Annotated in this window: 103 protein-coding genes, 1 pseudogene and 1 riboswitch (2 of these 105 only partly in view); of the genes and pseudogenes, 75 read left to right on the plus strand and 29 right to left on the minus strand. The window is 42.6% G+C overall.

Translation table 11 applies throughout. The annotated features are described in order from the left end of the window. Positions 1-96: the 5' end (the start) of a (deoxy)nucleoside triphosphate pyrophosphohydrolase gene (locus D1B31_RS02115; protein ID WP_118919084.1), read on the minus strand. It extends 312 nt beyond the left edge of the window; 96 of the gene's 408 nt are visible here — the first part of the coding sequence; the start codon lies at positions 94-96; the stop codon falls past the left edge of the window. A 231-nt stretch (positions 97-327) separates the two neighbouring features. Between D1B31_RS02115 and D1B31_RS02120 the strand changes: the two genes are divergently transcribed. The 7 genes from D1B31_RS02120 (at position 328) to D1B31_RS02150 (ending at position 5,095) form a co-directional block, all read left to right on the plus strand. Continuing rightward, positions 328-1,545: a YHYH domain-containing protein gene (locus D1B31_RS02120; protein WP_118919085.1), complete on the plus strand. Its 1,218-nt coding sequence runs from the start codon at positions 328-330 to the stop codon at positions 1,543-1,545. A gap of 14 nt (positions 1,546-1,559) precedes the next feature. Then, positions 1,560-1,781 carry a hypothetical protein gene (locus D1B31_RS02125; protein WP_118919086.1) on the plus strand — a complete coding sequence of 74 codons (222 nt, stop codon included), beginning with the start codon at positions 1,560-1,562 and terminating at the stop codon, positions 1,779-1,781. A 378-nt stretch (positions 1,782-2,159) separates the two neighbouring features. Beyond that, a complete protein-coding gene (locus D1B31_RS24800; protein ID WP_240035122.1) occupies positions 2,160-2,555 on the plus strand; it encodes a hypothetical protein in 396 nt (131 codons plus the stop codon). 63 nt (positions 2,556-2,618) lie between these two features. Further along, complete coding sequence (locus tag D1B31_RS24805; protein WP_240035123.1) at positions 2,619-2,813, plus strand: hypothetical protein; 195 nt, start codon at positions 2,619-2,621, stop codon at positions 2,811-2,813. Positions 2,814-2,856: 43 nt separating this feature from the next. Beyond that, on the plus strand, positions 2,857-3,096 hold the full coding sequence (locus D1B31_RS02135; RefSeq protein WP_118919087.1) for a hypothetical protein: 240 nt from the start codon (positions 2,857-2,859) through the stop codon (positions 3,094-3,096). A gap of 272 nt (positions 3,097-3,368) precedes the next feature. Then, positions 3,369-4,595: a Bcr/CflA family multidrug efflux MFS transporter gene (locus tag D1B31_RS02145; RefSeq protein ID WP_118919089.1), complete on the plus strand. Its 1,227-nt coding sequence runs from the start codon at positions 3,369-3,371 to the stop codon at positions 4,593-4,595. Between the two features lie 299 nt (positions 4,596-4,894). Continuing rightward, a complete protein-coding gene (locus D1B31_RS02150; protein ID WP_026694123.1) occupies positions 4,895-5,095 on the plus strand; it encodes a cold-shock protein in 201 nt (66 codons plus the stop codon). A 311-nt stretch (positions 5,096-5,406) separates the two neighbouring features. Here D1B31_RS02150 and D1B31_RS02155 read toward each other — a convergent pair whose 3' ends face one another. Both D1B31_RS02155 and D1B31_RS02160 read right to left on the minus strand, forming a co-directional pair. Continuing rightward, positions 5,407-5,562, minus strand: coding sequence for a DUF1540 domain-containing protein (locus D1B31_RS02155; protein ID WP_118919090.1), 156 nt, complete (start codon positions 5,560-5,562; stop codon positions 5,407-5,409). Positions 5,563-5,737: 175 nt separating this feature from the next. Further along, positions 5,738-5,956, minus strand: coding sequence for a hypothetical protein (locus tag D1B31_RS02160; RefSeq protein ID WP_118919091.1), 219 nt, complete (start codon positions 5,954-5,956; stop codon positions 5,738-5,740). Between the two features lie 499 nt (positions 5,957-6,455). Here D1B31_RS02160 and D1B31_RS02165 point away from each other — a divergent pair, with 499 nt between their 5' ends. Then, a complete protein-coding gene (locus D1B31_RS02165) occupies positions 6,456-7,664 on the plus strand; it encodes an MFS transporter (protein ID WP_118919092.1) in 1,209 nt (402 codons plus the stop codon). 19 nt (positions 7,665-7,683) lie between these two features. Further along, on the plus strand, positions 7,684-8,343 hold the full coding sequence (locus tag D1B31_RS02170) for a PadR family transcriptional regulator (protein WP_118919093.1): 660 nt from the start codon (positions 7,684-7,686) through the stop codon (positions 8,341-8,343). Positions 8,344-8,975: 632 nt separating this feature from the next. On the opposite strand, the gene D1B31_RS02175 is transcribed toward D1B31_RS02170, so the two are convergent. Further along, entirely contained in the window at positions 8,976-10,241 is a 1,266-nt protein-coding gene (locus tag D1B31_RS02175) for an MFS transporter (RefSeq protein WP_240035124.1), read from the minus strand. 278 nt (positions 10,242-10,519) lie between these two features. Between D1B31_RS02175 and D1B31_RS02180 the strand changes: the two genes are divergently transcribed. From D1B31_RS02180 to D1B31_RS02190, 3 genes are all read left to right on the plus strand, one after another. Beyond that, positions 10,520-12,703: a beta-propeller domain-containing protein gene (locus D1B31_RS02180; RefSeq protein ID WP_118919095.1), complete on the plus strand. Its 2,184-nt coding sequence runs from the start codon at positions 10,520-10,522 to the stop codon at positions 12,701-12,703. 88 nt (positions 12,704-12,791) lie between these two features. After that, positions 12,792-13,136 carry an ASCH domain-containing protein gene (locus tag D1B31_RS02185; RefSeq protein WP_118919096.1) on the plus strand — a complete coding sequence of 115 codons (345 nt, stop codon included), beginning with the start codon at positions 12,792-12,794 and terminating at the stop codon, positions 13,134-13,136. Between the two features lie 3 nt (positions 13,137-13,139). Next, positions 13,140-13,580, plus strand: a complete 441-nt coding sequence (locus tag D1B31_RS02190; RefSeq protein ID WP_118919097.1) for a hypothetical protein — start codon at positions 13,140-13,142, stop codon at positions 13,578-13,580. A 500-nt stretch (positions 13,581-14,080) separates the two neighbouring features. On the opposite strand, the gene D1B31_RS02200 is transcribed toward D1B31_RS02190, so the two are convergent. Continuing rightward, complete coding sequence (locus D1B31_RS02200; RefSeq protein WP_118919099.1) at positions 14,081-14,284, minus strand: hypothetical protein; 204 nt, start codon at positions 14,282-14,284, stop codon at positions 14,081-14,083. Between the two features lie 395 nt (positions 14,285-14,679). Between D1B31_RS02200 and ggt the strand changes: the two genes are divergently transcribed. The 12 genes from ggt (at position 14,680) to D1B31_RS02265 (ending at position 27,899) form a co-directional block, all read left to right on the plus strand. Continuing rightward, on the plus strand, positions 14,680-16,386 hold the full coding sequence (gene ggt / locus D1B31_RS02210) for a gamma-glutamyltransferase (RefSeq protein WP_420846056.1): 1,707 nt from the start codon (positions 14,680-14,682) through the stop codon (positions 16,384-16,386). A gap of 123 nt (positions 16,387-16,509) precedes the next feature. Further along, positions 16,510-16,722, plus strand: a complete 213-nt coding sequence (locus D1B31_RS02215) for a hypothetical protein (RefSeq protein ID WP_118919102.1) — start codon at positions 16,510-16,512, stop codon at positions 16,720-16,722. Between the two features lie 293 nt (positions 16,723-17,015). Next, positions 17,016-18,644, plus strand: a complete 1,629-nt coding sequence (locus D1B31_RS02220) for a bifunctional metallophosphatase/5'-nucleotidase (protein WP_118919103.1) — start codon at positions 17,016-17,018, stop codon at positions 18,642-18,644. Positions 18,645-18,934: 290 nt separating this feature from the next. Beyond that, on the plus strand, positions 18,935-19,525 hold the full coding sequence (locus D1B31_RS02225; RefSeq protein WP_275670691.1) for a cell wall hydrolase: 591 nt from the start codon (positions 18,935-18,937) through the stop codon (positions 19,523-19,525). Positions 19,526-19,876: 351 nt separating this feature from the next. Beyond that, positions 19,877-20,308, plus strand: a complete 432-nt coding sequence (locus D1B31_RS02230; protein WP_118919105.1) for a MarR family winged helix-turn-helix transcriptional regulator — start codon at positions 19,877-19,879, stop codon at positions 20,306-20,308. Positions 20,309-20,312: 4 nt separating this feature from the next. After that, positions 20,313-21,854 (plus strand): ABC transporter substrate-binding protein, encoded by a 1,542-nt coding sequence (locus tag D1B31_RS02235; RefSeq protein WP_118919106.1) that lies wholly within the window; start codon positions 20,313-20,315, stop codon positions 21,852-21,854. A gap of 94 nt (positions 21,855-21,948) precedes the next feature. Then, positions 21,949-22,866 (plus strand): ABC transporter permease, encoded by a 918-nt coding sequence (locus D1B31_RS02240; RefSeq protein ID WP_158587409.1) that lies wholly within the window; start codon positions 21,949-21,951, stop codon positions 22,864-22,866. A gap of 50 nt (positions 22,867-22,916) precedes the next feature. Beyond that, positions 22,917-23,777, plus strand: a complete 861-nt coding sequence (locus tag D1B31_RS02245; protein WP_118919221.1) for an ABC transporter permease — start codon at positions 22,917-22,919, stop codon at positions 23,775-23,777. Between the two features lie 15 nt (positions 23,778-23,792). Then, positions 23,793-24,782, plus strand: coding sequence for an ABC transporter ATP-binding protein (locus D1B31_RS02250; RefSeq protein WP_118919108.1), 990 nt, complete (start codon positions 23,793-23,795; stop codon positions 24,780-24,782). Continuing rightward, the gene (locus D1B31_RS02255; RefSeq protein ID WP_118919109.1) at positions 24,779-25,786 is read left to right on the plus strand and encodes an ABC transporter ATP-binding protein; all 1,008 of its coding nucleotides are present in this window, start codon (positions 24,779-24,781) and stop codon (positions 25,784-25,786) included. Before D1B31_RS02250 ends, D1B31_RS02255 begins: the two co-directional genes overlap by 4 nt. Continuing rightward, positions 25,767-26,948 (plus strand): M24 family metallopeptidase, encoded by a 1,182-nt coding sequence (locus tag D1B31_RS02260; protein ID WP_118919110.1) that lies wholly within the window; start codon positions 25,767-25,769, stop codon positions 26,946-26,948. Before D1B31_RS02255 ends, D1B31_RS02260 begins: the two co-directional genes overlap by 20 nt. Before the next feature lie 102 nt (positions 26,949-27,050). Next, entirely contained in the window at positions 27,051-27,899 is an 849-nt protein-coding gene (locus tag D1B31_RS02265; protein WP_118919111.1) for a M55 family metallopeptidase, read from the plus strand. Positions 27,900-28,145: 246 nt separating this feature from the next. On the opposite strand, the gene D1B31_RS02270 is transcribed toward D1B31_RS02265, so the two are convergent. After that, positions 28,146-28,736 carry a hypothetical protein gene (locus D1B31_RS02270; RefSeq protein ID WP_158587410.1) on the minus strand — a complete coding sequence of 197 codons (591 nt, stop codon included), beginning with the start codon at positions 28,734-28,736 and terminating at the stop codon, positions 28,146-28,148. 712 nt (positions 28,737-29,448) lie between these two features. Between D1B31_RS02270 and D1B31_RS02275 the strand changes: the two genes are divergently transcribed. The 5 genes from D1B31_RS02275 to D1B31_RS02295 all read left to right on the plus strand — a co-directional run bounded on the left by D1B31_RS02275 (position 29,449) and on the right by D1B31_RS02295 (position 36,796). Next, positions 29,449-29,982, plus strand: a complete 534-nt coding sequence (locus D1B31_RS02275) for an RNA polymerase sigma factor (protein WP_118919113.1) — start codon at positions 29,449-29,451, stop codon at positions 29,980-29,982. Beyond that, positions 29,979-30,449, plus strand: coding sequence for an anti-sigma factor (locus D1B31_RS02280; RefSeq protein ID WP_118919114.1), 471 nt, complete (start codon positions 29,979-29,981; stop codon positions 30,447-30,449). Before D1B31_RS02275 ends, D1B31_RS02280 begins: the two co-directional genes overlap by 4 nt. Further along, complete coding sequence (locus D1B31_RS02285) at positions 30,450-31,520, plus strand: hypothetical protein (RefSeq protein WP_118919115.1); 1,071 nt, start codon at positions 30,450-30,452, stop codon at positions 31,518-31,520. It abuts the gene before it with no gap. Positions 31,521-31,617: 97 nt separating this feature from the next. Next, positions 31,618-32,541, plus strand: a complete 924-nt coding sequence (locus D1B31_RS02290) for a hypothetical protein (protein WP_118919116.1) — start codon at positions 31,618-31,620, stop codon at positions 32,539-32,541. Between the two features lie 790 nt (positions 32,542-33,331). Then, positions 33,332-36,796, plus strand: coding sequence for an nSTAND3 domain-containing NTPase (locus D1B31_RS02295; protein WP_118919117.1), 3,465 nt, complete (start codon positions 33,332-33,334; stop codon positions 36,794-36,796). A gap of 544 nt (positions 36,797-37,340) precedes the next feature. Here the strand turns inward: D1B31_RS02295 and D1B31_RS02300 are convergent. Continuing rightward, complete coding sequence (locus tag D1B31_RS02300; RefSeq protein WP_118919118.1) at positions 37,341-37,886, minus strand: DUF6155 family protein; 546 nt, start codon at positions 37,884-37,886, stop codon at positions 37,341-37,343. Between the two features lie 149 nt (positions 37,887-38,035). Between D1B31_RS02300 and D1B31_RS02305 the strand changes: the two genes are divergently transcribed. The 6 genes from D1B31_RS02305 to D1B31_RS02325 all read left to right on the plus strand — a co-directional run bounded on the left by D1B31_RS02305 (position 38,036) and on the right by D1B31_RS02325 (position 42,033). Further along, complete coding sequence (locus tag D1B31_RS02305; protein WP_118919119.1) at positions 38,036-38,239, plus strand: hypothetical protein; 204 nt, start codon at positions 38,036-38,038, stop codon at positions 38,237-38,239. A gap of 340 nt (positions 38,240-38,579) precedes the next feature. Then, the gene (locus D1B31_RS02310) at positions 38,580-38,771 is read left to right on the plus strand and encodes a hypothetical protein (protein ID WP_240035126.1); all 192 of its coding nucleotides are present in this window, start codon (positions 38,580-38,582) and stop codon (positions 38,769-38,771) included. Positions 38,772-38,935: 164 nt separating this feature from the next. Beyond that, positions 38,936-39,106: a hypothetical protein gene (locus tag D1B31_RS24810; RefSeq protein WP_240035127.1), complete on the plus strand. Its 171-nt coding sequence runs from the start codon at positions 38,936-38,938 to the stop codon at positions 39,104-39,106. Positions 39,107-39,242: 136 nt separating this feature from the next. Next, positions 39,243-39,371 (plus strand): hypothetical protein, encoded by a 129-nt coding sequence (locus D1B31_RS24990; protein ID WP_275670686.1) that lies wholly within the window; start codon positions 39,243-39,245, stop codon positions 39,369-39,371. A 151-nt stretch (positions 39,372-39,522) separates the two neighbouring features. After that, positions 39,523-40,701, plus strand: coding sequence for a hypothetical protein (locus D1B31_RS02320; protein ID WP_118919121.1), 1,179 nt, complete (start codon positions 39,523-39,525; stop codon positions 40,699-40,701). Positions 40,702-40,731: 30 nt separating this feature from the next. Then, a complete protein-coding gene (locus D1B31_RS02325) occupies positions 40,732-42,033 on the plus strand; it encodes a WD40/YVTN/BNR-like repeat-containing protein (RefSeq protein ID WP_118919122.1) in 1,302 nt (433 codons plus the stop codon). On the opposite strand, the gene D1B31_RS24005 is transcribed toward D1B31_RS02325, so the two are convergent. After that, entirely contained in the window at positions 42,030-42,179 is a 150-nt protein-coding gene (locus tag D1B31_RS24005) for a hypothetical protein (RefSeq protein ID WP_158587411.1), read from the minus strand. The genes D1B31_RS02325 and D1B31_RS24005 overlap by 4 nt on opposite strands. 855 nt (positions 42,180-43,034) lie before the next feature. On the opposite strand from D1B31_RS24005, the gene D1B31_RS02330 reads away from it, so the two are divergent. Both D1B31_RS02330 and D1B31_RS02335 read left to right on the plus strand, forming a co-directional pair. Further along, positions 43,035-43,526 carry a PaaI family thioesterase gene (locus tag D1B31_RS02330; protein WP_118919123.1) on the plus strand — a complete coding sequence of 164 codons (492 nt, stop codon included), beginning with the start codon at positions 43,035-43,037 and terminating at the stop codon, positions 43,524-43,526. Positions 43,527-43,683: 157 nt separating this feature from the next. Then, positions 43,684-45,750, plus strand: coding sequence for a DUF4179 domain-containing protein (locus D1B31_RS02335; RefSeq protein WP_118919124.1), 2,067 nt, complete (start codon positions 43,684-43,686; stop codon positions 45,748-45,750). Between the two features lie 93 nt (positions 45,751-45,843). Here the strand turns inward: D1B31_RS02335 and D1B31_RS02340 are convergent, their stop codons facing one another. Then, a complete protein-coding gene (locus tag D1B31_RS02340) occupies positions 45,844-46,596 on the minus strand; it encodes a MerR family transcriptional regulator (RefSeq protein ID WP_118919125.1) in 753 nt (250 codons plus the stop codon). Positions 46,597-46,688: 92 nt separating this feature from the next. Between D1B31_RS02340 and D1B31_RS02345 the strand changes: the two genes are divergently transcribed. The 10 genes from D1B31_RS02345 (at position 46,689) to D1B31_RS02385 (ending at position 56,032) form a co-directional block, all read left to right on the plus strand. Further along, positions 46,689-47,384 carry a CPBP family intramembrane glutamic endopeptidase gene (locus D1B31_RS02345; protein WP_240035128.1) on the plus strand — a complete coding sequence of 232 codons (696 nt, stop codon included), beginning with the start codon at positions 46,689-46,691 and terminating at the stop codon, positions 47,382-47,384. 212 nt (positions 47,385-47,596) lie between these two features. After that, on the plus strand, positions 47,597-48,187 hold the full coding sequence (locus tag D1B31_RS02350; RefSeq protein ID WP_118919126.1) for a LysM peptidoglycan-binding domain-containing protein: 591 nt from the start codon (positions 47,597-47,599) through the stop codon (positions 48,185-48,187). Between the two features lie 183 nt (positions 48,188-48,370). Then, entirely contained in the window at positions 48,371-48,733 is a 363-nt protein-coding gene (locus D1B31_RS02355) for a YciI family protein (protein ID WP_118919127.1), read from the plus strand. Positions 48,734-48,779: 46 nt separating this feature from the next. Further along, positions 48,780-48,947, plus strand: coding sequence for a hypothetical protein (locus tag D1B31_RS24010; protein ID WP_158587412.1), 168 nt, complete (start codon positions 48,780-48,782; stop codon positions 48,945-48,947). Positions 48,948-49,193: 246 nt separating this feature from the next. Beyond that, a complete protein-coding gene (locus D1B31_RS02360) occupies positions 49,194-49,652 on the plus strand; it encodes an SRPBCC family protein (RefSeq protein ID WP_118919128.1) in 459 nt (152 codons plus the stop codon). A 36-nt stretch (positions 49,653-49,688) separates the two neighbouring features. After that, entirely contained in the window at positions 49,689-50,519 is an 831-nt protein-coding gene (locus D1B31_RS02365; RefSeq protein ID WP_118919129.1) for a protein-glutamine gamma-glutamyltransferase, read from the plus strand. A 216-nt stretch (positions 50,520-50,735) separates the two neighbouring features. After that, positions 50,736-50,900 (plus strand): YjcZ family sporulation protein, encoded by a 165-nt coding sequence (locus D1B31_RS25165; protein WP_118919223.1) that lies wholly within the window; start codon positions 50,736-50,738, stop codon positions 50,898-50,900. Positions 50,901-51,139: 239 nt separating this feature from the next. After that, positions 51,140-51,403, plus strand: coding sequence for a hypothetical protein (locus D1B31_RS02375; RefSeq protein ID WP_142922553.1), 264 nt, complete (start codon positions 51,140-51,142; stop codon positions 51,401-51,403). A 98-nt stretch (positions 51,404-51,501) separates the two neighbouring features. After that, positions 51,502-55,272, plus strand: a complete 3,771-nt coding sequence (locus D1B31_RS02380) for a DEAD/DEAH box helicase (protein ID WP_118919131.1) — start codon at positions 51,502-51,504, stop codon at positions 55,270-55,272. Beyond that, complete coding sequence (locus D1B31_RS02385) at positions 55,265-56,032, plus strand: hypothetical protein (RefSeq protein WP_118919132.1); 768 nt, start codon at positions 55,265-55,267, stop codon at positions 56,030-56,032. Before D1B31_RS02380 ends, D1B31_RS02385 begins: the two co-directional genes overlap by 8 nt. A 492-nt stretch (positions 56,033-56,524) precedes the next feature. On the opposite strand, the gene D1B31_RS24565 is transcribed toward D1B31_RS02385, so the two are convergent. After that, positions 56,525-56,692, minus strand: coding sequence for a hypothetical protein (locus tag D1B31_RS24565; protein WP_192894715.1), 168 nt, complete (start codon positions 56,690-56,692; stop codon positions 56,525-56,527). Positions 56,693-56,987: 295 nt separating this feature from the next. Then, on the minus strand, positions 56,988-62,312 hold the full coding sequence (locus tag D1B31_RS02395) for a S8 family serine peptidase (protein WP_118919134.1): 5,325 nt from the start codon (positions 62,310-62,312) through the stop codon (positions 56,988-56,990). 842 nt (positions 62,313-63,154) lie between these two features. Between D1B31_RS02395 and trpB the strand changes: the two genes are divergently transcribed. Both trpB and D1B31_RS02405 read left to right on the plus strand, forming a co-directional pair. Continuing rightward, a complete protein-coding gene (gene trpB, locus D1B31_RS02400) occupies positions 63,155-64,324 on the plus strand; it encodes a tryptophan synthase subunit beta (protein WP_118919135.1) in 1,170 nt (389 codons plus the stop codon). Positions 64,325-64,445: 121 nt separating this feature from the next. Next, complete coding sequence (locus D1B31_RS02405) at positions 64,446-65,510, plus strand: nuclease-related domain-containing protein (protein WP_240035129.1); 1,065 nt, start codon at positions 64,446-64,448, stop codon at positions 65,508-65,510. A 732-nt stretch (positions 65,511-66,242) separates the two neighbouring features. On the opposite strand, the gene D1B31_RS24570 is transcribed toward D1B31_RS02405, so the two are convergent. The 3 genes from D1B31_RS24570 to D1B31_RS02415 all read right to left on the minus strand — a co-directional run bounded on the left by D1B31_RS24570 (position 66,243) and on the right by D1B31_RS02415 (position 68,396). Next, positions 66,243-66,419, minus strand: a complete 177-nt coding sequence (locus D1B31_RS24570; RefSeq protein WP_192894716.1) for a hypothetical protein — start codon at positions 66,417-66,419, stop codon at positions 66,243-66,245. A gap of 45 nt (positions 66,420-66,464) precedes the next feature. Then, on the minus strand, positions 66,465-66,677 hold the full coding sequence (locus tag D1B31_RS02410) for a hypothetical protein (RefSeq protein WP_118919136.1): 213 nt from the start codon (positions 66,675-66,677) through the stop codon (positions 66,465-66,467). Positions 66,678-67,001: 324 nt separating this feature from the next. Continuing rightward, the gene (locus tag D1B31_RS02415) at positions 67,002-68,396 is read right to left on the minus strand and encodes a DUF4910 domain-containing protein (RefSeq protein WP_118919137.1); all 1,395 of its coding nucleotides are present in this window, start codon (positions 68,394-68,396) and stop codon (positions 67,002-67,004) included. Between the two features lie 190 nt (positions 68,397-68,586). Between D1B31_RS02415 and D1B31_RS02420 the strand changes: the two genes are divergently transcribed. From D1B31_RS02420 to D1B31_RS02435, 4 genes are all read left to right on the plus strand, one after another. After that, positions 68,587-69,336 (plus strand): SGNH/GDSL hydrolase family protein, encoded by a 750-nt coding sequence (locus D1B31_RS02420; protein WP_118919138.1) that lies wholly within the window; start codon positions 68,587-68,589, stop codon positions 69,334-69,336. Between the two features lie 158 nt (positions 69,337-69,494). Beyond that, positions 69,495-69,845, plus strand: a complete 351-nt coding sequence (locus D1B31_RS02425) for a PadR family transcriptional regulator (protein WP_118919139.1) — start codon at positions 69,495-69,497, stop codon at positions 69,843-69,845. Between the two features lie 15 nt (positions 69,846-69,860). Then, the gene (locus D1B31_RS02430) at positions 69,861-70,577 is read left to right on the plus strand and encodes a pentapeptide repeat-containing protein (protein ID WP_118919140.1); all 717 of its coding nucleotides are present in this window, start codon (positions 69,861-69,863) and stop codon (positions 70,575-70,577) included. Positions 70,578-70,722: 145 nt separating this feature from the next. Then, positions 70,723-72,051, plus strand: a complete 1,329-nt coding sequence (locus D1B31_RS02435) for an MATE family efflux transporter (RefSeq protein WP_118919225.1) — start codon at positions 70,723-70,725, stop codon at positions 72,049-72,051. A 68-nt stretch (positions 72,052-72,119) separates the two neighbouring features. Here the strand turns inward: D1B31_RS02435 and D1B31_RS02440 are convergent, their stop codons facing one another. The 4 genes from D1B31_RS02440 to kynU form a co-directional block, all read right to left on the minus strand. Beyond that, positions 72,120-72,905, minus strand: a complete 786-nt coding sequence (locus D1B31_RS02440) for an arylamine N-acetyltransferase family protein (protein ID WP_118919141.1) — start codon at positions 72,903-72,905, stop codon at positions 72,120-72,122. Between the two features lie 75 nt (positions 72,906-72,980). Continuing rightward, complete coding sequence (gene kynA, locus D1B31_RS02445) at positions 72,981-73,826, minus strand: tryptophan 2,3-dioxygenase (RefSeq protein WP_118919142.1); 846 nt, start codon at positions 73,824-73,826, stop codon at positions 72,981-72,983. Positions 73,827-73,907: 81 nt separating this feature from the next. Then, the gene (gene kynB / locus D1B31_RS02450; RefSeq protein ID WP_118919143.1) at positions 73,908-74,537 is read right to left on the minus strand and encodes an arylformamidase; all 630 of its coding nucleotides are present in this window, start codon (positions 74,535-74,537) and stop codon (positions 73,908-73,910) included. Next, positions 74,534-75,805 (minus strand): kynureninase, encoded by a 1,272-nt coding sequence (gene kynU / locus D1B31_RS02455; protein WP_118919226.1) that lies wholly within the window; start codon positions 75,803-75,805, stop codon positions 74,534-74,536. The genes kynB and kynU overlap by 4 nt, the downstream gene beginning before the upstream one ends. A 186-nt stretch (positions 75,806-75,991) precedes the next feature. Here kynU and D1B31_RS02460 point away from each other — a divergent pair, with 186 nt between their 5' ends. Then, complete coding sequence (locus D1B31_RS02460; RefSeq protein ID WP_118919144.1) at positions 75,992-76,624, plus strand: flavodoxin family protein; 633 nt, start codon at positions 75,992-75,994, stop codon at positions 76,622-76,624. Positions 76,625-77,046: 422 nt separating this feature from the next. Next, complete coding sequence (locus D1B31_RS02465; protein ID WP_118919145.1) at positions 77,047-78,297, plus strand: serine hydrolase domain-containing protein; 1,251 nt, start codon at positions 77,047-77,049, stop codon at positions 78,295-78,297. A gap of 322 nt (positions 78,298-78,619) precedes the next feature. On the opposite strand, the gene D1B31_RS02470 is transcribed toward D1B31_RS02465, so the two are convergent. The 4 genes and pseudogenes from D1B31_RS02470 to D1B31_RS02485 all read right to left on the minus strand — a co-directional run. Next, complete coding sequence (locus D1B31_RS02470) at positions 78,620-79,051, minus strand: hypothetical protein (RefSeq protein ID WP_240035130.1); 432 nt, start codon at positions 79,049-79,051, stop codon at positions 78,620-78,622. Between the two features lie 92 nt (positions 79,052-79,143). Continuing rightward, complete coding sequence (locus tag D1B31_RS02475) at positions 79,144-80,403, minus strand: homoserine dehydrogenase (protein WP_118919146.1); 1,260 nt, start codon at positions 80,401-80,403, stop codon at positions 79,144-79,146. A 67-nt stretch (positions 80,404-80,470) separates the two neighbouring features. Further along, a complete protein-coding gene (gene metX / locus D1B31_RS02480) occupies positions 80,471-81,547 on the minus strand; it encodes a homoserine O-acetyltransferase MetX (protein ID WP_240035131.1) in 1,077 nt (358 codons plus the stop codon). A 5-nt stretch (positions 81,548-81,552) separates the two neighbouring features. Continuing rightward, positions 81,553-82,866, minus strand: a pseudogene (locus tag D1B31_RS02485) (O-acetylhomoserine aminocarboxypropyltransferase/cysteine synthase family protein); the annotation flags it as partial. A gap of 97 nt (positions 82,867-82,963) precedes the next feature. After that, positions 82,964-83,073: riboswitch (SAM riboswitch) on the minus strand. A gap of 253 nt (positions 83,074-83,326) precedes the next feature. Here D1B31_RS02485 and D1B31_RS02490 point away from each other — a divergent pair. Both D1B31_RS02490 and D1B31_RS02495 read left to right on the plus strand, forming a co-directional pair. Beyond that, on the plus strand, positions 83,327-83,635 hold the full coding sequence (locus D1B31_RS02490; protein WP_118919148.1) for a PadR family transcriptional regulator: 309 nt from the start codon (positions 83,327-83,329) through the stop codon (positions 83,633-83,635). Positions 83,636-83,646: 11 nt separating this feature from the next. Continuing rightward, positions 83,647-84,840 carry a chromate transporter gene (locus D1B31_RS02495; RefSeq protein WP_118919149.1) on the plus strand — a complete coding sequence of 398 codons (1,194 nt, stop codon included), beginning with the start codon at positions 83,647-83,649 and terminating at the stop codon, positions 84,838-84,840. Between the two features lie 154 nt (positions 84,841-84,994). On the opposite strand, the gene D1B31_RS02500 is transcribed toward D1B31_RS02495, so the two are convergent. Beyond that, complete coding sequence (locus D1B31_RS02500) at positions 84,995-86,317, minus strand: M14 family zinc carboxypeptidase (protein WP_118919150.1); 1,323 nt, start codon at positions 86,315-86,317, stop codon at positions 84,995-84,997. A 270-nt stretch (positions 86,318-86,587) separates the two neighbouring features. On the opposite strand from D1B31_RS02500, the gene D1B31_RS02505 reads away from it, so the two are divergent. The 7 genes from D1B31_RS02505 (at position 86,588) to D1B31_RS02535 (ending at position 93,804) form a co-directional block, all read left to right on the plus strand. Beyond that, positions 86,588-87,748, plus strand: coding sequence for a D-alanyl-D-alanine carboxypeptidase family protein (locus D1B31_RS02505; RefSeq protein WP_240035132.1), 1,161 nt, complete (start codon positions 86,588-86,590; stop codon positions 87,746-87,748). A gap of 514 nt (positions 87,749-88,262) precedes the next feature. Then, positions 88,263-88,484, plus strand: coding sequence for a hypothetical protein (locus D1B31_RS02510; RefSeq protein ID WP_118919151.1), 222 nt, complete (start codon positions 88,263-88,265; stop codon positions 88,482-88,484). A gap of 1 nt (position 88,485) precedes the next feature. Next, on the plus strand, positions 88,486-89,106 hold the full coding sequence (locus D1B31_RS02515; RefSeq protein ID WP_158587413.1) for a TorD/DmsD family molecular chaperone: 621 nt from the start codon (positions 88,486-88,488) through the stop codon (positions 89,104-89,106). A 6-nt stretch (positions 89,107-89,112) separates the two neighbouring features. After that, a complete protein-coding gene (locus D1B31_RS02520; RefSeq protein ID WP_118919153.1) occupies positions 89,113-91,314 on the plus strand; it encodes a molybdopterin-dependent oxidoreductase in 2,202 nt (733 codons plus the stop codon). Positions 91,315-91,329: 15 nt separating this feature from the next. After that, positions 91,330-91,893, plus strand: a complete 564-nt coding sequence (locus D1B31_RS02525) for a 4Fe-4S dicluster domain-containing protein (RefSeq protein WP_118919154.1) — start codon at positions 91,330-91,332, stop codon at positions 91,891-91,893. Positions 91,894-91,895: 2 nt separating this feature from the next. Next, positions 91,896-92,702, plus strand: a complete 807-nt coding sequence (locus D1B31_RS02530; RefSeq protein WP_118919155.1) for a dimethyl sulfoxide reductase anchor subunit family protein — start codon at positions 91,896-91,898, stop codon at positions 92,700-92,702. Positions 92,703-92,727: 25 nt separating this feature from the next. Next, entirely contained in the window at positions 92,728-93,804 is a 1,077-nt protein-coding gene (locus D1B31_RS02535; RefSeq protein WP_118919156.1) for a 4Fe-4S binding protein, read from the plus strand. A gap of 693 nt (positions 93,805-94,497) precedes the next feature. Here D1B31_RS02535 and D1B31_RS02540 read toward each other — a convergent pair. Then, positions 94,498-95,367, minus strand: coding sequence for a hypothetical protein (locus tag D1B31_RS02540; RefSeq protein WP_118919157.1), 870 nt, complete (start codon positions 95,365-95,367; stop codon positions 94,498-94,500). Positions 95,368-95,655: 288 nt separating this feature from the next. Between D1B31_RS02540 and D1B31_RS02545 the strand changes: the two genes are divergently transcribed. The 8 genes from D1B31_RS02545 to D1B31_RS02580 all read left to right on the plus strand — a co-directional run bounded on the left by D1B31_RS02545 (position 95,656) and on the right by D1B31_RS02580 (position 103,966). Then, positions 95,656-96,198 carry a hypothetical protein gene (locus tag D1B31_RS02545; protein ID WP_118919158.1) on the plus strand — a complete coding sequence of 181 codons (543 nt, stop codon included), beginning with the start codon at positions 95,656-95,658 and terminating at the stop codon, positions 96,196-96,198. Positions 96,199-96,776: 578 nt separating this feature from the next. Continuing rightward, on the plus strand, positions 96,777-97,856 hold the full coding sequence (locus tag D1B31_RS02550) for a Fe(3+) ABC transporter substrate-binding protein (protein WP_118919159.1): 1,080 nt from the start codon (positions 96,777-96,779) through the stop codon (positions 97,854-97,856). A 149-nt stretch (positions 97,857-98,005) separates the two neighbouring features. Next, complete coding sequence (locus D1B31_RS02555) at positions 98,006-99,646, plus strand: ABC transporter permease (RefSeq protein ID WP_420846052.1); 1,641 nt, start codon at positions 98,006-98,008, stop codon at positions 99,644-99,646. Continuing rightward, positions 99,646-100,350 carry an ABC transporter ATP-binding protein gene (locus tag D1B31_RS02560; RefSeq protein ID WP_118919160.1) on the plus strand — a complete coding sequence of 235 codons (705 nt, stop codon included), beginning with the start codon at positions 99,646-99,648 and terminating at the stop codon, positions 100,348-100,350. Before D1B31_RS02555 ends, D1B31_RS02560 begins: the two co-directional genes overlap by 1 nt. Positions 100,351-100,817: 467 nt before the next feature. Then, entirely contained in the window at positions 100,818-101,429 is a 612-nt protein-coding gene (locus D1B31_RS02565) for a TetR/AcrR family transcriptional regulator (RefSeq protein ID WP_118919161.1), read from the plus strand. A gap of 20 nt (positions 101,430-101,449) precedes the next feature. After that, the gene (locus D1B31_RS02570) at positions 101,450-102,334 is read left to right on the plus strand and encodes an ABC transporter ATP-binding protein (protein WP_118919162.1); all 885 of its coding nucleotides are present in this window, start codon (positions 101,450-101,452) and stop codon (positions 102,332-102,334) included. Positions 102,335-102,339: 5 nt separating this feature from the next. Further along, the gene (locus D1B31_RS02575; RefSeq protein WP_118919163.1) at positions 102,340-103,131 is read left to right on the plus strand and encodes an ABC transporter permease subunit; all 792 of its coding nucleotides are present in this window, start codon (positions 102,340-102,342) and stop codon (positions 103,129-103,131) included. Positions 103,132-103,171: 40 nt separating this feature from the next. Beyond that, positions 103,172-103,966: an ABC transporter permease subunit gene (locus tag D1B31_RS02580; RefSeq protein WP_118919164.1), complete on the plus strand. Its 795-nt coding sequence runs from the start codon at positions 103,172-103,174 to the stop codon at positions 103,964-103,966. A gap of 91 nt (positions 103,967-104,057) precedes the next feature. Here the strand turns inward: D1B31_RS02580 and D1B31_RS25000 are convergent, their stop codons facing one another. The 5 genes from D1B31_RS25000 to bglX all read right to left on the minus strand — a co-directional run bounded on the left by D1B31_RS25000 (position 104,058) and on the right by bglX (position 112,560). Further along, positions 104,058-104,186: a hypothetical protein gene (locus D1B31_RS25000; protein WP_275670688.1), complete on the minus strand. Its 129-nt coding sequence runs from the start codon at positions 104,184-104,186 to the stop codon at positions 104,058-104,060. A 3-nt stretch (positions 104,187-104,189) separates the two neighbouring features. Continuing rightward, on the minus strand, positions 104,190-105,158 hold the full coding sequence (locus tag D1B31_RS02585) for a LacI family DNA-binding transcriptional regulator (RefSeq protein ID WP_118919165.1): 969 nt from the start codon (positions 105,156-105,158) through the stop codon (positions 104,190-104,192). Between the two features lie 20 nt (positions 105,159-105,178). After that, positions 105,179-106,840, minus strand: coding sequence for a glycoside hydrolase family 13 protein (locus D1B31_RS02590; protein WP_118919166.1), 1,662 nt, complete (start codon positions 106,838-106,840; stop codon positions 105,179-105,181). Positions 106,841-106,892: 52 nt separating this feature from the next. Then, the gene (locus tag D1B31_RS02595) at positions 106,893-110,237 is read right to left on the minus strand and encodes a GH36-type glycosyl hydrolase domain-containing protein (RefSeq protein WP_118919167.1); all 3,345 of its coding nucleotides are present in this window, start codon (positions 110,235-110,237) and stop codon (positions 106,893-106,895) included. 157 nt (positions 110,238-110,394) lie between these two features. Continuing rightward, positions 110,395-112,560 (minus strand): beta-glucosidase BglX, encoded by a 2,166-nt coding sequence (gene bglX / locus D1B31_RS02600; RefSeq protein WP_118919168.1) that lies wholly within the window; start codon positions 112,558-112,560, stop codon positions 110,395-110,397. Between the two features lie 404 nt (positions 112,561-112,964). Here bglX and D1B31_RS02605 point away from each other — a divergent pair, with 404 nt between their 5' ends. From D1B31_RS02605 to D1B31_RS02615, 3 genes are all read left to right on the plus strand, one after another. Next, positions 112,965-114,230, plus strand: coding sequence for a sugar ABC transporter substrate-binding protein (locus D1B31_RS02605; protein WP_420846053.1), 1,266 nt, complete (start codon positions 112,965-112,967; stop codon positions 114,228-114,230). Positions 114,231-114,317: 87 nt separating this feature from the next. Further along, on the plus strand, positions 114,318-115,202 hold the full coding sequence (locus tag D1B31_RS02610; protein ID WP_118919169.1) for a carbohydrate ABC transporter permease: 885 nt from the start codon (positions 114,318-114,320) through the stop codon (positions 115,200-115,202). 14 nt (positions 115,203-115,216) lie between these two features. Further along, on the plus strand, positions 115,217-115,343 hold the 5' portion of the coding sequence (locus D1B31_RS02615) for a carbohydrate ABC transporter permease (RefSeq protein ID WP_118919170.1). Its footprint extends 731 nt past the window's final position; only the first 127 of its 858 coding nucleotides appear in the window; the start codon lies at positions 115,217-115,219; its stop codon lies off the right edge, out of view.

Genomic DNA, 115,343 nt, shown 5'->3' on the forward strand with positions numbered 1-115,343 from the left:
ATTCGGAATAGCCATCTCTGGTGACCTAAGTGCACAAAGAATCTCATTTTGTTCATTTTCAATAATTGCTGCTACTACTTTTACTGTTTTTTTCATGAGGACCTCCAGTGATTTATATTTCTACTAAATATAATAGCATTATTAATATTAATTACATAAATAATAATAGTCTCTGACACTTTAACCATGAGGAATAAGTAACCGGTTAAAGGAAGATTATTAGTCATATTTGTAATCACCTCGTTGTAACAATTTGTAATTCGAGGTAAAATTATTTAAATGCTAATTACTGTATTAATAGGAATAAAGAGGGGAGATGGGTGAAGGTTGTATAAAAAGGTTGCTTTATTGGTATTATTGTTTACATTTGTTTTTGGTACGGTTTCCTTTGCACATTCAGGTAGAACTGACTCAAGGGGAGGTCACAATTGCAGTGACAAATCAAAAGCCAAGGGATTATGTACGGGTTACCATTTCCACAATGGCGGTAGTACATCTGGCAGCTCCTCCTCAGGAAGTAAATCAGCACCGAAAGTAACAAGGAAGGATAAGGATTGCTCCGATTTCAGTAGCTATGATGAGGTAGTGGCCTACTGGAATTCCAAGGGATATTCTGCTACATATGACCCGGAAAATTTGGACGGATGGGGCAACACTATAGACGATGGAATACCATGTGAACCGCCAAGTGGTTACGACAAGACCAAAATCAATAACAGCCCCGAACAAATTCAATTTAAAAAGGACCAACAAGATAGTAAGGCTGGAGAAAAAGAGGGATATAGTCAAGGTCTAAAGGACGGTTATAAAGGAGAAGAGAACAAAGGAACGACTTCCCGTGGCAGCGATGCTTTTAATAGTGCTTTTGCAACCGGCTATGATAGGGGTTATGCAGAAGGCGAAAAAAGACTAGATTCAGAAAAAAGTAAAGCCTATGATGAAGGTTATCAATTAGGAAAAAAGCAAAATAATATACTGATTCCATCAGTTTTTCTGGCACATTCTGAACTAAAGAATGCTTTTGAAAATGGTTTCAAAACAGCTGTTGCTGAACAAATTGAGGGAAAGAAAAAACAATATCGAGAAAAAGGCTATAAAGATGGGAAAGTCGACATATATGATGCTCCTTCAGAAAAAGAGTTTATTGAGGTATACGATGAAGGATATGAAAAGGCACAAAAAGAACTAAAGGATTACTATATCAAGCAAGGATATGAGGCTGCATTTACGATGTTAGAGTATAAGGAGCCTAATTTAGAAGATAAAAAGTTTAAAGACTGGTATAAAGAGGGGTTTAAATCCAATGTGGAAGTAGAGAAAATTAAAGAGGTTGCCTTGAAACACGGAAGAAAGGGAGATAGCTTAATAATTCCTGAAGACTATAAAGTTGGAAAGATAATCTATGAATTTTACTATAAACAAGGACTTACAGAGTACAAAGTTGAAAAGCAAAAAAATCAACGAACTACCGTCAGTGGATTAGGACTTGGTGCCCTTGCATGGCTAGGAAGAAGATTCTATGTGGCTAAGAAAATGATTGGATAAGGGGGAAACATTTAATGGGAGTTTACCGTACTGTTAGCCGTAAAGTTGAAGATGTGTTCGTGAAAATACTAGCAGGTAAACAAGATTCACAACTTGTAAAAGAAAAAGTAGCAAGATATAGGGCAGAATATGACGAAAAACTAAAGGTGAAAAAAGCTGGAAAGGATAGAGAGAACGCTGAACAAAAGCTTCTTTTTCAACAAAGAAAGGAAGAGCAGGAACGAGGAATAAATTAAGGAGTACATCGACAGCTTGGAAAAGGGTTTGCATGTCTTTTTCATCATAAAGATAAGATAGATACTAATCTCCATAGATTCTCTCTTAGCTTAAGGTAATAGTGAACAGGTATTCTACTTTCAGACGCAGAGGGGGAATGCCTGGCGCTTATATAGGAAGGGCGAAAAAAATTTTGAGGAAGCATCAACTCTGTGCTTCCTTTTCCTATGTAATCAATTAAAGGTGATTTGGAGATTTTGTATATCTTAAAGGATTATAAGATAGTAGTCCAAAACCGTTTCTTTTGGAGGAAGTGTTTTTCTAAATAGTTAATATTCTAACTCTCCTTATTCAACTTATATGGTATTATTTAGTAAAAACTAGAGAAGAGGAGTCTTATGTTAGAAAAACATTATCTTGATTTAATGCAATTTTTTGAGGGATATGTAAGGAATTATCGGAGGCTGAACTTAACAGGAATCCATAATCGTTCCATGATGACCAATCGGGAAATCGAGTATTTTGCTAATTTAGGTGAAATGCTTGGCTTTGATTCATTTGTTGAGGACTCAAAGTTTGACATGAGGAAAAATCGTTCCCGCCCTATGGATCTTGCGTGGTGGAAGTGGGACTTACGTGTAAACAAAGAGTACTATGACCACCTTGCGTTACATTTGGAAAGAGAAAATTCATTCAATAAAGATCTGGATACAATTGATAAGCTTTTTTCCGACACAGAAAAAGACTATATTCCTCATAATGTGATTGGGATTCAAACAATCGGTTCAAAGTAAAAAATTGAAGAGCTGAATAATCTTATAATAGAAAGAAATACAAATCAACAATCGAATGTGTTAATGATATACCGTTATTGTGATGTTGAGAAAGAGTTGGATCAGGTTAGTGCCTATCTTTTTACTCCTAATAAATCGATTGTTGAAAGACATGCCGTTTGTACGCAAGATGATTATGGCTATTGGTTCATGTGCTTTGTAGAGGAATATGAACAAAATGAAGCAAATAAAGCCAAAAAAGAGGTCCAGTTACAATAATGAAAGTTGGTTAGAAACTCATTTAAAAAGGAGGGGATCGTAAATGACACAGTGCGAAGCTATTATTGAGGCATTGCAAGCTTTGGGTGGAGAGGCAACAATTAAAGAAGTGGACGAATGGCTGGATAGAAATTATCCAAATCGATGGAAAGGTTCAGGTACCAGCCTTGCTGATATGGTTCCCTTAGAAAGGGGAGGGAATATATCATCATCGGTTCCGCAGCATTTTCGTGTGTTGGAACGAGTAGGGCCAGGTCGGTACAAATTAACGTATGAACTTTAGGGAAAGAATAGGGCTTTCGGTATAAGTGCTTGTCACTCCCAGTTTTTTGTCGATAAAAATCTCGACATATTCCGGGCTGTGCCAGGCACTTTTTCTATAGTCTTGTTTGCTCCCTGTAAATCCTGGAAATCGAGAGTAGGCTATTTTATTTTTGTTATTCAGTTTACCAAAAGGGATAGTTCGGGCTATAATAAAAAAATGTGAAATTTCGGTTATCGAAAGTTTTTTATTTAGGTTTTCAGCATGAAAAAACATAGAAAGGGGAGACCGACTTGGAGGAATCCACCAAAAAGAAACGGCTGCAGCTAGCTTTACTTTTAGGATCACTTGGCATACTGGGGCCATTTACAATCGATACGTATTTGCCGGCCTTCCCTACCATTGTAAAGGAATTTGAGACGACGGCTCCACTAGTCCAAATCAGTTTGACTGCCGCTTTATTAGGTCTTGGTTTGGGACAATTGGTCATTGGGCCATTAAGTGATGTGAAAGGACGGAAGAAGCCATTGTTATTCTTCCTTGGTCTTTACATTCTGGCATCCCTGGCATGCTCAATTTCACCCAATATCTCTCTTCTTATTGCGGCACGATTTGTGCAAGGGTTTGCGGCATCCGGTGGGATCGTCATATCCAGAGCCATCGTAAGGGATCTTTATAGCGGAAAAGAACTGACAAAGTTTTTTACTTTAATGGTGTTGGTGGGAAACCTTGGGCCAATTATTGCCCCAATTGCCGGAGGAGCCATCCTTGCTTTTCAGGATTGGAAATGGGTATTTATCGTCTTGGCATGTATTGGGGTTATTTTGAGCATTACTGTTTCATTTAAGTTAAAAGAGACTCTCCCGGAAGAAAGGCGTGTCCCAAGTAATTTGCCTCAAGTAATAGGCAATTTCGGAACATTATTCAAAAACAAAGAGTTTATGGGCTATGCATTTACCCAAGGGTTCATCACGGCTGGCATTTTTGCCTATGTTTCTGGCATTCCATTTGTTTATCAAAATATTTACGGTGTAACCCCTCAGCAGTTTAGCCTCTTATTCGGAGTCAATGGGGTGGCCTTGATTATCGGAAGCCAGTCTGTAGGCCGCCTGACAGATGTTATTTCGGAACGGACTTTCTTGAAAATTGGCCTGACATTAGCGAATATATCAAGTTTCGGTTTACTCGCTGCTCTCCTGTTGAAAGTCCCGTTGATCGGAGTCGCCATCCCGGTTTTCTTTTTCCTATCTTCCATAAGTATGATTGGAACATCGTCTTTTACATTGGCCATACAGTCTCAAGGACGTATGGCAGGTAGCGCTTCTGCTTTATTGGGGGTGCTGCCCTTTGTCATGGGAGCGCTGGCAGCACCGCTTGTTGGAATTGGAGGAGCTTATACAGGAGTTCCAATGGCGGCAGTTATTTTTGGCGCAAGCTTTTTGGCTTTTATGTGTTATTTCTTCTTGGTTAGAAAAACGAGACCCCGGGAGCCGGTTTTGGCGGTTGAGAGCAAAGCTTGAAAAAGATGAATTGAAACATTGACAGTAAAAAAAGGCTAGATAGAGCATTTCCTTATGCTCATCTATCCTTTTGTTTTGACTATTAATTTCTCTTGAACTACAACGTTTTCCGTTCAACTCAAACTCATTCATTATTAAGGAGGAAGTCGCCCTACTAAGGTCCCTTGCATTTTTCCCTGATTCTTGTTATTCTTAGGTAGAATTATTTTTGTTCGGTGTAAAGTTGGACTCTTCGTTCTAATGATCACTTTGGGCAAGGATAGTAATACAATGTGCTTTAGCACTAGGAGGCAACACAAATGGAACAAGGTACAGTTAAATGGTTTAACGCAGAAAAAGGTTTCGGATTCATCGAGCGCGAAGGTGGAGAAGATGTATTCGTTCATTTCTCTGCAATCCAATCTGAAGGCTTCAAATCATTAGACGAAGGTCAAAAAGTTACTTTCGACGTTGAGCAAGGTGCACGCGGACCTCAAGCAGCTAACGTTCAAAAAGCTTAATTTTGAGATAGCATACCGAAACAGACTCCAAAAGGGTCTGTTTTTTATTTTCAAAAAAACAGCAATAAAAAACCCTACTCAACGAACGAGTAGGGTGATGGTACCGGTAAAGAAAAAAAGTTTAAAGCTAAAAGGTTATTTACATTATAACATAACATACTCATAATCAAATGATTTGCAGAAATCAATTTTAAATTTGTTTAATCTGAAGGAAGAATACATTCTACAGATTAGATATCAACTACGGTCCCACGTACTTCTGAATATAAAAGATTATACGAACTATGCCAGCAACTATGATTGTTTGTTCGTTATTCCTTCTGTTCAAATGTTTTGCAGGCGGTTTCCATAACGTTTGCAGCATGTCTGTCATGGTGGGCAATGACCATAATGGAGTCAGCAACACAATTGTCGCCCTCTGCCCAGTATTTGCAGTTTTCTACATTACACTTTACTTCAATCTTCATGGTGATACCACCTCCCAGAATGTTAGTACCACTCTGTACCCCAATCTAGAATAAGGTAACCCAATTTGATTTAAGTGCAGCTATTTCTGTCTTTTGCAAAAAAAAATTCGACAAAACTTGTGTTGTGCTAGGCATTGTGTTTTACATTTCTATAAAGATGCAGGGAGAGCCAACTTTAAAATTTATGTGGTTCGTCAATATGGCTGGATGCGTAGAGAGTATTGGTAATCCTCGTGTCGCGGGCAATTGTGGTTGTGATAATGAAGAAAATGGCTCCTACAATAAGTGCCCAATTGTATTTTCCTACAAAAAATAATACAAATGCCCCGACTAATGATCCCACCATCATAACAATCAATAGAATTTGAATTTTCCCCTTGAGCTTATCATTCATGTGCATACCTCTCTTTCATTATTGATTCAACCCGGATTTTCAAATGTGTATTTTTTAAACAGACGCTAAATACTAAAATCCGTTACAGGTTATTAAGATTTTTTCCTTGCCAAGAATAGTCCGTAAAGCCGAGTTCGGGAAGAGACCCGCGGCTATTTGATCAAAAAAGTCCGTGGTGAATATTGCTGAAGAATTGAGCCACTCATGTGGAGTTTTGAGCCAGCCAGGGCGGAAAAATGAGCTAGGCATTGCGGAACAGAGATCCACTATGATTAGAAAAACCTCTTGTATGTTGCATGCAAACCAGTGTTTACAGCCATAAGAATGTAACACTTCTGCAATGTCTTTTACCCACGATTGCCGTAGGGGTAAAAGAAATGGTTGGAAGATTATCAATTTTTCATACGTCTTTATATATAAATAATTATATATAATGATTTACATATGTAATTGGTTTTGATATGCTTCCTCTTAATAACAAAATAGAGGAGTGCAATTTATGCTGATATTAACAAACCGCTCATTTCGCAATCTTTTATCCGGTAGACTTTTAAGCGTATTCGCAGATGCAATGATCTTTTATTCCCTATTGAAATGGATTGAAATACAATCCGGAAGTTCGGACTCTTTCACTCTATTTTTCATTGCCTACTACTTGCCTGTAGCTATTTTCGGCATTCCAGTGGGCAGCTGGATTGAAGGCCGTACACTACAGAAAGTAATGATTTTGTCTGATGCATTGCGAGTCGCAATGTTATGCTTTTTCCCTTTTATTATGTACTTCGCCCCGTACCAATGGGCATATTTGTTGCTATTCGTATTGAGCGTATTACAACTGTTCTTTATTCCCGCCAATCAATCATTGCTTCCTCATGTCGTAAGTTCAGAGGAACGCGCAAAGGCAAACAGCCTGTTTCAAATTGGATTCACGGTAACTAAAATTTTTGGTCAAATCATCACTACCCTTCTTATCAAATTGTTGTTCCCTATTTCGGGTTTGCTTTTCATTTCAGCGGGTTTACTTTTTCTATCGCTTTTTTTCATTCGAAAAGTACAGCCTTTTTTTAAAAATAAACAAAACGCTCCACGCGGAAAGCTGCAAATGATGAAAGAAGGCTTATTCTATATATGGAACCAACCAAAATTCAAAGCGCTGTTTCTCTTTTTGACGCTGGCAATGTTCATTGCGACATCAGTAGATCTTGTGTTACTCTCGTTTTTAACGGATGTATTATCTGTAGGAGTGGAAAATTTGAGTTTTATAGGCACAGCTTCTCTGATGGGCATTTTGCTTGGGGCTTATCTTGCTCCAAAGCTGTATCCAAAACTAGATAGGAAATGGATGCTCATCCCACCGTTATTTGCAGTAGGCATTAGTGTCGGTAGCTTGCTATTCATCACAAACTGGCAATGGATTCTTCCCTTCTTCTTCTTACAAGGTATAGCATTAGGTGGATTTAACGTCACGATTGTTACCTATCTGCAAGATGAGGTGGATAATGACTATTACACACGGACGTTCAGTCTGTTTAATATGCTCACCACTTCCGTCGCTTTGCCTGGTATTTTAATCACTGGACTTTTACTAAGGGAATTTGAAACCATTCACACGATACAACTGATGACCGGTATATTGCTATTACTTGGCGTCATCGGCTGCTGGGCCATTCCCCGATTAGGAATGGGAGCCAAACTCAGATCAACATAGTAGAAAGGATGAAATACGAATGACATTGAAGCATGCTATTTTGGGCTTGTTAAGTAAATGGGATGCAACTGGATATGATATAAAGAAGGAATTTGACGACTTCATGAGCATTTTTTGGCATTCGCATCTCTCTCAGATTTATCCAGAGTTAAATAAGCTTGAAGCCGAGGAGCTCATCACTAGCAAGCTTGTTCCCCAAGAGGGTAAACCGCATAAAAAAGTTTATTCAATCACCAATGGGGGCATTGACGAAATTACTAACTGGGTAGGGTCTCCACCTGATCCCCCTAAAATTAAAGACCCTTTTCTCATGCAAGTGTTTTTCATGGATAATATCTCTGCGGACGAGGTGATCTTTCAACTGAAATATTATCAGGGAGTTCGACAAAAACGACTGAAAGAGATGAAACAGACCGTACAGGAAGCATGGGAATCAATTAAAGAGCGGCAAACCATGACACCTAGGCTCCTTATGTCTTCAGCTGTGTTGCGGAGAGGATTAGAACAGGAAGTGCAGTACATTAAATGGTGCGAAGAAACCATTGAGCTGGTCGAAGCCTGCAAATCACTATGGGATGCGGACACTTCCACGGAATCTGTGTTGCCGTTTGATGAGGCTAAGGAATTGGTAGAAGACTACTTTAACGTTGCGGTTGTTCTCGAGGAAAAGGAAGATTGACTACAGTTGGAATAGAGTAACACCTCTCTCAGACGGTCTAAGAAGGAAAAAACGACAACAACTTCAAACATCATAGGAACAGGTAACCCCCTTGTATAGAACAGGCTAATTAGACCCCATATGAGTATTGACCAACGAAAACTTGGTGGTGGTCTGCATGAAGCTCAAACCTCTGTTGTTTGATCAGGGATTGGGGAAATCAAAAAGTATCCATCAGCAGTCGAAAGTCGTATAGCTAGGTATTTCTTTAACATGTATTTACCTGACGAGGCGATGATGAAGGTATAAGATAGACTATTATACTCCTGCATATCGATAGAGGATGAGGCGATAGACGAACTCGATCATTTGGGCCAGTGAAGTTTTGACAAATAATTGAGAATAAAAGATCCCGATAAAGTGAACAGCCATTGGAACGGAAACATTCCAATTTACTTTGTGCGTTACTAGCCAGCGGCTCCCTTCTCCGCACTAACTGGCTCTATCGTCCGCAAACGGTGGCTTAAACCCACACAGCTCAGCTGGCTCATTCCGTGGAACTGAAAAGAGTAATCCTAACCTTATGCAAAAGCTTCTTTCGTCAATTATGGGCTGTCCCAAAGTCAATGTTGACCATGGTACAGCCCCTATTTTTATGGTTTATTCCTTCCGTATGTTAGTTTGAATTTTGCTCTTGGTAATTTTTCTGTTTTAGCTCCTGACGTTACTGTCTTCTTGCTTCCAATTAGATACAATAGCAAAATAATAATCATAAAGCCTGCAGAGAAACTAAACGTCATGCCGTAGCCAACGTTTTTTGCCAGGAATCCAAGTGCTACTGACCCAATCGCTAATCCAGAATCAATAAAAATGAGGAGCATGGAATTGGCTGTTGCCTTTGTTTCGGCTGGAACGAGCGTCAATGCCCACGCTTGGATAATTGGTTGGATGATGGCATAAGCGATTCCGAACAATACCCCTGAAACCAAGACCATCCACATCCGAGTAGAAAATCCTAAAAGAATCAAACCTGCTGCCCCTGAAATAGCGCCTGGAATAATAAGAATTCTGTGGCCGAATCGATCGAAAATTTTACCGGAGAAAGCCCGAACGATTATCATTGCAATCCCTTGTGCAATGAAAAATTGCGAAATCCTTCCGCCCACATTGATTTCTTTTCCAAACGCCCCCATAAAGTTGACTGTTCCTGCAATGGCCATATAATTGAGCGCGACCAAAATACTCGGAAGAAGGACTCGTTTATCGAACATGTACTTATAGAAAGGTTTATGAGTTGTGGCCTTTGGGTTTTCCGTTTCTTTAGTAGCCGTATTTTTTGTGAACAAGCTGCACACAAAGGAAAAAGACATGAGCCCCAGACTCAATATCATCATCGAACGGAATGAATAATGGGCTAGATAAGAAATGGCGATGAGTGGCCCTAATGTCGTCCCAACGCTCATAGACATTGCGAAATAAACGATACCCTCACCTAACCGTGATTTTGGAACAATATTACTTGATATCGTAACGACTAAAATCGTCAGCATGCTAAATCCAATCCCCTGCAGCGCTCGAATGAAGATTAAAAATCCGATTGATTGGCTGACAAAAGTAAGACCGATCGTGCCCATAAAATAAAGGAGGGAAATAACGAGGAGCCATTTCATATTAACTTTTTGGATAAGGACACTTGCAAAAAAGCGCGTAATGAGTGATGCCAACATTAAAGTCGTCGTCATGGTTCCTGCGATTGCAGGATTCCCGTTAATGGTTGCTATAAAAAGTGGGAAGCCTGCTGTAAGCATATAAAAAGAAGCGAACATGACTAAAGTCAATGAGATGATAATGACGTATTGGTTCGTCCATAGTTTCACTTTTAATTTACGCATAGTGGATGAGACCGCCTTCCTAGGCATTTTCTAAAAATAGGGATGATTGATACGTAAAATTGCTTTATAAATCATGGCAATTATTCTTCCCTTGTTTTTATAAAATATTTTGGTTTAAGTGCTGTCACTCCTCGTTTTTTGTCGAAAAGCATTTTGATACTTTTCGGGCTGTGTTAGTGATTCGCATTGAACCGTCTCTGAGAAACACTATTTTTTTGGTCATTAGTGAATTTTTTTCAAATGTCACTTCCTATCATGACACATGGCTGGTTGTAGATCCGTCTAATCTTTCAGGAGGGATCAGGATGAGAAAATGGATCATTATTTTTGGCGGAGTTTCATTACTGTTTATAGCTGGGCTTTCTTACTACTTCTTGACTCAGTTCAAGGTGGTCAACGCCTGGGAAGGAAATGAAGAAGCCATTGTCATGGCCAATAAAGTGTGGAGTATTCAGTTTACCGAAAAAATCTCGGCAGAAAGTCTTCGTTCTGATTCAATCTTTGTTTTGGATGATCAAGGAAAGAAATTTAAAACTGCGTTGTCCCTTAGCGACGATCAAAAAACCGTTTATATTGATCCGCCAAGAGATGGGTATCAACTTGACGCAAAATTTTACACCCTCCATTTTAAAAGAGACCTTAAATCTTCCACAGGGAGAAACCTGGGAAGGGATAAATCCTGGAAGTTCGTGGTGAAAGAAGACCTTCCTGTAATAGGATCGAAGGAAAAATTGAATGGTTATTTTAAAAATCTATTAAAAGAAGAAAAAACGTCGCGAGGCGGCTGGTTTTCAAGTGATACCAGTGAGTCGAGCATGAGCGGCGAAAAGTCATCTGCGGATTCAGCTGCCAATGCTGATTATTCCCAAACAAATAATCAGGTTCAGGGAGTGGATGAAGCAGATATCGTAAAAACAGACGGGCGTTATATTTTCCAAGCGGAAGAGAATGAAATCCGGATCATTCATGCTGCGCCGCAGGAGGACATGAAGCTATTGTCGAGGATTTCTTATCCTGAAGAGTTTATGCCGTACCAGCTTTTTTTACACGAAGGGAAATTGGCTGTCATCGGCTATCAGTATCACAATCCTTCGAGACCATATGAACAATTGGTGAAGGATTCAAAGATTTTACCAATGATGATGTCAACGAAGGCTGTTATATATGATGTGAAAAATCCGGCCAAACCTGTGCAGATCCGGGAGGTTGCGCTGGAGGGAAGCTATGTGTCAGCGCGGAAAGTGGAAAGCATGGTCTATTTGGTCACCATGCATCACCCGGAATATTGGCTGCTCCGTGAAGACGAAGAACTCGATATAAGGCCAAAGTATTATGATACAGCATCCGGTACTGCCGAGAAAATTGTCAGTTATAATGAAATTAATTATTTCCCTGAATCAAAGGAGCCCAATTATGCAATGATTGCGGCGTTCGACCTCAATCAGCCAGGGAAAAAAGCCGCTGTCACCACTTATCTGGGCAGCGGGGAGCAAATGTACATGTCGAAGGAAAACCTCTATCTCGCGATTACGAATTGGGCCGAGCATCCACGTGGGGATTGGACAGAGATGCCAGCACTGGATACAACGATCCATAAGTTTTCAATCAAAGGGCTGGAGGTAGAATCCCAAGGATCTGCGTTCGTGCAGGGCACCGTGCTTAATCAGTTTTCCATGGATGAGCATGAAGGACATTTCCGGGTCGTGACGACAAAGGGATATGCCTGGGATGAAAGCAGGCCATCCTCAAATGCCCTCTATATATTGGATAAAAATCTGAAGCCTACAGGAAAGCTTGAATCATTGGCACGGGGAGAGCGAATTTATTCAGCGAGATTCATGGGCGACCGGATCTATATGGTCACCTTTAAAGAAACAGATCCATTATTCGTCATTGAAGCCAGCGATCCGGCAAAACCAAAAGTGCTCGGTGAATTGAAGATTCCTGGCTTCAGCAACTATTTGCATCCATATGATGAGAACCATCTGATTGGATTCGGGCAGGATACGAAAATCATTGCGGAAAAAGGAGCGGGCGCACAGCTGCGCATTCTGACCGATGGCGTCAAAATATCGCTGTTCGATGTCAGTGACATGCATCATCCTAAAGAGAAATTCACAGAAATTATCGGCGGGAGAGGAACGTATTCACCGTTAAATGACGACCATAAAGCATTGTTATTCAACCAAGAAAAGAATTTGTTTGCCTTCCCGATTTCCGTTTATCAAAACAGCAAGGAAAACGAATATAATCAAATCTTTAACTACCAGGGGGCATATGTATACAGCATCGATTCCGAAAAAGGGTTTGCTCTTAAGTCGAAAATCACCCATATGGACAACGAACAGCCATCCATATATGAAGAATACGATCCAGCAATCAAGCGTCTCCTGTATATCGGCGATACTTTGTACGCACTCTCCCCGGGCAAGATCACAAGCCATGATTTGAAATCATACAGGCATATCGGAACACTCGGTCTAAGATAATTGTTACTTGTGCCTGTCACTCCCCATTGGCGTTCTTTTTTTCTATCTATGATATTATAGATGAGCAAAAGGAAGGGAGTGTTTTTCAATGAAAGAACAGAACAATGCTTTGCCGCCAAAAACTTGTGAGATTGAGCGTCTTGTCACAATGGAAGACGACGTTAATAAAGTGTTGGCAGGCAAGAAAACTGCTACGCGCCGTAACGGCCGTTATGCCGATGTAGGCGAAATCATGGAGTTAAAAGGAAAGAAATTCATCGTGGACAATGTCTATTCCCAATCACTTGGAGAATTGACTGATGCAGATGCCGAGCGTGAGGGCTTTGAAAATGTGGAAGCGTACAAGCAGTCGATCCTATCGTATCACCCGGGAATGCCTTGGCTTCCGCAAATGCGCGTCTGGGTGCATGAATTTAGTCCTGTTGAAGAATAAGAAATGGATTTATTGTACCGAATCATCATTTACCTTCACGTCGCAAGCGCGATTGCGTCCATTGGGCCGTTCTTCATTTTAATGCCCATTGTGAAAAAACTGCCTGATGCTGTGGAGAAAGAGCTGGATGCCCATTTGGCTTTGCTGAAGTCAGTCGTGCGGCTGTCAAAACACGCAGGCCATGTGCTGGTTGGAACAGGCGTGCTGCTCGTCATCCTCGGACCATGGACATGGAAAACGCCGTGGATTGTCGGAACCCTGGCACTTCTGTTCGCCTCCCTCTTTTTCCTGGCACGGGCATTCTCTCCAACACTTCGTGAATTTGCCGAAGAAGGCGCAAATAAAATAGCACTCACCGCAAAATTAAAGCGCACCATCTGGACCTACATCATTTTATTGATGGCGATGCTCTGGTTAATGGTCGTGAAACCGAATTTGTGGTGAAGATGTTTCCAGCATTGAAACCTATTTCCGTATTCATTGGTAAAGTTAATCAAGTCTATTTAACTAATTTTTTTTAAAAAAGGGTAGGAAAAGGCCATAGGGACGGTCCCTATGGCTTTTCTGTGTATTCTTTATTTGTTTTTAGATTTCAGTATTATGAGGGGTGCCTGGCACTGTTATTAGTTCTGCCATATGCTTGACGGCATTTTGTGTTTTTGCAAGCTCTTTTTGCATGTTGGAGTGAACAATAAATTGGCTGGATACAAAATTGGAAAAGGAAGAGAGTTTGTATAGATGAATGAGGCCTATATTTGGTGAATGGATTATTGTTTTTAAAACCAAGGTTATATCTCCGTGCTAAATGAGTGGGAGGAGCCATTGATTTACTGATATATAGATTGGAGGGAATGGGTAGAGATTACAAATGTATGTAGTCTGATTCTTTCAAGCGTTATAGCACTTGAAAGAATCGACCTCGTCCTTATTAAGAGAATCTCAAATCAAAAAATCAACCTAAAAAGCGCGACAATCAAAGCTATGCGAATAATCATTCGCACTATACGACCTCTTATTCGAGTTTCTAACACAAGAGAATCGCTTCCAACAGATAGAAGTGTTCCTCTATAAATGCCTTGGGTTGTAATAATTTCTACTTCTTCACCTACAAGACAACTAGCTTCGCCAGCAAAACTTTCGTTTGTCATTATTTTATCACCTCTCTTTTTATTAGGAAATGCAATAAAAAAAGAAAGGTTTGGACAAATGTTATGGAATGTTTGATTTATTTATCCACTCAAGAGTAAGTTATATTTGATAGGTGGGGGATTGTGCAAAATGCATTCACTCCAGAAGATTTTCAGAGATTTCCCTATAGAGACGACAGGCCAACGCGAAAGTTAAACAAGCCTATTTACCCTGTTATCAAAAAAGGGTTAGGACTATATATTCAAAATTTAAAAGATTCCGTTAAATTATTTGCTAATCTTCCAGGCTTTTCTCTACCATAGAATTGAAATGATCTTGAGGAGGGGTTGGCTTGAGGAAATGTTGGCGAGTTGGTTTATTGGCTTTACTGAGTGTTCTATTATTGGTTGGGACGATGCCGCTCACTGGCCAGGCAAAAAAGCCAAAGTTCAGTTATGACGATTATAGTCAGGTTGACCTTGGCAAAGATGGCATGGTGGCAACGGCCCATCCGCTTGCCTCTGAAATTGGAGCGGAAGTGCTCGAAAAAGGGGGCAATGCCATTGATGCGGCGGTGGCGGTCCAGTTTGCGCTGAATGTCGTTGAACCAATGATGTCAGGGATTGGCGGCGGCGGGTTCATGATGGTGTATGATGGCAAAACGAAGGAAACGACCATCATGAACAGCCGGGAACGTGCCCCTGCTGGCGCGACGCCTGATATGTTCCTCGATGAAAACGGCAACCCAATTCCTTTTGCGACCCGTGCGACTGGCGGGACAGCTGTTGGCGTTCCCGGTACATTAAAGGGACTTGAGACCGCTCTTGACAGGTGGGGAACCCAAAAGATGCAGCAACTGATCGGGCCGGCCATCAAGCTTGCCCACAAAGGGTTCCCGATTGATTCCGTTTTAGCCGAAGCGATTGCGGAAAATCGGGAAATGCTGTCGCGGACGGAAGCCAAAGAAGTTTTCCTTCCGGGTGGTAGGCCCCTTAAGGAAGGTGATATCCTCGTCCAGGAAGATCTGGCCAAAACCTTTAAGCTAATCCGCTCAAAAGGGGCAGATGCGTTCTATAAGGGGGAAATAGCATACGCTATTTCGGATATTGTCAAAGATTTCGGCGGTTCCATGGAGGTCAGTGACTTAAAGAAGTATGATGTCACAATCGACAAGCCTATCTGGGGAGATTACCAGGGATACCAAATTGCCAGTATGCCGCCTCCAAGCTCCGGCGGGGTATTTCTTTTGCAAATGCTAAAAATCCTCGATGGATTTAATTTGTCTCAATACGATGTAAATTCTGTTGAGAAGGTTCATTTGTTGGCGGAAACGATGCATCTTGCCTATGCGGACCGTGCCTCCTATGCAGGCGACCCTGAATTTGTCAATGTGCCGATTAACGGGTTGCTGCATCCTGACTATATTAAGGAACGCCAGCGGCATATTAGCCTGAACAGCGTGAACAAGAATGTTACAGCCGGGGATCCATGGAAATACGAAGAGGCTAGTGCCAATTATGCGCCAACAAGCCAGCCAAATGATCGGAAATATGGAGAGACGACCCACTTTACAGTAGCGGATAGGTGGGGGAATGTTGTTTCTTACACAACGACAATCGAGCAGCTTTTCGGGACAGGCATCATGGTTCCTGGCTACGGAATAATGCTGAACAATGAACTGACCGATTTTGATGCCGTTCCTGGCGGGGCGAACGAAGTCCAGCCGAACAAACGGCCATTGAGCAGCATGACCCCCACGATCGTGTTTGAAAATGGTAAACCAGTCTTGACCGTTGGATCACCGGGAGGGCCGACCATCATCACGTCCGTCCTGCAGACGATCCTCCATGCAATCGAATATGATATGGAGCTCAAAGCAGCAGTAGAAGAGCCGCGAATTTACACAAATAACATCAATTCATACCGTTTTGAAGAAGGAATTAACCAAGATATCATTGCGAGTTTGAATGAAATGGGGCATAGATTCGGCTCTGAACCTACCACAATTGGTAATGTCCAAAGCATTCTAATTGACCATGAAAAAGGACTATTCAAAGGAGTCGCGGATTCGAGTAGAAATGGCGCCGCAATCGGGATTAATTTAAAAGGGAAACGGAAGTAAGTATGAACTTTGCAGGTGCTGCAAAAATCCTATCGTAAATTTTCCCTTATTGGACAAAATAGGTACGGGACTGTGCTCCTTAAAAATAGCACTTTCCTATAAAACGTAAGGGAGTGAAATAGGATGGCTGATACCAATGAGCCTAAACGTGACACGAATGATAGCGGGTCAATAGCATTTAATGTAGGTGCGGTTCCTGGGGATACGATGGCTACTGCTCTTGATCCATTAGGTAGCGTTGCAAGTGCACCTACTGGCCAATCGCTGGAAAACAGGTCTGGAGTAGGTATCGTTGATAACAACAATGATGGTTCAGAAACAAAACAGGAGAAATAAGTTAAGAAGGTTATGGCATGCGGTGGACTTCCAAAATGGGAGTCCATTTATTTTTTTTAAAAATTTTAATTCTAGTATTATTTAACCGATACATCACGAATAGGCAACAATCCATTTGTTGTCATTGTTTTGGCCTAAAAGAACTAAAGTCTATTAACTTATGAATAAGACTAAATAATCATTTTTCCGCAATAACACCCTATTTTACAAACCCTTAACCATTTCCTATCGAACTCTTAACCAATCCTCCTTATAATCAATTTGTAATTCATTATTTTTAAGGAGGAAAATTCATGTCGTTTTTCAGAAAAAAAGTGTTAGCCGCTTCCATGTCAATTAGTCTATTGATGACAGGCATGGTTGGAAGTTCAGTTTCAGCGAATGTACAAAAGGTTCCGCCAGGTCTTGCGAAAAAAGAAAATGTAAAGGTTCAATTGTTGAGCGTAAACGATCTTCACGGCAAAATCAATGTAAGCGAACGGTTCGATAATGACCCGAATACATATGGAAACGCTGCTTACCTTGCAACATATCTTCGTGATCGTGAACAAACGAATGAAAACACGCTAATCGTCCATTCCGGGGACATGGTGGGAGGCAGCCCGCCTGTATCAGCCCTGTTTCAAGATGAGCCTACCGTTGAAGTTATGGAATCCATCGGTTTTGATGTAGGAACGCTTGGAAATCACGAGTTTGATGAAGGTGTGGACGAGCTCCTTCGTTTAACTTACGGTGGATACCATCCGAATGGAACGGCTAATTATGACGGCATCGATTTTCCAATGGTGGCGGCCAACGTTGTGTATAAGGACAGCGGGGAACTTGTACTCCCGCCATACTATATAAAAAATGTTAAGGGCCAGAAGATCGGCTTCATCGGCGTTACGACAACAGAAACACCGAATATGGTCGTTGCAAAAGGTATCACGAATGTTGAATTTACAGACGAAGCAGCAGCAATCAACAAATATGTTCCAGAACTAGCCAAGCGTGGCGTGGAAGCCATTGTCGTCCTGGCACACGTTCCTGGAAGCCAGGCCGGTGAATCGGCAACTGGGGAAATTGCAAAATTGGCCACAGAAATCAATGATAAGGTCGATATTATTATTGCCGCCCACAACCATCAAAAGGTAAATGCCGTAGTGGACAATAAGCTGATTGTTCAAGCGGGGGAATATGGAAAAGCTTTTGCTGATATCGATTTTGAAATTGATCCAGTGACGGGGGATATTGTTAAAAAAGAAGCAGAAATCGTTGATGTCATTCAACAAGGAGTCACACCTGATCCTGAGGTGTCCGCGATTTTGGAAAAATACACAATTGCTATCGCGCCTAAATTGAATGAAGTCATCGGACAAGCAGCAAACTCTATGCAAGGCGGTTATATCACAAAGGAATACTTTGGCGACAATGCCCTGGGAAATCTGATTGCGGATGGAATGAATGCGGCAATGGGAAGCGATTTTGCCATGATGAATGGCGGAGGAATCCGTGCCAGCCTGGATGCAGGCGAGATTACCTGGGAAGAATTGTACAATATCCAGCCATTTGGCAACACATTGGTCACAATTGAAGTCCAAGGATCTGAGATGGATGAAATTGTGAATGCGCAAATTTCTTCTTACGGGCCTGATGCCTCGATTGGCGGTTTCCATTACAAATGGGACAGCACAACCGGCAAAGTGACTGAAATTACCTTGGCTGATGGGACTCCTATTGACCAGAACGCAACGTACACACTGACAGTCAACAATTACATGTACGACCATTACTCTGACAAGTACAAGCTCCGTGCCTACGGCGAAAATCCCGTTCATGGACCGGACGACCTTCAAGCCACAGTTGATTTTGTAAAGAGCTTCACATCTTCAATCAACTACGAAGCAGAAGGGCGCATTATCAATATTTCAGCGGCGCAATAATTAGGAAGTTTAACGAAGAGTTTGCCTTTTTTAAGGCAAGCTCTTTTTGTAATAAAGCGGATGGAATGAATGCGAAAAATGAAGAGAAAATGGTGGGAACGAAACCATATGACTTTCCTTTTTTTGCAAAAACAATGGATTAGCCTGATAAAATGTTCCTCTTTTCATCATAACTGTTTAAATTCCTTAGTACAGGGAAACTAACCCAATGGAAGGAGGAGCAGAAAATCAAAAAGTATGAAAAAAATGAGGAGGAGACATTGTTGAAGTTTGTTAAAAAAATATTTTGTTTGGGCATTTTTGCTTTAAGTTTCGGTTTTGCTATTCAACCAGCAAATGCAGCACAGTTATCATATGGTTCCACGGGGAAGCAGGTCATACATACTCAAACAATATTAAAACAATTGGGTTATTTTAATACGGAGGTTACAGGCTATTATGGCCCCATCACTGAAAATGCAGTGAAAAGGTTCCAACAGGATTTTAACATCGAATCCCTGGGAATTGTAGGGCCAAAAACATCAAAAAAACTTACGGAAATTGAAATGATGGCGCATGTTGTTTACGGTGAGGCACGTGGTGAAAGTTACGAAGGACAGGTTGCTGTGGCAGCTGTCATACTCAACAGATTGCAATCAGAAGAGTTCCCAGATACAATCTCGGGGGTTATTTTCCAAAGGAATGCCTTTACCGCAGTCCAGGACGGACAGTTCTATTTAATTCCTGATTCCTCGGCATACCAGGCAGTCAGGGATTCATTGCTAGGTTGGGATCCGAGCCAAGGTGCTGTTTTTTACTATAACCCTCGTCTTGCTACGGATCAATGGATTTTCTCCCGCCAGGCAATAAAGCAAATTGGGAACCATACATTCGCCATGTAACGATTTATTTCAAAAAGTTTCTATTTAAAAAAGCACAATTAGACTTAAGATAACTCGGCGTAAAGCCGAGTTTTTTTATTTGGTAGAAAGTGATTTGCCAAAACTGTTTTTATCATTGCCATGTTTGGGCACAAGGCAATGCACTATCCGCTTGTTTTTTCATAGAATACTTCGGGCAAACTCAGAACCGTCCCCAATTAGCACCCATTTATCAATATCCGAACTATTAAAATACTAGAATAAATAGTAATATTCAGAAAAAATAGTTGACAAGAGCAACCAATAATATTTAATATAAGAACAAGTTGTTTTAAGCAACTAAATTTTTTGTCTGATAAAGGATTGAAGCGGATGGATGAAAAAATTCAGAGGATTAAAAGATTCAATCGTTTTTATCTAAATGTTGTCGGGCTGTACTCGCAGTATACCGATGGCAGCCCTTATTCAATGTCGGAGGCCATGATCCTATTCGATATTAATCAAACGGAAAAATGTACAGCTTCTCAGTTAACGGAATCCTTCAAATTCGATAAAGGGTATGTGAGTAGAATCATTAATAAACTTAGTGACCAAGGTCTTATTAGGAGAGTATCCTCGAGCAATGACAAGCGAATGAAATATCTGCATATCACTGAGCAGGGGGAAAAGGTACTAAGAAATCTATCAAATAATGCCAGTGATAATGTAAGGAAAATGATTGAGAAAATTAGTATGGATGAGCTTGATACGCTGATTGATGCAATGGAAGAAATAGAAAGAATTTTATCAAACAAAGGGGAATGAAGTAATGCTTAAGAAAAATGGAATAGTTGCACTTCTTTTAGTTGTCGTAATGGTTTTATCAGCTTGTACCGCAGGAACCAATGCTGATAATAAGTCATCTGATTCAGGTTCAGGCGGTGGCAGTAAAGGGCCGCTTATCATCGGCTTTGAAGCGGACGCTTCGACTTTATTAGCAAACCACGATGTAAACTACACAACAGACACTTTAATTCGTAACATCTATGACCCGATCATCGACCGAGACGGAAAAACAGGTGAATTTGTTCCTGTTTTAGCGGAAGAGTGGAAGAATGTAGACGAAAAAACATGGACCCTGAAGCTGAAAGAGGGGGTTAAATTTCATAACGGTGCAGATTTTAATGCGGATGCAGTAAAATTCAGCATTGATTATATTCTTGATGAGGCGAACGGCTCGTATTACCGCTCAAGGTGGGCGAGTATCGAAGAGGTTGTCGTCCTATCGGATTATGAGGTGGAAATCCGTACAGCCGTGCCCTTCCCAAGTTTAATTCAGCGCATTGCGGAGGACTTGCTCATAATGGAGCCGGGTTATGTGAAGGAAGTAGGTATTGAGAAAGCAGCACGTGAACCGGTTGGAACTGGCGCCTATACATTTGTTGAATGGTCAAGGGATAACCACTTGAAATTAAAGGCAAATAAAGACTATTGGCAAGGAAAGCCAGCGGTCGAAGAAGTGGAATTCAGGATTATCCCTGAATTTAGTGCCAGAATGTCTGCGTTCATGAGTGGTGAGATTCATCTCTTTAAGAATATCCCAGTAGACTCGGTTGCTCAGTTTGATAAAAACCAAATAGGGGAAGTTCCTTCTTCCCGCATTAACTATTTAGCACTCTCTAATTTGGTCGACGGCCCATTAAAGGATGTAAAGGTTAGACAAGCCATTAATTACGCAATAGATGCAGATGAACTCCTTGAAGCAGTATTAAATGGCTACGGCACAAGAATAACAGGCCCGCTATCAAAATTAAATGCCGACTATGCTGAAACGAAAGACTATGGGTATGATCCTGACCGTGCGGTTCAGTTAATCAAGGAGGCTGGGGTTGATCCGAAGGAATTATCATTAACCCTTGATACACCAAGCGGCCGTTATCCTATGGATTCACATGTCGCGCAGGCAATTGCCTCCCAATTACAGAAGGTCGGGATAAAAGTAAATGTTCAAGTAAATGAGTGGGGTAAGCATTTGGAAAAGATTCAAAAAAGGGAGACTGGCGATATGTACATGCTTGGCTGGGGGCCAGCTTTTGATGCACAGTCAACCATTGAGAATCTCTTCACACAAAATGCGCCGTACAGCAGTTTCTATCAGGAAGATATTGAAAAGAAAATCATGGAAACAAACCAATTGTTTGATCAAAAAGAGCGTCAAACAGGGTATGCAGAGATTCAACAGTTATTAGTGGACCAGGCAGCATGGGTTCCGCTATGGCAACAAGCCGACCTTTACGCTATTAGCACTTCTTTGAAATTCTCACCGCGAATTGATGAGAAAATGAATGTATTTGAGATGTCCTGGAAGTAGAGTAAGAGATTCATCGCTTCCAGCAGCTTGCACCAAAGAAGGGAGGCATAAGACCTCTCTTCTTTTATTCGAAAGCATAAGGGAGGAGTTGCTTATGTTAGATTTTGTTGCCAAAAGATTACTGCAAGTTATTCTTGTGGTCATTCTAGCCCTTACAGTTGTTTTCTTTTTGATTCGTCTTTCAGGAGATCCAACAACTCTTTTCCTGCCTCCCGATGCGCCGAGGGAGCAAATTGAAGAATATCGGGAATTATTAGGATTTAATCGCCCGTTGGTTGTTCAATATGGGGAGTTCATGTTTAACGCGGTTCAAGGTGACTTTGGAAAATCGTTAAGAAGTGGCGAGGACGCACTGGGGCTAGTTTTGCAAAGAATGCCTGCAACGTTTCAGTTAGCCTTTGCAGCATTATTTCTCTCCATTCTCATCGCTATTCCTTTAGGAGTTTTATCGGCCTATAAGCGAAACACGTTATTTGATAAGGCAAGTGTTGCCCTGACTGTGATTGGCCAGGCAATTCCCAACTTCTGGTTTGGCTTAATCCTGATTTTTATTTTTGCGGCTCAGCTCAAAATACTCCCGTCAAGTGGGGGTGGTTCTTTTGCCCATATGGTTCTCCCGGTCATTACATTAGCTCTATATAGTATATCGAGGTTTGTCCGGTTTACGAGATCAGCCATGCTGGATGTCTTAAACAAAGACTATATCCGCACTTCTAAAGCCGCGGGCGCGCCAACCATGAGCTTGATTATGAAATATGCCTTAAAGAACTCGCTAATTCCAATCATTACGTTAGTTGCACTTGACCTCGGTGTTTTATTAGGAGGAGCCGTGATTACGGAGGCGGTCTTTTCTTGGCCGGGTGTTGGAAGGTTATTACATCAGTCACTTATGAACCGGGATTTCCCAATCGTTTTGGCAGGAGTTTTTATCATTGCCATTATTTATTCCGTCATTAATTTTATTGCAGACGTTTTATATGCGTATGTAAACCCTCAAATTCGAGTGAAGTAGGTGAGGATGTGGAAACGGGTACCATTTCTGCTGCTAAGAAGCCACTGAACATGAACGTGAAGAAAAAATCAAAGCTGAAAGTTATGTTCCGAAAGCTGACCCGGAGTTGGACAGGGACGCTCGGTTTCTGTCTCATTATCCTATTGATTGTCCTAAGCTTATTTGGGGAGTGGATTGCTCCATTTGATCCGATGGATGCTCAATTAAGGGATAAGTTATTACCCCCGATGACGGAAGGCCATCTATTAGGCACGGATCAATTAGGCAGGGATATATTCTCACGGATCATCGTGGGTGCGAGGGTTTCTGTGATCATCGGTTTGGCAACGGCCTTATTGGCGGGGCTGATCGGTACCGTTATCGGGGTAATCGCCGGCTACTATAGGGGTTGGGTCGATGCTGTCCTAATGAGGATTGTCGATGTTCAGCTGAGCTTCCCTTTTATATTGTTGGTTCTCGTCATCAATGCGGTGTTAGGCGCTGGGCTTCGAAACATCGTTATTTCTTTAGCCCTGGCAGGTTGGGTCATTTTTGCAAGGGTGATTCGAAGCGAGGTCCTGGCTTTAAGGGAGAAGGAATTTATTACAGCTGCGATCGCCACTGGGGTTCCTAAATTCGAAATATTGGTTAGGCATATCTTACCCAATATCTTTACACCAATTATTATTCTGGCTTCTCTGCAAATCGGCACCTATATTATCGCGGAAGCCTCCGTTAGTTTTTTAGGTTTTGGCGTTCAGCCGCCGGCACCAGCGTGGGGGAATATGCTGAATGAAGGAAAGGATTATATTTTCAGCTCATGGTGGTTAATCACTTTCCCTGGTATTGCTATTATTCTAACAACACTTGGAGTCAACCTATTCGGTGATTGGTTGAGAGATACACTCGACCCTGAACTTAAAGGGGAATGATCGGAGGGAAAAAAGATGGCTGAGGTACTTCTTGAAATCAAAGACCTTGGAATCCAATTTAAAACAGGGGAAGGGACCGTCCAACCGATTCGAGGGGTTAATTTCACCTTGAAAAAGGGGGAAACGCTTGGTGTTGTTGGTGAGTCTGGAAGTGGGAAAAGTGTGACCTCACTGGCTGTTATGGGGCTGCTTCCAGAACAGAACAGTAAAATTGTTTCCGGAAGCATTCATTTTAACAATCAGGATCTCACTCATTTAAGTGAGCGGGAGTATAGAAAGCTCCGCGGGAATGAAATGTCGATGATATTCCAGGAACCAATGACCTCTCTCAACCCTGTGTTTACAATCGGTGAACTGTTAAGCGAGCCGCTTAAACAGCATAAAAAAATGTCAAAGAAGGAAAGAAAAGAAGCAATCATTCAGGTTTTAAAACAAGTAGGGATTCCAAGAGCCGAACAGATTATAAATGAATACCCTCATCAATTATCCGGCGGGATGAGACAACGTGTCATGATTTCCTTAGCTCTTTTATGCGAGCCGAAATTATTGATTTGTGATGAGCCCACAACGGCGTTGGACGTTACGATCCAAGCGCAAATACTGGAGCTTATGAAGCAGATTAAAAACGAAAAAAATATGAGTCTCTTATTTATTACGCATGATTTGGGTGTCGTGGCGGAGATGTGTGATCGTGTGGTTGTTATGTATGCCGGGGAGATTGTTGAAGTAGCGGAAATTAACGAATTGTTTGATACTCCACTCCATCCCTATACGAAGGGCTTGATTGATTCTCTTCCTTCGAATAATGACAGAAAAAGCACGCTTTATTCTATAAAAGGACAAGTACCAAGGCCAGAAGAGATTGGTGAAGGGTGTGCTTTTGCAAATCGTTGTCCTTATGCGTTTCAAAAGTGCATTGAGAAAACGCCGCCCACTTTTTCAAAAGGGGGCCATTTGAGTAAATGCTGGCTTCAGGAGTCTGAACGGCAGGTGGTTATCCAATGACAGAAACACCCCTTTTAGAAGTGAAAAATTTAAAGAAATACTATGAAATATCCCGTGGCCTTTTTAAGCCCAAGCTCATCGTGAAGGCCGTGGATGATGTTAGTTTTTCCATTAAAAAAGGAGAAACCTTTGCCTTGGTAGGTGAGTCTGGATGCGGGAAGTCGACTACAGGAAAAACCATTTTAAGATTAACAGACGCAACATCCGGTGAAGTCCGCTATAAAGGGGAGGACCTTATGTCTTTACCCTATGAAAAAATGCGGTCACTTCGAAGAGAAATACAAATGGTTTTTCAAGATCCGTATGCATCTTTAAATCCAAAGATGACGGTGAAGGAAATCTTACTGGAGCCATTGCGTGTCCATAAGAAATATTCGGCTGAGGAACGGTTACAGAAAATCATTAAGATTTTAGAAATAGTCGGTCTCTCCGAGGCACATCTTGATCGATACCCCAATGAATTTTCAGGCGGGCAAAGGCAGCGAATTGGGATTGCCAGAGCGGTTATCTTAAACCCGGACTTTATTGTCGCTGATGAACCCGTTTCGGCGCTTGATGTTTCCGTTCAATCTCAGGTCATTAATTTGATGCTCGAGCTTCAAAAGGAATTCGGGTTGACGTATTTATTTATCTCCCACGATTTAAGTGTCGTTGAGCACATGACAGATCGGGTTGCCGTTATGTATCTTGGCAAAATTGTTGAATTAGCTGATACGGAGGAACTGTTTGAAAATCCGAAGCATCCTTATACACAGGCGTTAATTTCAGCTGTTCCCGTCTCGCACCCAAAAGAAGTGAAAGAGCGAATTGTCTTGACAGGAGATGTACCGAATCCTGCAAATCCACCTTCCGGGTGTACGTTCCATACAAGATGCCCTTTTGCAATGGAGAAGTGTAAGTCGGTCGCACCGGCACTTACTGAAGTGGCTGAAGGCCATGTGACAAGCTGCCATTTATATATCAATAACGAGGAGGAAACAACGAATGCTCTTATCCATTCCTAAACATGAATTTAAAGAAAGACAGCAGAAATTTATCAATATTTACAAGGAAAAAGGCTGTGAGGCTGCGGTTCTATTTTCGGTCACCGACATCTTCTACTTAACAGGATTTCATTTTTATCCAACTGAGAGACCGATCGGCATCATTATTGATCCGAAAGACAAAGTTCATTTATTTGTACCTGCGTTAGAGCATGAGCACGCAGAAGAGTACAGTGTCGTTGATTTCGTCCATTCGTATCCGGAATATCCAGGCATCAAACATCCTATGGAGTATTTTAAGGAAACGCTTAAAGAATTCGATTTTGAAAATAAAAATATTGGGTATGACGCCCTGGGGTATAGCTCCTCTCAGGGCTATCGGGGACCTTCCATTGATCAATTAATTGATGTAAAACAATTTATTTCGCTGCATGCCGTAGTAGAAGAAATGAGATTTATTAAAAGTCCAAATGAAATTGAATTGATTAAAGAGTCTTGCCGCTGGGGTAACTTGGTTCATCGATTACTGCAAAAATATACAAAAAGCGGTCTGAGCGAAATCGAGATTACGAGTAGAGCATCTATGGAAGCAACGAAGGCGATGATTGATACATTAGGGCCGGATTATAAACCTCATGGCAGTACAGCATACGCGATGTTTCGCGGACAAATCGGTCCTGAATCTGCTTTCCCGCATGCCGTTACTCAGAATATTGTTTTGAAAAAAGGGGACACGCTCGTAACGGGAGCCGCGTCCAGTGTGTTTGGTTATACAAGTGAGCTGGAACGAGTCATGTTTGTCGAAGAATATTCGAAAGAGCAGGAGAAATATTTCAACTATATGTACGAAGCACAGGAAGTAGCGTTTAAGGCCATTCGTCCCGGAAGAAAGTATTCCGATGTCGAGAAGGATGTTCAAGCCTACTTTAAGGAAAATAACCTGACCGAATTAACAAAACACCATACGGGCCACAACATTGGATTATTGGGCCATGAGGCGCCATTCTTTGACTTAGGTGATCATACGATCATCGAACCTGGAATGGTCGTGACTGTGGAACCTGGGATATACGTAAAAGGACTCGGTGGTTTCAGGCATTCTGATACACTTCTCGTAACAGAAGATGGAATCGAAATGCTAACCTATTACCCTCGAGATCTCGAATCGTTAATTTGTTATTAATAGTCTTGTTTTTGAGAAGCACTTGATTCGAATCAGGTGCTTCTTTCACAAATACTCATTGCTTTTTTCGAATTTTTACATAAAATGATTGAGGTGACCGGGATGAAATTATTTATTTCAGCTGATATTGAAGGAATTGCGGGTGTTAGCACGATTCAACAGCTTGTCAATAACGGGGAATATCAGCGCTTTAGAAAGCTGATGACAGAGGAAGTCAACGCTGCCGTCCGGGGTGCTTTTCATGGTGGAGCATCAGAAGTTGTAGTGGCGGATGGCCATGGGAATATGTCAAACATCCTCATTGAAGAATTGGACCCACGTGCCCGGCTCGTTTCTGGCAATAATCGAGTCATGTGCCAATTGGAAGGCCTGGATGAGACTTTTGATGGAATCATTTTCATCGGGCATCACGGAAGGGAAAGTGATTCTAATGCAGTTATCTCCCATACGCTTGCTGGTGTATGTGTGAAAGAAATGAAAATCAACGGTAAAATTATTGGGGAAACAGAAATGAATGCCATGGTGGCCGGTGCTTTTGGTGTTCCAGCCATCTTTATCAGCGGTGATGACTTGTATGTGTCGGAAGTAAAAGAAACTTTGCCAGAAGTCGAAAGCGTTGTGACAAAAATAGCCCGCGACCGCCTTGCTGCCGAACTCATCCATCCTAAGGTAGTGAATGAGCAGATTGAGGCAGGGGTAAGTATAGCCGTGCAAAATATCTCATCTTTTAAACCACTTGATACAAAGGATTTGAAAACAACTTTTGAGATAGAATTCAAAGGCCCGCAGCAGGCAAGTATGACATCCACGCTTCCAACGGTGGAGCTTACGTCTCCAACAAGCATTACATTCACATGCGATGATATGGTAACGGCCTATAAGCATATGTGGGGATGTGTCATCATTGCGATGGCTGCAACAAATGGAGTGCTTGGCCATGCGAATAAATAATATAACAAATAAATTCCTCCCATTAAATTGTATTTCAAGAGGAATTATTGCCAGCCTTCTAGAAATAAAGAATCTAGGAAAGGATTTGTAAAGCTAAAGGTGCGAGTTAGTTGAATAAGAAAACATGACAGTTATTTGTATAAGACATATACTACGAAGTAAAGAGGAGCAATTTGAATTGCTCCCCCAATGAGATATTAAAATGACTAAGGATTTGGGTCCGGATTTAGTCATTTTATTTTCACATTACTGTTGGTAGGACTGATTATTAATATTCTGTCCTGAAGACTGTTGCTGATATTGTTGCTGCAATTGTTTCTGGGACTGATCTATTTGTTGAGAAATTTGGTTTAGCATATTAATGGATTGAAGTGACTGTTCAACACTGGCTAATGTTTGAGTTGCTTGATGGATTGATTGTTGTAATTGTTGAAATGTCTTTTGTTGTTGTTGCTGAGCTTGTGAACTAAATTGTTGCATCTGTTTTAGCAAATCGTTAGATTGTTGTTGGTCCTGTACATTTGAAGAGCTACCAACATTTTGTCGGCTTGAATCAAGTTGACCTAATGAATGTTGTATTGATTGCAATTGATTTCTTAAAGGTGCTAATTCATCTGCGATTTCTTCATGGACCTTTGCTGCTGCAACTCTCTCAATTTTTGCTGTCGATGATTCTGTATTACCCTTTTCTTTAATAACCTTGGTTTCTTTTTCCATTGCGAATTCCTCCTTGAGTTGATTTGTTATAAAAGATTTTGGTTTGCTAGCATCAGCAGGAGCCATAGCCGGTTTATTTCCATTTCTTACTCCGTAAATTACAGCTATAACAACAGCCATAAGCAAAATGAGGAGGAAGAATAACATTCCATTAATGGTAATGCACCTCCATTTGTATCTACAGGTCATCGCCTGATAGACAAATATATTTTTATCAAGGAGAATGCATTTTATTTCAGTTATTATTTGCCAATTGTAAAATTTGAGAAAATATTTTAATTCCTAGTTCGTGTATGATATGTAACAAAGTTCAAGGTGCTTGTTCAAGATCATATATAAAACAAATGACGTTAAGTGGTTTTGGGTTTCCCTATTATTTTTGATAGCAAAATTGCCGGTTAAAATGTACCATAATTTGAATACTTACATAAATTTCCATTAGTTTATAAATTAAGTACAAATTCTATAACGAAAAAATTAAAGTTTATTCAAATAAACACGTATAGATCAATAAAAACAGACCATCAAATTCAACTACATTTGGATGGTCTATTTGCCTTACATCATTTAATTTGGTGACAGGTAACAGAACCCATTTTGATCGGGTTCCTTTTTTATTTCGGAGGAATTGATTTGCTAGAACTGAAATTGAGGATTACCATGTTTGAGTGCTTCAATTAAATTTAGGCTGATCTTTTTTCTGAATACATCGGAAACTCAAAACCGTCCCCAATCAGCCAAAAAAAATTTTTAACAGGAACTGTAGTGGTTTTTGTTTTGCCTTCGTCTATTAGTGTGGAGTGGGAAAGGGGGGAGAGAGATTAGTGATTCTGTGTTAGTTGAAAAGGTGCTTGCTGGGAGTGACCAGGCGTTCAGGGTTCTTATTGAGAAGTACCGGCATGATGTGTTCCGGACTGTTTATGCCGTGCTGAGGGACCAGAAGGAGGCGGAGGATGCTGCCCAGGAAGTGTTTATGAAAATCTATCGTTCTCTCCCCCGTTATGAGCACCAGGGTTTCAAAACATGGATAACCCGGATTGCTGTCAATCATGCTATTGATATAAAACGAAAGCTGGCGAGGCGAAAAGAGGAAGCCCTAGAATTTCAGGCGCAGGAGGTATTCGCGACCGGCAGGGATAGTGTTGAAGAGCAAATGTTTCTCAAAGAAAAACAGCGGCTTGTCAGGGAGCGGCTTGAAGAAGTCCCGGAAAATTACCGGGATGTGATTGTTGGATTTTACATAGCGGAAAAGTCTTATCAGGAAATGGCCGAAGAGCTACAGGTGGCGGTCAAGACGATTGAGACAAAGTTGTATCGGGCCCGAAATTGGATGAGGAAGCATTGGGAGGAGGACGATTTTTCATGAAGCATTATTCATTGGCTGACTGGCTTGCTTATATTGAAGGGAAAGCGGATGCGCACCAACAGGCGGAAATGGAAGACCATCTCTACTCCTGCGCAGAATGCCTTGAACTCTATTCAACCGGAATCGAAATCAATGCTGCGCATTTCCCTGGCATTCAGAACCAGGAATTTACCGATCATGTCATGAACCAAATCACTTTTGCCAAAGGGCAGGGGGAAGAAGACGGCAATGCATTAAGCCAGCCGCATCGTAAGGAAAAGCCTTATTACCGAAACCAGGTATTCCACTACATCGTGGCGGCAGCGGCGACCCTGCTGCTTATGTTCTCAGGAGTCTTTCAATCCATCACCGCGATAGCCGGCACTATTGATTCAAAAACAAAAAATACGTCCTACACCGAAGGTTTTATTACCAAAACGTTCGCATGGATGGACTCACTGGAAAAGAACAAGGAGGATGATCAATAAATGAAGAATCCAATCGCGGCGTTGACTCTGTCTGTTTTCCCCGGACTTGGCCATATTTACAACGGCAAAATTCTCAAGGGGCTGTTTTATTTAATCACTGTTGTGGGAGCTGAACTGTTTGCTGTGGTTTTGTTCATGAATAACGAGCCTGACCTTGGCGTGATCAGCTTTTTTATCGGCCTGATCCTTTATATCATTAGCTTTATCGATATGGGAAGGCAACTTTCAAAGAGCTTTGCTAAAAAAACTGAGGGCGCAGGCGATGATGCGAAGCCTGGAAATCAGGAGTCTGAAAGGTTTTATGCGATCATCCTCTCGCTCATACCCGGTCTCGGCCACTTTCAGCTTGGCCTGATGAACCGCGGGGTGACACTGCTCGCTTCATTCATTGGGTGTGGGGTGATGGTCATGTTTGTGACAGTCATGACCGGCAGAGGTGAGTTTCTCGTTTTCCTGGCTGTGCTGCCAATCATTTGGCTCTACGGATTTTTTGATGCGACCGTCCAGCTCAATAAGAAACAGCGCGGCGAGATTCTTGTCGACAGGACGATTTTTGAGGAATTCGAAATGCGAAGGGAGGATGGCAAAAAAAGTCGGGCTATCGCAACGTTCCTTTCCATTTTCCCGGGGGCGGGGCATCTCTATCTTGGTTTGCAGCGCCGTGGCATCCAGCTCATGGCAGCGTTCCTGTTTGCGATCTACATTCTGGATGTTTTGCGACTCGGAATTTTCTTGTTCCTAATTCCAATCATTTGGTTTTATAGCTTTTTTGACGGCTTGCAAAAGGCTTCACGAAGCGGAAGTGAATCTTTGGAGGATGTACCGGTCATTACCTATTTCGTAAACCACCAAAGATGGGTCGGCATCGGCCTTGTTGTACTTGGGTTCTATTATCTATTCACAAATATCTTCCTGCCGGTTTTCCAGCCAATCATCGCGAGGTTCGTAACGGTCGATATGTACATGCTAAGCAACTATCTCCAAACAGCGATTGTGTGCATCCTGCTGATCGGAGGCGGACTGAAGCTGTTGGCCGGAAACAAAGAGAAGAAGGGGGAATCAGGGGTATGAGCAGCATAAACTGGGTGAAGGTTTTGACAGGGATGGCCATGTTGGCCGCTGCATACATTACGCTTCTGTTCAGAAAAAAAGGAAAGGCGGGGGCTCAATGAGGACTTGGCGGGTCGGTACGTTTACGATGGGTGCAGCACTCCTGTTTCTAGGAGTTCTGCTCCTCATCTCGCAATTCGCGGATTACAGTTTATACACGGTGATGCTATCGTGGTGGCCTGCTTTATTGATTATCCTTGGTATTGAAATCCTTCTATTTCTGTTTGTCCAAAAGAAGGAAAATGCCTTTTTGAAATATGACCTTTTAAGCATTTTTATCGTTGGGCTTTTAGGAACGGCTGGTATAGGGTTTGCCATCCTGAGTTCCACCGGGGTGATGGGAAAAGTTGAAGCGGCGATGAACAAGGAGGAGCGTTCCTTTGAGCTTCCTGAGTATTCTTCTTCAATGGATTCGAATATAAAGCGGATTGTTGTGAACACAGCCGGCTATCCGTTGACGATTGAAACATCGGCGAGTAAGGAAGTTTCCATTTTTGGTACGTACCGGACACAAACATCAACAGGCGAAAAGCTGTTGGAAAGTGCCAGCGATTACGTAACAGCAATTGAAAAAGGAGATACCCTTTATTTAAATATGAAACGATTGCCGTCAGGGGCTTGGCCGTTTGATTCCTATTCAACCTTGGAAGCGGCATTGCTTGTTCCTGATGACGCCAATCTCGATGTCGCGGGAGTAGACAGTGAGCTTTCCTTGAAGCCAAGAGTCCTCCTCGGTAACTGGACAGTGGACCGTGCCTCAGAGGTATCGCTTCACCTGGACAGCAGAAGTGATATAAAGGTGACTGCAACGAATATCCAAAATCTTGCAGGTAAGGACGAGCTATGGTCAGTCGGGGACAGTGAAACTAAAGGTTCGGACGAGGATGGAACCGTCCGGAATGCAGTCTACCAAACTGGTGAGGGGAAACATAGCATCGCCATCTCGAATGCGTTTAGGGTGAATCTTGAAGGCGGGCGTTGAATTTTGTTGCCTTGTATTGACCGTTTTTTTTTCGTAAGATTTTATCTGAAGAAAGGCGGCTGTGCCAGGCATTATTCATTGGATAAAACAGGATGTAGAAAAGATCCTCTCGGACTTGATGCTGAAAAACATGCTTGAGGATGCAATGGTCAAGGTTTGGCTGTAAGTGTTGAAGTTTGAGAATTGGCGACCTGCCTTTATTACATAAAACCGTCAGAAGGTAAGTCGATCCTCGAGTTCCATGATATCGACTCTGAAGGACTGAAACGGATGTAAAAGCGGCCAGGGAAATAAAAGCTGCTAAAAATCAATGTTACGGTTTTTAACAGCTCGACTTTGTAAAAGCAGCTGCTGATTCTGAAGCAATATTAAACGACATCGAAGTTTGTGCGTCTGTGTATGTTAAGGAGTTATCAACGTGGAGCGGAGAAGTTGAGGAATGAGGCGACTTGGATGTAGCCGGCAGTTGAAAAATAGATAACGCGAAACACTCATGAACTTTGGAAATTCAAAGTTTCGTGAGTGTCTTTTTTTGCCTATGAATATATTGTCCAATTATAGAAGAGTTGGTAACTTCACCTTTTTTGATTGTTAAAAAATGTATTTGAGATAGGATAATTCTTTCTCCTGTCGAATGTGTTTATTAAAGATGGAAGTATTACAAATTTTGATATAGAAAAAATGCAAAAAACTATTGGGTGATTCTAATAATGTAGATAGGGTCGCAGATAGAAATTCAATCAATCACTCTTCCCATCCTTATTTTTATTAACTTCGAGGTGAAAAAAGTATGCTGAATTATAACTTCCATGCAATTCTTGAACCACTTGAGTTTCAATCATTAGTATGTGATATTGTTCAACTTCGAGACGATATTTTTCTCGAGACTTACAAAGAAGGGAGGGATTTTGGTATTGATGGCTCTTATACAAATAAAAAGGGAAGGACTATTGTTCAAGTAAAACGCTATCAACCTAATGCTTTTAATAGATTGTATTATGATCTAAAGACAAAGGAGTTACCTAAGGTCCGGAAATTGGCACCTAATCGATATATTTTAGGAGTATCTATGGATTTTGCCCCTGGACAAAAAGAGAAAATAGTTGAATTATTCCAAGGCTGTATCCTTGATAATGAAGATATTATTAGCTCCAAGGATATCAATAACCTCCTTGGTGATCCAAGATATAAACGTATAGAATTAGCTTTTCCAAAGCTTTGGTTGCCTAGTATTAATGCATTTATCAATACTATGCATAAAACCGTACATAGTGCACTATATAAAGAGTCTTTGGAGGAACTAAAAGGTGCTGTGAAAAAGTCAAAATCTTTTGTTCCAACGAGAATCTATCTAAGAGCTCTTGAAAAATGGACCAATAAAAATGTTATTATCCTTTCAGGAGAGCCAGGGGTAGGAAAGACAACTATTGCTCATCTATTAGCACTGGCATATTTACAACCCGCTAATTTAGACGGTTTTGTTTGGGCGAATTCCATTAATGATATTTATGCGATGCTTGAAGATGACCGACAACAAGTATTTATTTTAGATGACTTTTGGGGTAGCGTTTTTAATGATGAGTTAAAAAGCAGAAATAATGAAAACCGTCTAAATAAACTTATAAAGCGAATAGTAGAATCTAAGACAAATAAAAGGCTTATCCTTACAACCAGAGAATATGTCCTTCAACAAGGGTTACAGAAAAATCCAATTCTGAAGGAAACGCTGAATCAATATGCATTGGTTTGTACTATGGAGGAATATGGATATGATGATAGAGCAAGAATTTTACTAAGTCATATCTATACATCCAAGCTAGAATATGAATTTGTCGAATATCTTTATAAAAGAATAGATAGGCTTATTTATCATGAGAATTACAATCCGCGGGTATTGGCTCTGTTTTTGGATAAGGATCGGGAAGACAACTGTTCACCAGAGGATTATTTTTATTATCTCTGTGACTATTTTGATCATCCTACTTCATTTTGGGAAGATATATTCAATGAGTTGTCCGATGAAGCAAAAATTGTTTCTATGCTGCTTCTAATATCATCGACCCCAATGCTTTATTCCGACATGGAAATTTGTTATATGAAATACATAAGTAAATGTCCTGAGGTTACAAAAGTAAAAAGTCTTAAAGAGTGTTTAGCTGAACTAGAGAAAACAATGATCAAGTCATCCTTTAATGAAGAAATCGAAGAAATTATTTTGAGGTTTACAATACCTGCGGTACAGGATTATTTATATGAATTTATGTCCGATAATATTGAGCAGTATATACCGATAATTTTAAAATCTAGTGCTTTTTTCAATCAACTTCAATTTTCGTTTCAATATTTTTCCAATCGTTGTAGTGACAGAATAAATAATTTAATAATACAAGAGTGTATTACCCACTATTCAGACTATGGAGTTAGTTATATGGAGTATGATGGGAGCTGGAATTGGGATCCAGAAGTGGAAAAAGAAATAGATGATTATTTTGTTGGGGAACTAAATAGACTTCATGAATTGCTCATTAATTGCAATCCCCAAAAACATAAAAATTTATTTGCCTTTTTAGAAGTGAAAATACAAAATTATTGTTTAACAATGGGAGCTGGCAATTTAATTTCGCAATACACTGATTTGCAAAATATCCCAGGAATTATAATCCGCTGCATTGAAAAAGGGATGGAATTTGATGGGGAGAGTATCATTAATAAATATTTTGAGGAGGCTTTCAGTGTTTACCACTTCAAAAATATGCGGGATTTCGATAAGGCTTTCCCAGAAGAGTATGCTTACTTTTATCAAAAGAATTATGAAAAAGTTAGAAGAAACTTAAAAAATACTATACTAAAAGAGTTGGATTTGCTTTATGAATTAGATATGGATATTAATTTTGATATGCTAATCGATGATGTTCCTGATGTCTTAAAAGAATTTGGACTACGGTATACAAAGCAATTCGAATCTAAGATTTTTTCTGCAACAGGGAGAAAGCCACACATTATTAGTAAACAAAAAAGTAAATTCCCACAAAACGAAAGGAACCCTGAGCGAGAAGAAATAGAACTAAACGAAATTAAACAGGATGCTTCTCTGTGGCTATTTGGCCCTAGGGAGACAAAACTAGAGAATAAAGAAAAACTTGCTTGTATTTTTGAGAGTAATTTAAGCCCTTCTTTAAAAAGTGAATTTAAGAAAATTGTTAACAGTGCCGAACCCCACTATTTATATAATCTGATGGAAACTAGAGAATCATTTGAGATTCTACTAAAAGCTTTTCCTATAAGTGAATTTAGCTTTCCAAATAATGAGAGTAGTATAATGATGAATTTCCTTTCTTATTTGAGCCAAAACAATACCGATTTACTAAAAAAAATTATAGGTTTTTGTGCAGAAGCCCTAGTTCTGTTTATATACCAAGACGAACCTGTTTTAAGAATAGATGAATTTATAACAAGTGATATATATAACACATATTTAAAAACAGATAAAGATTTTTGCGAGTATGTATTCAAAAATTTGCTTTTGTCAGACGAACAATGGATCCGTTTTCTGCACATTCCTCTTTTCATTTTCTGTAACGCTATTATTTTTTCTTTAGATGGTAAGGATAAAATGTTAGAGGAGTATTGGGAAGATTTATGGGGAGAAAATTTCAACAAACTAAAAATAATAACCAAAAACGGTCAAAAGTATAACACTAAGATTCTTTATGCAGACATTGGTACATACTACTTTAAACGTGCAGATTGGGAAGGAAGTATGTATAGGATTTTTGAGGAACTAACTCCTTTTCATTTTAATGAATTTTATGTAGCGCCACGACTCTCAATTTACCTAAAAAAGTTGGGGAATGGCGATATAGATAGTAAAATCCTAAAACACAGTTCAATTTGTAGGTTTGATTTTGAATATACTAAATTTAGAAAGCCTAAATATTCTCGCTGTTTTATTGATGATGAGTTGTCAATGCTAGATCATTTGGGAATAACTGAAGGGTTAGATATTTTTCCAAATGAAATATCAAAAAGTTTGTTAAACAAACTTCAAGCAAGAGAGGATATTTGTAAAAAGCAAAACGGGAACTATAGGGTATATGTCTATAAAATTAAAGATATACAGTTATTAAAGAGACTAGGGGTCTATGAACAATTTTATAAGTTTGTTAATAAAATTGAAGCTTTAAATTCACGATTTTTAAGAGGAGATTTCTCTCCAATAGAAGAATCAAAATTAATTTGGATAAATAATGAGTAATTTCATACCTTTTATAAATTGGTAGCCCTTAAAGGAGTGATGACAACCGGCAAAACCGATTTATTTGGGAATTGTTAATGATTAATGACAAAGACTACAAAAAAATGCTGAAACCTAGAAGATCCCTTCCCAAACATTTTAAAGCAATTTTCGGTAGAAAAAGCCTTAAAAAAAAAGAGGAAAATTCCTAACCCGGAAAACCGCCTACTGACGTGGTTTTTTATTGTTATAAGAGCTAGGGTAGTCGGGAACTACGCTATCAAAGTCATTCCACTATCTTTTCCATGTAGAAGTTTCTAGCCAATAGCCGGTACAAATAATACGATTACAATAAAGGTAAACACCCCAAGAGGCGATTTGAGAGAGGTTGTTAAGGAAAAAAACAAAAAAAGTTTCCTTAAAAGATAAGCATCATTACCTTCTATCCTCCACACCTCAAATAATTCCTCATATTACCGTCTTGCGCATCTTTCATACAAGATGCTTCTCTCAGAAAAAAGTATTCATGTGAATGCTCGAACGGATGCCATTCATAGAGCTATTCCTACTCATCATCCTCATTAGGGTAGCCCGTATTATAGTAGGATTCTGCTAACTCTTCGTAAAACCCCCAGTCCATATCCACCGTATTTTCCAATACATTTTCTAACCTTTCTGCAAAATGGTTATAGTATTCTTCTTCCATTCCGCATTTCGAGGTGACTTTGTCGTACATCATTGCAAGGCTATTGTAAAAAGAGTCATACATATTCCCGTAAGCGTTTGTAAATTTAACTCCTTGTTCTACGTAGAAGAGCATTAAATCAAGGGTCTTGAGTTCATGGCCTGTAAGTTTGCCAAAGTTTGAAATTGTTTTTTTTGCATTTGCAAGGCGTAGTTTTGGCTCCCCTCGATCAGGGAAGAATTCATTTTCTATACTTTTCTTTGCCTGGCTGTACAGTTCCTCTGTTGCTTTGTCGCCAAGAAATTTCACGGATAAAATGGACTGAACGTCTTTACTTGTTTTAAAAAGTTCTGTTATTAGTTGAATCAGTTCCTTTTGATCGTATTCTTTTAATTCCTTTTTTAACTCTGACACTTTGATTTTCACTGTTGATTCCTCCCGTGTACGAAAATAATGTTTCTTTACCTATTATAAAATAAAAAGACCAGGTTAGATGGTTTCAGTTTTGCTGTTTTTCTCATTGTGATTATGGGAAAAGTACTAGAGAACGATATGAGTAAAAGGAGGCGGAAGGAATGAGTGATGAGAAGAAAAAGCTCGAGGAAGTGCTTTCACATTCGCTTGAAGTCGAAGAAAATCTGATGCGGACGTATTTAATCACGGCTGACAATATCCATGGAGATGATGAGCTTAAGAATCGACTCGAGAATTTTGCGGAAGGGAATGCGAAACGAACCGATCAGCTAATAGAAGAGCTTAAGGAGCTAAAGGATAAATAGTTTGGAACAATCTGCTGCAGGAGAGGTTTGCGGCAGATTTTTTTATGGAATATTTTACAGGCTGGAAGGCTTACAATAGCAGAGTTTCCCGTTTCATAGGAAGGGAATGAGCTTTGTTAATGCAAAAAAGGCCAAGATTCTGATTTCTCTTATGGCAAAATCAAAACCGCTTCCATGTAGCTGGATTAGCCACAGTCAGATACCCTTTATGAATAGTGAAGAATGAGTGTCTTTTCGTCGGGACAGCATTTTTTCTTGGCAGAAGAAAGATGATATAATAGAAGGGATAAAATTCAAGGCGGTGAGATATTTGGGGGTAAATCGTGAAGAATTAAAGCGAATGATTGACCAAATTCCTGAACAAGATGCTCTTGAAGTGTATGATTTTATTGAACAATTAAACATGAAAAGGGAAAAGGTTACTTTAAATGAGATAGAGGTTGAATATCTTGCCAAAGATGAAAATTTGATAAGCCAGGTTCAAAAAAGCCGTGAAGATCGCCGGAATGGACGTGTTTACGGCAGAGAGTAGGGGCTTCAATATCTTCGCAAAAGATTCGAGGATTCCTAATGGATGACAAGGAATATGATGTTTTTTGGTCACAAACTGCGTTGGATGAATTAAGTAATATTCTTGCTTACCCTTCATAAGTAAAGGAAAGAATTTATTTGGACTCGTTTAATCGATTATCATATATGCCTACACTTACAGCAAAGAAAATCCCTTATGGTTTAATGGAAGGTTATTGGGCGAGACTCGGACTATACAAAGTTATTCTACTATTTGAGGTAAATGAAGAAAAAGCAGTAGTTTGGATTGATGGCATTAAACATAAGTGGGAAAATCCACCTTGGAAAGATAAATAATTTTTGAGGATAGATAAGCATCTACATCGGTTGTAGATGTTTTTTTGTGCTATCTATTTGTGCAAGCTCGCAATAGATTGTTTCAAAAGAATTGTATAGTATATGTTAGAATATTAGTAAAAAAGGGTGGTAAATAATGGCTGAGGCAAAAATTCATCCATTGATTTTAATGAGTCTTTTGATCAATGCTATTGGAATGGGAATGTTTGCTTATGAAAATTACCATGAAAATAATATGGGTCATTCTGTAACATTTATAATTTAATGTTTATTTTTGGTCGTTCTAACAGTTTATGGATTAATGAGAAACCATAAAGTAAACCGCACCAGCAAAAAGAGAAACTAAGCATCTCTGATATGGTGGGGCCGGGTCGTCTTTGACGTCCATTTCCAGACTCCATGAGGGAGTGATAAAGTTGATCAGGAACAACACAGTGTCCAAATCGTACTATCGAAGACTGATTTTACGAGATTTAATTTTTGGCAGTAAAAGCAGCCTGGTTTTGCTTGTGCTTTATGTGGCGTTGTGGCGGATTACATACACCATTACTAAAATAGGACAATTGAAGACCAATATTCCAATCTTTATCGGACTCTGCATTCTGATGTTCTTAACGTTTATCTATATCTTTGTCTCTTATCGTAAGTATATGAAGAAAGCCTGCTTATTCGAGATAGGCAGCCGGATTGATCTCGATGAGAAGCAATTGGTCTTTGTCTCAAATGCTTCCACTGACCGGCATGTTTTTTCCTTCGAAAGTTTAACAGCAATAAAGGAAAACAAAAAATGGTATCTACTATATTTTCACGAACAAACCATGATCCCTATTTCTAAGGAAACGAGCGATTCCCTTGAACAGGTAAAAGAGTGGTTAGCCGGTTTTAAGCCGATTTATCCAGCCTTTTGGAAAGGGACGGCACTTTTCTTTTTACTCGTTACCCTTGTTGGAGGCTATTCTGTTGGCAAAAATGCAGTCGATTTTAACGGGGCTTTAGCCTGGAAAATCAACGAGCTGAAAACGGAATCTAGAATAAAGCTGAAGAACGATAACTTTTACGAAACAAAGCTTGATGGCATACTCGATTCCGTAAAAGCGGAGATGGAGCTGGAACCGTATTTAATGACCAATGATTTAGAAATTGAATTTGAACAGGATGGGACGATGACATCTATTTATACGTATATTTACGGATTCGACCGGAACGAGGAATTGCAATCAGGATACTTGATTCATTTTGACAAAACAAAAAGCAATAGGATCAGGGTACATAAACAGGATTGGAATGGGGAAGGCACAACGGTTTACGATCGAAATAACGATTTATCAATTGTGAACAAGATGCTGGAATTGATCCCTGTTGAAGATGTTGTAAAGCGTTGGAATGAGAAGCATTCTGCTGTCCTCTACAAAGGAATCAGGAATTGGGGAGTTACCCGGGAAGGGATTCACTTTATTGATGAAAACGGAAGGGAACTTCCTTCCGAAGCTGACCCGGAAAACTCTGGCCCAACCATTTCCCTTTACGTGCCAGGCAAGGAGGATTCGATAACTCCACAGCGGTATATTTATAAACCATTTTTTCGCGAAGAGTAGGGCAGTTATTTTGAAAAAAGGATGGATTGAATGAAGAAAGGTCATAGCAGTCAGTTACTCATTTTCATTTTAGTTTTCGTTGCGATTGTGACCGTCCTTATTTTGCAACTAAATCATAGGGAACAAAAAATACCGAATGTAAAGCCGGTTGAAGTCAAAAAGGCAGAGATAGACAGCAAACTCCCCTACACATTGCAAGTAGTTGAAGGTGACGAAAAACCGGAAACGATTGCTTACCGATTCTGGTTTGAACTCATGGATCGGTTACTGCAAGAGGGGGCGATTGCGGGTAAAACTTTTACGAGATTTACGAAATTAGCGGGAGATGAGAATTCTTTTATAGTTGCGGCCGTTTTTCAAGTGCAGCTGCCAGAAGCACCGAAAATCGATTACGGCTTGGGGAAGGCAGACGAGAATCGTGTCGTACCTGATATAGTTTGGAAGCTTTCCATCAATAAAGGTGAGGGCTTAACGTACACATTAACGAATATTGAAAGAACTACGGATACGAAAATCGGCTTGCCACCTGTTGAATCGATGGAAGACTATCAAAAGAAAGCGGGAATTAAGGATCAATCCAAAGGCATAGATTACGAGATGAAGGATGATACGCTTAGAGTCACATATGATGGAGGGGAGAACTGGAAGGTTGTTCCTGTTGCGGTTGGAGATTTAGTTCGCGGTGATAGTAACGACCCACAAGAACAGTTAATGGATGGCAGTTATGTGATGACACCAGAAATTACCGCGTTTTTGCTGAATGGGGTGCGGGTTCTAACTAGCCGTGATAAAGGGGAAACGTGGAATGAGGTGCTTGTTTCGAATCAGCTGCCAGCTCTGCGCTTGCAAAAACTGGGGTTCACGTCGGGCCAGGACGGGTATCTCATCTTGACAGGTGAAAAAACGATGAGCTGGGAGGCACACTTTGTATTCAAAACAAACGATGGCGGCCGCTCATGGCACAATGCCGGTTCGGTGAAAGACGTCTATTCCTTGGTTACAGATGGAGGGTTTATCAACGGGCAATTAGGGTTTATTTCCTTCGGGGAAATTCGTTATGAGGGGCAGCCGCCAAAACCGAATCTATACCGGACTGCCGATGGCGGAGCGAATTGGGAACCCGTCGAGGTTCCGATACCGGAAGAATATTTGGGCTATTTCACAGTCGCAGAAATTCCCGTCTTCAATGGAACAGAAGGAACTTTGCTGGTTAACCAAGGTCCAAATGGGGATTATTTGGGTGGGAACGTATTGGCGAAGTTTGTCTCGCGGGATCAGGGGAAAACATGGTCATTTGTGGGGCTGGTTGATCCGGATGGGGTGCTTCGCTAGTACTCATGAATGTCAGGCCCATAGCTGCTAATTAGGTTTGGGTGCTCGCATGGCACTCCGCGGCATTTCGGTGAGAACCCATCCTGGTTGTCACGCAAAGCCTGGATGAGTGACAACACTGGTTCAAAACCCGTTGATGTTGTCACGCAAGCCCCGTATGAGTGACAACAATCGTTCAAAACCCGTTGAGGTTGTCACGCAAAGTCTGGATGGGTGACAACACTCGTTCGAAACTCGTTGAGGTTGTCACGCAAGCCCTAGATGAGTGACAACACTCGTTCAAAATCCGTTGATGTTGTCACGCAAGCCCCGTATGAGTGACAACAATCGTTCAAAACCCGTTGAGGTTGTCACGCAAAGTCTGTATGAGTGACAACACTCGTTCGAAACCCGTTGAGGTTGTCACGCAAAGTCTGGATGAGTGACAACAATCATTCAAAACCCATTGAGGTTGTCACTCAAAGTCTGGATGGGTGACAACAATCGTTCAAAACCCGTTGAGGTTGTCACGCAAAGTCTGTATGAGTGACAACAATCGTTCAAAACCCGCTGAGATTGTCACGCAAAGTCTGTATGAGTGACAACACTCGTTCAAAACCCGCTGAGATTGTCACGCAAAGTCTGTATGAGTGACAATAATCGTCCAAAACCTGTTGAGGTTGTCACGCAAGACCTGGATGAGTGACAACAATCGTTCAAAATCCATTGATGTTGTCACGCAAAGTCTGTATGAGTGACAACAATCGTTCAAAACCCGTTGAGATTGTCACGCAAAGCCTGGATGGGTGATAAGCTTCCCGAATAATTCTCTGTCTACTATTAAAGGGCGCAATTCCCAGCCACTCTGTGTGGTATAAATTCATTCGACAGAACTCGGGCGTGCTAGGCACTATTCTTTTGAATTATCAGATAATAGTTGTGCATTAGGAAGGAATTTGTATATATTTTATGTAGAACATGACGAACGGTTGCTAATATTTCATTGGATAGGAGAATGCCTAATGGAAGAAACAATCGAAAAAGCGATACAAGATATTTACCCTGATGATTTCGCGTGGTGTTACGGGTGTGGCCGACTGAACGAAGAGGGCCACCAGCTTCGTACGGGTTGGCAGGGCGATCAAACGGTTACTATTTATACACCTGAATCAAAGTATATGGGAATTCCAGGTTTTCTTTATGGTGGGATGATCGCCTCGTTCATTGATTGCCATGGGACGGGATCCGCCGCACTTGCTTTACACCGGAAGAATGGGAACGAAATTGGCGATGGGACAGCACCGCCAAGGTTTGTCACGGCCAGCCTCAATGTGGAATTCCTTAAACCAACGCCACAAGATGTGCCGCTAAAAGCAATTGGAACTGTTGAAGAAATCCATCCGAAGAAATGGAAAGTTCGTACAGAAGTATTTGCAAATGATCTTCTTTGTGCCCGTGGAGAGGTCGTTGCAGTCGTCATGCCTAGTACATTTATGCAAAGTAATGATCAATAAGATTTTGGTACCTGGGCATTCCGTATGGGATGCGGGCTCTAATGAAGAGAAAAAGGACCGGATTGGGTCCTTTTTGCGTATGTGAAACTGCTATTGCCAATAACTGGCTCTACAACTATGATAAAGATATAAAACAATGGTAGAGGGGGATATTTTTATGATCCCGGCAAAATTAGAGCCTATTTCAATCATTCCGGCAAGAACCGTGGAATCCATTATAGACTGGTTCGAACACAATAAACGGTCGTTTTATATACTGGGTTTGTCCTATCTTAGGAGCCAGAAGCAAATGGAAGAGGTTTTTTACCGCTGCATCTTAAAAGTACATAAGGAGTTGCCCCGCTTGAAGGAAGACGCATCTTTCAAAATGTGGGTGACATCGATTTTTATTCAATCCTGCCGGGAGGTTTCACGGGATGAAAGTTTACAAGCTTCAGAGAAAAGTGAGCCGCGCCCGGATTTATTTACCGCGCTTGATCAGTTGAAAGAGTCTGAGCGGGAAGCGGTCATTCTTACATATATCCAACAATTTTCACAAGAACATGCAGCCTATCTTCTCCAAGTTTCGGAGGACGAGCTGAAAAAGGATTTGTTTTCCGGAATCCAGAAGATTAAAAAAGAGCTCGGCTATGGGAGGAGCAGTCATGGCTGTAAGGAGTATTATCAAAATTACATCGATTATTTTGAAAGAACACTGGACCGGCCGGAAAAGGTGGACTTCGAGATTCATGTTTATCATTGCCAAAACTGCCAGGAGGATTTGGCTGCGTTTCAGGATATCATCTTCTTGATGGTTGATTTTGCCGAAAAAGCTGAGGACTTTCATGTTCCTTCCAATCTTCTGGAGAACGTCAAAGCCAGGCTGGCCGAAATGGAAACCCAAAGACATCGGAAGAACAAGAAACGAATCAAAATGGGGATTGTTGTGGCAAGTGTTTTGATCTTGATTATAGGAATCGAATTTTTTACAGGGTCTTTTCGCAACACCTACTATGCCTATGCGGAAAAAGATCAGGAATTGCGTCCTTTTTTGCAAAAGGGATTTGGAAAAATGCTGAATCTTAAAGCTGAGAACGACGGGGTAAGAATTACAATCAAGAGCGCGGTTGCGGATGATATTCAGACGCTCATTTTTTATGAAGTGGAAGATAAGGGTGGGGAGCATCAATATATAATCGATAGCTTTGAAGGGGTTTCTGTGCAGAATGAAAGTGAAATCATGGGTTTTGCAGCACAATCAAGGTACTATCCCCCTGACCTTACATCTGGAGTGAATAGTAAAGAAAAGAACGTTTATCAAGGCAAGATGAGCCTCAGGCCAATAAGACATGATAACGGAATCATCAAACTTAGGATTACAAAGCTTCTGAAATTAATTCCTGATCCCTCCAGCCCATTTGGAGTGGACTTTTTCAGGACCACGGCGTCTGAAACAGGGGAGTGGAGCTTTGAAATCCCCGTTACAAAAAAACCTTCTTCCGAATATGAACTGGATGAAGTAACAGAAATTGCAGGCATTCCAGTTCGATTTGATAAGTTGATCATCGCTCCGACAACGACGGTTCTGCAATATGCCGTTAGCCATGAACAGCCAGAGAAACGGCTCGATTCTCTGAATTTTGGCGTGATGGAAGTAAACAATAAAAAGTTGAAACCGGATCTATATGGAAGTACGTATCTAGACGGACATTTTGACGGAAATTGGGCGGGTTTACAGCAATTCTTTGAACCAGTTTTGGATGAAAAGCCAAAAGAGGCCACTATCCATTTCAATTCAGCCAATTTATCGATTATAGACGAGAAAATCATTGAACTAACTGCTTCTCAGCAATATCCGCATACCTTTGAATATGCCGGCAGCACTATCACGATTGATATGCAAGAAATTGGCCAGTCTAAAAAGATTGTCATAAGCAATTTTGAAACGAAGAATCGGGCATATGAGTATCTTCAAATAGATTTCATGGATGAAAATGGGTATGGAACTGGGCTCACGATGGATACTGAAGGAATTATCGTTGATAAAAACGGGGTTGAATACGATACAAATGACCCCTCGATTTCATATGAAAAACTCGAAATGCCACGTCATTTCACCACAGTCCAAAACATCATGGCGGACAGTCAGAATGGTGGAGGGAATGAGATTCCGAAACGTCTCGTGATTCGGGGTTACAATACAACAAGGTATTTGGATGATGTTGTGAAGCTTACCTTGAAATAAAGGAACACTCACAAGCTTTGGTTTTTCAAAGTTTGTGGGTGTTTTTTAGTAATGAATTTCTTTCGGTGCCTATACGGTTCAATTTTTGCAAAATCAGAACCGTCCCCAATTTGCCATGGCTTCTTCAAGGAAAACGATGACCTCTTTGTTAATAGGATACAAGTTCAAATCAGAGGAAGTCTCCTCTGATTTCCGTGCTTCCCAGAATTTGTTGGCCAATTCTTCGTTTCCTTTAAAGGTTTCATTGGATAATAGAAGTGCATCCTCCGCAATCAATTGGGCTGCGCGAGATGAAGGTGTTTTCCCTTCCTCTAAGCATAGCTCGACCCGCTTGATTAAATTAATCCACTTTCCGACTTGCTCTGGATTGTCCTCCATTTTTGGAATCTGCTCTATTAAGGCGGTTTGTTCCTCTTCGCTGAATAATTTTTCAAAAGCCTTCTTTTTTCTTTGCTGCATTAATAATTGATTTTCTTCTAAGAGAAGAGGCAATAACTGATTCCACTGAATATCACCTTCCAGCTTTAGTATATTGATCAGTGTATTTGTATGTTCAAGGGATGTCTGCAATTGTTTGATGTTGTTTTCAAGCTGCTCTTTATGAATGGCAAGCGTTTTTTCAATCGTGATTCGGCTAATTATTTTTTTGATATCCTTTAACGGCAATGAAGCGGCTTTTAGAAGGAGAACCTTCTCGAGCAGCAACATATTCTCAGGGGAATAATACCGCTTCCCGTTATCCTCTTTTAATACTGGCTTCACAAGCCCGATTTGGTCGTAATATCGAAGGGTACGCAAGGATAAATTTAGTTTTTTGGCAACCTCTCCTGTTGAAAAATAACTCATAAAACAAATCCCCCTAAATAATGCTTGCAGGTTACGTTACGTAACCATTTAATCTGAATGTAGCACAGTTTTATTATAGGGGGAATCTTGTTTTGAAGAAAGAAACTTTCTCTTCGATGGAGTGGTCGTATAAGGAGCTTGGGCTATTACTATTGCTTACTCTTGTCATTGTTCCTGTTGGAATTGAATTTTTATTGCATGATTTTCTTTTGCAAATATTTCAAGATAGACTTTATTCTGGGACGGCTACAGGTTTTGTGATGGCGGTTGTGTTTACATTAAGCGTTTATTCCATTGCGATAAAACCCAAACAACTAAGATGGGATGCAGTAGGGCTGCGTTCCTTTTCCGGTACCTATTGGAAGTGGATGGTAGTTTGGACTGTTGTTTTAATAGTAGCCAGTTTACTCATCGTACTACTAATGGAGATATTTCAGATAGGTATAGATAACATGAAAACAGAATCATTGAAGGCAAATTTGAATTGGTTTACTTTTAGCGTCGGATTTATCTCTGCAGCTATCATTTCTCCATTATACGAAGAAATCTTTTACCGCGGTTTTCTCTATAAATGGTTTAGGATGAAATGGGGAGTAAGCACTGGGTTAATCATTAGCTCTATTATCTTTACGATTGTCCACATCCCGACTTACAACACCCTGCCTGTAAACTTCATTTCTGGAATAATATTTGCATGGACATATGAGAAAACTGGTTCGGTTTTGCCTGCAATGATTATTCATGGAACCTTTAATGGGATTGCCGTTATTCTAGCTGCCTTTGCTTAAAATGTAGTTTGAGTGCAAGGCACCGTTCCAATCTTAGCAAAATCAGAACCGTCCCCAATTTGCCTCTTTTTAATAGTAATAGCTTGAAAGTGTTATTACACTTTTGAAATATTCTCCTTTTCTTTGTAATAGAAATAGTTTGCTAGTGTAACATGTTTGTTACATTGAGTTGTTATGATGTTTTTAGCAAAAAAAGTAAAGGGGACTAGATTTTGAAAAAAACAATCTTAAGTTTATTGACTGCCTTTGTAGTGCTTTTCGGATTTTCGAATGCCTCTTTAGCCGCTGGAAATACATATAAGGTGCAAAAAGGTGATACTCTTTGGGGTATCTCGAAGAAAAATAAAGTAACTGTTCAGCAATTGAAATCATGGAACAAATTAAAGTCAGATAGAATCCACCCGAATCAAGTTTTAATACTTAGTGGCGTGAAAGCGGCTGCTGCAAAAAAGCCCGCTGTCAAAGCAGCACCAGCGAAGAAGCCTGTTGCAAAAGCAGCAGCACAAAAGAGATACAAAGAAATTACTGTTAAAGCAACTGCCTACACAGCCAACTGCAAAGGCTGCAGCGGCATCACCTACACAGGTATCAACCTGAAAAAGAACCCGAACGCGAAAGTCATTTCCGTTGATCCAAAGCTAATCCCGCTTGGATCAAAAGTATATGTGCCAGGTTACGGCGAAGCCATTGCCGGCGATAAGGGTTCCGCGATGCGCGGAAATAAAATTGATGTGTTCATCCCCGACCGTAAAAAAGCGCTCCAGTGGGGAACGAAGACGGTTAAGATTAAAGTGTATTACTAATAATCATGAGTCCGCTGGATTGTTATAAAGGATTCCGTTTTCGGATGCATGATTGATAAATAAGAAATGACGTGTGAATTGGCGCACGTCATTTTCTATATTTATCAACGATTTGAGATTTGTCATAGGGATTGACAATAAATAAGAGTGGATTTGCCTCTAGAAAAGAAGGAGGGAATTTTTATGCTATTTATGTTGGTTGTCAAAGCTTCGAGGAATTCGGAAGCCGGAAATCTTCCGAGCCCTGAGCTCATGGAAGCCATGACGAAGTACAATGAGGAATTAGTTAAGGCAGGCGTACGGGTTATGGCTAAAGGACTTCATCCAAGTTCAAATGGGCTTCGGATATCGTATCCGAAGCCAGGGGAAAAGCCGGTGATTACGGAGGGCCCATTTACGGAATCGAAAGAATTGATTGCCGGATTCATTCTGATTGATGTGAAGTCGAGGGAAGAAGCCATCGGGTGGGCAATAAGGATGCCGGACCCGCAAGGACATGGGGAAGGCCAGATTGAATTGCGTCAAGTATTTCAAGCGACTGAATAAGCATCCTCCTCCAAGTGAAAACTACAAAAAACTCTGGAGGAAAGCAATGAATCACAAAAAAATAAAACATGAAGAACCCCATAATCAAAGCAACGTTAAAAAAGACGAGCGATTCGAGTTAAGTGAAACAGATATCGGACTGGAAGCGGTTGAGAAAGGTACTGATTTTGCGGAAGGGGATCAAAATAATCCTCCGCATTGTGGTGGTTTATAATAGGTTAAACAAGAGGCTGTCCCGAAAATCCTCTAGGGACAGCCTCTTTTTTGTGTCTGCATGATTGTGGGGAGAACTTCATATAAATTTATAGACTATTTGGCTTTTTATCTACCAAGGAGAAGCGCCCCATTGGCCAAGGTAAGTCATGGGGAGTATGTTTCCGGGATGGCAACTGCGTAGGCAAAAGAACGAAACATCAGAGATTTGTAAGCAGTGAAATCACATGAGATAAGGAGAATGAACATGCCAAGGGGAGTTTACAGCATCGATTTGAAGGTGCCGATTGAAAAAGTATGGAGATTTGTAGGTTCAATTGATAATTGGGCGCCACTTGTCCCAGGTTATATCGAACATAAAATCATAAGCGATAAGGAATCTACATGGGCCTTTAAAGGGGACTTTGGTTTTATGAAGAAAACGATTAAATTGAAAGTTGATATTACAGAGTGGAATGAGCCTGTCCTTGTCACCTTTGACCTGACAGGACTTTCCGATAACTTTGCCGGAAATGGCTATTTTAAAGCGGAAAAGCGAAACGGTTCCTCCACCCGAATGACCGGCTGTCTGGACATTACCGCATACGGAATAAAAGGGCCAGTGGCGAACAGCATTCTGAAAAATTTCGTTCCGGAAACCACAGAAGAACTGACAACTGCCGTTGCGAAAAAAATCTTGGAAATTGAAAATGCTAGCTTGATTTGAATACAGATGAACAGCCGGTTAGAAAGGGGGGATAATATGATCCAAATCTCAGGGGTCCCGTTTAAACAAAATGAACATTGGCAGCTTGGGAGTATTGAGAAAACAATTATTCAGAAGATGAAGGATGCTCCCGTCACTTATTCTTATTATTCAGAGAATGAATTGTTATTTGAACTTAAAGTGCGAAAAAACATTATCCAAAGTGCGAGAGAAATGGACAAAAGTCAAGCAGAGTTTACAACCTTTGCCTATGCCCGCTGCAATCCTAAGTACTGGCAATTAACGAAAGCAGGCGGATTCCTTTTAAGACCGGATGTGCGGCCAGCTGATGCGATTCTGGATATTTTTCGAAACAGTTCGCTCTATGCATTTGAATGTGCAACAGCTATTCCAATCATTTATTACCATGCCATTTTGAATAGTATTGGCAACGATTTATTTAATTCACTTTTTCAAAATTTGTATCTTTATAGCTGGCATACAGACACCGACTTAGGAATCGTCTCCTTTTACTCCAATGATTTTTTGCCTGGAGATGTCTTATACGTTAATAATCCCGACCTTGATCCAAAAACACCATGGTTTAGAGGTCTTAATGTGGTAGTCCTTAATGATGGAAGATTTTTTGGACATGGATTTAATATAAGGACACCCAAAGAAATCATTGAAATTCTAAATACAAAAAGAAAACCGGGCAGCCATCAATCAGCTTATATCACAAAATTAGTAACAACGCCCTCTTTTAAGGATTTATTTAGAGTGGCAAGCTGGCATAGAAGTGGTGGAGCATATAAAGTGCAGCGTCCAATCGTGCACCATGGCAAAAATTCCATTTCATATGCTCACTACCTTTATTATTCAATGTAATATCTTGTCATTTCCAATCCGTGATATTTACCCATTTTTTTCTAGACGGGCTCCAAACACACCTCCCAGAGTATGATATAAGTAATTCCTTACATGAAGGGAAGTGTGATCATGTATTCAAACGTTAACGCACCACCGAATATTGCTGCAAATATTGGTCCAAACATTGCCCCAAACATCGCTCCAAACATCGCTCCAAATATTGCCCCAATGCCTATGTATACAGCTCCTGCTTATGACTATGGATGTGTGTCTCCAGTTTATAGTTATGGATGTACAGCTCCTGTTTATGGCTGTCGAAATGATTTTGTCTTAATTGTCGTATTGTTTATTTTACTTATCATTGTAGGAGCAAGTTGTTACAGCTTTTGCAAATGCTAACTGCAATGGTGATATTTCTAACGGCTTGGGGGGCTTTCCTCAAGCCATATTTTTTTGTGCTTAAAAGCGAGTGCGAATTTGTATGCTAATTGCTATGCGAATTGGTGTGTTGAAAATGGCAAGGAGATTTTTGGATATTTATGTTAAAGTGATATCGGGGATTATTCTACTAACGAAGGCAGAGTTGAATAAGGAGGCATTCTAATAGAGGGGTTTGCAATTGAGGGGAGTGGAAGTTGGTGGATAGGAAAAAGAACCATTACTTTTATATTGTCATTGGACAGATAGGTTTTTTATTGATTGTTATTGCTGTTTTAAGGTACATATTAATCATAGATGATGACATAGGACGAGGACTCACAATGTTTGGGCTTATTTTTATCCAAAGTAGTTTGAATTTTATGGTATCTAAATTTCTTACAGGAAAAGAAAGACGAATTTTTAATTGGTCATTTTTTAGTGTGATGGCAATCATTTTTATAGTTGGTTTCACTTTCGTATAGACCAACATCCACACAGCATTGTGCTATAATGTCTAAGTTAATAATTCTTATAGGCGAACCAACAGCACAACCTTTGTTTTAGTAAAGCAGGTGGACAAATGATAAAGACACAAAAAACTGCATATCGAAGTCCGATTACTTTGACCAATAAGGCAAAGGATAAGATGCGAGAGCTTGGGTTGGACGAGCGATCGTTTTTTTTATTGGAAAAATCCTTTCATGTTTATATAGAAAAATATCCTCAATCGGCAGATGGACTTGTTTCCGCTGCCTTGTTTTTTGACCGTGAGAGGAACGGAAAGCTTGCGGACAAATACAGAAAGTTTATCATTGTCCTGCATTGTTTGGTGAAACCCGACCGGTTTGTTGTAACGAATGTGACAACAAGACCGAATTATTTCCCTTTGGCTTCCAATTGGCGACGTTCGGCAAGTCTAGCTTTTGACACAAATGATCAAACTGGTGTTCCGCTGCCGTTTGAGTTGCTGAACTTAATCCACACGATGCCGGTTGCCCAGGAAAGCTCGAAGTATGTGAAAAAGCGGATTGCGAGCTGGGAAGGTTATTTGAAAATTCAAGAGCAATCTGCGGATATCCCCGATATTACTTCTCGCTATTCAGCGCTGATTTTCAATGATGATTTTAGCCGAATGAAAATAACCGGCTGCCAGATGAGCGAGAAGGAATGGAAGTCACTCAAGGATATGAGCGTTAAGCTGAAGGGTAGCGGCAAGGATATTGGTAAAGTCCTGAAAGCGAATCGATCGGCCTCGACAGTTGAAGTCGAATTGCCCGCATATATAGAGGAACTGGCCCGCAGCCAGCGGCTTGACCAGCATCCAAGGGAAGTTATCTTTAGCAATTTCGCAACGTTGAGCCAGGTGAAGAGGCTACGCCAAGGGTTCAAGCAATTGGAAAACGGCTTGGCCGAGAATCCTGAACTGGAACGCCTTTTGTTTGAAAACAAACCGCCGGTCAAAGAGGTGAAAAAGCAGGTTCAGCTGCAATTCCATAATCGGTTGAACGGATTTCAGAAGGCAGCTGTCACAGGCGCGATGTCTGCTGAAGATTTATACGTTATCCAAGGGCCGCCGGGAACAGGGAAGACAACCGTTATTTCAGAAATTTGCCTGCAAAATGCGAAGGCCGGGCTGCGTACTCTAGTGGCGTCACAGTCGAATTTGGCGGTCGACAATGCCCTCGGCCGGTTACTTGCAAATAAGGATATCCGAATCCTCCGTGTTGGCCGTACCGAAAGTATTGAAGAAGAAGGCAAAAAGTTTATTGAGGAAAATGTGGGCCAGTATTGGAAAGACCATACATTGAAGGAAGTTACCAATCAAGTTGAAACCCGAAAACAGCGTGAAACGGAAATCGAAACGGAATGGGCGGCAAATGAACAGGAACATGAAAGCCTCCAGAAAGAGCTTGTCCGAGTTGAGGCAGCGCTTGAAGCAAAAAAGAAAGCAGTGAAGAAGGCTGGCGAAATTCAGTCCGTTATTCATCAGCATAAAAAAGATTTACGCGCTGCTGAACAAGAACGGCAAAACGTCCAGCAGCTCTTGCGAAAAATCGAAAAGTCACTTCAGTTGTTGAAGGACGCTTTTGAAAAAGACGAAAGGTTTCTTGCTGAGGAACCTGGCATGGAAGCCATCCAAAATAAACTGAAAGCCAACCAGCAAGAAATTGACCGACTCCAAAGTAGTGTTGCACTTCAGGAGATTGAAGACCAGATTAAGGAAATGAAACAAGCGACCGATCAAAGTACAGTTAAATGTGAGAAATGGAAAGAGGCAACGAGGCAGAAGGATGCCTTGGCAGATCGAATAGACGCTGCCAAAAAATTCGATTCTCTAAAATGGATCATGCTTGAACAAAATTTCAGCCCTTCTTTGCAACTCGAGTCATCTATCGCACAGCTCGACCACCTTCGTGAAAGAAAGAGTCAACTCGATAAGCTGCAGGACTATAACGATAAACTTCAAGCTGCGATTGGCTATCTTGAAAAGCTAATGGGGAATCACTATGGACATATGAAAAACACATTACCTATCACTACGACCTCTATTGAAATCAACCAATTTTTGTCGCAGTTGAGAAGTGAATTAAAAGGAAAAACAACAATCCAACGACTTGTACGTTTTCTGGAAGGGTTATATGGCAGGAGACAGTATATCTGGTTAAAAGCGCATCGAGCCAAATTGACTGATGCAGATAAAAAAACCGCACAGGAAGCATTGATGCGTCTGAAGCAGGAACTGATTAGCCAGCTTAAGCCTGTCCAGGACGAATGTAAACTGACTCATCAAAAGTATCAGAGGCAGTTGGATGAGCAGAGTAACAAACTTACTTTTTTACAAACCAAGCAAAAGGAAATGTTGGAGACCGCGGAATTCATTCCGAATGCGAAGGAATTGCTTTTTGAAAAACAAGCGCTATCGGTTGAACTGCAGAACAAGATCGAGCAGCTTGAACAGGCCAGACTTCGGGTTGAAGGAAACCGCCGGAAACAGGAGCAGGAAGCTCTTCAGTTTCAGGGAGCAGAGCAGAAATACAATGAAATCGAAACCCGTCTTGAAAATCACTCTACTATGATTAAAGAAAAGGAAGCCGAACTGATCCCTCTGAATGAAATCCTCGTTTCCGAACCGGAACGGGAGCATGAAGAGGTATTAAAGCAGCTTGCAAGCAATTCTTTTACACGGGAGTCTTTAAAACAGGAAAAGAAACGGCTTCCGTTGTTTCAGTCAGTCCAGGGAATGTGGCAATCGTTGCTTGAAGAAGCGAATGACCATGATTTGAATGAAATTCGCAAGCTATATGTGAAGCATGCCAATGTGATCGGGACGACATGTGTGGCATCGGCCCGCAAGGATTTTATCGAAAACTACCCGGAATTTGATGTTGTCATTATCGATGAAGTCTCAAAAGCCACCCCGCCTGAGCTCCTTTTGCCAATGCTGAAAGGGAAGAAAATCATTCTGGTTGGCGACCATCACCAGCTGCCGCCTCTTTTGGGGAACGATACGCTAGAGGAAACGCTGCAGGAAATGATGAAAGAAAATGAAGACTTTGAAGGAATAGCTGAACTGAAAAAGCTGTTGCAGGAGTCTCTGTTCGAGCGCTTGTTTAAAAACCTGCCTAAAAGCAATAAAACGATGCTTGCGATTCAGTATCGGATGCATGAAACCATCATGGAAACCATCACGCCTTTTTACATGCAAGAAAACGAACAGCTGCAATGCGGCTTGACTGACTCCGATTCGGTCCGGGACCATACGCTTGAATCCCGGCTTATTCAGCGGAACAATCATCTCCTTTGGCTCGATATGCCGAACGAGCCAGGTTTTTTTGAAGAAAAAATGAAGGGCGGCAAAAGTTTGTATAATCCAGCTGAACTGAAGAGAATTTCGGAACTGTTGCTGGAGTTGAATCAAGCGACAGAAGAAGCTAAGAAGGCAGGAAGAATAGGTTCGGATGAGAAGAAAAGCATTGGCGTGATCAGTTTTTACGGAGAACAAGTGAAAATGATCGACCGCCTTCTTCAGCAAGAATTGCACTTGCCGCACTTAACAATCCGTACCGGGACAGTTGACAGATTCCAGGGCATAGAGATGGACGTGATTTTGCTAAGCATGGTGCGAAACCACGATAACAAGCATGATGACATCGGTTTTGCCAAAGACTACCGCAGGCTGAATGTCGCGTTGTCGAGAGCTCGGGAGCTGCTTGTGATGATTGGCAGCACAAAGATGTTCACTGAAAAAACAAAACATGCGGGAGCAAGGCAAATGTATACTCACGTTTTGGAGTCCGTTAAAAAACATAATGGACTGCGGGCTAAGGAAGAGGTGAGCCTGCATGGATAAATTAAAAAAGAAATTGCAGGCAACTTTATTGGAAAATCCAGCTGTCCAAATTAAGAAATCGTTGGTCTGGCATATGCCGGTGACGACCTATTCCGTGGCATTCAGCCGCGTAAAGCGGTCGAAAATGGAAATTCTCATGAAAATGATGCTTTTAACTTTTGAGCAAACCCAAATTCGCCGTGCAGCCAATTTATCAGAGCTGCTGCTGGTAGAGGAACTGTTCATTGAAGATTTATTGAAAAAGTTGCAGCGCATGGGCTTGATCAGATTAGAAAAAGGGGCTTACATTTTAACACCGAAAGGGAACAACCAGCTGAAAACAGGAATCATGGAGGAGGAATTGGAGGAAGAGGCGACCCTCCTTTCATACAGTCCGTTCCATGATGAGTTTTGGCCGGAGATGAACGAGCCTTTGCCTGAAACAGACAAGGATCTGCCTCTTTATCGGTATATTTATAATCAGAATAGGATTAACGAGGAGAAAATTTTGCGGCTTCTCTCTGAGACGGAAAATGGAGAGGAGGAAGACGGTTTTCAAACGGTCGTGACCGCTGTAAATCGCTTTGAACAGCAAAAAATTGAACCCATGCCATGTCTGGAATTTCAGCTTTACAACAAAGAACAGGACACCTTTTTCGCGCGTGTCTGGAACACACGGCTCGGGCGCTGGGATGAAGCGTTCGAAAAACAAATAGAAGAAAAGGAACGCATGAAATGGCGGGAAGAGCTGGCCTCCAAATGTGACATCAATACGAATTAAATATTCCTCTAGGGAAAACAACATACATTTATCCGCCGCCAAGTTGTTAGGTGGCGGTTTTTCTGTCAAAGGAAAAACTTAGTATTTGAGCATTGCGAGAAAAAAGTAACCTCAATATCTATCCTTAATGTATATGATCATCGATCTGATGAATCCAACCAGTAGAATGAGAATTCCATTTCCTAAAGTTAATAGACCTAAAAAAGCACCGCCAATGCCAGCACCTTCTCCTGTGCCCCCTGAGCTCCAATCATAAAAATGAAGAAATAAGGCACCGCTTGAAAATCCAATTACCGGTGCCAGTAACATCATAATGATGCCAGATGCTATAAGATTTAACTTTCCATTTTTGAATAATAGAAAAGAAGCAATATTAAGAAGTAGTAAGATGAAAATAACTAAAAGTAAAATAAACGTATCTATAATAATCCCCTCCGCAATATGAGCCTATCTTTTTTGACTCGCAGTTTAGCAACTAGAAAAAGAAGTCTTTTAATCCTTCTTTTCATTAATTGACTTATGTATCTTTTTTAAAGTTGAATTTATATTATTCAAACCCATTAAGATAAATCCTAGCATCACAAATGTTACTATTTCGCCAGTGAAAAACGATACTACCCCTAAAACTAAAAAATAAAAACTATACCACCAATTTTTCATATTTTATATTTCCCCCTTTTTTAATCTGGCGCTCTTCCTACACAAATTTCTTTTGCAAAACTACTTCGTTTGGTGAACAAGCTATCTTTAATTTAACATAATTAGCCATAAGCCCGGCTATTAATTTCAACACATCTATAGAGATCGCTTTTGTACAAAATCATAACTTATGTCCAGATGGAATCGTCATTCAGGACCATGACCTTTGCATTGGCTGTAGGGCCGATGCGTTTTTCCTAAAAAAAGACGGTTCCGGTTTGCTAGTTGGCAAACCAGAACCGTCCCTATTTCGCTGTTAATTGATTTTTATCGTGTGTGTTGTTGAATTTGTGGCACCTTTGTCGTCAGTGACAGTTAAGGTAACCGTGTAGGTTCCTTTCTTATTGAATGTGTGTTCAACTTTTGCTCCGGAACCGGTTGTGCCATCGCCGAAGTTCCACTCGTACTTCACAATCTTTCCATCTGGGTCACTGGATTGTGAACCGTCGAAGGTTGTAAGCTTCTTTTGTTTGGCGGCAGCGTCTCCGAGGATGACAGCGGTTGGTGCTTTGTTTTCAGCTGGCGCTTCCCCTACATATAGCTTTCCAGGCGCGGTTGCTTCAACCTTGTTGCCGGCCTGATCGGATGCCTTGATGACAATCATGCCGCCATCCATCTTCAGGGTAGAAGGAGTTTTATATGTCCCTTCATAATGGCCTGGAGACGTTTCGGTCATCCTTATTTCATTGTTGCTGCCAGAGACCATCAATGGCAATTCGATTCGGAAGGAAGCGGTCAATCCTTCTTCACTGTCGAAGGATACCCGTACGTCTTCACCCGGTTTAATGCGGACGTCGGCAGCCGGAGAGATATTCGTAATCTCCGGGGCGTTAAGGTCCACGACGACATTGCGGACAACTGTTGTTTTGTTGCCGGCCCGGTCGGTAGAAACGACAGTAATCGTATTTGCACCGCTGTCTACTAGCACTTTGTGTGAGAAACTGCCATCTGCGTTCACAGTAGCGGATTGGCCGTTCACTGTCAGGGTATCAAGATTCTCATCACTTGTAGTCCCTTTTACGGTAACCATTTCAATGTTTGTTTTGTGATCCTGGACAGGCGCTGTTACATTGAGGACAGGAGCGGTCTGATCCAGTGTCACGTTGACCGTTTCAGAGCGATCTGTTATTTTTCCATTTACGACTGCTTCAACAGATAGTGGATTTGCGCCTGTATTTAACGTTGTTTCGATGTTGAATTTTCCGTTTTCAACTGTTCCGGTCCCAGCTTCTTCTGTCCCGTTGTACAGCTTCACAGTCGCGCCATTGGCTTGGGAAGTTCCGGTTACCGTCACTTTTTCATCCTTTGTGAAGGAGCCGTCTGCCGGAGACGTAATGACAGGTGCGGTAACAGGGTATTGAACAACCGCGCGTATCATGTAGTTGCCTTCAGCTGCTGGGGACTGGCTCCAGGCTCCGCTGATTCTTTGCCAGCTGCGCAGAGCGTTCTTACCATTTTCATCCGTAGCCAATCCTGGCGTGTTAGGATTCGCAAATGTTTGAATATAAACAACGTAAAAATCTCCTTCAACCATAACAGGCTCTTGGAAGCTTACTGATGTCCAGGTGCCATCACGTTTGGCCGTGCCGTTTAGTGGTCCTGCCAGTAATCGGCCTGGTGTACCTCCTGCGCCAGTAGCATCATAAATCGCATACTGGAATGCAGTGCCTCCAGGTACTGGCCATTCTGTATCCCAGAAGCGGAACATCGCACCTGTGACTTGGGCCGCGCCATTTTCAGGTGTCATCTTTACAGCCCAGGCATTGCCTGCTGCGTTCCATGCGCGGGCATTTTCAGCGGTGCCGTCATCATAGCCAATTGTTCCTTCAAACCCGATAAATGGTTTCAACGCTACATTTGCTTCAACTGAACCATTTCCTTTTACTGTGACAGTTGAATTTTTATTGTAGTATTGATCGGCGGAAACCGCGAGAGTGTACGTTCCTTCCAAAACCTCAAGGGAGAATGCGCCATTCTCATCCGTAATAACTGGGGTAATTTTGGCATCCTCCAATACCATTACGGTCGCGCCTGCGATTGGCGCATGCGATCTTTCGTCTGTTACGACACCGGTAATGGTGCCATGCGGAATTGGTTCAAGCGTAAAGTTGGCCGGTGTGTCTTGGCCGTCAACAACTGTGATTGAACGGGTTTGTGGATAGAATCCGTAAGCTTCTGCACGAAGCGTATAGTCGCCCGCTACATGAATCATGTTGAACTGCCCGTTGCTCGGATTGGTTCTTGTTGAACGTCCGGTCTCCAGAACCGTTACTGTCGCATTGGCAGGCAAGCTTTGCAGCTCCACTCCGCCGTGAGTTTGTTTTGGCATTTTATCCTTTTCTGTTCTTGACAGTTTCACCGCAGGCTCTGTATAGACTGCTTTTGGTTTCACCATTTCCTGAACATCACGTTCAACCGCTTTATCCAATTTTTGCGGTGCCGGAGTTGCCAATACGGCGAAGTTATCGATATACCAGCCGAGTTTTACGACACTGCCATCAGATGTAACACGGAATCTTACTTGAACCTGCTCGCCGGCATACGAGGCCAAATCATAGGATACGGTCGACCAATTTTTGCCGTTTGTAGAGTGGCTGAAGAGCCCAAGCTGGGTCCAGGTTGCTCCGCCATCCTTGGAAATTTCGACAAAGCCTTTATCGTAGTTTGTCTCAAGCTCATACCAGTGCGCAAATGCAAGTGTTGCGTTTGTTACTTGTGAAAGGTCGATGACTGGAGAGACGAGTGAGAAATTGCTGTTGGTTTCATAGGTGCTATCAAGGTCTGTACCCCATACATTTGGAGCGGATAGAGGAACAGGTGCACCAGTGCCGGACGGAGTTCCGCGCTCCCATTCATCTTTTGTACCAGAATGGATCCAGCCGTTATCCGTTTCGCCGTCAAAGTTATCGCTATAAATTGTTACCGGAGCGGTCACAGTGACAGACACCTCGTTCGAGCGGCCACTCTCGTTGCCAAAATAATCTTTTGCCGTGACAACATAGTAATAGGTTTCACCATTAGCTGTGTTGGAATCTGAAAAACTGTTTTCGGTTGTCGTGCCGATTTGCTCATAACCTTCACCGGAGACGGATGAGCGATAAACAAGAAACTCTTTTAAATCGGCATCAGCTGGCGCTGTCCAGTTAAGTGCTACGATTCCCAGTGAATCGGCCCGTGCAGCCAGGTCAGCTGGAGCAGCAGGTGCTACATCATCCGCTCCAAGGATGGACACATCGTCGATATACCACCCATCTCGTGTTACGGATCCATCGGAATGCAGGTTAAAAATGACATAGACTTGTTCCCCTGCAAATTGGGTAAGGTCAACCAGTTGGTTTTTCCAACCATTGCTTGCCCCTGTGAACTGGGCTAGCGGGACGAATTGGAAATCAGTGGATTCTGCGGCTGCATACACAACCCCTCTGTCATAATTGGTCTCCAGATTGAACCAGTGCTTGAAGGAGAGAAGTGCCCCTTCATTGCTATCCAAAAGATCTATTGGAGGCATCATCATATAAGAGTTGGAACTGTTTGGATATGGTCCGTTAAGTTTCGTTGCGATTAGTTTTTCGCCGGAAGCTGCGGAACCAGGGCCACCGACAGGAACACCCCACTCCCAAGAGTTATTTGTTCCACCAGTAGTAAAGCCATTAATATTTGTTTCGAAGTCCTGCATGTAACCTGGCTTTACGCCGTTGGACACTTCAATTGTGTACTTAGTTGTTTCAAACCCGTTATTGCCGTAGTCGTTTACGCGGATATAGTATTCCGTCCCTCTCGTATCAACAAGGAAGTAAGGAATATTGCCTTCGTACACGCCGTTTTTGTAATCACCCGATTTCTGTTCCATTGGAATGAACGTCCAGTGTGAACTGCCTTTGACTCTGGCAAATGCTTCTACCGTTACGACGCCGACATTATCCGATACACGGGCTGAAATTGGAATATCAAATCCCGTATAGGCCTCAGTGATTGGCGTGTGCTCAATGACAGGCTTTTCAAAGTCATCGCCAGCGGTCGCGACCCTGCCGGATACTGAACCAAGCCCACTTAGTATGGAGCCCACTGCATCGGCAGCGTTAATTAATCCGCTTCCATATCCGTTATTCGGGCTTGTCGGATACTCGGCATCTGTTAACGGTGTTGCTGTTGATTGAATAATCTCTTCCAGTTGGTCAACAGTTAGAGAAGAGTTTACTTGAAGGAGCAAAGCGGCTAGTGCCGTTGTATGCGGGCCGGCCATCGATGTCCCGTTCCATCCGCCTTCATAACCACCGCCAGGAACAGAGGAGCGGACATTTACACCTGGAGCCGATACTTCAGGCTTGATTTCACCATAAGGTGACGGCCCTCTAAGTGAGAACGAAGCCACTTTATTGTTGATATCTGTTGCCCCAGTTGCAAAAGACTCGGGATAGTTGGCAGGGTTCGCCACAGAACCAGGGCCGCCCGGGTTGCCTGTTCGTACGTTACCCGCTGAAAACTCAGGGAAAATTTGTGCGGCACGCCATGCCTGGACCATCGGGCGGAACCACTCGTCAAGGCCAGGGCCGCCGCCCCATGAGTTGTTCACAACATCTGGCGCCATTTCCGGGTGCAGGTTGCCGTCTTTGTCAACCGGGGCAATCAGCCATTGGGCGCCGCGCAAAATAATGTTATCTGTCGTCGATGGGTTGAAAATCCGGACTGCGATCCATTTCGCCCCGGGAGCAACCCCGATTTGGTTCGAGCCATTCGCTTCAGACCCTACCATTGTTCCCATCGTATGGGTTCCATGGCCATCCGTATCAGCTGGCATGGAAGCACCACTGTGCGGGTCGTACCAACTGAGCTCAGGATTGGCGACATTGCCGCTCGCATCATAGCCGCGCCATTTGCGCTTCAATGCAGGATGATTCAAATCAACACCTGAATCAAGATTTGCAACTACGATGCCAGTTCCATCAATCCCCATCTCCCAAGCTCCAGGCGCATTGACTTGATTGATGTTCCACTCAGTATTGTTTGGCTGGACATCTTCTTTTACTGCCTCAGGGGATATTTCCGCTTTATCGAGGAAGCGTTCCTCATTCGGGAGAATTTTCTCTACTTCAGCGCGTAAAGCAATTTTCTCCATTACGTCTTTCGTACTCGTAACGGCCATCGCATTTACGATAAAAAAGCTCTCAAAGCTTTTTACTTCTCCTTTTTTTTGCATGTTTTCCAAGTATTTTTCCAAACCATATTGAGTACGGGATGCTGTTTCCCGCAATGAATTGACAACAGCATTCCGCATTGATCGTTTTGCGGCTGCGGGAGTTTCTTTTTTCTTTTCCGAGGCTTTGTGGGCGTTTTTCGATACGGAATTCACATCCGCTTGTTCTTTCATCTTGATGAGGTAGGTGACATAGTCCTCATCGTCAAATTGTTTTGCGAGTTTAGGAGCAATTTTCTTAGCAGCTAATTGGGGGGCATTTGTTTTTAGATCAACCTTTTGATTGGATGCACTTCCAGTTGCAAAGGCCGGAGCAGTGAGCGTGAGTGTAAGAATGAATATCAGGCAGAGCGAAACCCATTTACGCAATCTTTTACTTTTCAAAATCCCAACTCCTTTTTAATGAATGAATAAATTCTCTATTAAGAATGTATAGAGATATAGAGTTTCCCTCCTTTCTCCTTTAGGGTAAAGCAATCTACTTACTTAGACAATCTATAAAAATACATCGGTATTTATGATTAATCACAAATTTCCCAACATGTAATTATTATTGTAAGAGAATAGTAACGAAAAAAAATTAAAAGGGAGATTTTGGGTGCAACAAGGGAATTGTTTGAAAGGGGCAGGAGGGTAGGACCGAATTATTGCTGCTTCCTAGTGGTTTCATTTCGACAAATGCTTCCTTCTCTTGACAGGGGCGTTTTTGACAGTGCTTAAACCATTCCTTCAATCCATTCTGCTAATTTATTAGCCATTTGGAAATTTTTTTGTAGTGCACACGTAAAAATAAGTTATTCCGAAAATCGACAAACACCGTCGTTTTCAGACTAAATTGCCTATAACGTGGAAACGGTCAAAACGAAGGATGAAAATGCTATTAAAGTGTAAGACATGGAGGCGAGTCAGGATATTCAGAACGATGTATTTCCGAAAATTAATATTTTTGTAAATTTAGAAATACTTCATGTAATATTTTTAAAAATAGAAGGTTTAGGTTAAGGGGAGGGATTCGAATGAAAATTTTCCCAAAAAGTCTCCCCTTTCAGCGATTGAACTGACATCTTAAGGAAGCAGATGTGCCACCTAACTTTTTAGTGTAGGGGGAAAAAGCCAGTAACCGTCATTTATTGATTCTATAAAACTATTTCAAATTTTTTAGGAATTCGGTATAATAGGTGAAACCTGTCAAAGGGCAGGTGGTTTAGCTGAGAGGAGACGAGTTGAGTATGACGAATGTGAGCACAGAGAAGAGAGGCTATTTTGGTGAGTTTGGAGGCAGTTTTGTCCCTGATAGCCTTCAACAAGTATTGGACATCCTGGAGGAGCAATTCCTGAAGTACAAGGACGATCCCGATTTTCAGGAGGAATTCAAGTTTTATTTGAAAGAATATGTGGGACGTGAAAATCCGCTGACGCTGGCCGAAAACCTGACAAAACAGCTCGGCGGCGCAAAAATTTATTTAAAGCGTGAGGATTTAAACCATACCGGGGCCCACAAAATCAACAATGTCATTGGACAAATTTTGCTGGCAAAACGGATGGGTGCGAAGAGAGTGATCGCCGAGACCGGTGCGGGCCAGCACGGTGTCGCCACAGCGACGGCTTGTGCGATGTTTGATATGGAATGTGTCATTTACATGGGGAAACTGGATACCCAGCGGCAGGCGCTGAACGTATTCCGGATGGAATTGCTTGGCGCAAAAGTCGTTCCAGTCGAAGCGGGGCAGGGGCGTTTGAAGGATGCTGTTGATGCAGCTCTGGGGGACCTGGTAGAAAACTATGAAACGACGTTTTATTTATTGGGATCCGCCGTTGGTCCGCATCCGTTCCCGATGATGGTCAAGCATTTCCAGTCGGTGATCAGCGAGGAATCCAAACGGCAAATCCTTGAAAAAGAAGGGAAGCTTCCGACGGCTGTCATTGCGTGTACGGGTGGGGGAAGCAACGCCATTGGCGCATTCGCCCACTATATTGATGAGCCGGAGGTGCGGCTCATCGGGGCCGAGCCAAAAGAAGCGCCGACTTTGACGGAGGGCGTACCCGCTGTCATTCACGGCTTCAAATGCCTGACTCTAGTGGATGAAGAAGGTAACCCGATGCCGACCTATTCAATTGCGGCAGGCCTCGATTATCCGGGGATAGGCCCGGAACACAGCCAGCTCAAGGTGAGTGGCCGTGCCGAGTACGTGACGGTGAGCGGGGAAGAGGCCCTCGAGGCATTTCTCCTTTTGTCAAAAACAGAAGGAATCATCCCGGCACTTGAAAGCGCCCATGCAGTCGCACACGCAGTAAAACTTGCAAGCGAACTGTCGAGTGATGATGTCCTGATCGTCAACCTCTCCGGGCGCGGTGACAAGGATGTTGCGCAGGTGTATGAAATGCTGAAGGATCAATAACATAATCATGTGAAACCCCATCCGGTGCTTTGGATGGGGTTTTGTTCGTTGTTTTTCCCTTGGATTAGCAAAATCTTTTCGGAAGCGGAAATGTACAAAAAGTAGCGGAAAGTAAGGAAAAATGAAGAACTGTGAAAAAATTAACGAAGTATTCACATATTTGCAGATTGAAGAGCGGTATAGTTATGGTGTGCTTTATTTTTCCAAAGGCTGCGCTACAAAACTAAAACTCAACCACAGCCTGGCAAGTAAAGAAAGGAAGTGGCTTATGGATTTTTATAAAAAACGGACCCCGTCTGCGGAAATGCTAGCTCTCCGTTCACTATATCTCCGGATGGGATTAGCCGACAGCGACCGGAACCAATATTTCAATCTCATCAAGGGGTACCAAGGGGAGGTGCTGTTCGATGGGATGACCAAGAATTTAACTTGCGATTGTATTATTTTAAACGATTTGCTTCTCAGCTTCGGGGGCAACGAGTTCCAGATTGATACCTTGATGATATACTCGGCACTCATCTACCTCATCGACGTTAAAAACTTCGAAGGCGACCACTTGTATGATAAGGAAAAACTCTACAGGCTCGGCTCAGACTACGAACTCAAAAACCCGTTGAACCAAATCCAGCGCTGCGAAACCCAATTGCACCAAATGCTGCAAAGCCTCGGCTGGAAATTGCCAATTCATCCTTCTGTCATCTTTATCAATCCAGACTTCACCCTATACCAGACTCCCATAGACCGGCCGTTCCTCTACCGCTCCCAACTCAACCGCTTCTTGCAAAAACTGAATCAAACCCCATCGAAACTCACTGCGAAACACTGGCAGCTTGCCGAAAAAATCGCCTCGCTCCATCAAACCCAGTCCAAGAATACAAAACTGCCAGCCTACACCTACGGCCAACTTAAAAAAGGGAATTTTTGCGAAAAATGCGAGTCATTTTCTGTAACAGTTAAGGACCGGACAATGGTTTGCGGGACTTGCGAGCATAAGGAACCGGTTGGGGCTGCTATTATGAGAGCGGTAAGGGAGTTTGGCTTGCTTTTTCCTGGAGAAAGATTGACCACAAATATAATCATGGAGTGGTGTGGGATCATCCCCTCAAAAAAATGCATACAAAATACCCTTGGAAAACACTTGGAAAAATGCGGAGTTGGCCGTGGTTCTTATTATGTATTTAAATAAAAACTCTGCTTTGGCAAACCTTTAGTGACTGAAGGGCTGACTGCTATTTGTTCTTCGGTCTCAAGTCATCGTTTAGCGCCCGAAAGCCTGCCTTGCGAATGCCGCTCGGTAGCTAAGTCATCGTTTAGCGCCCGAAAGCCTGTCTGGCAAATGCCGTTCGGTAGCTAAGTCATCGTTTAGCGCCCGAAAGCCTGCCTTGCGAATGCCGTTCGGTCTCTAAGTCATCGTTTAGCGCCCGAAAGCCTGCCTTGCGAATGCCGTTCGGTAGCTAAGTCATCCTTTAGCACCCGAAAGCCTGTCTGGCAAATGCCGTTCGGTAGCTAAGTCATCGTTTATTGCTGGAAGAAGCACCTATCCGTTGTTCTTCGGTCACTAAATCTTCCTTTAGTAACCGAAGACCGACTCCTTCAGACTGTTCGGCAACAGCATTCCTCTCTTTGTTTGCAAGTATACAAATTTTTAAGGGAAAAAGCTTAAAAGCCACTTTATTAACTTAAGTGGCTTCTGGCCCCGAAAAACTGGCCCTTCCATTCACTTGCTTTGTCTTTCCTCCGAGGAAAACAAAGAATATCCCGGCGGGCTTCTTCGGCTTGCTTTTTGCTTTATTTTTAGAGCTTTATATCTCAAAACATTAAAAAACTTACTCAATGGCGAGTAAGGTGTAGTGAGGTTAATCCTTTTGTTTGGAATTTATACCATACTAGGAAAGGGGGGCCTTTACATAGATTTTTCCTATTCGTCAATCTTAACTAATTCATCTTCAAAGAAAAAAGTTGATGGATTTTCTTTGGCGGTATAAGAAAACTGCTTCATGTTTTTCACATACATTGCTTTAGTAATAGTGACCAATTCATCCGTGCTTTTGATTGTTACTTTTTCTCCAATTTGAAACTTATTTATTCTGGACATACTCACACCTCTTTCGTAATAAATTTCCGGTCTTCTCTTTGTTTATTATTGATTTTCTTTTTCAGATATAGTTATACCTATAATTAGTTGGGTCGTTTGATGGGGGCTAAATTGTATATCGCTATATTTCGGGTCTAGGAAGGAAAGCTCTACGTTACAGTCAGGATGGAGCCTTTCGTGGTTTTGTGTAATTTGCTCAATTTTTTGATCCAATTCCTTTTGGTTATTTGCAAAAGTGATTGTAGTCATTACAGTCATGATCATTCTCCTTTTGAGTCTAGATAGACAAAAGTGACACCCTTCCTCCAATTCACTTTTCGAATTTTTCCCAAGAATTTTTTTCCTTAATCTTTATTATAACATGATTACCATAATTTTGCTTGATGTGGGGGTCGGGCCCTAAATTGTTCTTGTATTTAGTTTTTGGTAACTGCTTTGTCCCAGAATGCTGATAACGAAAATTTTGATCATGTGGCTATAAACAAAACGAACCCCATCCGATTGTTAGGATGGGGTTTACGTTCGTCCTTTTAACACAGAAGTTGTTGCTACCAAAGTTAGCAACAGCTTCTATTATTACTCTTAAAGGTGTAAATCCTTGTCATACACTGCTTCTACAGGGACAGGTGCCACCTTCGAACGTTCTAAAGCAGGAGTGTCTGGACGGGCTGCCTGATAAATGGCCGCGCCAAGTACCTGAGCTGTTTTTAATAGTTTCTCTTTGCTTATCAATTCAATCTTATCACCAGCAGTATGGTATTCCGGTTCTAAAGGAGCATAAGAAAAGACAGCTGCCGGAATTCCAACCTCCGTGAATGGCTGGTGGTCACTCCTGCCAACTTGGCCATAAGAAATCGCATCAAATAATCGAGTTCCGGCCGAATTTCCTAATGTGGTGGCCGTATTTGATTTGCCGTCTACTGTAAACATGGCAAATTTCCCGGAATTTTTGCTTCCCACCATGTCCATATTAAACATGGCAACCGTACGGTTAATTTCATCCTGGGAAAGCTGTTTCGTATAATGATAGGAACCTAGCAAACCTCTTTCCTCTGCGCCAAACGTAATAAATCGAATTTCAGTATCAGAAGGTGTGTTTGCCATTACTCTTGCTAACTCTAACAATACAGAGGTCCCTGATGCATTGTCACTCGCGCCCGTACCAACTGCTACGGAATCATGGTGGGCCCCAACCATGATAATTTGCTTCGTATCTTTATTGGCTAGCGGTTTTTTGGTGGCAATGACATTATGGGAGGTCGCGGTGGTAAACTTCGCGCCTTCAATCTGCATTGAGCCAGTAAGAGCTGATTGTCCTAAAGTGGAAACTAATGCGTCTCCGTCTGCTTTGGTCATGAATAAGGTTGGAAGATTCGTTTCATCAGCTGCAAGGTTAAACGTGGATATTCCTGCTACATCGTTGATAATAACGACTCCGCTTGCTCCGGCATTTTTGGCATTTGACATTTTTGTTGCAAATGGAATTCCTCCACCGCGGTGAACCAAAGCGATTTTTCCGGATAAATCTTTACCTGCCACTTCTGCATCGCTTCCAAGGCCAATATAGACCAACTCACTGCTCAAGCCACCGTCGGGGGTATTTTGCGTGTAACCAAAAGCCGTTACCTGATAACTCTTTCCATTTACAGTAAAGGAGGATGTCGTAGGCCTGGTGTAGCCCGTTACAATTTGAAATGGCTGGATTTCTACGTCATCAAAGCCGTATTGCCTAAATTGGTTTGATATGTACTCGACAGTTTGGTCTTCTTTCGCTGTGCCAGCAACGCGCGGCCCAATCGTCTCCGCCAGATAAGAGACATTTTCATAGATGCGATCCACATCAATCCGTTTCACAACCTTATTGTCAAAAGCTTGTTGCGAAGGATTTTCTTTTGTCTGAGCCAAAGCAGAGTGTGAAGCGGCCAATAAACTGCCAATAAGAAGTGTAGAACCTAAAATCTTTTTAGCCTTTCTCAAAAACTATCCCCTCCCTTTTAATCAATCAAATTAATTATATAGTAGTAGTGGAAAGGCGCTCAATAGGAGTTTTTTCACTATTATGACAATTACCCTTGCCCTAGAATGGTTCTTTGTGCTTACTTTTATTTTAAAGATGGTAAAAGTTCTCAATAAAGAATATAATTAACTGAAAAAGGAGGGTATAGAAATGAAGTTTAATAAATTGATTTCTAGCAGTATATTAATTAGCTCTCTGATCCTGTCACTGCCTTTTGCTGCAACAGCCAAGAATGCTGTGAAAGAAGATTTTGATTATGTCGCATTGGGGGATTCACTTGCGGCCGGGCAAACGCCTTACAAGGAGCTTAAAGCTGGATATCCAGATTATCTGGCCAGCCGGTTTGCGCAGTCACAATACAATATTGAACTAGAGAACTATGGATTTTCTGGATACAGGACTACTGATATATTAAATGAATTATATTACCCAACTAATCCAAAATATGCATCGTTAAGAGCATCGATTAAGGATGCCGAGCTGGTCACAATCGGTATTGGAGCGAATGACCTGCTGGCCAATTTAACCAAGATCCAGCAAAACCCGGCACTAGCACCGGGCGTTATCCAAGGTATAGGTAATAATTTGTTCGCCATTCTAAGTGAAATTGATAGAATTAAGCCTGGCACAAAGGTCTACGTAATGGGATACTACAATCCTTACCCGCATCTGCCTGAGGACCAGCAGGCTGCATTACTGCCTTTGTTGGATGGGCTGAATCGGGTAATTGAAACTGTGGCACTTGCGAACGGGGATGAATTCGTCCCAACAGCTGAATTAATCAAAAAATACGAAAAGAAGTACGTGCCAAACCCAGCTGATATCCATCTAAGCCTAGAAGGCTATGAAGCAATCGCCAAAGAATTCTGGAAAACATACTTAAAAACTAGAAATTCATAGATTTCAACATGGGGACGGTTCTCCTTCTTTTTTTTGAAGGGGAGGCCAGTCCCTTTTTTGTTGTTCCTTTGTATTGGCTGCCTGCCAGGTGATCAACCAATCATATTACATCACAAAATAAATTACCTTGACTGTCATAGTAAAAAAAGATACATTATATGGTAAGGAGGTGGATTGCTCTAGTGAGTCTAAAACTCTCGTCCGATTTATTAAGGGGACACACTGACACGATTATCCTCAAACTGTTGATGAGCGGGGATAAATACGGGTATGAGATATCAAAATTGGTCCATTCCGGATCGAATGGCCTCTATGAACTGAAAGAGGCAACGATGTATTCCAGCTTGAAAAGGTTGGAACAGGAAGGAAACATTTCATCTTACTGGGGGGATGAAACCCAGGGAGGCCGCAGGAAGTACTATCACCTGACTGACAAAGGCAGAACGACATACTCAGAAAATAAAAGAAATTGGGAATATGCCAAAGAAATCATCGATTCTTTAATTTGAAAGGTGGAAAAAAGGATGAGTGATAAATTGAAAATATACCTGGATGGCATCTTTTCTCCTTATGAGGATATAAAGGCCATTAAGGAGATTAAACAGGAGCTTTCCCATGATCTACAGGAAAAGATGGAGGATTTAAAAAGAGAGGGTTTTTCGGAAGAAACCGCTTATCATAAAACGATTGATTCAATTGGGGACATTTCGGAAATTGTCGAAGCGATTAATGAAAAAACGATTGAGCTGCAGAAAAGCGTTGGGATGGATTTATCTAAGAGCAACATGGAAAATTCCGACTTTACATCAGTGAAGGTCCATGACGGGAAGTTCAACTACAGCAATCTTCAGGGCAGCAACTTTTCCGATGCCGACTTGTCGAACAGCTCTTTTAAATGCAGTAATTTAGATAAGGCAAAATTCGACCGTGCGAATCTAAGGGGAGCCAAAATCAATAAGTCCAATTTGGGGGGAGCAAGTTTTAAGGAAGCCATTTTGGATGGTACAGATTTCTCTTATTCCAACTTATCAGGAATATGTTTTGACAATCAAACCTTCAAGGGGACCATTTTTAACAATGCGGGGTTAAAAGGAACCTCTTTCAAAAATGCTGTCTTCCACAATGTTTCTTTTAAAACAAATGTGAAGAAAGCTGAATTTGACGGCGCCACTATGGATAAATTGACTTATGCAATTCTAAAGGGGTATAAGGCAAAGCTTGATAATGTCACTGTTGTTTAACATGAAATAAAGCAAAAATTCATGGTGATGCCCGGTATGATTGATTTCACTTGAATTAATTGGCCTCCTGGCCCAGTCGTTCAGGTTATGCAGGGCACATACGGTTTATGGTGAAATAACCAATAAATTTGAGGGTGAATTATTTTTGAAGCAAGATTTTACAGAAGGCTCGATCTATCGAAAGCTTTATTTATTTTCTTTGCCTATTTTGCTAACGAATTTACTACAAGCTTCAATGCAAGTGATTAATAGTCTATGGGTCGGGAACTTGTTGGGGAGTACTGCATTTGGTGCTGTGACGATTGGAACGACGGTTATGACGGTCGTGTTAGCCTTTGTACTAGGGATTAATAACGCGACGTTAACAATCTTTGCCCAACTGAAGGGGAAAGATGATCAGAATGAAATAAAATCGTATTTGAGTTCATTTGTCATTCTTTTAATTGCTTTATCGTTGGCCGTCGGAGGCTTCGGGTATATTTTTGCAAAACCGCTGCTCGCACTTCTCAATACACCGGATTCGATTATTCCGATTGCAAAAAGGTATTTGCAAATTAATTTTATCGGGACGTTGTTTTTAGTTGGCTATAACTTTATCGGAACTGTGTTGCGGGCATTTGGAGATAGCCGAACGCCGCTGTATTTCGTTTTACTGGCGACGGTCTTGAATGCTGGTTTCGATCCGTTGTTCATTGCGGGTTTTGGGATGGGGGTAGCAGGGGCTGCCTATGCCACAGTGCTGGCGCAAACGCTGGCATTTCTGTATAGCCTATTTTATTTAGGGAGAAGATTTAAACATCACTCGTTCAAATTCCAAGTGCCAAAATGGGTGGAGATCAAAACCATCTTGAGATTAGGCATCCCATCGGGAATTCAAATGATTGTCATTTATGCGGGTATGACCGTCATTTTGTCCGTTGTGAATACGTTTGGAGAATCGACAGTAGCGGGATTTGGTGCCGCTCAACGTCTGGATAGCATTATCTTGTTGCCGGCAATCGCGCTTGGGACGGCTGTGAATGCGATGGCTGGACAAAATATAGGGGCAAACAAATGGCAGCGCGTATCGCTCATTTCGAAAGCAGGCGTCCTTTATAATACTGGCGTTATGCTGGCTATTGCCGTCATCTTATTCATTTGGGCAGAACCGCTCGTCAAGTTATTTCTCAAGGATCAGGAAAGTGTGGCTTTTGGTACAGTGTACCTGCGGACAATCGCTTTCTTTTATCCCTTCATTGGCTTGAATTTCATTTTCAATGGCATTGTGCGTGGGGCAGGGGCGATGTTTCATGTATTGATTTTAAACATTATTTCCCTATGGATTTTACGGGTCCCCTTAACGTATGTGGCAGCTTCGCTGTATGGCGAAATAGGAATCGCACTCGGGATCGGCATAAGTTTCCTCATCAGCTGCTTATTTTCAGTGGGTTATTATCGATGGGGGAGCTGGAGGAAAAAGCAGTTATTTGAATAAACGAAGGGACGGTTCTCCTTCTTCGAATAAAGTGGAGGGCCGTCCCTTTTTTTATGTTGTGCTTAATATCATAAAAGGTTTAATCCAAACACGTCCTTGGCCAATTCCTTGACTCGGTTTTCATCAACTTCTTCTTTCTTCATTTTCCCATCAGCCCATGTAGTTAGTAAATTCCCTGCCAATGTCGCGCTTCCATTATGTGTCAGTTTGGTAATTAACAGTTGTTTATTGAACCCTGACGCCGGATGGCTGACAATAATTCGCTGCATTTCGTTTAAGTCACTTAGGTTCGTGACAGTATCGGCGGGATCAAAGGCATATCCCTTTTTCCACTCTTCATCCTTATGCTTTCTTTTCATATACAAACAATAATTCCCATGATTACTTGCTTCCTTTTCGATGCGGAATTCGCCGTTTCGGGATGAGACCGTTTCCCCGCTCAATGGAACTGGTTTTAGAGGAAGATTGCTGCCAAATCCGGTATCCACGATGTATCGCCGTCCTTTTTTGTAAAGAAGGATGGCTGCATGTGTTCTTCCAGTATCGCTCCACTTTTGCTGCGTTTGGTTATAAACGACACCCCGGATTAACGTAACGTTAAATCCATTATTTGAAAGAAATAAATAGAGAATGGAATTCAAGTCATAGCAAAGCCCGCCCTCATTCGACTCGAGGATCTTTTCTTTCAAAGACTCCTCCGAAATGTCAGTAATACTGTCATTCATCACGCGCACGTTTTCAAAAGGTAACGCCAAAGCCGTCTTTTCCAGTACTTTATCCAAATGATCAAAGTTTATGGGCTCATCGGGCGGAAAGCCAATCCTGTTGCGAAACATTTCATTTATTGTCGTCATCCAACACACCTCCATCCAACACTTAGTATATAAGGAAAAGAGGGGGTTCGCTATTCGGAGCCCCCATTCCCATCCTCATAATGTTGTCCGAATCTCCCACAGTTCGGGAAAGAAGCGCTGGTCGAGCACCTTTTTCAGATAGGCGACTCCGGATGAGCCGCCTGTGCCGGTTTTAAAGCCGATGATCCGTTCGACTGTTTTCATATGGCGGAATCGCCATTGCTGAAGCGAGTCTTCAATATCGACAAGTTTTTCAGCGAGTTCATATAGCTCCCAATGTTGCTTTGTGTTTTTGTACACACGCATCCAGGCAGACCGCACGGAATCGTTTTCCTTGTAGGACTTCGTTACGTCCCTGGACAGGATTTCTTCGTCAATCGGATATCCTGCTCGATGCAAAGCGTGGATAGCGGCATCATAAAGGCTCGGGGCTTCATACGCTTTCTTCAGCTCGGATAGAAGGGTGGGGTCCTTTTGATAGATTTTCAGGATATGGCCGTTCTTGTAGCCAAGTGCAAATTCAATCATTCTATTTTGGAACGATTGAAAGCCGGACGCCTGGCCAAGCGATCCCCGAAATTCCATATACTCGGACGGGGTTAGTGTCGACAGGACATCCCACGACTGGATGATTTGTGTCTGTGTCTTGGTGACGCGTGCAAGACATTTTTGCGCAACTGCGAGCTGATTGGCTTTAATCGCGGCAATCGCTGCGTTCAGTTCGTGGAGGATCAGCTTCATCCACAGCTCGCTCACCTGGTGGATGATGATGAACAACATCTCATCGTGGTGGCCAGAAAGCCTATTTTGAGCTGACAGGATTGTATCAAGTTGCAAATACTCGCTGTATGTCATATTGCTTGTAAAATCAGTCAGAATGCTTTTTTCGTCGGTTGTTGGGTTTTGGTCATCGAGAACCATTTCGGACCTCCTTGGTAGTTTCTAGCCCTTGTTTAAGTGCCGAAGCCGAGGACATGGGCCTATTTTTGCAAAAAACCCTTTCTACAGCTTCCTGATTACCGCACGGACTGGGCTGCCATCAGCGTCCTTGAGAGCAAGCGGCAGGGCGATTAGTTCGTAATCCCCATTTTCGATTTGATCCAGCATGAGGTTTTCAAGGATATGGATGCCGTGGCGATACAGGGCATGGTGGGTCGCCAGGTCCTTGCTGTCGAGCTGGTCGACGGACGGGAGGTCGACGCCAAGCAGCCGCACACCCTTTTCGCTAAGATAAGCCGCTAAATCAGGTGCGAGCTCAGGAATCCGTTCCGGGAAACGGTCTGGGTTATTCGGGAGCGACGTTTTTAAGAGCAGCCTTTCGACTCCGTCGAGGTCAAGGCGGCGGAGTTGTTCAACATCGACCTTGTCAAAGGAAGAGACGTCAATAACCCGCGCCGGGCCGATGAACATGTTTATGTCGAGATCAAGGATTCGTCCACCCTCATTGTCAAAATGAAACGGTGCGTCAACATGGGTGCCGATGTGGACGCTCGTTGTGATCGTGCCAATGTTGGCGGAGCCGGTCTGTTCTTTGGAAAATGCAGTTTCATACTTGAATGGCGTGTCGCCTGGCCAGTTGGCGATTCCGTTATAAAGGGGCTGAGAGATATCAATCCAGTTCTTGTTTGTCATGCCACAACACCTCGCTTGTTTTCAAATTGTTTGTATTTCTCCTCATTCATGATTGCCTTCAGGATTTGGACGGTTTTCCAAACTTCTTCAAATGTATTGTATAGGGCAACCGGGGCGAGGCGGATTCCGTTCTGTGCCCGGAAATCGGGGATGACTCCGTCCGCCTTCAATGCTTTGCAAATCCTGGCCGCTTCCGGGTGCTCAAGGAAAATATGTCCGCCGCGTTTCTCATCGTCGATGGGGTTTCGGAGGATGAATCCGTGTCCGTTCAGCTCTTCCTGAATGAGCTCCATTAAATAACCAGTAAGCTTAAGCGATTTTGCCCGGATCTTTTCCATGCCAATTTCCTTGAACATCGACAGCGAGCCGATGAGTGGCGCCAGACTGAATATATTTGGCGTGCCGATTTGGTATGCACCGGCGTCGTCGGCATGCGTGAATTCATGCTCCATGTCGAATTGCTTCTCCTTGTTGGAGCTGAACCAGCCGGCTAGGCCCGGCAGTTTGCCAAAGTGCCTTTTGTTTACATACAGCCCGGCAGTCGCACCGGGACCGCCATTCAAATGTTTGTAATTGCACCAGAACGCAAAATCGACATCCCAGTCAGTGAGGCTGTGCGGAATCGAGCCGATCGAGTGGCACAGGTCGAAGCCGATGGGGATGCCGCGCTTGCAGGCTTCTTTTGCCAAAAGCTCCATATCAAGGATTTGGCCGCTCCGGTACAGGACGCCCGGCAGGACAATCAAGGCAATTTCATCCGTCATCGCCCGGATGATGTCATCTTCATTCAAGGTATGGCCGTCATCGCTTTTTACTTGAATGAGGTGGCTTTCGGGATCAACCCCCTTTAGCATCAACTGGCTCTTGAGTGCATAAATGTCGCTCGGGAAGTTCAGTTCGTCAGCGAGAATTTTCGTCCGTTTCCCATTCGGCTCATAAAAAGTAGCGGCGAGCTGGTGGAGGTTCACTGTCGTCGAGCCTGTGACAATGACTTCCCCGGCATCTGCGCCGACGAGCGGCGCCATTTCATTCCCCAATTTCTCGGACAGATAGAACCACGGATGAACGCTTGTTGTCCAGCCGTCAATCCCATGCTCTTTCCATGCTTCAATCATCCCGAGCAATGATTGTTCCGCCCGTTTGGACAAAAGCCCAAGCGAATTGCCATCAAGATAAATTCTGTTTTCGGGTAAATAAAATTCATTTCGGTACATTGCAAGCGGATCCTGCTGGTCAAAATCCTTGACAGCCTCGTATGTATGGCTCATTGCACTCAACCTTTCTGAATTTTTCTTCAATTTAAAGTATAGTCGGTTTGCCGAGCGCGCGTCAAAAATCGGAAGGGTCATTATGGTTTGGGAAAGTGTTTCCGCCTTTTTAGAAGGGTACGTTAGTTTTTTAAAAAAGCTGCAGGGAATAGGATAACTAGAATAAAAACCTAAGGAGAGGTAGCAATGAGCTTAAAAGCGTTAGTGTTGAATTGCAGTCTGAAAGACAGTACACAGCCATCCAATACCCGGGGGCTGATTAACGAGATTGTTAAGATTTTTGATAAAAATGGAGTGGAGACGGAAGTGCTGAGGATGGCTGATTATTCAATTGGCTTTGGCATTACCAATGAGGCGGTGAATGATCACGACCAATGGCCGGAGATTTTTGAAAAAGTAAAGCAGGCGGACATTCTGTTGCTCGGCTCGCCGATTTGGCTTGGCGAACAGAGCAGTTTGGCTACGTTGGTTGTTGAAAGGCTGTATGGAGGAAGCAGTCTGCCCAATGAAAAAGGCCAATATATCTACTACAACAAAGTTGGCGGAGTGGTTGTCACGGGGAATGAAGATGGTGCGAAAAACGTTTCAAGCTATCTGATTTATTCTTTATCGCATATTGGGTTCACGATTCCACCGAATGTTGATACGTATTGGGTAGGGGAGGCTGGTCCCGGGCCTTCGTTTATTGAAGCAAAAGGAAATCAAAACGAGTTTACGATGCAGCACGCAAAAACTACAGCTTATAATTTAGTGCACTTTGCCCGGCTGCTGAAGGAACATCCGATCCCGGCAGAAGGAAATGTGATTGAAGGCGAATAAGAATCCGTTTGAGTACAAAAAGCAAATAACATGCCTAATTGCAGTCCGATTTAACGAATCGGATTGCTTTTTTTATGCTAGGCTCTGTTTAAGGATAATGTTTATTTTTTAACTACGTTGATTGAAGCGCAGGGCACCGACTCCTGCGGGATGCAGCGGCAAGGTGGAGACCCCACAGGCGCCAAAGCGCCGAGGAGGCTCCACTGACGCCCCGCGGAAAGCGTGTGCCCGTAGTGGAAATCAACAGCCATAATTAAAAGAGCGTTATGCAAAAAAACCTTACTGGCTGGCCCAAGACTAAGAATCACAAAGATTTTAATAGAAGGTTTTTTGAAAATAAGGGTAAAGCTATTGGATAATTATGTTAAAGTTAGATGAAAGAAAAACGCATAATTGAAAGTTGAGAAAAGGGAGGGACAATTTTGCATAGTCAACTAATCAATAAAAATAGGAATCTCAACAGGAGGATCACTATTCCAAAGCTATTCGTTATTTTTTTCAGTGTGCTCTTAATCGCTTCAATTCTTCTTATCTTCGTTTCCTCAATCATGTTTTCTCCACAATATGTTTTTAGAACGATTATCAATGGAAATTCAGGTGTGGAGGACTATAAAATTTTTCCTAAACGGGTGATCCACAAAAGCTCTCACTCTTATCAGTATGATGTTGACATCGATGACTCCTTGAAGTCCATGACAATAGACTATACGTTTAATGGAAAGCCCCAATCAAAGCCGCTTTCTTCTCTTTTGAAAGATAGCGATACGAGCTCTTTTATTGTCGTGCAAAATGACAAGGTTGTTATTGAGGATTATTTTAACGGTTATACGAAGGACAGTGTGAATACCTCTTTCTCCATGGCAAAATCAATCGACTCCCTCTTGATTGGAATCGCGATCGAAAAAGGGTATATACAAAGTGTGAGACAGTCAATAGCTGAATTTATAAATGAGTTCAAGGGAACAAAAATGGAAGATATTACAATTGAGGATTTACTGTCAATGCGTTCCGACATCCGCTATGAGGAAGGAAACATCTGGTTTGGTGACGATGCAAAGACGTATTATATGCCTGACTTACGAAAATTGGCGTTGTCACATACCAATTTGACGGATAGCTATCAAGGTAATTTTCACTATAATAATTACCATCCTTTACTGCTTGGCATCATACTTGAACGAAGTACAGATCAATCTGTATCAGATTTTTTTGAACAAAATGTTTGGAAGAAAATTGGAGCAGAGCATGACGCATCCTGGAGTCTCGACAGTAAAAAGTCGGCTTTTGAAAAAATGGAAAGCGGGATTAATTTCAAAGCGATTGACTTTGTAAAAATCGGGAGTATGCTGCTCCATGACGGAAGATGGAATGGGCATTCCATCGTAAATGAAAATTGGATCGCACAGTCGACCCGCAGTGAATTCCCTATAAATCCCGACGAATATAAAGGTTCATTCTTGGAAGGAAGGAATATAGGTTATCAATATTTTTGGTATAGCACACCAAATGACAAAGGAACTTTAGATTATTTTGCGTCGGGAAAATATGGACAGTTTCTTTATATCTCACCCGAGCATCAAACGGTCATTTTACGGACAGGGAAGGCAATGGGAAATGTAGATAACTGGCCGGATATTTTGAAGCAAATTTCAGGAAAAGTGGATAGAGATTAAAAGAGCAATGGAAAGTGCCTGCCACTTTTTGCATTTGTCTAAAGGGATTAATCGGCAAATCGCCGGAAGTGCCAAGCACCGGCCCAAGCGGGTAGTTCAAGCGAGTTTATGAATGATATAGAGAACTAAATAGTTCGATAATAGAAAGAGGAAAATTAAATAGGTGGCCAAGCTTCTTCTAAATGCGGTTAGCGAAATGCCGGAAGCTAGAGCGTAATGGGAAGCTGTTAACCCGGACAAAATGCCCATGATGAAAAACCAAGGCTCATAAAACAAAATAGACCATAACGCCAAGCTTTGAACATCAAGTGAAACCCAGCCATTAAATTGGAATGGTAATCACATTTGCCAGAAGAAGCGCTTTTGTAATGATTCCGCTGATTGCATGTGCAATTAAATAAGCAGTACAGGAAAGAGTAGGGATCAATATAATCAAGGGATGGACGGCTTTTCCTCCAATTAACGGCACCCATGCCGGGACTATTCTTCCCCATGGTTTGACAAGGGCTATTAAAATGAACCCACAGGCCATGATTAAGACGCCTGCGTAATAACTTCCCATTTGCACCGCTTCAGGATTCTCGAACTGACCCGGCAGACCTAAGGTTCCGCCCGCGGCTTGATAAAATCGGACGAAAACAGCATAGCTGACTGCCCAAAAGCAACCGATGTATGCTGGCCATACCGCTTTATGAATCCATAATTCAAAGGCATTTAGCCTTTCGGTTTCGGCTTCCGGATTTTGGTTAATCATGTTTGCTCACTCCTCCTTTATAAGTACAGGGTTCTACTCTGAAGTGGCGGATTTAATTGAGTCCTGGACAAAAAAGGGTCCCAAAGGCATGATTAAATGCCTTTTGGGACAGCAACTTTTCTTGTTAATCTTATATCGTTAAGCTGCAAGTTTTCCAGTAATTCATGGTTAAGTTGGCCATAAGCCTGGTACGCTTTCAGTTCTGCGTTTCCTTCAAGCAGCCTATTAATATCCTTTTCTTTTGCTTTCACAAAAATAGCTTTTTCTGGCACACGGCTAATTACTTCAAGGGATTCAGGAAGGAATTGGTTCGTTTGTTTTGTTAGAATCACCCATTGAACCTGGGGATCTTTTTTGAAGCGGACATTTTCTTCCTGTTTAAAGTAAGAGCCTTGGCTTGCATTAAGCTGGATTAAATCCTCAACAATGGCACTGGCAGTTGGAAACTTCCCGGCACCTGGCCCTTGAAGGGTGATGTTTCCGACAATATCCGCATCGATTGAAATGGCATTTTGGACGCCATCAACAGAGTACAGCGGGTGAGAAGGGCCAACCAGTACAGGTTTAACGGAGCAGCGAATGCCGCGAGGCCCTTTTTCAAGTGAGATCACATGCTTTACGCGCAGACCCCACTCGGAAAACAATTGAATGTGAGAGTGGGAAATCGCAGAAATACCTTTCCTGGTCACTCTTTGCCATTCGGGCTGTTCCCCAAACGCAATTTGGCTTAAGACCATCGCTTTATAAAAAGCGTCGTACCCTTCTATATCATTGGTAGGGTCTGCCTCGGCATATCCCAATTCCTGGGCAGCCTGAAGTGCTGTTTGGAAGGCAACCTCCTCATCGCGCATTTTGGACAAAATATAATTGGACGTTCCGTTAACGATGCCTTCAATTCTTTCGATTTTATTTACATTCAAAAGGGTCCTGATCGTTTGGATTGCCGGGATTCCTCCGGCCACAGTTGCTTCAAAGCCGCAGGCAACGTTAAACCGGGAAGCATATTCAAGCAGTTCGTTTCCGTGATAAGCAAACATTTCCTTATTCGCGGTAATGATATGGCAGCCTCTCTCGATGGATTTTTTCAAGTATGAAAAGCCTGGTTCCTTGCCTATAATGGCTTCGATGACGATATCGAGTTTCGGCAGGTTTAAAATGTCTTCAAAGTTTGAGGTGAGAAGGACACCATCATCTTGCAGCTGATGTTTTTCAACGTCCGTCACAAGTACGCCTGCTACCTTTACATTTTTGCCAAGAATTGCTTTTAACCTTGTTTGATGGGTCTGAATTGTTTCATATACTCCCTTGCCGACTGTCCCAAAACCCAGTAATGCAATATGGATGTCCGTCACTTGATCTCCTCCTCAAATTTTCCCCAGTTGTAACGGGCAGTAAAACCCCACCAATGGAAGTTTCACTTTAAAGGGCAGCCTGCAGGATTCCTCCCCACTTTGGAAACTCGGCAAGGAATCCGTCGTGCCCAAAATCAGTCTTGACTTCAACATAATCAGCTTCTTTTCCCGCCTTCATGAGGGCTTCCGCGATTTCTTTCACATCCTCGGGAGGGTACAGCAAATCACCCGTGTAGCCTAACAGCAGTGTTTTTGCGGTAATGTGCCCAAGGGCCTTTTTCCAACCCTGTCTGCCTCTTCCGATATCATGGGAATCCATCGCCTCTAGTAAATACAAATAGCTGTTGGCATCAAAACGGTCAGAAAGTTTTTGCCCCTGATAGTTCAAATACGATTCAACCTGGAAGGTTTCCCCATCCTTTAGCTCCCTGTTGAACCTCTTATTAAACAACTTGCCGGTCCGGTAGGTGACCATTCCGATCATTCTTGCTATTTCGAGTCCCGCAATCCGGTCTTCCTCGGAATAGAAGCCGCCTTTCCAGGCCGGGTCCCGTTTAATGGCATTTCTTCCAATTGCGTTAAAAGCAATCCCATAATCACTTAGGTAAGGGGTAACGGCAATCGGAATGATAACCTTCGCAAAGTCAGGGTAGGTGATTGCCAGTTCGAGAATCTGCATTCCTCCAAGCGAGCCTCCGATCGCGGCTTTGATTTCGTTGATTCCAAGTTTACGGAGTGCCAAAACCTGTGAATGGACAATGTCTCTGATTGTTAGTTTTGGAAAATCAGTTTGATAAGGCTTTTTTGTCACCGGGTTTATGCTTGTTGGGCCGGTTGATCCCGAACAGCCTCCCAATACATTGAACGTAATAACCTCAAATTGATTTGTGTCGATATACTTTTCAGGACCAATCAGGCCGTGCCACCAGCCTGGTTGTTTTGCCGTCCCGACTGTAAACTGATTACCCGTCAATGCATGGCAGACCAGGATGACAGGACCTCCACTTTTTCCGGCCCGCTCAAAAGCCAGTTCGATGTCAGGGAGTACGATACCGGATTCAAGTTGGAGATCGCCGACTTTTATCTTTCCATATTCAGGCGGAGGGGCCGGCTCCATGTTTATGGATAAACCCTCTGCTTTCATCGATTTAACTGTTCCTCAGGTTTTGCTGAAATACCTGTAGCCTGAAAGAAGGCGTGGTCCAAGTCATCCTGCAAATCCTTTATAGATTCGAGCCCGACAGAAAGCCTGATCAGTTCTTCGCTTACACCGCTTTTTGCAAGGTCTTCTGCACTCAGCTGCTGATGTGTTGTGGAAGCAGGGTGGATAATCAGTGACTTGGCATCGCCGACATTTGCCACATGGGACCATAATTTGATATTGTCAATCACCTTTTTACCTGCGTCACGGCCGCCTTTAATCCCAAAAACAATAATTGATCCAAAGCCGCCGTCAAGGTATTTTTTTGCAAGCTGGTGGCTTGGGTGATCTTCAAGTCCTGGGTAGGAAACCCATTCGACAGCCGGATGGTCTTTCAAGTACTTGGCAATCTCCAGTGCATTCTCATTGTGTTTTTCAATTCTCAAGTGCAGTGTCTCAAGTCCCTGAAGCAAGAGGAATGCACTATGCGGGCTTAACGAGGAGCCAAAGTCCCTCAAAAGCTGGACGCGAAGTTTAATGATGAATGCGAGCGGGCCGATATCCTGGGCAAAACGGAGGCCATTATAGCTTGAATCCGGCTCGGTAAAGCCAGGAAACTTTTCACTGTTCCAATCAAATCGGCCTGCATCGACGACCAGGCCGCCAATTGTTGTTCCATGCCCGCCAATCCATTTTGTTGCGGAATGGACAATAATATCTGCGCCCCATTCGATCGGCCTGCAATAATAAGGGGCAAACGTATTGTCTATAATGAGCGGAAGGCCATTTTCATGGGCTATTTTAGCTACGGCTTCAACATCAAATACATTCAGGCTTGGGTTTCCGATAATTTCGCCAAACACTGCCTTTGTTTTTGGGGTGATGGCATCTCTGAAATTTTCAGGGTTGGTCGAGTCGACAAATCGGACCTTGATGCCAAATTTCGGAAGGGTAACCGCAAATAGGTTGAATGTACCGCCGTATAGGTTTTCCGCAGCGACGATTTCATCACCAGCCTCCGCTACGTTCAAGATTGCCAAGGAAATTGCGGCCATGCCGGAAGAAACAGCAAGCGCGGTCGCACCGCCTTCTAGAAGGGCAATTCTTTTTTCCAACACATCCGTTGTTGGATTCATAATCCGTGTATAAATATTTCCTGGCTCCGCAAGAGAGAACAGGTTCTGGGCATGGTCGGTACTGTTGAAAACATAGGAAGTGGTCTGGTAAATAGGGACGGCCCTAGATCCAGTTACTGGGTCAGGGGTTTGCCCGCCGTGCAAAAGAAGAGTTTCAAGGCCAAAGTTTTCATTTTGATTTGTCATTATCTTTCCCTCCAATAATTCAATCCAATGTGGTTCGGGCAGTTGGTGAACGCATCTAACACAAAAACCCCCTCTTCATAAGAAGAGGGGGTTCCTCCTCTTATCTTCCAGGCAAAACCGCCTGCAGGAATTAGCACCTTTTCAAGCTTTACGCCTGAAGGTTGCCGGACTTCATAGGGCCTGACCCTCCGTCACTCTGGATAAGAGATTGCATATTTTTTTTTTAGTTGCCGTTCATTTTAACTGCCAGTTGTTATTGAGCATTATAAATCAAGGTAATCGAATAAGTCAACGGAAAATTCATAATATTTTCAATTTCTTCGATCAATCTGTTTGTAAGTCGCGAATGTAAAGGTTTTGTAAATAGGCCAGTTAACTATTGAAAACAGTCAGAGTGTATACTATACTCTCGATATCGAAATGCGATATTAAATTCCGATATTGATAGTGGGGTGACAGTTTGGAGGATAAAGTATTTCGTAAATTGTTTCTTGGATTTATTCACATCCACATCTTGCACCATGCAAAAGAGCATCCCGTTTACGGAGTATGGATGTTAGAAGAGCTCAGGGAACACGGCTACAATATCAGTTTTGGAACTCTCTATCCTATCCTGCATTCAATGGAGTCTGATGGACTGCTAACAAGAGAGGATAGGAATGTGGAGGGGAAAATAAGAAAATATTACACGACCACAGAAAAAGGAGAAAGAGTTCTTAATGAAGCCCGGAAAAAAGCTTATGAACTCTTCAAAGAAATTAAAGACTAAAAGGAGATAAAATGGATCAAACGAACCGAAATAGGGGAATCAAATCACTGGTAGAAATATTTATCGTCTCAACCCGGCTTGGGTTGACCTCCTTTGGCGGGCCAACCGCTCATTTAGGGTATTTTCATGAGGAATATGTACGCAGAAGAAAATGGATGGATGAAAAAAGTTATGCGGATTTAGTTGCTTTAGCGCAATTTTTACCGGGGCCAGCCAGCAGCCAAGTGGGAATCGGGATAGGCGTTATGCGTGCAGGGGTATTAGGTGGAATTACATCCTTTCTTGGGTTTACACTCCCATCCGTTATTGCATTGATCCTTTTTGCTTTGCTGCTCACAGGGTTTGATATAGGAAATGCTGGATGGATACATGGCTTAAAGATTGTGGCCGTAGCAGTCGTTGCACATGCCATCATGGGTATGGCGAAAAATTTAACTCCGGATTTAAAAAGAAAAGCCATTGCTTTATTTGCGCTGGTGGGTACGCTCATTTGGCAAACTGCGTTTACGCAAGTAGGCGTCATATTGATTGCAGCACTCATTGGATACCTTCTGTATAAAGGACACCAAGAAAATGGAGAAGTGAGTTCACAGTTTCCAATTTCTAAACGTGTTTCAGCGATATGTCTCTTGTTATTTTTTGGTTTGCTTATTCTTTTACCGATTATCAGGGAAGCAACAGGATCGTACTGGGTCGCTATGTTCGATAGCTTTTATCGATCTGGCTCTTTAGTTTTCGGTGGCGGCCATGTCGTTTTACCTTTATTAGAACAGGAATTTGTCCCAACCGGGTGGTTAAGCGAGGAAGCATTCTTGGCAGGGTACGGTGCTACACAAGCAGTTCCGGGTCCTCTCTTTACTTTTACCGCCTATTTAGGGGCGGTTATGAAAGGATGGCAAGGTGGATTAATTGCAACGCTCGCTGTATTCTTACCTGCTTTCCTTCTTATTCTCGGTGCGCTGCCATTTTGGGATTCTTTACGAAACAATCCTAAAGTGAAAGGGGCGATAATGGGGGTAAATGCGGCTGTCGTAGGGATATTAATCTCCGCCTTTTATACCCCAATTTGGACGAGCTCAATTTTGGCACCGATTGATTTTGCGTTTGCTGCGATCCTATTTAGTATGCTTGTCTATTGGAAGCTTCCACCTTGGGTGATTGTGGTTTCTGGGGCGATAGGCGGATCACTCATGACATTCATTTAAAAATTCGCCAGAAAGGACTAACGGCGTTAGACTGTCTCGGATTTGCTATTGCCAGACTTGAGCAATTTGCACAATAACTTGTTGAAGGCCTTTGTCGGAATGGACGAAGCAAAACAAAGGACTGCCATTACAGCTGGCAGTCCTTTTGTTGCTCCTAAAAATCCTTCTCATTATCCCTAGTCGTTGGATCTGAAATCCTGTTCGATGACTCAGGAATCGCATCGTAAACCGCAGGGTCCACATTGTGTATGGATCCGTCAGCCAAAGCTTTGAAAAGATCATAGAGGGGGGCCTTGACAGTTTCTTTCAGCATACCCGCCTGTTTCTGTCCAAGAGTCTGGCTTTGCCCTTTGATTTCCATCAGCATGATGGCTGCATCATTCAAGGCAAACGTCCCTAGAGCTGTGCCCGGAAGGTTTACTTTAGGATATTTCTGCACGGCGCCAAAATGGGAAAAGCCCCTTTGCAGTGATTGGGCAGCAAGTGCATTGACCCGCTTCCCAAGTTTAAGGACATCCGCATCGACCTCATACTGTTGTCCAGTGAACGGATCGGTGTATGGATCGGCTACAACCGCTGCCAACTGCATTGGAACTGAGCGGTTATCCTCGTCCGAAACGGTATTGAAACCGCGGTGATGGACATCTACAAAGACATCAGGCCTGAATTCCTTGAATACGCCTGATACAGTTCTTGCCTCGGCAGTAACGAAGAAGCCGCCGTAGTTACTGTTATTGGTAGAACGATTATTAAGGAAATTCGCTATCGTTGTCTTGTCATAGTTCTCGATTCTAAAGTCGAGGTTTGGGTTGTAATCCCGATTCTGGTCATATCCAGGAATCCCGTAAACAACCCGGCCGTTGTTATTCTGGGCCCTTTCACTTCCGTCGCTGTTGTAGTACCAAGGGGCCCTTGTATTTTCAGGCAGCTGAATATTCGCTGGGAGCCAAGTTTGGTGTGTATAGCGTGTTGGATACCATTTTTCCTGATAGAGATTGTCAGAACCTTCAGGGTTGATCCGAGGCATGATCCAGATGGAAACGTTCTTAAGGATGTTATTCACTTCTGCAGAGTTGGAGGATAATTTTTGAATAATGTCAATTGCTGCTTCTGTACCTATTTGTTCGTTCCCATGGATTTGAGTCGTGATGAAAATGCGCTTTTTAGTTGGATCTACTTCACCGAATTTGACTACATACAAGGGTTCTCCTTTATCTTTGTCTGTCTGGTAGCCGTCAGGGGAAAGGTTGGAATAGCCGGCTATCTCAAGTTTCATTTTTCCTTTGGCCGAAGCTTCTAGCTTTTGCAGGGTCTCGTATAATTCCTGGTTTGACATGAAACTGGACAATGAAACATTCTGTTCATTTTCGATGTACGGACCGTTAGGCCTGGATTGAGGGTCTGCGAAAACCGGTGAAGCTGCGAGCATGGATAATGCTACTGTTGCAGGGATGACTGCTTTAGTCCATTTTTTCATAAAAATCCTCCTAAAAATTATTTGAGCGGAAATTCTTATGTAATACGAAACTTTAGGCTTGCTCAATAATTAGTTTAATACAGGAATAAGTTAAAGTTAATTGAATATACATTATTTTCGGAAAATTAAACCATTAGTCCTTATGCATCATATTTATTTGGATAGTTTATTCTACCAGTCTTAAATATGCCTTTTACTAATTTCCAGTTTTGTGATGAAATAGTACTAATACTAAAGTTGTGTGGAAATTGATAGATGGCGGGTGGAGAAATGCGAAAAGTCCTGATGGTAATTGTTTTTATTTGTTTGTGGCAAAATTGGTCCTATTCTAAAGCTAATGCTAGTGAAATCCCAGTTATCAATAGCGGCGCGGCCATTGTATTGGATACGAAGAGCGGAGAGGTTCTTTTTGAGAAGAATGCGAGGGAAAGGAAATTCCCGGCTAGTTTGACGAAGATTGCAACAGGAATTTATGCGATTGAAAATGGAAACCTCAGTGATAAAGTTACCGTAAGCGAGGCAGCCAGGGAAGTTGACGGGACCCGGGTCTATCTAGAGCCTGGAGAACAGGTTCCGTTGAAGCAGCTTATTGAAGGGCTCCTGATTAATTCCGGAAATGATGCCGGGGTCGCTATCGCCGAGCATTTTGATGGCTCTAACGAACAGTTCGCTAAAAAACTGAATGAATATGTAGCAAGAATTGGAACGCAGGAAACAACCTTTCAAAACCCGCATGGCTTATTTGATCCGAATCATCAAACTTCGGCAAGGGATTTGGCATTAATCACACAATATGCGCTGAAAAACGAAGAGTTCCGACGGATTTTTGGTACGAAGGAACTGAAGTGGGATAGCCAAACATGGCACACCACCTTATTCACGCATCACAAATTAATGAGGGAAAAACCTTATGACGGAGTGACAGGCGGGAAAACAGGATATGTTGACGAATCAGGTCACACGCTGGTGACATCGGCTGAAAGGGCCGGAACGAGTATCATTGTTGTCACACTGGAAGGAGCTTCACAAAAAGACGCCTACAATGATACGAAAGCGTTACTCGATTATGCATTTGAGAATTTTAAGACGACTCTTATTCCACAGGGAACCACCGTCCCGATGGACAAAGGGGAATATAAAACAACGAGGGACGTTTACTTTAGCCAGCCTGTTAACCAAAACGTGACAATGAAAATGAATGCCGAAGGATCATTGGAAATATTCGGGGAAGATAAAAACCTTATAACCTCCGTAAAATTGGAGGATTTTAAACAACCCATAAGGAAGACTGCCAAGATGATTCCTCCAAAACCATCAAACGAAGAAAAAGAAGATTTCAAGGTCCTGCTGCCTGGCACACTGATTGGTATACTTGCACTTATTGGTGCAATAATCATAGGAAATCGGAGACGAAAGAGCAATGGGGTCTGACAAGATAAATTAGAGGAAAAAGGAAATCAACAGACAGATAAAAGATCATAAATTTTAACAGGGTCAAACCCCATCGACGGACAGCTTAACTACTATTGTCCAGAGGCAGGGGTTTGACCTTTTTTGCGTGTTTCATCTTGGAAAACCGCCTTCCTCTACAGAAGTTCATTTTTGCAAGCAAACTCGCTTGACCCGGAGCCGACATTTTCCGATAAAAAATTCATCTTTTCGTCAAAGTTTCTAATATTATAAAGTGAATTATCTACTATACTCAATATATAAGAATATCACTGTATGTATCGTGGAAAGTGTAATAAATTTCCAGGATGTCCCCTATCCATTGTTGGGTAGAGCAGGAATTTATCCACTATATTGTGAAAAAGTGAACAAACTGTGACAACGCACCGAAATGAATATTGATTCATCAGGGGAGTGAAAAGCTGTTGACGCTTCTACACATGCTCAACGGTTCACATAATACTTTTAAGCAAGAAGCAGAAGGAGCTGAAGAATAATGAGAATTATTTTATTCGCCATCCTCTTGTCCGGAGTTTTAATGGGATGTGGGCACGAGGCTGACACGAACATGAAAGATAAAATTCAGTTTGTCCCAAATGAGGATTATGTAGGTGACCCCTCGCCAACCGTTAAAGAGGAAATGAAATTAACACCTGAAGAACATGCTGAATTTGAAAAACTGCAGAAGAAAATACAAGAAGAAAAAGAGGCCGAATAATATGGCTCAGGCAATGGAAGCAGTCAAAAAGGTAGAAGAACGTCTGATGTACTATCAGTTGTTTTGCCATTACTACCGGGGCGAGTTAAACCGCTTAAGCCCGGCAGAGTGGAACGAATTAGCGAAAATCCTTCGTGAAACAGAGCTTGCCCAGATGAACGGCGAGGCGTTCCAGGCCATTCAGAGCTTGGAGGCAGCGGATGATTCCGCTATTAAAACGTTTGAATACGACTATAATCGTTTATTTGTCGGACCGGCGAAATTATTGGCCTCTCCCTATGAATCTAGTTACCGAAACATAGAGGGGACGATTTTGCAGCAGGAAACATTGAATGTACGAAACTTTTACCATTATGTAGGACTGCAAGTAGCGAACGAAGGACAGGCGCCGGATGACCATATCCACTACGAATTGGAATTCATTCTGTACCTTTTAACGGATGGGGGCATCCAAGAAAAAAACCAAGTGCATAAGATGTTTTTGGAAAAGCATCTATTGCAATGGGGGTTCAAGCATTGTGAGCGGATTGTCCGATCTAGCGAAAATCCGCTTACCCGAGCGATGGGCATTTTATTAAAAGAGTTTTTACAGTTCGAAAAACAGCTGATGGAAGGTGAGTGAGGACTTATGATAACTGAAAACTTTTCCCGCCGGACCTTTTTAAAAGGTTCTGCGGCACTCGGTTCATTATTGGGTTTGGGGGCAGTCGGGACGAAAGCGGCAGAGGGGCTCATTCCACTGGCAAGTGCAAAGGCTGCTGGCAAAAAAGAGCAATTTTACAACGCCTGCCCGCGAAATTGTTATGATACATGTTCAATCGTGACAACAGTCGAAGACGGCAGAATCACGTTTATCACTGGGAATGAAAACAACAACTATACGAAAGGGCGTCTTTGCGTAAAAGGGAATACGTATCCGCGTGTTGTTTACTCACCGGACCGGATCAAATACCCAATGCGGCAAAAGGGACGCGGTTCTGGCAATTGGGAGAGAATCAGCTGGGATGAGGCTTATACGATCATTGCAAAGAAAATTCTCGACATTAAAGAGGAATACGGCACAACATTGCCAGTTTGCCTAAACAAGTATTCAGGTAACTTTAACATCTTGAACTATGCAACAGAAGGCATGCTTTCAAGCATCGGCTATACGACCCGGGCCCAGGGAACACCATGTGACCCGGCTGGTTCGGATGCTCAAGCCTTTGATATGGGGACAGCCTATAACAATGACCCAGAGCAATTCCTGGATGCTGATTATATCATTTTATGGGGATCGAATCCGGCATGGACTTCCGCCCACTCTATGTATTTTATTAACCAGGCGAAAGAAAAGGGAACGAAGCTTGTCGTCATCGATCCGCTCATTACCCAAACGGCCTCCAAAGCCGATGAATATATCCAAATTAACACGAGTACAGATGGAGCGCTTGCTCTCGGGATGATCCGTTATATTATCGATCATCAGTTGTACGACGAACAGTGGGTTCGTGACAATTCGATTGGATTCAATGACTTTGTAGCTTATATCAAAAACAATATCACGATCGAATGGGCTGCTGAAAAAACAGGGGTGCCAAAGAAAGTCATTGAGCGGATCGCGCGCGAGTACGCGACCGCGAAGCCGGCGAATATTTGGATTGGCTTCGGGATGCAGCGCCATACAAACGGCGGCGCAATGGTTCGCGCCATTGATGCACTAGCAGCAATAACAGGCAATATCGGAAAAAGAGGCGGCGGTGTGAATTACATCGGCGGTGAAACATGGGGCTTTAATTACCATACGATGGGATTCGGCGTGCCTGAAGGAACAAAAGGCGAAGCCGATCGCTATGTGAATATGAACAACTTCGGCGCGCAAGTATTGGATGCGAATGATCCGCCAATCAAGATGATGTGGATTGCCTGCCGAAACCCGATGGCCCAGGATCCTGAGCCGAATGTCGTGAAAAAAGCGTTTGAGAAAATGGACTTAGTTGTAACAGCCGATTTGTATATGAACCAAACGGTTGAGCTCTCCGACATTGTTCTTCCTGTCACAACTCCTTTTGAGACGGTAGGCGTCAACGTCAGCTACTGGCATTACTGGATGAACGCCAATGAGCAGGCCATAAAGCCGCTCTATGAAACGAAAAGCGACCTTGAAATCGCGATGGGGCTATCGAAGAAATTAAATGAGCTGTCACCTGGCTCCTGCACATTTCCAGTGACAGGCAGCTTGGAAGAATGGGTTGAAAAGGAATTCAACGATGGAATCAGGGAAATGTTTGGCGTTAATAGCTGGGACGAGCTGCGGAAAAATGGCGGGACAGCCAAAGCAACTGAAAAGGTAACTGTTGCGTGGGAAGACCTTAAATTCAGAACCCCATCCGGGAAGTATGAGTTTTACTCAGAGAAGGCAGCCGAATACGGCCACCATCCGCTTCCGGTATTTGTGGAACCATACAAGGGCGATAAGGAGCATCCGATTCGCTGTATGTCCCCACACTGGAAACTCGGCATCCACAGCCAATTCCAGCACATTGACTGGCTCGATGCGATTCAAAGCCATCCATTCGTCGAAATGCATCCTGATTTGGCGAAGAAACATTCAATAAAAGAAAATGATTTAGTTCATGTCAAAAACGATGCCGGGTATTTGACCCTGCCGGCAAAATTAACGAAAACCGTTCCAGCAGATACGGTCATCCTGTATGAGGGCTGGTGGAAAGACGTAAATTACACGGAAAACTTTAATGTGAAGGCCATTCCTGCAGATATGGGCCACTATAGTAAGGGCCAGCGCGGCATCGCCTTCCACGATAATTTTGTCAAAATCGAAAAAGCATAAGGAGGAGGGAATCCCATGGCCAAAAAATTAGGCTTTTTAGTCAATATTGATCGTTGTATCGGCTGCCATGCCTGTGAAATTTCATGTAAAAGCTTTTATCAGCTAGAACCACAGATGAGGCGGAGAACGGTCAGGGAGCTGCCGGAGGATATGGTTGGTTCTACCATCCGTGCGTTTGTTTCAACGGCCTGCAACCACTGTGATGAACCTGCCTGTAAGGCGGTTTGTCCGGTTGGGGCGTATACGAAGCGTGAAGAGGATGGAATTGTTGTCCATAATCAGGACCTTTGCATCGGCTGCCAAATGTGTGGAAAAGCATGTCCTTACGGTGTACCGGTATACAATCCGGTTAAGAAGAAAATGGACAAGTGCAGTATGTGTTATGAACTGCTTGATGTAGGTGAATCTCCAATCTGTGTCTCGAAGTGCCCGATGGAGGCGATTGAAATTGTTGATTACAATGAAGTCCAGCCTGCCGGGACTGTGAGCATCGTGCCGACGTTTGCCGACCCGTCTATTACAAAACCAACGACTCAATTTATTTTGCCGAAGCCAGGCAAACAAGTTAGGAGGGTGTAACGATGCATGATCTCCCACTTGTCATCTTCACTATTTTATCGCAGCTGCTTTTAGGCGGATTTGTGGCACTTTGGTGGATTGATCGAAAAAAAGGCGGCATATCAAAGAAAACAGGCTTGCTGATTTCGATTTCATTCCTAGTATTAGGGGGCATTTCGCTTCTCGTTTCAATGCTGCACTTAGGCCAGCCGTTGCACGCTTATCGTGCAATATTGAATTTCGGCGTCTCCTGGTTAAGCCGTGAGATTGTCTTTTATGGGGCTTTTCTAGGATTGATTGCCCTTTCCACTTGGTTTTGGTACAAAGACGATGCACCAAAGCGCCGGGCAATTGGTTGGATGGCTTCCTTCATCGGAGTCGTTGCGATTTTTTCATCCGCAAAAATTTATATGATACCGGCTATTCCTGCATGGGATAGTGTGAATACACTTTTTGCATTCTTTCTAACATCGCTGTTGTTAGGCCCATTATACGTAGCTGCGTGTTTAGCCATCAAACGGGATTCGGCCGTTAATATTTCCGGCATCATCATTCCTGTACTCTTTGTTTCAGCGATTGTGGCGGTTGGCTATTTTTCATCCCTAAATGCAGGTTTGCCGGAAGCGGTCGAAGCAGCGAAACTGACATTCGGGCATGTATTCTTTTGGGCAAGGATAGCCACATTCCTCGCAGCTTCGGGATTATTGCTATTATCTTATGTGAATAGCAAATGGCGAAGTGTTCAAATCTATTCAGCTGCGTTTGCAATCCTTTTGGCCAGTGAAAGTTTAGGCAGATTTTTATTTTATGAAACAGCGATTCATTTGTAAGTAAATGTAGAGAGGGGGAGCCGGCGTGAATTTACTGAATTTGGTCAATGTAATTGGTAAAAAAATGTCACTGCTAAATGTCGAGGCTAATCTTTGCACGAAATTGATTTCGCCTAAAAGCACATGCAACAGCTGTGCCAATCATTGCCCGATGAACAGTATTTCTTTTGCAAAAAAGGAAATTGTTATCGATGACAACTGTATCGGCTGCGGTATTTGCGCGATGGTTTGTCCAACAGGCGCCCTGCTGGCGAACCACCCCCCTCTCACACAAGTTGTCCAGGAAGCGATTCGGAAAAGTCAGGAGCATGAAACGGTTTATCTTTATTGCGAAAGAATGCCAGCTCCTAGTCGTGCTGCTGCGACGGTTTCAGTGCCATGCTTAGGGATGATTCCAAAAGAAGGATGGGTCACTCTATTAAATCGGTGTCAAAATCTTTCTGTCTATCAACCGGATGGGGCTTGCGGCGGCTGTGACATCAGCACGGGAGAAAAGGTGTGGAGAAGCGAGCTGCAAGCCGCGGAAGCAATCACTAGTACAGAGGTGAATTTTACTTCTCACATAAGCGATTCAAAGGATCACGTTCCCTATGATGCCGGGCGCAGGGATTTTCTTTCCAGTTTCTTTAAGGAAGTGAAAACAACGAACAAGCTTGCCATCAGTGAACTGTTGGGCGGCTCAACCAAGATTCCTTCCTACCAAGAGAAAATCAAAGCGGACTCCGTGTCAAAACTTAAAAAGGAATTGAACGAAGTGGGCCATCATTTGTTTGAAAAAATGACAAATGAAACGACCTATCCGTATATGACGAAACGTTCGCTCTTTTTGGCGGAAGTGGAGGGAAATGAAGCATTGCGCCATCAGGAGGATAGCCGGTTACCTGAAATAAACGAGGAGTGCAACTTCTGCGGAGCCTGTGCGATTTTATGTCCAACGGAAGCCTTGACAATGAAAAGTGAAAATGGCCTGCAAACCATTACATTGAAACCAGAGCAATGTGTAGACTGTTCTCTCTGTGAAGAAATCTGCTATTTTAAGAGCATCAAACTTCAACCAGTGCAAAATCAAGCCCTGCTGGAGAAAGAAGTTCTTTTAAGATGAGTGCCTGTTACCGAGGGTTTTCAGTAAAAACCTGTTGAGTTTGTCACGCAAAGCCTGTTTGAGTGACAACAATCAGTAAAAACCCGTTGAGTTTGTCACGTAAGACCCGTATGAGTGACAACAATTAGGAAAAACCCCTTGAGTTTGTCACGCAAAGCCTGTTTGAGTGACAACAATCAGTAAAAACCTGTTGAGTTTGTCACGCAAGACCCGTTTGAGTGACAACAATTAGGGAAAACCGGTCTAGGTTGTCACGCAAGACCCGTATGAGTGACAACAATCAGTAAAAACCCGTTGAGTTTGTCACGCAAGACCCGTATGAGTGACAACAATTAGGAAAAACCCCTTGAGTTTGTCACGCAAAGCCTGTTTGAGTGACAACAATCAGTAAAAACCTGTTGAGTTTGTCACGCAAAACCCGTATGAGTGACAACAATCAGTAAAAATCTGTTGAGGTTGTCACGTAAGACCCGTATGAGTGACAACAATCAGTAAAAACCCGTTGAGTTTGTCACGCAAGCCCCGTTTGCGTGACAACAATCAGTAAAAACCCGCTGAGGTTGTCACGCAAAGCCCGTATGAGTGACAACAATCAGTCAAAACCCGTTGAAGTTGTCACGCAAAGCCCGTATGAGTGACAACAACCCGAAAAAATCTTTCGAGGGTGTCACGGATAACCTCTTAAAATTCCTTCTATAAAATAATGACTGCTTCTTCCGATTCCAAAAACTTTTTGGAGCATTTAGGGAATACGGCGCCTGTTGCGCACCAGCTCCAGAAGAGATCATGTTTCTTTTTGCCGATGGCGCCTTTTAGCAATATTCCGGGCAAAATACAGCCGGGCAGCCCTTTTGTGTGATACGTTCGCCCGTCCTCCAAATTGTTGAGGACAAACACTCCTTCTATGACTGTCTGCACTTCAAAGAAACCATCTTCAGATTGGGCCAGGACGCCCAATCGCTTTTGGTCTGCATCAAAGTCTTTTTGAAAATCAAAATCTTTTTCATGAATATGAGGGAAATGGTGGAGGACAAGGGCATTCAACGCGGTTTCTGTGGTTTTTATATCGGACTTGTACATATTGATATAATGATCAACGATACTGAACCAGGCGGTGCCTTCCCTACGATCGAGCCAGCGGACGAACTTTTGGATTTCTGTAATCATCTTTTCGGTTTCATGGCCTTCTTTTGAAATAGAGATTCTGCCAGGGAGGTAGGTGGAGATGAACTCTTCCCAGAAAATAGGGGAGCATTCCTGCCAAGAAGGCGGGCTTAAATCTTCAAGATAATCCGTGAGATAGTTTGATAGATGAAATAGGAATTCATTTCTATTGGGGTCTTTTGGTTTGCCCAGCTTGTAGGCAATGAGGTCATCTCCGTAAAAGAAGGCAAGTGCGCGGTTTCTCATTTGAAATTCAGAACCAATCTTGAGTTTTTGCAAAATGTTTTCGCGTGTTTGGGACTCGGTGTGAGGAAGGACAAAGGAATGGATTTGGAATGTTTCGCAGCAATGCTCCGCGGCTAACCCGCTGCCGCAGCTGCAAAGTGGCCTTTTTTTCATAATGTCATTCAACCTGCTTTCCGTTTGGATTTTGATTAAAGTGGGGTAAAAAGATTGTAGAGTTGAGAAGCAATTTTATTTTACCAAAAAAGCTCTTCGTTATCAATTTTTGGAAAATGGGAGAAAATTAGATTTTGTAGCTTTGAAACAATGCTTCTATTGATAGAATGTTCCAGTGTGAAACTTTTCTATTTTCTCTTTCGTCTTTAATACTATTGAGGGACTTATGTTAGAAATGCACCTTAACTTTTACGGGTATTATTCTCTTACTGAAAGATGGTGGACTACATGAACAAAAAATTGATTGGAACAGCAGCGGTTATCATTTCACTTTCCTTAGTCGGTGGCATTGGGCTTGTTAAAGTGTCGAAAACACTGGCAAGATCGAATGTAACAGTGAGTGAAAAAGAAGGCAAAAAGGAAACAGACGGCTTTGAAATTAAAGTTGGGAACAGCGCGAATACTGTTTTGAAGGAACCGATGAATGAAGCAGGCGTGGTCGTGAAGAGCGCAGGCCCTGCCATAACGATCTTGAACAGCGAACTGCCGAAGGATGGAGAGGACTATCCCCTGCTTGCTATTATAGACAGCCTACCTTATGAGGAATGGGAGTCATACGGGAAAGAAGGATGGGCTATGTATGCTGCCTATTTAAAAGATGGCGATCAAGTTTATACTCTCATGTTTTCGGAGGAGCCTCCTTCTTCTTTATACGAATTGAAAGATGAAGAGAAAATCGCTGAGTTGATAGAGGGCCACCGGAGCAAGATGGCTATTTTGAAAGAGGCGGCTTTTAAAGCAGGATTTAGTCCCGCCCATCCGGCAAGTTAATTTACGTTTTTCAAAATATACTTCGGCGTAAGTTTTTTAAGGGCATTGGTTTATGAAAAAATCAATGCCCTTTTTGCTGTGGTCAAAATTGTTAGCAAAATTTTCAAGTCGGATAAGGCCCAAAGGCATACTAAGGCTTTTATAAACGAAAAATGATTACTGAAGCAACCTATGAATTATGGAATAAAATCAAAGCATTTTAGCATCTATATAATTTTTACTAATGTTTTAACAGAGGCTTTGGTGCGAATCCAAGCCTTGAACGATCATTCCACAATCTTTTCCGAACTCACTGTCGCAAATCATTATACGAGTTTTAGAAACAAAGGTTCTGGTGCATCCAGTTCATAAACTTTGTCTTATAGCTAGCAGAAAAGTTTAACCTAAACCTATATAGGTTTAGAAATGACAGCATTTTGTCAAAACCGTGAACTATTTATGAAAACGGATGTGAATCTTATAAAACTAGTGAAAAAGTTTAAAAGATTGGTTGACTGATAATGATTATCATTATATATTAGGGGAGGGTAGAAAATGAAAATGATTCTCAATTAAAAAATACAAACAAGAGGTGCAAAATGAAGAAAAAGGTATTCGCATTCAGTATGGTTTTTTTGCTTGTTTTCGGTGCATTGGCGGGTTGTACAAGTTCGAACACTACTTCAGAAAAACAGCCTGCAGATGAATCCAAAGAAAAGAAAGAGCCTGGAGTAGTCAATCTTTATACAAGCAGGCACTATGAGTCTGATAACGATCTGTACAAAATCTTTGAAGAAAAAACAGGCATTAAAGTAAATGTTGTTGAAGGAAAAGGCGATGAATTGATGGAACGCCTGAATGTTGAAGGGGATGCAACGGAAGCTGACCTTTATTTCACTGCAGATGCAGGTAACCTTCACATAGCGAAAGAATCTGATTTGCTTCAGCCTGTAGAAAGTGAAGTTCTAAGCAAAAACATTCCGGAAAATCTTCGTGACGAAGATAACTATTGGTTTGGAATGGCAAAAAGGGCGCGTGTCCTTGTTTATGCGAAAGACCGTGTAAAGCCTGAAGAGCTATCTACTTATGAAGCAATGGCAACACCGGAATGGAAAGGAAGAGTTGTTGCCCGCCCAGCAGACAATATGTACAACATTTCACTTCTATCATCTTTCATCGAGGTTATGGGTAAAGAGAATGCAAAGGAATGGGCGAAAGGATTTGCAGAGAATATGGCTAGGGAACCCCAAGGAAATGACAGAGACCAGGCGAAAGCTGTTGTAGCAGGCGAAGCGGATGTAGCGCTTATGAATACGTACTACGTTGGACTAATGTCAGTTTCTGAAGATCCCGAAGAAAAAAAGGTAGCTGAAAAAGTAGGTGTGTTCTTCCCGAACCAGGAAACAACAGGAACCCACATTAACGTCAGCGCGATTGCTGTAACAAAGCATGCAAAGAATAAGGAAAACGCAATTAAGTTCATGGAGTTCCTATCTAGTGAAGAAGCACAGGGCAAATTTGCTGAAGTGAACTTCGAATATCCTGCAAACCCTAATGTTCAGCCTTCCGAATTCCTAAAATCATGGGGCGAGTTTAAAGAGCAGGATATTAAACTATCCGTTCTCGGTAAAAATCAGCAGAAGGCAATTAAAATCTTCAACGAAGTCGGCTGGAAATAACAAGACTGAACAACCGAAGCGCCGCATATGGTGTTTCGGTCGTTTTGTTCACATAACTTTCGGTTTCAATTGAGAATGATTTTCGTTATAATTTAGAAGAAGGTAAGTTATATAGACATCATCGGAATAGCTTAAAGGAAGTGTCAGTGTTGAGTCTGCGGCGGCTTTTAAAACAACAACTTAATATTTGGTCCCTGCTCAGCCTGGTCCTCATCATTGCCATCCTGATACCGAATTTCATCATTGGCGCCCAGCTCTTCACTGAGCCGAATGAAAACTGGCAGCATATTAAGGACTACTTGTTAAAAGATTATATCCGAAATACGGTGGTCATCATGTTTTTCACCGCCATTGCGACGACAGCGATCGGAACGAGCCTTGCCTGGTTAGTTGCCATGTATGACTTTCCATTAAAGAAATTCCTGAAGTGGGCATTAATTTTGCCACTGGCCATCCCGCCGTATATCGCTGCATATACTTATCACGGGATTGTTAACTACACAGGGGTCATTCAAACGACACTCAGGAATTCATTAGACATCACGGTTAATCAAAAATACTTCAATATCATGAACATCCAGGGGGCTGTGTTCATCTTTACGATGTGCCTGTTCCCTTACGTATACACGATAACAAAAAGCTTCTTTCAAAATCAGTCTTCATCTATGATCGAGAATGCCAGACTCCTTGGCGGAAGCCCTTTAGCGATATTTTTCCGGGTGGCTTTGCCGATTGCCAAAGCATCGATTGTGGGGAGTGTGACGCTTGTCATCCTGGAAGTACTCAATGATTTCGGCGTTGTCAGCTACTTCGGAATTCAGACATTCAGTACTGCGATTTTCCGGACATGGTATGGGATGAAAGACCTCGATTCCGCGCTTAAACTAGCCGGTTCGCTCATGCTGTTGGTCATCATTGTCTTGGTTCTTGAAAAAGTGCTGCGGGGAAGAAAGCGGTATAGTTTCTCCACTACGAAAGTTCGCCCGATCCAGCCTAAAAAACTGAAGGGCATAAAAGCAGGCCTGGTATGCGCCTACGCCTTCGGGATTTTTTCCATAGCGTTTATCATTCCATTCCTGCAGCTCGTAAGATGGGCGCTCATGACATATGAGAAAGTGCTGAACTTCGATTTCTTGCTTCTTGCCTATAATTCTATTTATGTAGCTGCCATCGCAGCCATCATTATTGTGATTATAGCACTTGTGATTTCAAACTATACGAGGCTGCACCAAGGGCTGACGGCAAAAATATTCTCAAGAGTGACAACGCTTGGCTATTCCATCCCGGGAGCGGCGATCGCGATTGCGTTCATTATGATTTTTCTATGGTTGGATACGACAAATAAAGAACTTTTGGCAAAAATCAACATGGAACCAACGGTTATCTGGCGGACGACTTTGGTGATGCTGATCTCCGCTTATATCATCCGGTTTTTGGCGATTGGCTATAACTCGATTGAAACAGGGTTTGAAAAGGTCGGCAATAGCTTCACGGAAGCATCCCGGATGATGGGCGTGTCCACGTTAAAAACGTTTTTCAAGGTTGACCTGCCAATGGTAAGAGGAGCTGTTTTCAGCGGTTTTATTCTCGTCTTTGTCGATATTCTGAAAGAGCTGCCATTGACTTTATTTTTACAGCCGTTCAATTTCTCAACCTTGGCCACTCAGGCCTTTAAATATGCAAATGATGAAAGAGTGCAGGAAGCGTCATTGGCCTCATTATTGATCATCCTATTAAGCGGAATCTTTATATTCTTTTTCCATAAACTCGCAGAAAGGGAGAGCAGCTAATGTTTATTCAAATTAAAGATCTACAGTATAAATATAAAAATGCAAAAGAAGCTGTCATCAAAGACTTTTGCCTCGATATTGAGAGAGGCGAAATTGTTTCAATTCTCGGGGAAAGCGGAAGTGGAAAGAGTACGATTCTAAGGTTGATCGCGGGGCTTGAATGTCCGCAAAACGGTACAATTAACATTTGTGGCGAAACAGTTTGCAATCGCTCCTGTTTCATCCCTCCTGAAAAAAGGGGAATTGGTTTTGTCTTTCAAGATTATGCTCTTTTCCCGCATATGACTGTCGCAAAAAACATTCAGTTCGGCTTGAAAAAGAAAAGCAGGCAAGATAAGCGTGAACGCCTGGAAGAAATGCTGAAGCTGGTCAATTTGACTGATTTCGCCAACCGCTTTCCACACGAGCTAAGCGGTGGTCAGCAGCAGCGGGTAGCACTTGCAAGGGCGCTCGCTCCCGAACCTTCTTTATTGATCCTGGATGAGCCATTCAGCAACCTTGATGCCGCCTTGCAGGAAAAAATTCGGGGCGAGCTCAGGGAGATTATTAAAAAGACTGGCATTACATCTATTTTCGTCACGCATGACAAGGAAGATGCCATTGCCATGGCAGACCGGATTGTCTATATCGACAATGGAAAAGTGAAGACTTCTGTAGGCCGGGTGGAGAAACAGCGGCCGGTGCTGTCGTTAGTGAATCATTAACCGCATATACAACAAATAGAACTAACAAAGGATGTGCCACTCACTTCCCTCGTTGTTAGACAGGCTGCCGAATTTCCGGCGGCCTGTTTTTTATTTCGGTTAATTTTAATCTGTTAATATAGGTCGAACTAAAGAATTGTACATAGTTGATTGGAGTGGAAGGCACGTAGACTCCTCGAAAATGCTAACGCATTTCCTTCGTGCAAAGATTATTCGAGGATGCTGTTTGTCCTGCGGGATGAAGCGGCAAGGTGGAGACCCCACAGGCGCCAAAGCGCCGAGGAGGCTCCACTGACGCCCCGCGGAAAGCGAAGTGCCTGCAGCGCAAATCAACGACAACGTTAAAAAGTTTAGTTTCTTTTATATAGAAGGTTTGTCGAAAAGAATGTGTTGACCACGCTGGTCAAAAAGAATACGCTGAAATTGACCACACCAGTCAAGGATAAGTAAGAGGGGAGGGCACACTTGTGTTTTCGAAGTTTCTGAGTCTGGAAACAGAGAAGCGGGACCGTATTTTAAACGCCGCTTTGGATGAGTTCGTACAGAAGGGCTACTATAATGCATCGACGAATGAAATCGTCAAGAAGGCAGGCATTTCAAAAGGGCTTCTTTTCCACTATTTCAAGAATAAGAAACAATTGTATCTTTACCTATATGACTATACACTCGATATTTTTGAAAAAGAATTTTTCGAAAAAATGGATTCAATGGAAAATGATATTTTCACCAAAATGCGCCAGATTGTTTTGCTGAAACTGGAGTTGATTTATAAGCATCCTGATATGTTCAATTTTTTGCTGGCGGCCGTCCGGGAGGAATCCCCGGAAATTACGCTCCGTAATAAGGAACTGATTGAAAGAAGCTATGTCAAAATTCTTGAGAACATTGACCTGTCCTCATTCAAGGAGGATTTGGATATTCCGAAAGCGATCAATATCATTGTCTGGACACTCCAAGGTTTTTCGAATGAAGTTCAGGAAAAAATCAAATTTTTGTCGCTGGATGAAATCAATTACGATGAAATTTTGGCGAAAATGGACGGATATTTGGAATTGCTTAGAAAGTCTTTCTATAAGTGACCGGAGAGAGGGCGGGTAAAATGAATGTCATCGAAATCAACAAGTTGACGAAGAATTACGGAAAAGCGAGAGGTATCACCGAGATCAGTTTTCATGTGGAGAAAGGCGAGATTTTTGGGTTTATAGGGCCGAACGGAGCAGGTAAATCAACAACGATCCGCACCCTGCTGTCACTGATTTATCCGACGAGTGGAAGTGCGAAGATATTTGGCAAAGACTGTGTAAAACATGCGCCTGAAATTAAAAAAGAGATTGGCTATTTGCCTGCGGAAGTTTTTTATTACGACAATATGAAAGTGATTGATTTGCTTAACTACTCAGCCAGTTTTTATAAGAAAGACTGCCGGAAAAGAATCAAGGAACTAGCTGAGCTGCTTGATCTTGATTTGCATAAAAAAATCGATGATCTGTCTCTCGGAAACAAAAAGAAAGTCGGGATTATCCAGGGGCTTTTGCATGAACCGAAGCTGATCATCCTTGATGAACCGACAAGCGGCCTCGATCCGCTGATGCAGCAGAAGTTTTTCGAGCTGCTGCGGGAAGAGAATAAAAAAGGTGTGACGATTTTGTTTTCGTCGCATATTTTAAGCGAAGTTCAGCGGTTGTGCGACCGGGTGGCGATTATTAAAGAGGGAAAAGTCGTTCAGGTTGAAAAAATCAGTACGTTGAAAGAAAACACTTATAAAAAGTTCAAAATTGAAACAGCCGTGCCGGTGGAGATGAGCTTTTTCCAGCTTGAAGGAGTCAATGATTTGGACGCGGCGGGTACAACTGTCAGTTTTTTATACCGGGGCAACCTAAACGAGATCATGAAGAGAATTGCCGAAGTCGAAATTGTGAATCTGTGGGTGACGGAGCCCGATCTTGAGGAAATCTTCATGCATTACTACGAAAAGGAGGAGTAACCACCATGAATATGTATTTGCACGAGCTGAAGACCTATCGGAAATCAACGATTCTATGGACGTGCAGCATGATTGGCCTGGTCCTCCTGTTCCTGTCGATGTTTCCCGCATTTTCGAGGGAGGCAGCAGAGTTTAAACTAGTGCTGGAAGGTTTTCCAGATGCGGTCAAAAAATCCTTAGGCCTCTCCTTGGAGACCATCACGACACTGCTCGGTTTTTATTCTTATGTTTTTCTTTACGTGACCTTGTGCGGAGCAATTCAAGCGATGCATCTTGGCGTTTCGATTATTTCGAAAGAGAGCCGGAACAAAACGGCTGATTTTCTGTTGACAAAGCCCGTTACCCGTACGGAGGTTATCACTGCCAAGCTTTTAGCGGCCCTAACCTCATTGATTTTGACCAATATGGTCTTCATGACGGGGGCAGCCGTCATCGCTTCCATGGTGGCCACCGAAAGTTTCAGTTTAAAGCTGTTTCTGATGATTTCTCTGACGATGTTTTTTCTTCAGTTGATTTTTCTGGCATTGGGGACGGTGATTTCCTCAGTCGCGCCAAAGATCAAGTCGGTTTTATCCGTCTCCCTTGGAACGGTGTTTGCCTTTTTTATCATTGGCATGTTCGCCGCAGTCACGGACGATAATGCGCTCAAGTATGTTTCGCCGTTTAAATACTTTGATCCAGCCGAAATTGTGAAAAACTCAAGCTATGATTGGCGATTCCTTGGCATCAGTATCGGAATTGTAATTTCGGCCACTGCGGCAAGCTTCGTGATCTTTGCAAAGAAAGATGTCAGCTAGCTGATGGCACACTTGAATTTTGACGAATGGAGGTTTCGTTATGAACATCTTTTTCAGGGAATTGAAAGCCCACCGCAAATCGCTCATATTCTGGTGCCTCGGTGTCATCTTTATGATCGTTTCGGGAATGGGGAAGTATGGCGCGATGTCCGGTTCCGGGCAATCGATCAATGAATTAATGGAGGGCCTGCCTAAAGGGCTTCAGTCCTTTTTTGGCGTTGGCGGGCTTGACCTGTCAACCGTCATTGGGTATTACGGCCTTCTGTACCTGTATGTGGCGATCATGGCCGCGGTCCACGCTGTCATGCTGGGGGCGACGATCATTGCAAAAGAAGAACGTGACAAAACGGCCGAATTTTTGTTTTCGAAACCTATATCTAGAAGAATAGTAGTTTCGAGCAAGCTCCTCGCCGCCTTGGTCCAGGCCGCCATTATCAATATCACGGCATACGTTTCATCGGTCTTGATAGTTTCAAGATATGATGCCGGACCCAATGTTAGTGGGAATATCGCCACCTTGATGATGGGCATGTTCCTTTTACAACTCGTTTTTCTGGCCATTGGCGCAGCGGTCGGGGCTTTGCAAAAGAAGGCGGAAAAAGCGGGGGCGACTGCCTCGGCCATTATGGTGGCCACGTTTATTTTGTCGGTCGTCATCGACATGAACGAAAAGATGGACCCGTTGAAATATTTGACTCCATTTAAATATTTCGAAGCGAAAGAGCTGCTCTTCGGTGGTGGCTTCAACGGGGTTTTTCTTCTGTTATCAGGCGCCATTATTGCGGTAATGGTTGCGGCGACTTTCATTAACTACCAAGGGCGGGACTTGAACTAGAAAGGCTCTTGGACCCACTCGGATTTTATCGGAAATTAGCAAGTTCGTTGGAGAAGGACAATAAGATATAAAGGTGTATCCACTTATACACTTAAAAAAATGAAAGAAGCAGTGCGATTTCATAATTGACTGCTTTTTTCACTTGTTTACTTCTTGTTTTTTCGCTGATTAATTCCAAAAATGAGCGGCATATCCCGGCCGCACTACTTTCTTTTTTCATAGCCTAGCGAACCTCCCTTACAGAGTCTCCGGGAATGAATGTTGTATAGATCCGTTCGTTTTCCACGGGCTGATTTGCGATTAATTTTAACACCTGTTCAGCGGCCACAGCGCCCCACTTTCTCTCAGAAAAGTCGATTGTTGCCAAGCGTGGCTTGATATATTGGGACAGCTCGATGTTATCAAAGCCAATAATATGAATATGCTCACCGACACGGAAGTTTGTTTTGGACAGGTAATTGTACATCCCGATTGCCATTTCATCATTGGCGCAAAAGACGCCAACGGGACGGGTGTATTCTTTGACAATTTGTTCGGCCGCTTTTTCTCCGGCTGGCTTGTTGAAATTTCCGGGTATTTCACTGTACTCAATATCATTATAACGTTCGACGGCCTGCCGGACAGCTTCAAGGCGCTGCATGGCATCGTATGACCGCTGTGGTCCGGTTACTGTATATATTTTGCGGTGGCCTTTTTCGATTAAATGGTCCATGGCTAGGGTGGCCCCGGATCTATTGTGGAGCAGGACCTGATTAATGTTTGGATGGTCCAGTTCTCTGTCCATCACAACGATTTTATGACCTGTATCCGCATGTTTCAAAATTTCTTCACTGGAAAACGCTATGTCCAATACAATCGCTCCATCAATCAGCCTTTCAGGCAAAAACCGGTGTGTATGTTTTCCGCTGCAAACAATCAGCTCATATCCTTTGCTTGCGAGCGCCTCTTGCATCCCATGCAGCAGCTGCCCATAAAAAGCACCGCCGTAATTTGTCAAGAAGACGCCAATAATATTCGTTTGCCTTGTTTTCAAGGAGCGTGCCGCTGCATTTGGGACATAATTTAATTCTTTCGCAATTGCTAGGATTTTTGCTGATGTGTCCTCGGTTACCTTCGGGTTTCCGTTCAATGCGTAGGAAACAGTTGAAATCGACACACCTGCTTTTTTTGCAATATCCTTAATACTGACCAAGAATCTCTCCTGCCTCTCATCTAAACCCTATCTTTATTATACTTTCTGTTTGAATTTATTGGTATGTTCCTTTCAATATAAACGAACGATTCATAAGGGCGAAGCTCCATTTTTAAAATAGGGAAGCCGTAATTATGGATCAACACTTCTCCTTCAGGCAAAACTTCCAAGAGCTTGCATCTGACAGTCCTGCCGGTAAAATTGCATATTACATACCATGTTTCCTTATCCAGCTTTCTTGTATAAGCAAATACTTCCTGTTCTGTCTCCAGCAATTCATACTTCCCATAGACTACGATATCATTCATTTTCCGGATTGAAATCAACCGTTGATAATAGTTGAAAATGGATCGGGAGCTGTGCAAATCATCCTCAACATTGACAGTATTATAGTTTGGATTCACATCCAACCAAGGAGTGCCTGTTGTAAAACCTGCCTGGTCTGAATTGTTCCACTGCATCGGGGTCCGCGCATTATCCCGACCCTTGGTATAAATGGAAGACATGACTTCCTCATGGGGAACTCCTTTTCGTAGACGTTCCTCGTACACCCGAAGCGTTTCAATATCCCGATAGGAGTCGATATCCGGGAATTTGACGTTTGTCATCCCAATTTCCTCTCCCTGGTAAATAAACGGGGTGCCGCGCATCATATGGAGCAAGGTAGCGAGCATCGTTGCACTTTCATACCGGTATTGATCGTCATTCCCCCAGCGCGAGACGATCCTTGGCTGGTCATGGTTACTCCAAAATAAGCTGTTCCAGCCTCTCTCTGCCAATTCGGTCTGCTGGGTAGAAAAAACCGCTTTTAACTCATTGAGGACAAGTGGTTTCAAGTCCCATTTTTGTTTGCCAGGCACTTCATCAAGCGCCATATGTTCAAAGGAAAACACCATATTGAGCTCCTTGCGCTCTGGTGAGGTATAAAGAATTGCTTGGGTGAGGTCCGCACTGCCGGTTTCACCCACCGTTACGACATTTGTTCCTGCATGTACTTCTCTGTGCATTTCCTGTAAATAATCGTGGAGAAGGGGACCGTTTGCAACAATATCCTTGTCAATATCCTTTGCAATCAGATCAATGACATCAAATCGGAATCCTTTGATGCCTTTTTTGATCCAAAACCGCATTACATCATACATAGCCTTGCGGACGGGGAGATGATGCCAATTCAGGTCAGGCTGCTTTTTGCTGAAAAGATGCAGATAATACTGGCCGGTTTGCTTTTCATATTCCCAGGCACTGCCGCTAAATATCGATGACAGGTCACTTGGCTCGCTGCCGTCTTTCCCGTCTCTCCAGACATAGAAATCCCTGTACGGATTGGATTTGTCTTGTCTGGAAGCCATAAACCATGGATGTTCATCGGAAGTATGATTGGCGACAATGTCCATCATGATCCCAATTCCTCGCCTTGACGTTTCTTCAATTAGCTCCTCCATCTCAGCCATCGTTCCGTATTCGGGATTGATGGAATAGTAGTCGCTAATATCGTAGCCATTGTCGTCATTTGGGGAAGCATAAACAGGGCATAGCCAAATAAGGTCTGTTCCAAGTTTCTGAATATAATCAAGTCTTGAAATGATGCCTTTTAGATCGCCGATGCCGTCGCCGTTTGTGTCCTGAAAACTGCGGGGGTATAGGTGATAGATAACGCTTTTATGCCACCATTCCAGATCCATACTCCTGCTCCTTTAAAAAATCAGCGATCCAAAACGGACCGCTGATTCTGGATTAGATGAAAATATCTATTTTATTTCCTGCTTGACCAAGATGTTTTTCAAGTTCTGTGTCGCTAATCCGGAAACCGCCATGGCGGTATTGGTTTTCGACTGCTTCTGTTTTTACATTGTGACCGTTAATTTGTACAGATCGATTTTCGTTCCCGTCAAGATGGTAAATGAACGTTACTGGCTGGTCTTTTATGTTAAATGTAAACTCAAGCCCGTCAAGATCGGAAGGAAGGACAGGGTCAACAATTAAGTCGTTGCCATCAAGGCGAATTCCCAAGCAGTTTGAGATTAATTGGTTCATATAAATCCCTGGGCCGCTTGAATAAATTCTCCAGCCACCTTTCACGGCGACGGAGCCATCACGAAGCTCGTCAAATCGTTCTTTGGCTTCATAGCGGGTTTTGAATTTTCCATCAGAACTGCTGAAATACGCATTGCTCTGGCGTCGTTCAGCATTCGGGACAACGTCCTGGATTTTGATCGGATTAATTGTTTGCAGACCTTTCCATGCCTCATCAGCTTTGCCCAGTTTTGCCATTGCTTCAACAAACCGAATATGGGCATGAATATAATGCAAGCCGATTTCACGCCCAAAGTTGGCGGCTTGTTCCGCGCGCTTAAAATGAGTGCTCACACCGCCTGCATAATTGGCCGGGCGGTCCATCAGGCGGACCCCATCTGGATGGTACAGCCATTCTTTAATAATCTGGTAATGTTTATCTGCCTGCTCAGGAGTCAGAAGTTCAGCAATCATGCTGCGGGTCATTGGCAAAAGCCTGTACTGGATGCCTGTTTTGGTATCGCTCGGATGAACCATAAACTCGATATTGCCTGGTTCTTCCATATATACAAACCCTGGAATCACCTCAGATGACAGTATATAACGGTTGAAATCGGCTTTAATGGCTGAAGCCAGTTCCGAACATTCGCCTGCTTCCTTTTCATTGACCGTTTTCATGAGTTTGGAAAACTCGTTCAAGGTTTGATACGTGAGGGCGACAGTCCAACTGCTTGCCATGTACTGCTTCAGCTGTGCATTGGCGGGCTGAAGAGTATCGTCCCAGTCTCCATCCCCATAAGAGGATAAATGTGTATCATGCAAAAAATGGTCCTTAATATAGGAAATCTGCTTTCTCACATGGTCGAGAATGGGGGCTGTTTCTTCCGTAAACTCAAAACTGCCCCGTCGGGTGTAGGGGACCTCAACTTCTAAAATCGAGAAGTCCTGTGATGCACGCAAGTACTCGGTTAGGGCCTTAAGCGGCCAGACGATAATATCCCCGTGGCTTTCTTCTTGCTGGATTTTATAGTACTTGTCGAACATAAACCATTGCGGCCAATTCCCATCATTTTTATATTGGTGGGAATAGACAGTTTTTAAAATGTTCCGGACAGCTTCGAATTTTTGTGTGGCAATAAAGTATTCTGATGGCCCCTGGCACACATCCCGGGTTCCCCATGCTGCACCGCCGTATTGTTCAAGGCCGTGGGGAACAGAATAGTGTACAAGCATATTGTGTGTATACCACCAGGCTAGGGCATTCATTTTATCCAGTCCCTGACTGTTTGACCCGTTTATCCCCAACTTGAACCCGTTCATCGCAGTCTTAAAAAAGTCACGGTAACGGGCGATTTCTTCCTCTGCGCCGCGTTCGCTGAATGGAAATTCTTCGCCATTCAGGAGCCCTTGGACACCCAATGACCAATTACTCGCAGACTTCATGTCCAGCACAACAAGGGATGCTGTTAAAGGTTCAATATTTTCCCCGAAAATCCTTTCATCAGCCAATGAAAAATCTGAACCTTCCACTTGAAGACGATAGCTTAAGTTAGGGAAAGTTTGCGCTGAATCAGCTTTTTCATCAGCATAAAAGCGGATCGTATTGCCGTTCCTTTCGAAGTGGAAGGGGGCGGCATATTCGTTGTTATTCATCGTAACCTGGTTTGTTACAAGTACTCGATAGGCATTGTCGGTGGCTGCCCGGAATTGCATTTGGAGTTCCGGTGAATCAGTCCTCGTAAATACCGTCACAATAAACATGTCGTCCTCGGTCTTGTAATACCAGCGGGCATAATTGAAGCCCATTTCAAACATGGAAGGCATGGTCAATAATTTCAAAGCACCATTGATTTCAACATAGATTCTTTGACCGGATGTTTTCATGACGTTCAGGTGGTTCCTTGCATTCGTCAGCATTTTATTAAAGGAAGTATTGCCTACCGTCAGTTGGGAATTGAAAATTCCGTACATATAAGCAGATGTTGTCAGGATATTTTCAATGTTGTCGACAGGGTTGCCGGACATCAAAATATGCCCATGCGGCCGTTCAGTTAGCAGTTCCTTTTCTTTTAGAACGATATGTTCATGTGTATCCGTAAAGAAGGAAAGCAGACTATCCCCATCCCATTCTTCCTGGTGGCGATGAGGAAACAGATTTTCGATTTCTTCCTTCGTCATTGAAACGGTTTTTAGAGGTTCCTTAAAGGCGGGGGAGAGGGCTACCGTTTTTTCTGTCTTCAAAGAAGCCGCAGTTTCCTTTTGAACTTGCTCCCATGCCTGCAAAAGTTCCTCCTGGAATTCTAAAGAAGTGACCGCATCCTGATGGTTTTCCTTAAAAAGTCCATAATAGACAAACTCAGACTTGCCTGAAAGCTTGACCCGTTCTGATTGTAGGGCTGTGTAGGCAAATTCATATTGATAGATTTCGTTGGCAAGATTGTCCTTTGTCAGGATTTCCGGTTGATTCGTTTCTTTATAGGATAGGCCGAAAAATTGGAATCCATCTGTTGAAAAGCTGACTGCTTTTGTCAGTGAGCCTTGCTGTAGATACGGGAACCCGCTGTTTTGCGGCTGGTTTTGCCGGGAACAAACAACATATCCATATTCTTCATCATAATGGGTGGTCTGGTCGATGTATTGTGACATATACGCTTCGTTTGTCCTTACCGCTCCCTTATCCGCAAGCCCAAGGTCCTGGCCATAAATGATATCAATTTCATGGCCGTTTCCTTCGGCTGTAACCGTCCAGAACCAGATTTGTTGATTGCTAAGGGTAAACGTAACTTGATAGTCTACCGAACCTGCTTTGCCTTCCCAAACGACTTGTTTTTCGGTATGAGAAACCTTGCTGCCTGATTTTACACCGAGCAGCGGATAGGCTACAATCCCGGATTCCGTATGAATGCGCAAAAATAGATTGTTCAGCGAACCATCGATTGGGTTGGAAAGCCATTGATTGATTAAAGTTTTTTTATTTTCTATCTTATAAACGTCGCCACTGGTTAAAAAGGTGAATGTCAGATCACCAGATTCAATCGAAAACGTCGATTTGTTCATTGGTTTCATCCCTTCATGGAATTATTTGCCCCACTCTTAACGGGCAGTAAGATCCCCACCTCAAGAGCCTGAATTTACGAGAAGTTAGGTGGGGATCAACTGCCCGTAAAGGTCCGATTAGTTCATCTAACCATCAGTAGGGAAAGGCACCCTACTGATGGAAGATTCACTTTATAAGTTCAAATGGAATTGCTTTACCGTCTTGGCTATCGGGGCCTACAAAGGCATGGAATTTGCCATTGTCACTTGTAAATTCCAAGTTGGAATGGTGGTAGCGCAGCTGTTCTTCGGTAATCGTAAACAAAACTTCAACTTTCTCGCCAGGCTGCAAAAATACTTTCTTGAACCCTTTCAATTCTTTTACTGGACGGACAACTTCACCAGATAGGTCTCGGATATAGAGCTGGACGATTTCCTCGCCAGCCAGTTTCCCGGTATTTTGCACTTCGGTTGTAATCGTTAAAGGCTGTTCCGGCGTCAAGTGGCCGGCAGACAGTTGTGGTTCGCTATAAGCAAAGGTAGTGAAGCTTAAGCCGAAACCAAATGGAAAAAGCGGTTCATTCGGGATATCCAAGTACTGGGAAACATAACGTTCCTGGGCATCCGGTGCATCTTTAGGGCGGCCGGTATTAAAGGAGTTATAATAGACAGGTATTTGCCCAACAGAATACGGAAAGGACATTGCCAACTTTCCGGAAGGGTTCACATCGCCAAACAATATGTCAGCAATGGCGTTTCCGCCTTCAGTCCCCGGATACCAGGCCTCCAATACAGCATCCACATCCTCAACAACTCCATGCAAATCAAGCGGGCGGCCGTTAAACACTACTGCAACGATTGGTTTTCCAAGCTGTTTCATTTTCTTCACTAATTGAAGTTGGACTTCTGGCAGGCGGATATCCGCCCGGCTGCCTGCTTCACCGCTCATTTCAGAATCCTCGCCAAGAGCAAGAATAATGAAATCAGCCTCTCTTGCTGCTTTCAATGCTTCATTTAACTGATCCTCGGTACCTGTCCCAATATCGCATCCTTTTGCCGTAACAAGAAGGGAGGAGGCGACTTTATTTTGAACGCCTTCGTACAATTGAATGGCTTCTTCTTTGGAGCCAAGCCATGACCATGGCCCGAGAATATCATCATTTTGGGCGAACGGACCGACTACAGCGATCTTTTTATCCTTCGGAAGCGGAAGGACGCGATTATTTTTTAATAGAACAGAAGATTTTGCCGCAAGCTCACGGGCTGCCTGGCGGTGGCCGGAACTCATGACAAGCTCTTTTTCCTGCTGTTCATCAGCGCCGCGGAACGGATTTCCGAAAAGCCCCAATTTATCTTTCAATCTAAGAATTCTTAGGACGGCTTCGTCAATCAAGGCTTCATCGACTTTTCCGCTTTCTATTAGTTGCTTCAAATTGTTTGGGTAGCATGCGGTCATCATCTCGATATCGACGCCTGCCAGGATGGCTTTTTCAGCCGCTTCTGCTTCATCCTCAGCGACTCCATGGGGGATCATTTCTTTCACCGCACCCCAGTCTGAAATCAGGACGCCATCGAATTTCCATTCATCCCGAAGCAGATCGCGCAAAAGTTTTTTATTCCCTGTAGCGGGTATACCATCTACAGTGTTGAATGCAGTCATCACCATTTCACAGCCTTCATCAAGGGCTGCTTTGTAGGCAGGCAAATAATACTCTCGAAGCTGCCTTTCGGACATATCGACAGTATTATAATCCCGTCCGCCTTCCGGGGCACCGTATGCGGCGAAATGCTTCACACATGCTGCAACACGATTTACGTCATTTTGCAAGTCATTGCCTTGGAAACCGCGAACAAAGGCTTTGGCAAACTGGCTGTTTAAATAAGGGTCTTCTCCGGTTGATTCCATCACCCTGCCCCAGCGCGGGTCGCGAGCTAAATCAACCATAGGGGCGAATGTTACATGTACCCCTGAAACAGCTGCCTCCTTAGCGGCAATTTCAGCGCTTTTTTCTGCCAATTTCAAATCCCACGAACAGCCAATGGCCAATGGCACCGGAAAAATAGTTTTATAGCCATGAATCACATCAGCCATAAATAATAGAGGGATACCGAGACGGTTCTTCCTTAAATGGGCTTTTTGAATGTTGTTAATTTCTTTCGCGCCTGAAGCACCCAGCACGGAGCCCGTGTTCGCGATCACTTCATCCGAGATCTTTAGTCCGGCAAGTGGACCGGTAATTTGGCCTTCATTGTCGGATCCTTCAAAAAATGGCGTTGCCAATTGAAGCAGCTGGGCAATTTTTTCGTCTAATGTCATTTGATTGAGTAATGATTCTAGCTTTTGATTGGTCATTATAAACCTCCATCCGCTTTTCGTAGAAACGTTTCGATTGCTTATATGTTTGGATTATAAGCGCTTTCTTAAATCGAGTCAATTGAATGGGGCGGCGTTTCCATGTATATTCCTTGTATATTTCACTTGAAATCAATCATTCTATTCCCTGTTTTGCCCTTTTTAAGATAAACAATAGTTTAATTTCTGTATAATAAAAAATAACTTTACTTGAAAACGCTTTCCGATTAGCCTATAATCCAATTATCGAAACGTTTCGCTAAAAGGAGGTAATCACTCTACTAAACTATTAGAGGTAGATAGTTATTATTTTCTTTAAATTGTTTAACCTATTACCGATTTTAATCCAATAGGCAAAAGAACAAATGCAATCCGACTAACACACAATATCGGAGGAAAACAAAATGAACCTAAAAATGAAGAGTGTTGTAAGCAAAAAAGCGGCTGCAGCGATTTTGACAGGAGTCCTTGCCCTATCAGGAGTACTTGCAGGATGCTCGTCAGATTCCGCTTCAAACAAAAAAGAAGAAACAACAACGATCAACGTCTGGGGAATGGGTGAAGAAGCAAAGTCCCTCCCAAAAATCGCAGAACAATTTGAAAAAGAAAATGAAAACATCAAAGTAAAAGTTCAGGCGATTCCATGGGATAAAGCCCATGACAAACTATTAACAGCAGTTGCTTCTAAAAAGGGGCCTGATGTCATCCAAATGGGGACAACGTGGATTCCGGAATTTGCTGATGCCGGCGCCCTGAAAGATTTAACGCCATATCTCGAAAAATACCCTGAGCTGGCTACCGAGAATTTTTATGAAGGTTCAGTCGAAACAACAAAATACGAAAATATCATTGCAGGTGTGCCTTGGTATGTTGATACCCGTGTCCTGTACTACCGCAAGGATCTTTTAGAAGAAGTGGGATACAAAGAAGCGCCGAAAACATGGGATGAGCTTCGTGACGCTGCCAAAAAGCTGGCGGCACGCGGCAAGGACCAATATGGAATCAGCATTGATACAAATGAACAAAGCCTTGCATTTATGTTCGCGCGCCAGAATGGTTCTAAATTAATCGATGGAAATAAGACGTTGTTCAATGAAAAAGAGTTCGTAGAAGCTGTTGAATATTTGAATGGATTCTTTAAGGATGGCTCTGCTCCTATCGACTTGGGTATTGATATTATTCCAGCCTTCAAAGAAGGCATGCTGCCAATGTTCATTAGCGGTCCATGGATGGTCAAAATCATTAACGACCAGACGCCAGACCTGGAAGGTAAATGGGGTACGGCAGTCCTTCCTGCAAAAGAAAACAACACTTCAACATTGGGCGGGTCAAACCTTTCTGTTTTTGAACACACCAAAAATGAAGAAGCGGCATTAAAATTCTTATCCTATATGAGCAAGCCGGAAACGCAGGTTAAATGGCTTGAAATAACAAATTCTTTGCCTGCGAATAAGGAAGCTTGGGAAGATAAATCGCTCCAGGAAAATGAATATTACAAAGTATTTGGCGAGCAGCTTGAAAATGCCCAGCCAATGCCGGTCATTAAACCGTTTGAGAGAATTGCCCAGACATTCCTGAGCAGCTTTGAAAAGGTTTACCGCAGTGGTGCCGACGTTCAAAAAGAAATGGACGAGTTTAACAAAAAAGCGGAAGACATTTTAAATAAATAACCCAATTAATGTAGTTAACTAGCAGGCATTGCCTGCTAGTTAACTATATTCTCCACCTATTTTAGGCCTGCGAAGGAAGGGACGATTATGAACAGAAACGCATTTCAAAAAACTCCATATCTCTTCATTGCGCCAACATTGCTCCTATTACTTACCTTTTCTATTTTGCCAATCTTCGTTGCGCTTATTATCAGTTTTACAGATATGGACCTGACAGGTTTGGCTGACTGGTCTAAAATCAGCTTTGTTGGACTAAGTAATTATCAGGAAATTATGACTGATCCAGTCTTTAAAAAATCGATTTTTAATACTCTGTTTTACGTTGTATTCGGTGTTCCATTGGTTATCGTTTGCTCATTGGGGATCGCCCTTTTGATCAATTTTGGGAAAGCACGTATTTTTAAAGCATTTCGCGTCATTTTTTACATGCCTTCAATTACGAATGTTGTTGCGGTCGCAGTTGTATGGAGCTACTTGTATAACCCGCATTTAGGCCTGTTTAATTATGTACTGAACTTGCTCGGATTACCGGACGTTCCATGGCTTCAAGATCCCACCATGGCAAAGGTTTCATTAATCGCTTTAGCACTGTGGCGCGCGATTGGCCTCAATATGATTATCTTCTTGGCAGCCTTGCAAGGTATTCCTAAATCGTATTATGAAGCGGCACAACTTGATGGTGCAGACGGCTGGAAACAGCTGACCAAAATTACAATTCCTTTATTGCGCTATGCGATTTTCTTCGTTTCCATTACAACAATGATCGGATGGCTGCAATTTTTCGAGGAACCGTTTGTCATGACCGATGGTGGGCCGCTTGATAGCACGACTTCTGTAGCTTTATTTATCTATAAAAATGGTTTTGAATTCAGTAATTTCGGCTATGCGGCAGCTGGTTCATTTGTCCTGTTCATTGCGATTATTGTCGTGACATTGATCCAATTCAGATTGAATAAGCAAGCCGATTATTGAGCGAGGTGATACAGATGAAAACGAGTGTATATCAGAAACAATACATGTCTCCCGTTAAAAAAGACCGCGCCAAGCAATGGATTGTGGGGATTATTCTTGCTGTAGGCGGGCTGTTGGTCTCGGTTCCGTTTATTTGGATGA

Source organism: Neobacillus notoginsengisoli (assembly GCF_003515685.1).
Taxonomy (GTDB): Bacteria; Bacillota; Bacilli; order Bacillales; family Cytobacillaceae; genus Bacillus_D; species Bacillus_D notoginsengisoli.

Coding starts and splice junctions, on each gene's coding strand:
- D1B31_RS02380 (WP_118919131.1), top strand. CDS start 51,502: ATGATAAAGACACAAAAAACTGCATATCGAAGTCCGATTACTTTGACC.
- D1B31_RS02430 (WP_118919140.1), top strand. CDS start 69,861: ATGAGTGATAAATTGAAAATATACCTGGATGGCATCTTTTCTCCTTAT.
- D1B31_RS02515 (WP_158587413.1), top strand. CDS start 88,486: ATGGCTCAGGCAATGGAAGCAGTCAAAAAGGTAGAAGAACGTCTGATG.
- D1B31_RS02470 (WP_240035130.1), bottom strand. CDS start 79,051: ATGATTAACCAAAATCCGGAAGCCGAAACCGAAAGGCTAAATGCCTTT.
- D1B31_RS24990 (WP_275670686.1), top strand. CDS start 39,243: ATGGCTGAGGCAAAAATTCATCCATTGATTTTAATGAGTCTTTTGATC.
- D1B31_RS02420 (WP_118919138.1), top strand. CDS start 68,587: ATGAAGTTTAATAAATTGATTTCTAGCAGTATATTAATTAGCTCTCTG.
- D1B31_RS02495 (WP_118919149.1), top strand. CDS start 83,647: ATGGATCAAACGAACCGAAATAGGGGAATCAAATCACTGGTAGAAATA.
- D1B31_RS02530 (WP_118919155.1), top strand. CDS start 91,896: ATGCATGATCTCCCACTTGTCATCTTCACTATTTTATCGCAGCTGCTT.
- D1B31_RS02365 (WP_118919129.1), top strand. CDS start 49,689: ATGATCCAAATCTCAGGGGTCCCGTTTAAACAAAATGAACATTGGCAG.
- D1B31_RS02595 (WP_118919167.1), bottom strand. CDS start 110,237: ATGAAACCAATGAACAAATCGACGTTTTCGATTGAATCTGGTGATCTG.
- D1B31_RS24570 (WP_192894716.1), bottom strand. CDS start 66,419: ATGTCCAGAATAAATAAGTTTCAAATTGGAGAAAAAGTAACAATCAAA.
- D1B31_RS02335 (WP_118919124.1), top strand. CDS start 43,684: ATGATCCCGGCAAAATTAGAGCCTATTTCAATCATTCCGGCAAGAACC.
- D1B31_RS02330 (WP_118919123.1), top strand. CDS start 43,035: ATGGAAGAAACAATCGAAAAAGCGATACAAGATATTTACCCTGATGAT.
- D1B31_RS02310 (WP_240035126.1), top strand. CDS start 38,580: ATGATTGACCAAATTCCTGAACAAGATGCTCTTGAAGTGTATGATTTT.
- D1B31_RS02425 (WP_118919139.1), top strand. CDS start 69,495: ATGGTAAGGAGGTGGATTGCTCTAGTGAGTCTAAAACTCTCGTCCGAT.
- D1B31_RS02360 (WP_118919128.1), top strand. CDS start 49,194: ATGCCAAGGGGAGTTTACAGCATCGATTTGAAGGTGCCGATTGAAAAA.
- kynB (WP_118919143.1), bottom strand. CDS start 74,537: ATGACAAACAAGAACTGGATTGATATCTCTCAGCCCCTTTATAACGGA.
- bglX (WP_118919168.1), bottom strand. CDS start 112,560: ATGACCAATCAAAAGCTAGAATCATTACTCAATCAAATGACATTAGAC.
- D1B31_RS24810 (WP_240035127.1), top strand. CDS start 38,936: ATGCCTACACTTACAGCAAAGAAAATCCCTTATGGTTTAATGGAAGGT.
- D1B31_RS25000 (WP_275670688.1), bottom strand. CDS start 104,186: ATGAAAAAAGAAAGTAGTGCGGCCGGGATATGCCGCTCATTTTTGGAA.
- D1B31_RS02575 (WP_118919163.1), top strand. CDS start 102,340: ATGAATATGTATTTGCACGAGCTGAAGACCTATCGGAAATCAACGATT.
- D1B31_RS02265 (WP_118919111.1), top strand. CDS start 27,051: ATGAAATTATTTATTTCAGCTGATATTGAAGGAATTGCGGGTGTTAGC.
- D1B31_RS02590 (WP_118919166.1), bottom strand. CDS start 106,840: ATGGATCTGGAATGGTGGCATAAAAGCGTTATCTATCACCTATACCCC.
- D1B31_RS02410 (WP_118919136.1), bottom strand. CDS start 66,677: ATGACTGTAATGACTACAATCACTTTTGCAAATAACCAAAAGGAATTG.
- D1B31_RS02545 (WP_118919158.1), top strand. CDS start 95,656: ATGAACAAAAAATTGATTGGAACAGCAGCGGTTATCATTTCACTTTCC.
- kynU (WP_118919226.1), bottom strand. CDS start 75,805: ATGAGCCATACATACGAGGCTGTCAAGGATTTTGACCAGCAGGATCCG.
- D1B31_RS02540 (WP_118919157.1), bottom strand. CDS start 95,367: ATGAAAAAAAGGCCACTTTGCAGCTGCGGCAGCGGGTTAGCCGCGGAG.
- D1B31_RS02280 (WP_118919114.1), top strand. CDS start 29,979: ATGAAGCATTATTCATTGGCTGACTGGCTTGCTTATATTGAAGGGAAA.
- D1B31_RS02580 (WP_118919164.1), top strand. CDS start 103,172: ATGAACATCTTTTTCAGGGAATTGAAAGCCCACCGCAAATCGCTCATA.
- D1B31_RS02135 (WP_118919087.1), top strand. CDS start 2,857: ATGACACAGTGCGAAGCTATTATTGAGGCATTGCAAGCTTTGGGTGGA.
- D1B31_RS02260 (WP_118919110.1), top strand. CDS start 25,767: ATGCTCTTATCCATTCCTAAACATGAATTTAAAGAAAGACAGCAGAAA.
- D1B31_RS02230 (WP_118919105.1), top strand. CDS start 19,877: ATGGATGAAAAAATTCAGAGGATTAAAAGATTCAATCGTTTTTATCTA.
- D1B31_RS24805 (WP_240035123.1), top strand. CDS start 2,619: ATGATATACCGTTATTGTGATGTTGAGAAAGAGTTGGATCAGGTTAGT.
- D1B31_RS02460 (WP_118919144.1), top strand. CDS start 75,992: ATGAGCTTAAAAGCGTTAGTGTTGAATTGCAGTCTGAAAGACAGTACA.
- D1B31_RS02570 (WP_118919162.1), top strand. CDS start 101,450: ATGAATGTCATCGAAATCAACAAGTTGACGAAGAATTACGGAAAAGCG.
- kynA (WP_118919142.1), bottom strand. CDS start 73,826: ATGGTTCTCGATGACCAAAACCCAACAACCGACGAAAAAAGCATTCTG.
- D1B31_RS24010 (WP_158587412.1), top strand. CDS start 48,780: ATGAATCACAAAAAAATAAAACATGAAGAACCCCATAATCAAAGCAAC.
- D1B31_RS02185 (WP_118919096.1), top strand. CDS start 12,792: ATGAAAGAACAGAACAATGCTTTGCCGCCAAAAACTTGTGAGATTGAG.
- D1B31_RS02240 (WP_158587409.1), top strand. CDS start 21,949: ATGTTAGATTTTGTTGCCAAAAGATTACTGCAAGTTATTCTTGTGGTC.
- D1B31_RS02150 (WP_026694123.1), top strand. CDS start 4,895: ATGGAACAAGGTACAGTTAAATGGTTTAACGCAGAAAAAGGTTTCGGA.
- D1B31_RS02295 (WP_118919117.1), top strand. CDS start 33,332: ATGCTGAATTATAACTTCCATGCAATTCTTGAACCACTTGAGTTTCAA.
- ggt (WP_420846056.1), top strand. CDS start 14,680: ATGCCGCTCACTGGCCAGGCAAAAAAGCCAAAGTTCAGTTATGACGAT.
- D1B31_RS02255 (WP_118919109.1), top strand. CDS start 24,779: ATGACAGAAACACCCCTTTTAGAAGTGAAAAATTTAAAGAAATACTAT.
- D1B31_RS02325 (WP_118919122.1), top strand. CDS start 40,732: ATGAAGAAAGGTCATAGCAGTCAGTTACTCATTTTCATTTTAGTTTTC.
- D1B31_RS02505 (WP_240035132.1), top strand. CDS start 86,588: ATGCGAAAAGTCCTGATGGTAATTGTTTTTATTTGTTTGTGGCAAAAT.
- D1B31_RS02340 (WP_118919125.1), bottom strand. CDS start 46,596: ATGAGTTATTTTTCAACAGGAGAGGTTGCCAAAAAACTAAATTTATCC.
- D1B31_RS02510 (WP_118919151.1), top strand. CDS start 88,263: ATGAGAATTATTTTATTCGCCATCCTCTTGTCCGGAGTTTTAATGGGA.
- D1B31_RS24565 (WP_192894715.1), bottom strand. CDS start 56,692: ATGAAAAATTGGTGGTATAGTTTTTATTTTTTAGTTTTAGGGGTAGTA.
- D1B31_RS02160 (WP_118919091.1), bottom strand. CDS start 5,956: ATGAATGATAAGCTCAAGGGGAAAATTCAAATTCTATTGATTGTTATG.
- D1B31_RS02155 (WP_118919090.1), bottom strand. CDS start 5,562: ATGAAGATTGAAGTAAAGTGTAATGTAGAAAACTGCAAATACTGGGCA.
- D1B31_RS02165 (WP_118919092.1), top strand. CDS start 6,456: ATGCTGATATTAACAAACCGCTCATTTCGCAATCTTTTATCCGGTAGA.
- D1B31_RS02305 (WP_118919119.1), top strand. CDS start 38,036: ATGAGTGATGAGAAGAAAAAGCTCGAGGAAGTGCTTTCACATTCGCTT.
- D1B31_RS02405 (WP_240035129.1), top strand. CDS start 64,446: ATGAAGAACTGTGAAAAAATTAACGAAGTATTCACATATTTGCAGATT.
- D1B31_RS02290 (WP_118919116.1), top strand. CDS start 31,618: ATGAGGACTTGGCGGGTCGGTACGTTTACGATGGGTGCAGCACTCCTG.
- D1B31_RS02180 (WP_118919095.1), top strand. CDS start 10,520: ATGAGAAAATGGATCATTATTTTTGGCGGAGTTTCATTACTGTTTATA.
- D1B31_RS02385 (WP_118919132.1), top strand. CDS start 55,265: ATGGATAAATTAAAAAAGAAATTGCAGGCAACTTTATTGGAAAATCCA.
- D1B31_RS02550 (WP_118919159.1), top strand. CDS start 96,777: ATGAAGAAAAAGGTATTCGCATTCAGTATGGTTTTTTTGCTTGTTTTC.
- D1B31_RS02520 (WP_118919153.1), top strand. CDS start 89,113: ATGATAACTGAAAACTTTTCCCGCCGGACCTTTTTAAAAGGTTCTGCG.
- D1B31_RS02355 (WP_118919127.1), top strand. CDS start 48,371: ATGCTATTTATGTTGGTTGTCAAAGCTTCGAGGAATTCGGAAGCCGGA.
- D1B31_RS02270 (WP_158587410.1), bottom strand. CDS start 28,736: ATGGCTGTTGTTATAGCTGTAATTTACGGAGTAAGAAATGGAAATAAA.
- D1B31_RS02560 (WP_118919160.1), top strand. CDS start 99,646: ATGTTTATTCAAATTAAAGATCTACAGTATAAATATAAAAATGCAAAA.
- D1B31_RS02250 (WP_118919108.1), top strand. CDS start 23,793: ATGGCTGAGGTACTTCTTGAAATCAAAGACCTTGGAATCCAATTTAAA.
- D1B31_RS02200 (WP_118919099.1), bottom strand. CDS start 14,284: ATGACAAACGAAAGTTTTGCTGGCGAAGCTAGTTGTCTTGTAGGTGAA.
- D1B31_RS02235 (WP_118919106.1), top strand. CDS start 20,313: ATGCTTAAGAAAAATGGAATAGTTGCACTTCTTTTAGTTGTCGTAATG.
- D1B31_RS02125 (WP_118919086.1), top strand. CDS start 1,560: ATGGGAGTTTACCGTACTGTTAGCCGTAAAGTTGAAGATGTGTTCGTG.
- D1B31_RS02285 (WP_118919115.1), top strand. CDS start 30,450: ATGAAGAATCCAATCGCGGCGTTGACTCTGTCTGTTTTCCCCGGACTT.
- D1B31_RS25165 (WP_118919223.1), top strand. CDS start 50,736: ATGTATACAGCTCCTGCTTATGACTATGGATGTGTGTCTCCAGTTTAT.
- D1B31_RS02610 (WP_118919169.1), top strand. CDS start 114,318: ATGAACAGAAACGCATTTCAAAAAACTCCATATCTCTTCATTGCGCCA.
- D1B31_RS02440 (WP_118919141.1), bottom strand. CDS start 72,905: ATGACGACAATAAATGAAATGTTTCGCAACAGGATTGGCTTTCCGCCC.
- D1B31_RS02175 (WP_240035124.1), bottom strand. CDS start 10,241: ATGCCTAGGAAGGCGGTCTCATCCACTATGCGTAAATTAAAAGTGAAA.
- D1B31_RS02220 (WP_118919103.1), top strand. CDS start 17,016: ATGTCGTTTTTCAGAAAAAAAGTGTTAGCCGCTTCCATGTCAATTAGT.
- D1B31_RS02605 (WP_420846053.1), top strand. CDS start 112,965: ATGAACCTAAAAATGAAGAGTGTTGTAAGCAAAAAAGCGGCTGCAGCG.
- metX (WP_240035131.1), bottom strand. CDS start 81,547: ATGAAAGCAGAGGGTTTATCCATAAACATGGAGCCGGCCCCTCCGCCT.
- D1B31_RS02525 (WP_118919154.1), top strand. CDS start 91,330: ATGGCCAAAAAATTAGGCTTTTTAGTCAATATTGATCGTTGTATCGGC.
- trpB (WP_118919135.1), top strand. CDS start 63,155: ATGACGAATGTGAGCACAGAGAAGAGAGGCTATTTTGGTGAGTTTGGA.
- D1B31_RS24800 (WP_240035122.1), top strand. CDS start 2,160: ATGTTAGAAAAACATTATCTTGATTTAATGCAATTTTTTGAGGGATAT.
- D1B31_RS02500 (WP_118919150.1), bottom strand. CDS start 86,317: ATGAAAAAATGGACTAAAGCAGTCATCCCTGCAACAGTAGCATTATCC.
- D1B31_RS02215 (WP_118919102.1), top strand. CDS start 16,510: ATGGCTGATACCAATGAGCCTAAACGTGACACGAATGATAGCGGGTCA.
- D1B31_RS02190 (WP_118919097.1), top strand. CDS start 13,140: ATGGATTTATTGTACCGAATCATCATTTACCTTCACGTCGCAAGCGCG.
- D1B31_RS02245 (WP_118919221.1), top strand. CDS start 22,917: ATGAACGTGAAGAAAAAATCAAAGCTGAAAGTTATGTTCCGAAAGCTG.
- D1B31_RS02170 (WP_118919093.1), top strand. CDS start 7,684: ATGACATTGAAGCATGCTATTTTGGGCTTGTTAAGTAAATGGGATGCA.